General features: G+C 69.2%; 106 protein-coding genes, 2 pseudogenes and 1 riboswitch (2 of these 109 cut by a window edge). Of the genes and pseudogenes, 71 read left to right on the top strand and 37 right to left on the bottom strand.

Annotated features, from left to right (window positions below):
* Positions 1-127: the 5' end (the start) of a S1 family peptidase gene (locus ACIHAO_RS22380; RefSeq protein ID WP_396560923.1), read on the bottom strand. Its footprint begins 572 nt before the window's first position; 127 of the gene's 699 nt are visible here — the first part of the coding sequence; its start codon is at positions 125-127; its stop codon lies off the left edge, out of view.
* 263 nt (positions 128-390) lie between these two features.
* Here ACIHAO_RS22380 and cpt point away from each other — a divergent pair, with 263 nt between their 5' ends.
* Positions 391-912 carry a chloramphenicol phosphotransferase CPT gene (gene cpt, locus ACIHAO_RS22385; RefSeq protein WP_396560668.1) on the top strand — a complete coding sequence of 174 codons (522 nt, stop codon included), beginning with the start codon at positions 391-393 and terminating at the stop codon, positions 910-912.
* A 210-nt stretch (positions 913-1,122) separates the two neighbouring features.
* On the opposite strand, the gene ACIHAO_RS22390 is transcribed toward cpt, so the two are convergent.
* Entirely contained in the window at positions 1,123-2,304 is a 1,182-nt protein-coding gene (locus ACIHAO_RS22390) for a DUF222 domain-containing protein (protein ID WP_396560670.1), read from the bottom strand.
* A gap of 105 nt (positions 2,305-2,409) precedes the next feature.
* Between ACIHAO_RS22390 and tnpC the strand changes: the two genes are divergently transcribed.
* On the top strand, positions 2,410-3,795 hold the full coding sequence (tnpC, locus tag ACIHAO_RS22395) for an IS66 family transposase (RefSeq protein ID WP_396560672.1): 1,386 nt from the start codon (positions 2,410-2,412) through the stop codon (positions 3,793-3,795).
* Between the two features lie 227 nt (positions 3,796-4,022).
* Here the strand turns inward: tnpC and ACIHAO_RS22400 are convergent, their stop codons facing one another.
* Entirely contained in the window at positions 4,023-4,565 is a 543-nt protein-coding gene (locus ACIHAO_RS22400) for a GNAT family N-acetyltransferase (RefSeq protein WP_396560674.1), read from the bottom strand.
* An 83-nt stretch (positions 4,566-4,648) separates the two neighbouring features.
* On the opposite strand from ACIHAO_RS22400, the pseudogene ACIHAO_RS22405 reads away from it, so the two are divergent.
* Positions 4,649-4,765, top strand: a pseudogene (locus tag ACIHAO_RS22405) (transposase family protein); the annotation flags it as partial.
* Between the two features lie 109 nt (positions 4,766-4,874).
* Here the strand turns inward: ACIHAO_RS22405 and eccCa are convergent.
* Complete coding sequence (eccCa, locus tag ACIHAO_RS22410) at positions 4,875-8,816, bottom strand: type VII secretion protein EccCa (RefSeq protein ID WP_396560676.1); 3,942 nt, start codon at positions 8,814-8,816, stop codon at positions 4,875-4,877.
* Between the two features lie 155 nt (positions 8,817-8,971).
* On the opposite strand from eccCa, the gene ACIHAO_RS22415 reads away from it, so the two are divergent.
* From ACIHAO_RS22415 to eccD, 6 genes are read left to right on the top strand one after another with little or no spacing between them, the layout of a single operon-like run.
* Positions 8,972-9,751 carry a WXG100 family type VII secretion target gene (locus ACIHAO_RS22415; RefSeq protein WP_396560678.1) on the top strand — a complete coding sequence of 260 codons (780 nt, stop codon included), beginning with the start codon at positions 8,972-8,974 and terminating at the stop codon, positions 9,749-9,751.
* A gap of 21 nt (positions 9,752-9,772) precedes the next feature.
* Positions 9,773-10,831 carry a hypothetical protein gene (locus ACIHAO_RS22420; RefSeq protein WP_396560680.1) on the top strand — a complete coding sequence of 353 codons (1,059 nt, stop codon included), beginning with the start codon at positions 9,773-9,775 and terminating at the stop codon, positions 10,829-10,831.
* A gap of 17 nt (positions 10,832-10,848) precedes the next feature.
* Positions 10,849-12,198, top strand: a complete 1,350-nt coding sequence (locus tag ACIHAO_RS22425) for a WXG100 family type VII secretion target (protein ID WP_396560682.1) — start codon at positions 10,849-10,851, stop codon at positions 12,196-12,198.
* A 5-nt stretch (positions 12,199-12,203) separates the two neighbouring features.
* On the top strand, positions 12,204-12,713 hold the full coding sequence (locus ACIHAO_RS22430) for a hypothetical protein (protein WP_396560684.1): 510 nt from the start codon (positions 12,204-12,206) through the stop codon (positions 12,711-12,713).
* Positions 12,710-13,039 (top strand): YbaB/EbfC family nucleoid-associated protein, encoded by a 330-nt coding sequence (locus tag ACIHAO_RS22435; protein ID WP_199746568.1) that lies wholly within the window; start codon positions 12,710-12,712, stop codon positions 13,037-13,039. The genes ACIHAO_RS22430 and ACIHAO_RS22435 overlap by 4 nt, the downstream gene beginning before the upstream one ends.
* A complete protein-coding gene (gene eccD / locus ACIHAO_RS22440; protein WP_396560687.1) occupies positions 13,036-14,412 on the top strand; it encodes a type VII secretion integral membrane protein EccD in 1,377 nt (458 codons plus the stop codon). The genes ACIHAO_RS22435 and eccD overlap by 4 nt, the downstream gene beginning before the upstream one ends.
* 148 nt (positions 14,413-14,560) lie before the next feature.
* Here the strand turns inward: eccD and ACIHAO_RS22445 are convergent, their stop codons facing one another.
* Entirely contained in the window at positions 14,561-15,634 is a 1,074-nt protein-coding gene (locus tag ACIHAO_RS22445; RefSeq protein WP_396560689.1) for a type VII secretion protein EccE, read from the bottom strand.
* 146 nt (positions 15,635-15,780) lie between these two features.
* Between ACIHAO_RS22445 and eccB the strand changes: the two genes are divergently transcribed.
* From eccB to ACIHAO_RS22460, 3 genes are read left to right on the top strand one after another with little or no spacing between them, the layout of a single operon-like run.
* Positions 15,781-17,205, top strand: coding sequence for a type VII secretion protein EccB (gene eccB, locus ACIHAO_RS22450; RefSeq protein ID WP_396560691.1), 1,425 nt, complete (start codon positions 15,781-15,783; stop codon positions 17,203-17,205).
* Between the two features lie 15 nt (positions 17,206-17,220).
* Positions 17,221-17,943, top strand: coding sequence for a response regulator transcription factor (locus tag ACIHAO_RS22455; RefSeq protein ID WP_233611672.1), 723 nt, complete (start codon positions 17,221-17,223; stop codon positions 17,941-17,943).
* Positions 17,944-17,972: 29 nt separating this feature from the next.
* Positions 17,973-18,596: a response regulator gene (locus ACIHAO_RS22460; protein WP_396560925.1), complete on the top strand. Its 624-nt coding sequence runs from the start codon at positions 17,973-17,975 to the stop codon at positions 18,594-18,596.
* Positions 18,597-19,172: 576 nt separating this feature from the next.
* Here ACIHAO_RS22460 and ACIHAO_RS22465 read toward each other — a convergent pair.
* Positions 19,173-20,069, bottom strand: a complete 897-nt coding sequence (locus ACIHAO_RS22465; protein WP_396560693.1) for an SMP-30/gluconolactonase/LRE family protein — start codon at positions 20,067-20,069, stop codon at positions 19,173-19,175.
* 68 nt (positions 20,070-20,137) lie between these two features.
* On the opposite strand from ACIHAO_RS22465, the gene ACIHAO_RS22470 reads away from it, so the two are divergent.
* Positions 20,138-20,626 (top strand): Lrp/AsnC family transcriptional regulator, encoded by a 489-nt coding sequence (locus tag ACIHAO_RS22470; protein ID WP_125794888.1) that lies wholly within the window; start codon positions 20,138-20,140, stop codon positions 20,624-20,626.
* Here ACIHAO_RS22470 and ACIHAO_RS22475 read toward each other — a convergent pair.
* Positions 20,574-21,368 carry a carbon-nitrogen hydrolase family protein gene (locus ACIHAO_RS22475; protein ID WP_396560927.1) on the bottom strand — a complete coding sequence of 265 codons (795 nt, stop codon included), beginning with the start codon at positions 21,366-21,368 and terminating at the stop codon, positions 20,574-20,576. The genes ACIHAO_RS22470 and ACIHAO_RS22475 overlap by 53 nt on opposite strands.
* Positions 21,369-21,452: 84 nt before the next feature.
* Here ACIHAO_RS22475 and hisD point away from each other — a divergent pair, with 84 nt between their 5' ends.
* From hisD to hisB, 3 genes are read left to right on the top strand one after another with little or no spacing between them, the layout of a single operon-like run.
* Entirely contained in the window at positions 21,453-22,778 is a 1,326-nt protein-coding gene (hisD, locus tag ACIHAO_RS22480) for a histidinol dehydrogenase (protein ID WP_396560696.1), read from the top strand.
* The gene (locus ACIHAO_RS22485; RefSeq protein WP_396560698.1) at positions 22,775-23,875 is read left to right on the top strand and encodes a histidinol-phosphate transaminase; all 1,101 of its coding nucleotides are present in this window, start codon (positions 22,775-22,777) and stop codon (positions 23,873-23,875) included. The genes hisD and ACIHAO_RS22485 overlap by 4 nt, the downstream gene beginning before the upstream one ends.
* On the top strand, positions 23,872-24,471 hold the full coding sequence (gene hisB, locus ACIHAO_RS22490) for an imidazoleglycerol-phosphate dehydratase HisB (RefSeq protein ID WP_005155296.1): 600 nt from the start codon (positions 23,872-23,874) through the stop codon (positions 24,469-24,471). The genes ACIHAO_RS22485 and hisB overlap by 4 nt, the downstream gene beginning before the upstream one ends.
* Here hisB and ACIHAO_RS22495 read toward each other — a convergent pair.
* The 3 genes from ACIHAO_RS22495 to ACIHAO_RS22505 are packed head-to-tail and all read right to left on the bottom strand — an operon-like array spanning position 24,468 to position 25,893.
* On the bottom strand, positions 24,468-25,082 hold the full coding sequence (locus tag ACIHAO_RS22495) for a dihydrofolate reductase family protein (RefSeq protein WP_396560700.1): 615 nt from the start codon (positions 25,080-25,082) through the stop codon (positions 24,468-24,470). The two genes, hisB and ACIHAO_RS22495, sit on opposite strands and share 4 nt — an antisense overlap.
* A complete protein-coding gene (locus ACIHAO_RS22500) occupies positions 25,082-25,552 on the bottom strand; it encodes an SRPBCC domain-containing protein (RefSeq protein ID WP_396560702.1) in 471 nt (156 codons plus the stop codon). The genes ACIHAO_RS22495 and ACIHAO_RS22500 overlap by 1 nt, the downstream gene beginning before the upstream one ends.
* Positions 25,553-25,554: 2 nt before the next feature.
* Entirely contained in the window at positions 25,555-25,893 is a 339-nt protein-coding gene (locus ACIHAO_RS22505; RefSeq protein WP_396560704.1) for an ArsR/SmtB family transcription factor, read from the bottom strand.
* A gap of 87 nt (positions 25,894-25,980) precedes the next feature.
* On the opposite strand from ACIHAO_RS22505, the gene ACIHAO_RS22510 reads away from it, so the two are divergent.
* The 3 genes and pseudogenes from ACIHAO_RS22510 to ACIHAO_RS22520 form a co-directional block, all read left to right on the top strand.
* Complete coding sequence (locus ACIHAO_RS22510; protein ID WP_016335988.1) at positions 25,981-26,136, top strand: hypothetical protein; 156 nt, start codon at positions 25,981-25,983, stop codon at positions 26,134-26,136.
* Between the two features lie 56 nt (positions 26,137-26,192).
* Positions 26,193-26,747 carry an NADAR family protein gene (locus ACIHAO_RS22515; RefSeq protein ID WP_396560706.1) on the top strand — a complete coding sequence of 185 codons (555 nt, stop codon included), beginning with the start codon at positions 26,193-26,195 and terminating at the stop codon, positions 26,745-26,747.
* A 72-nt stretch (positions 26,748-26,819) separates the two neighbouring features.
* Positions 26,820-27,044: pseudogene (locus tag ACIHAO_RS22520) on the top strand (transposase); the annotation flags it as partial.
* Positions 27,045-27,068: 24 nt separating this feature from the next.
* On the opposite strand, the gene ACIHAO_RS22525 reads toward ACIHAO_RS22520, so the two are convergent.
* Both ACIHAO_RS22525 and ACIHAO_RS22530 read right to left on the bottom strand, forming a co-directional pair.
* The gene (locus ACIHAO_RS22525) at positions 27,069-28,016 is read right to left on the bottom strand and encodes a cold-shock protein (RefSeq protein WP_396560708.1); all 948 of its coding nucleotides are present in this window, start codon (positions 28,014-28,016) and stop codon (positions 27,069-27,071) included.
* 242 nt (positions 28,017-28,258) lie between these two features.
* A complete protein-coding gene (locus ACIHAO_RS22530; RefSeq protein WP_396560710.1) occupies positions 28,259-30,439 on the bottom strand; it encodes an MMPL family transporter in 2,181 nt (726 codons plus the stop codon).
* Positions 30,440-30,599: 160 nt separating this feature from the next.
* On the opposite strand from ACIHAO_RS22530, the gene ACIHAO_RS22535 reads away from it, so the two are divergent.
* Together ACIHAO_RS22535 and ACIHAO_RS22540 are read left to right on the top strand one after the other, a co-directional pair.
* Complete coding sequence (locus tag ACIHAO_RS22535) at positions 30,600-31,169, top strand: TetR/AcrR family transcriptional regulator (RefSeq protein WP_396560712.1); 570 nt, start codon at positions 30,600-30,602, stop codon at positions 31,167-31,169.
* A gap of 46 nt (positions 31,170-31,215) precedes the next feature.
* The gene (locus ACIHAO_RS22540; protein WP_396560714.1) at positions 31,216-32,088 is read left to right on the top strand and encodes a hypothetical protein; all 873 of its coding nucleotides are present in this window, start codon (positions 31,216-31,218) and stop codon (positions 32,086-32,088) included.
* A 160-nt stretch (positions 32,089-32,248) separates the two neighbouring features.
* Here ACIHAO_RS22540 and ACIHAO_RS22545 read toward each other — a convergent pair whose 3' ends face one another.
* Positions 32,249-32,797, bottom strand: a complete 549-nt coding sequence (locus tag ACIHAO_RS22545) for an RNA 2'-phosphotransferase (RefSeq protein WP_396560716.1) — start codon at positions 32,795-32,797, stop codon at positions 32,249-32,251.
* Positions 32,798-32,843: 46 nt separating this feature from the next.
* Positions 32,844-33,305 (bottom strand): redox-sensitive transcriptional activator SoxR, encoded by a 462-nt coding sequence (soxR, locus tag ACIHAO_RS22550; RefSeq protein WP_125789651.1) that lies wholly within the window; start codon positions 33,303-33,305, stop codon positions 32,844-32,846.
* A 52-nt stretch (positions 33,306-33,357) separates the two neighbouring features.
* On the opposite strand from soxR, the gene ACIHAO_RS22555 reads away from it, so the two are divergent.
* The 3 genes from ACIHAO_RS22555 to ACIHAO_RS22565 are packed head-to-tail and all read left to right on the top strand — an operon-like array spanning position 33,358 to position 35,372.
* The gene (locus ACIHAO_RS22555; protein WP_396560718.1) at positions 33,358-34,050 is read left to right on the top strand and encodes a transketolase; all 693 of its coding nucleotides are present in this window, start codon (positions 33,358-33,360) and stop codon (positions 34,048-34,050) included.
* A 4-nt stretch (positions 34,051-34,054) separates the two neighbouring features.
* Positions 34,055-34,945: a transketolase family protein gene (locus ACIHAO_RS22560; RefSeq protein WP_396560720.1), complete on the top strand. Its 891-nt coding sequence runs from the start codon at positions 34,055-34,057 to the stop codon at positions 34,943-34,945.
* A gap of 10 nt (positions 34,946-34,955) precedes the next feature.
* The gene (locus ACIHAO_RS22565; RefSeq protein ID WP_125789648.1) at positions 34,956-35,372 is read left to right on the top strand and encodes an NUDIX hydrolase; all 417 of its coding nucleotides are present in this window, start codon (positions 34,956-34,958) and stop codon (positions 35,370-35,372) included.
* A gap of 13 nt (positions 35,373-35,385) precedes the next feature.
* Here the strand turns inward: ACIHAO_RS22565 and ACIHAO_RS22570 are convergent, their stop codons facing one another.
* Entirely contained in the window at positions 35,386-36,558 is a 1,173-nt protein-coding gene (locus ACIHAO_RS22570; RefSeq protein WP_396560722.1) for an acyl-CoA dehydrogenase family protein, read from the bottom strand.
* Between the two features lie 72 nt (positions 36,559-36,630).
* Positions 36,631-36,810, bottom strand: coding sequence for a hypothetical protein (locus ACIHAO_RS22575; protein ID WP_396560723.1), 180 nt, complete (start codon positions 36,808-36,810; stop codon positions 36,631-36,633).
* Between the two features lie 135 nt (positions 36,811-36,945).
* Here ACIHAO_RS22575 and hisH point away from each other — a divergent pair, with 135 nt between their 5' ends.
* From hisH to ACIHAO_RS22590, 3 genes are all read left to right on the top strand, one after another.
* A complete protein-coding gene (gene hisH, locus ACIHAO_RS22580) occupies positions 36,946-37,569 on the top strand; it encodes an imidazole glycerol phosphate synthase subunit HisH (protein ID WP_396560929.1) in 624 nt (207 codons plus the stop codon).
* Between the two features lie 9 nt (positions 37,570-37,578).
* Entirely contained in the window at positions 37,579-38,316 is a 738-nt protein-coding gene (gene priA / locus ACIHAO_RS22585; RefSeq protein WP_007029948.1) for a bifunctional 1-(5-phosphoribosyl)-5-((5-phosphoribosylamino)methylideneamino)imidazole-4-carboxamide isomerase/phosphoribosylanthranilate isomerase PriA, read from the top strand.
* A 78-nt stretch (positions 38,317-38,394) separates the two neighbouring features.
* On the top strand, positions 38,395-38,748 hold the full coding sequence (locus ACIHAO_RS22590) for a DUF1330 domain-containing protein (protein ID WP_396560724.1): 354 nt from the start codon (positions 38,395-38,397) through the stop codon (positions 38,746-38,748).
* Between the two features lie 341 nt (positions 38,749-39,089).
* On the opposite strand, the gene ACIHAO_RS22595 is transcribed toward ACIHAO_RS22590, so the two are convergent.
* Genes ACIHAO_RS22595 through ACIHAO_RS22630 form a run of 8 tightly spaced genes read right to left on the bottom strand, consistent with a single transcriptional unit; the run spans position 39,090 to position 44,672 of the window.
* The gene (locus ACIHAO_RS22595) at positions 39,090-39,476 is read right to left on the bottom strand and encodes a PPOX class F420-dependent oxidoreductase (protein WP_396560726.1); all 387 of its coding nucleotides are present in this window, start codon (positions 39,474-39,476) and stop codon (positions 39,090-39,092) included.
* 25 nt (positions 39,477-39,501) lie between these two features.
* Positions 39,502-40,236 (bottom strand): ABC transporter permease, encoded by a 735-nt coding sequence (locus ACIHAO_RS22600; protein ID WP_396560728.1) that lies wholly within the window; start codon positions 40,234-40,236, stop codon positions 39,502-39,504.
* Positions 40,233-40,955 carry an ABC transporter ATP-binding protein gene (locus tag ACIHAO_RS22605; protein ID WP_396560730.1) on the bottom strand — a complete coding sequence of 241 codons (723 nt, stop codon included), beginning with the start codon at positions 40,953-40,955 and terminating at the stop codon, positions 40,233-40,235. The genes ACIHAO_RS22600 and ACIHAO_RS22605 overlap by 4 nt, the downstream gene beginning before the upstream one ends.
* A gap of 49 nt (positions 40,956-41,004) precedes the next feature.
* Positions 41,005-41,565 (bottom strand): putative glycolipid-binding domain-containing protein, encoded by a 561-nt coding sequence (locus ACIHAO_RS22610; RefSeq protein WP_396560732.1) that lies wholly within the window; start codon positions 41,563-41,565, stop codon positions 41,005-41,007.
* Positions 41,562-42,485 (bottom strand): NADP-dependent oxidoreductase, encoded by a 924-nt coding sequence (locus ACIHAO_RS22615; RefSeq protein ID WP_396560734.1) that lies wholly within the window; start codon positions 42,483-42,485, stop codon positions 41,562-41,564. Before ACIHAO_RS22615 ends, ACIHAO_RS22610 begins: the two co-directional genes overlap by 4 nt.
* A 28-nt stretch (positions 42,486-42,513) precedes the next feature.
* Positions 42,514-43,512 carry a hypothetical protein gene (locus ACIHAO_RS22620; protein ID WP_396560736.1) on the bottom strand — a complete coding sequence of 333 codons (999 nt, stop codon included), beginning with the start codon at positions 43,510-43,512 and terminating at the stop codon, positions 42,514-42,516.
* Positions 43,509-44,018, bottom strand: a complete 510-nt coding sequence (locus tag ACIHAO_RS22625) for a SigE family RNA polymerase sigma factor (RefSeq protein WP_396560738.1) — start codon at positions 44,016-44,018, stop codon at positions 43,509-43,511. Before ACIHAO_RS22625 ends, ACIHAO_RS22620 begins: the two co-directional genes overlap by 4 nt.
* A gap of 27 nt (positions 44,019-44,045) precedes the next feature.
* Positions 44,046-44,672 (bottom strand): TetR family transcriptional regulator, encoded by a 627-nt coding sequence (locus ACIHAO_RS22630; RefSeq protein ID WP_396560740.1) that lies wholly within the window; start codon positions 44,670-44,672, stop codon positions 44,046-44,048.
* A gap of 39 nt (positions 44,673-44,711) precedes the next feature.
* On the opposite strand from ACIHAO_RS22630, the gene hisF reads away from it, so the two are divergent.
* The 5 genes from hisF (at position 44,712) to ACIHAO_RS22655 (ending at position 47,560) form a co-directional block, all read left to right on the top strand.
* Positions 44,712-45,485, top strand: coding sequence for an imidazole glycerol phosphate synthase subunit HisF (gene hisF / locus ACIHAO_RS22635; protein WP_396560742.1), 774 nt, complete (start codon positions 44,712-44,714; stop codon positions 45,483-45,485).
* A complete protein-coding gene (locus tag ACIHAO_RS22640) occupies positions 45,482-45,871 on the top strand; it encodes a hypothetical protein (RefSeq protein WP_396560744.1) in 390 nt (129 codons plus the stop codon). Before hisF ends, ACIHAO_RS22640 begins: the two co-directional genes overlap by 4 nt.
* Entirely contained in the window at positions 45,861-46,217 is a 357-nt protein-coding gene (gene hisI, locus ACIHAO_RS22645; RefSeq protein ID WP_396560746.1) for a phosphoribosyl-AMP cyclohydrolase, read from the top strand. Before ACIHAO_RS22640 ends, hisI begins: the two co-directional genes overlap by 11 nt.
* A 2-nt stretch (positions 46,218-46,219) precedes the next feature.
* On the top strand, positions 46,220-46,582 hold the full coding sequence (locus ACIHAO_RS22650; protein WP_396560748.1) for a DUF1304 domain-containing protein: 363 nt from the start codon (positions 46,220-46,222) through the stop codon (positions 46,580-46,582).
* 111 nt (positions 46,583-46,693) lie between these two features.
* Positions 46,694-47,560 (top strand): hypothetical protein, encoded by an 867-nt coding sequence (locus tag ACIHAO_RS22655; RefSeq protein ID WP_396560750.1) that lies wholly within the window; start codon positions 46,694-46,696, stop codon positions 47,558-47,560.
* Between the two features lie 70 nt (positions 47,561-47,630).
* Here the strand turns inward: ACIHAO_RS22655 and ACIHAO_RS22660 are convergent, their stop codons facing one another.
* Positions 47,631-48,236 carry a TetR family transcriptional regulator gene (locus tag ACIHAO_RS22660; protein WP_396560752.1) on the bottom strand — a complete coding sequence of 202 codons (606 nt, stop codon included), beginning with the start codon at positions 48,234-48,236 and terminating at the stop codon, positions 47,631-47,633.
* A 95-nt stretch (positions 48,237-48,331) separates the two neighbouring features.
* On the opposite strand from ACIHAO_RS22660, the gene ACIHAO_RS22665 reads away from it, so the two are divergent.
* The 5 genes from ACIHAO_RS22665 to trpA all read left to right on the top strand — a co-directional run bounded on the left by ACIHAO_RS22665 (position 48,332) and on the right by trpA (position 53,478).
* Positions 48,332-49,894 (top strand): anthranilate synthase component I, encoded by a 1,563-nt coding sequence (locus tag ACIHAO_RS22665; RefSeq protein ID WP_396560754.1) that lies wholly within the window; start codon positions 48,332-48,334, stop codon positions 49,892-49,894.
* Positions 49,887-50,462 carry a Trp biosynthesis-associated membrane protein gene (locus ACIHAO_RS22670; RefSeq protein WP_396560756.1) on the top strand — a complete coding sequence of 192 codons (576 nt, stop codon included), beginning with the start codon at positions 49,887-49,889 and terminating at the stop codon, positions 50,460-50,462. The genes ACIHAO_RS22665 and ACIHAO_RS22670 overlap by 8 nt, the downstream gene beginning before the upstream one ends.
* A 192-nt stretch (positions 50,463-50,654) precedes the next feature.
* Positions 50,655-51,464 carry an indole-3-glycerol phosphate synthase TrpC gene (gene trpC, locus ACIHAO_RS22675; protein WP_126733705.1) on the top strand — a complete coding sequence of 270 codons (810 nt, stop codon included), beginning with the start codon at positions 50,655-50,657 and terminating at the stop codon, positions 51,462-51,464.
* The gene (gene trpB, locus ACIHAO_RS22680) at positions 51,461-52,690 is read left to right on the top strand and encodes a tryptophan synthase subunit beta (protein ID WP_125794919.1); all 1,230 of its coding nucleotides are present in this window, start codon (positions 51,461-51,463) and stop codon (positions 52,688-52,690) included. The genes trpC and trpB overlap by 4 nt, the downstream gene beginning before the upstream one ends.
* Complete coding sequence (trpA, locus tag ACIHAO_RS22685) at positions 52,687-53,478, top strand: tryptophan synthase subunit alpha (protein WP_396560759.1); 792 nt, start codon at positions 52,687-52,689, stop codon at positions 53,476-53,478. Before trpB ends, trpA begins: the two co-directional genes overlap by 4 nt.
* A gap of 21 nt (positions 53,479-53,499) precedes the next feature.
* On the opposite strand, the gene ACIHAO_RS22690 is transcribed toward trpA, so the two are convergent.
* Positions 53,500-54,873: a glutamine synthetase gene (locus ACIHAO_RS22690; protein WP_396560761.1), complete on the bottom strand. Its 1,374-nt coding sequence runs from the start codon at positions 54,871-54,873 to the stop codon at positions 53,500-53,502.
* 96 nt (positions 54,874-54,969) lie between these two features.
* On the opposite strand from ACIHAO_RS22690, the gene ACIHAO_RS22695 reads away from it, so the two are divergent.
* The 3 genes from ACIHAO_RS22695 to lgt are packed head-to-tail and all read left to right on the top strand — an operon-like array spanning position 54,970 to position 58,348.
* Positions 54,970-56,112: an amidohydrolase family protein gene (locus tag ACIHAO_RS22695; RefSeq protein ID WP_396560763.1), complete on the top strand. Its 1,143-nt coding sequence runs from the start codon at positions 54,970-54,972 to the stop codon at positions 56,110-56,112.
* On the top strand, positions 56,109-57,278 hold the full coding sequence (locus ACIHAO_RS22700; RefSeq protein WP_396560765.1) for a M20 family metallopeptidase: 1,170 nt from the start codon (positions 56,109-56,111) through the stop codon (positions 57,276-57,278). The genes ACIHAO_RS22695 and ACIHAO_RS22700 overlap by 4 nt, the downstream gene beginning before the upstream one ends.
* A gap of 29 nt (positions 57,279-57,307) precedes the next feature.
* A complete protein-coding gene (lgt, locus tag ACIHAO_RS22705) occupies positions 57,308-58,348 on the top strand; it encodes a prolipoprotein diacylglyceryl transferase (RefSeq protein WP_396560767.1) in 1,041 nt (346 codons plus the stop codon).
* A 256-nt stretch (positions 58,349-58,604) separates the two neighbouring features.
* On the opposite strand, the gene ACIHAO_RS22710 is transcribed toward lgt, so the two are convergent.
* The 3 genes from ACIHAO_RS22710 to ACIHAO_RS22720 all read right to left on the bottom strand — a co-directional run bounded on the left by ACIHAO_RS22710 (position 58,605) and on the right by ACIHAO_RS22720 (position 62,297).
* Entirely contained in the window at positions 58,605-59,669 is a 1,065-nt protein-coding gene (locus ACIHAO_RS22710; RefSeq protein WP_396560769.1) for a diacylglycerol kinase, read from the bottom strand.
* An 11-nt stretch (positions 59,670-59,680) separates the two neighbouring features.
* The gene (locus ACIHAO_RS22715; RefSeq protein ID WP_396560771.1) at positions 59,681-60,466 is read right to left on the bottom strand and encodes an SDR family oxidoreductase; all 786 of its coding nucleotides are present in this window, start codon (positions 60,464-60,466) and stop codon (positions 59,681-59,683) included.
* Positions 60,467-60,533: 67 nt separating this feature from the next.
* A complete protein-coding gene (locus ACIHAO_RS22720; protein ID WP_396560773.1) occupies positions 60,534-62,297 on the bottom strand; it encodes a hypothetical protein in 1,764 nt (587 codons plus the stop codon).
* Between the two features lie 392 nt (positions 62,298-62,689).
* On the opposite strand from ACIHAO_RS22720, the gene gltB reads away from it, so the two are divergent.
* The 5 genes from gltB to ACIHAO_RS22745 all read left to right on the top strand — a co-directional run bounded on the left by gltB (position 62,690) and on the right by ACIHAO_RS22745 (position 72,854).
* Positions 62,690-67,258 carry a glutamate synthase large subunit gene (gltB, locus tag ACIHAO_RS22725; RefSeq protein ID WP_396560775.1) on the top strand — a complete coding sequence of 1,523 codons (4,569 nt, stop codon included), beginning with the start codon at positions 62,690-62,692 and terminating at the stop codon, positions 67,256-67,258.
* A complete protein-coding gene (locus tag ACIHAO_RS22730; protein ID WP_396560777.1) occupies positions 67,251-68,759 on the top strand; it encodes a glutamate synthase subunit beta in 1,509 nt (502 codons plus the stop codon). The genes gltB and ACIHAO_RS22730 overlap by 8 nt, the downstream gene beginning before the upstream one ends.
* A 172-nt stretch (positions 68,760-68,931) precedes the next feature.
* On the top strand, positions 68,932-70,323 hold the full coding sequence (locus ACIHAO_RS22735; protein ID WP_396560779.1) for an alpha/beta hydrolase: 1,392 nt from the start codon (positions 68,932-68,934) through the stop codon (positions 70,321-70,323).
* A gap of 128 nt (positions 70,324-70,451) precedes the next feature.
* On the top strand, positions 70,452-71,384 hold the full coding sequence (locus ACIHAO_RS22740) for a trypsin-like serine peptidase (RefSeq protein ID WP_396560781.1): 933 nt from the start codon (positions 70,452-70,454) through the stop codon (positions 71,382-71,384).
* A 78-nt stretch (positions 71,385-71,462) separates the two neighbouring features.
* Complete coding sequence (locus ACIHAO_RS22745) at positions 71,463-72,854, top strand: class II 3-deoxy-7-phosphoheptulonate synthase (RefSeq protein WP_038522829.1); 1,392 nt, start codon at positions 71,463-71,465, stop codon at positions 72,852-72,854.
* Positions 72,855-72,926: 72 nt separating this feature from the next.
* Here the strand turns inward: ACIHAO_RS22745 and ACIHAO_RS22750 are convergent, their stop codons facing one another.
* Positions 72,927-74,231 (bottom strand): wax ester/triacylglycerol synthase family O-acyltransferase, encoded by a 1,305-nt coding sequence (locus tag ACIHAO_RS22750; protein ID WP_396560784.1) that lies wholly within the window; start codon positions 74,229-74,231, stop codon positions 72,927-72,929.
* A 221-nt stretch (positions 74,232-74,452) separates the two neighbouring features.
* Here ACIHAO_RS22750 and ACIHAO_RS22755 point away from each other — a divergent pair, with 221 nt between their 5' ends.
* Complete coding sequence (locus ACIHAO_RS22755; protein ID WP_396560786.1) at positions 74,453-74,962, top strand: DinB family protein; 510 nt, start codon at positions 74,453-74,455, stop codon at positions 74,960-74,962.
* On the opposite strand, the gene ACIHAO_RS22760 is transcribed toward ACIHAO_RS22755, so the two are convergent.
* Positions 74,949-75,734 (bottom strand): DUF1295 domain-containing protein, encoded by a 786-nt coding sequence (locus ACIHAO_RS22760; protein WP_396560788.1) that lies wholly within the window; start codon positions 75,732-75,734, stop codon positions 74,949-74,951. The two genes, ACIHAO_RS22755 and ACIHAO_RS22760, sit on opposite strands and share 14 nt — an antisense overlap.
* Positions 75,734-77,044 (bottom strand): class I SAM-dependent methyltransferase, encoded by a 1,311-nt coding sequence (locus ACIHAO_RS22765; RefSeq protein ID WP_396560790.1) that lies wholly within the window; start codon positions 77,042-77,044, stop codon positions 75,734-75,736. Before ACIHAO_RS22765 ends, ACIHAO_RS22760 begins: the two co-directional genes overlap by 1 nt.
* 87 nt (positions 77,045-77,131) lie before the next feature.
* Here ACIHAO_RS22765 and ACIHAO_RS22770 point away from each other — a divergent pair, with 87 nt between their 5' ends.
* The 11 genes from ACIHAO_RS22770 to ACIHAO_RS22820 all read left to right on the top strand — a co-directional run bounded on the left by ACIHAO_RS22770 (position 77,132) and on the right by ACIHAO_RS22820 (position 86,346).
* Complete coding sequence (locus ACIHAO_RS22770; protein WP_396560792.1) at positions 77,132-78,409, top strand: NAD(P)/FAD-dependent oxidoreductase; 1,278 nt, start codon at positions 77,132-77,134, stop codon at positions 78,407-78,409.
* A gap of 5 nt (positions 78,410-78,414) precedes the next feature.
* The gene (locus tag ACIHAO_RS22775; RefSeq protein WP_396560931.1) at positions 78,415-79,143 is read left to right on the top strand and encodes a DUF1365 domain-containing protein; all 729 of its coding nucleotides are present in this window, start codon (positions 78,415-78,417) and stop codon (positions 79,141-79,143) included.
* A complete protein-coding gene (gene sigK, locus ACIHAO_RS22780; RefSeq protein WP_125789613.1) occupies positions 79,136-79,744 on the top strand; it encodes an ECF RNA polymerase sigma factor SigK in 609 nt (202 codons plus the stop codon). Before ACIHAO_RS22775 ends, sigK begins: the two co-directional genes overlap by 8 nt.
* Positions 79,741-80,511 carry an anti-sigma factor domain-containing protein gene (locus ACIHAO_RS22785; RefSeq protein ID WP_396560795.1) on the top strand — a complete coding sequence of 257 codons (771 nt, stop codon included), beginning with the start codon at positions 79,741-79,743 and terminating at the stop codon, positions 80,509-80,511. The genes sigK and ACIHAO_RS22785 overlap by 4 nt, the downstream gene beginning before the upstream one ends.
* Before the next feature lie 250 nt (positions 80,512-80,761).
* Positions 80,762-82,087: a cell division protein FtsZ gene (gene ftsZ / locus ACIHAO_RS22790; protein ID WP_396560797.1), complete on the top strand. Its 1,326-nt coding sequence runs from the start codon at positions 80,762-80,764 to the stop codon at positions 82,085-82,087.
* A gap of 171 nt (positions 82,088-82,258) precedes the next feature.
* Entirely contained in the window at positions 82,259-82,966 is a 708-nt protein-coding gene (gene pgeF, locus ACIHAO_RS22795; protein WP_396560799.1) for a peptidoglycan editing factor PgeF, read from the top strand.
* Positions 82,963-83,694 carry a YggS family pyridoxal phosphate-dependent enzyme gene (locus tag ACIHAO_RS22800; RefSeq protein ID WP_396560801.1) on the top strand — a complete coding sequence of 244 codons (732 nt, stop codon included), beginning with the start codon at positions 82,963-82,965 and terminating at the stop codon, positions 83,692-83,694. Before pgeF ends, ACIHAO_RS22800 begins: the two co-directional genes overlap by 4 nt.
* Before the next feature lie 82 nt (positions 83,695-83,776).
* Positions 83,777-84,391, top strand: a complete 615-nt coding sequence (locus ACIHAO_RS22805; protein ID WP_125789608.1) for a cell division protein SepF — start codon at positions 83,777-83,779, stop codon at positions 84,389-84,391.
* A gap of 114 nt (positions 84,392-84,505) precedes the next feature.
* Positions 84,506-84,781: a YggT family protein gene (locus ACIHAO_RS22810; RefSeq protein ID WP_005155180.1), complete on the top strand. Its 276-nt coding sequence runs from the start codon at positions 84,506-84,508 to the stop codon at positions 84,779-84,781.
* A gap of 54 nt (positions 84,782-84,835) precedes the next feature.
* Entirely contained in the window at positions 84,836-85,696 is an 861-nt protein-coding gene (locus tag ACIHAO_RS22815) for a DivIVA domain-containing protein (protein ID WP_034319194.1), read from the top strand.
* Positions 85,697-85,785: 89 nt separating this feature from the next.
* Positions 85,786-86,346 (top strand): hypothetical protein, encoded by a 561-nt coding sequence (locus ACIHAO_RS22820; protein ID WP_396560804.1) that lies wholly within the window; start codon positions 85,786-85,788, stop codon positions 86,344-86,346.
* Here ACIHAO_RS22820 and ACIHAO_RS22825 read toward each other — a convergent pair.
* Complete coding sequence (locus ACIHAO_RS22825; RefSeq protein WP_396560806.1) at positions 86,343-88,151, bottom strand: FUSC family protein; 1,809 nt, start codon at positions 88,149-88,151, stop codon at positions 86,343-86,345. The genes ACIHAO_RS22820 and ACIHAO_RS22825 overlap by 4 nt on opposite strands.
* 257 nt (positions 88,152-88,408) lie before the next feature.
* Here ACIHAO_RS22825 and ACIHAO_RS22830 point away from each other — a divergent pair, with 257 nt between their 5' ends.
* Complete coding sequence (locus tag ACIHAO_RS22830; protein ID WP_396560808.1) at positions 88,409-89,665, top strand: DUF222 domain-containing protein; 1,257 nt, start codon at positions 88,409-88,411, stop codon at positions 89,663-89,665.
* A 214-nt stretch (positions 89,666-89,879) separates the two neighbouring features.
* Here the strand turns inward: ACIHAO_RS22830 and ACIHAO_RS22835 are convergent, their stop codons facing one another.
* On the bottom strand, positions 89,880-90,431 hold the full coding sequence (locus ACIHAO_RS22835) for a hypothetical protein (RefSeq protein WP_396560810.1): 552 nt from the start codon (positions 90,429-90,431) through the stop codon (positions 89,880-89,882).
* 307 nt (positions 90,432-90,738) lie between these two features.
* Between ACIHAO_RS22835 and ileS the strand changes: the two genes are divergently transcribed.
* The 9 genes from ileS (at position 90,739) to ACIHAO_RS22880 (ending at position 102,660) form a co-directional block, all read left to right on the top strand.
* Entirely contained in the window at positions 90,739-93,900 is a 3,162-nt protein-coding gene (ileS, locus tag ACIHAO_RS22840; RefSeq protein ID WP_396560812.1) for an isoleucine--tRNA ligase, read from the top strand.
* Between the two features lie 207 nt (positions 93,901-94,107).
* Positions 94,108-95,712 (top strand): penicillin-binding transpeptidase domain-containing protein, encoded by a 1,605-nt coding sequence (locus tag ACIHAO_RS22845; protein ID WP_396560814.1) that lies wholly within the window; start codon positions 94,108-94,110, stop codon positions 95,710-95,712.
* 43 nt (positions 95,713-95,755) lie between these two features.
* On the top strand, positions 95,756-96,439 hold the full coding sequence (locus ACIHAO_RS22850; RefSeq protein WP_396560816.1) for an ArsR/SmtB family transcription factor: 684 nt from the start codon (positions 95,756-95,758) through the stop codon (positions 96,437-96,439).
* A gap of 111 nt (positions 96,440-96,550) precedes the next feature.
* Entirely contained in the window at positions 96,551-98,029 is a 1,479-nt protein-coding gene (locus ACIHAO_RS22855) for a potassium/proton antiporter (RefSeq protein WP_396560818.1), read from the top strand.
* Positions 98,030-98,160: 131 nt separating this feature from the next.
* Positions 98,161-98,844, top strand: a complete 684-nt coding sequence (locus ACIHAO_RS22860) for a M23 family metallopeptidase (RefSeq protein WP_396560821.1) — start codon at positions 98,161-98,163, stop codon at positions 98,842-98,844.
* A 162-nt stretch (positions 98,845-99,006) separates the two neighbouring features.
* Positions 99,007-99,121, top strand: a riboswitch (SAM riboswitch).
* A 32-nt stretch (positions 99,122-99,153) separates the two neighbouring features.
* On the top strand, positions 99,154-100,518 hold the full coding sequence (locus ACIHAO_RS22865) for an aminotransferase class V-fold PLP-dependent enzyme (RefSeq protein WP_396560823.1): 1,365 nt from the start codon (positions 99,154-99,156) through the stop codon (positions 100,516-100,518).
* Between the two features lie 19 nt (positions 100,519-100,537).
* On the top strand, positions 100,538-101,149 hold the full coding sequence (locus ACIHAO_RS22870; RefSeq protein WP_396560825.1) for a hypothetical protein: 612 nt from the start codon (positions 100,538-100,540) through the stop codon (positions 101,147-101,149).
* A gap of 24 nt (positions 101,150-101,173) precedes the next feature.
* The gene (gene lspA / locus ACIHAO_RS22875; protein WP_396560827.1) at positions 101,174-101,737 is read left to right on the top strand and encodes a signal peptidase II; all 564 of its coding nucleotides are present in this window, start codon (positions 101,174-101,176) and stop codon (positions 101,735-101,737) included.
* Complete coding sequence (locus ACIHAO_RS22880; protein WP_125788613.1) at positions 101,734-102,660, top strand: RluA family pseudouridine synthase; 927 nt, start codon at positions 101,734-101,736, stop codon at positions 102,658-102,660. Before lspA ends, ACIHAO_RS22880 begins: the two co-directional genes overlap by 4 nt.
* A gap of 95 nt (positions 102,661-102,755) precedes the next feature.
* Here ACIHAO_RS22880 and ACIHAO_RS22885 read toward each other — a convergent pair whose 3' ends face one another.
* A complete protein-coding gene (locus ACIHAO_RS22885; protein ID WP_396560830.1) occupies positions 102,756-103,769 on the bottom strand; it encodes an AsnC family protein in 1,014 nt (337 codons plus the stop codon).
* Positions 103,770-103,903: 134 nt separating this feature from the next.
* Between ACIHAO_RS22885 and ACIHAO_RS22890 the strand changes: the two genes are divergently transcribed.
* The 4 genes from ACIHAO_RS22890 (at position 103,904) to ACIHAO_RS22905 (ending at position 109,715) form a co-directional block, all read left to right on the top strand.
* On the top strand, positions 103,904-107,215 hold the full coding sequence (locus tag ACIHAO_RS22890) for a DUF885 domain-containing protein (protein WP_396560832.1): 3,312 nt from the start codon (positions 103,904-103,906) through the stop codon (positions 107,213-107,215).
* A gap of 79 nt (positions 107,216-107,294) precedes the next feature.
* Entirely contained in the window at positions 107,295-108,335 is a 1,041-nt protein-coding gene (locus ACIHAO_RS22895; RefSeq protein ID WP_125794951.1) for an LLM class F420-dependent oxidoreductase, read from the top strand.
* Positions 108,336-108,539: 204 nt separating this feature from the next.
* Positions 108,540-109,496 carry a Ppx/GppA phosphatase family protein gene (locus ACIHAO_RS22900; RefSeq protein WP_396560835.1) on the top strand — a complete coding sequence of 319 codons (957 nt, stop codon included), beginning with the start codon at positions 108,540-108,542 and terminating at the stop codon, positions 109,494-109,496.
* Between the two features lie 39 nt (positions 109,497-109,535).
* Positions 109,536-109,715, top strand: a complete 180-nt coding sequence (locus tag ACIHAO_RS22905) for a hypothetical protein (RefSeq protein WP_396560837.1) — start codon at positions 109,536-109,538, stop codon at positions 109,713-109,715.
* A gap of 79 nt (positions 109,716-109,794) precedes the next feature.
* Here ACIHAO_RS22905 and ACIHAO_RS22910 read toward each other — a convergent pair whose 3' ends face one another.
* Positions 109,795-112,155, bottom strand: a complete 2,361-nt coding sequence (locus ACIHAO_RS22910; RefSeq protein WP_396560839.1) for a glycoside hydrolase family 65 protein — start codon at positions 112,153-112,155, stop codon at positions 109,795-109,797.
* Positions 112,152-112,458 carry the end of an HAD family hydrolase gene (locus tag ACIHAO_RS22915; RefSeq protein WP_396560841.1) on the bottom strand. It continues 428 nt past the right edge of the window, so the window shows 307 of its 735 coding nt (coding positions 429-735); its start codon lies beyond the right edge, outside the window; its stop codon occupies positions 112,152-112,154. Before ACIHAO_RS22915 ends, ACIHAO_RS22910 begins: the two co-directional genes overlap by 4 nt.

Genomic DNA, 112,458 nt, shown 5'->3' on the forward strand with positions numbered 1-112,458 from the left:
GGGCGCCCCACGGCGCGGAACTCACGGTGCCGCCGCCGATGATGTCCTGACCCGCGTTCGCGGCGGGGGTGGCGGCAAGGGTCAGCGCCGCGGCGGCGCTCGCCACCGTTGCGACGATTTTGGACATACGCATGAATACGCCCTTCGGCCTGCGTCGGGGAGTTCGTTTCCAGTTGAAACGATTTCACCAAGTTAGGCGGCGGTAAGGGTTTTGGTAACCTACCGAAGTCGGTAAGCGTCGCGAGGAAAGTATTGGGCCGTCCGGGTGGTCTTGGGAAAAGCGAGTTCCGCGCGAATTCAGAATTGGGTGGATGCTTCCCTTTGCCGTGGACGTCCGTTGTATCCGAATTCCCTGGACGTGGCTCGCCTGCCGGTGTCTAGGGTGTTCGTGTGACGACAGTGATCGTGCTGAACGGCGGCTCCAGTTCGGGTAAGTCGGGGATCGCCAGATGCCTGCGGGCGGTGTTGCCGGATCCCTGGCTCACCCTCGGCGTGGACACCTTGATCGACGCCATGCCGTCCACAGTGGACGACGGGATCGGCTTCGCGGCGGACGGTGCAGTGAGTGTCGGATCCGGTTTCCGGCGGCTCGAGAACGCGTGGATGGCCGGTGTCGCGGCGATGGTCCGGGCCGGGGCCCGGGTCATCATCGATGACGCGTTCCTCGGTGGGGCCGCGTCGCAGCAGCGGTGGCGTGACGCGTTGGACGGACTCGACGTCCTGTGGGTCGGGGTCCGGTGTGACGGCGTCGTGGCCGCCGGGCGGGAGATGGCGCGTGGGGATCGGGTTACGGGGATGGCGCGGGCGCAGGCCGAAATCGTGCATCGAGGCGTGGTTTACGACTTCGAAGTGGACACTGGGGTGAACGAAGCCTTGGCCTGCGCGCGGGAGATCGCCGCACGGGTCGGGTGACTTCGCTGGTGCGAGGCAGGGCTGCTTACGGGTGGTGACCTGCCTGGGTGTCAACCGAAGCCGGGGAAGCGCGATGCCGCCGCGAGCGCATCGCAACTTGACGGCCACGTTGTTCCGCACTCGTGAGCACGCTCCAAAGTGGACGAAGCAGCTATGGCCATGACGGAGCCACGAAGGCGCCTCCTTCGCCGACGTCGGGCGGCACACGTTTCAGAAGGGTGGGGTGTCGTCTTCTGGTTCGGGTCGTGGGTCGTGGAGTGGTTCGGGGGTGGTGGTGTAGGTGCGGCCGGTGGGGGTGGTGATGGTCATGCCGCCGTTGCCCGTGGGAGTTGCGGTCCAGCCGGGTTCTTCTTTGAGGAGGTTGTGGATCTTGCAGGCGGCGTGGCAGTTGTGGTGGTCGGTGCCGCCGTTGCTCGCCCAGGTGGTGAGGTGGTCGATCTCGGAGAATTCGGCGGGCCGGTGGCAGCCGGGGTGGGTGCATTCGCGGTCTCGGGCTTTGATCAGGCGGGCGAGTGAGGCGGGGGAGCGGTAGGTGCCGGGGCCGGCTTCGAGGAGTTGGCCGGTGGTGGGGTCGGTGATCAGCCGGGACCAGGTGGAGCCGGGGTCGGCGGCGATCTCACGGACAAGCCAGCCGGGGATGGGGCCGTAGCCGGCGAGGGTCGCGGGATCTTCCCGGGCACCGGTCAGGGTCAGCAAGTCGACATAGACATGGACGTGCGCGCGGGGTGTGCCGTGGCCGTCTTCGGCCAGCAGCCGTTCGGCGAAGAGGTCGGCGCGGTGTTGATCGAGGGTGCGGGACTTGTCGTTCGCGCGACGGGTGCGGGCGGCGTGGCTCAGTGACGCGTAAATCGAGCTGGCCACTTCGGCGGGCAGCCACCCCGACAGTTTCGACATGGTGTCGTCTTCGTGTTCCAACGCGATGTGGCGTAACGCGCGTTTGCTCGCGGCGCGGTCCCGGTAGCCGTCGGGATCGAATTTCTGTACCGCGTGATCCACCGATTTCCGGATCGCCCCCGGATCACGGCCAGTCAGCCGTGTGGCCATCCACGCGTCCACCTGGGCGGCGACCTCGTCGGAGACCTCACGGGTCAGCTGACTGACCTTCGACGCCTTGTACAGGTCGATGTCACCGTTCTCCAGCGCCGCCAACGTGTTCGGCAACCGTGACACCAGAGCACACGACGTTTCCACCAGCAGGAAAGCCTGATTACGGGAGACCGAGAAGGCCAAAGCGACCTCCTCGGTCACCGATCTTCGGGAACCACCCACCGCAGCAAACCCGGCTATCGCACGCACCTGCCGTCCCTGCGCCCGACGCAGCACGACTTCCTCGTCGTAGGCGGCATCCAGAAGATGAGCGGCTTTCGGATTGAAAGCAAAAGATGTGGTCATGACCAAGATGTAACTGTTCAGGCCCCTTGTTCGCTGTTGGTGGTGTTGTGGGATAATCTTGTTGTGGGAGAAGGGGTTCGGCCGTCGTATGACGAGCTTGCGGCGTTGGTCACCGCGCAGGCGGTGGAGCTTGGTCGTGCTCGTGAGGAGATCGCTCAGCTGCGGGGCGAGGTTGCTGAGCTGAAGCGTCGTCTGGGGACGAATTCCGGCAACTCGTCGATGCCGCCATCGTCGGACAGGTTCAGCAAGCCGGCGCCGAAGTCGTTGCGTGGCAAGACTGGCCGGAGGCGGGGAAAGCAGCCGGGAGCGCCGGGGGCGAGTCTGTCCATGGTGGACGATCCGGATCGGATCGTTGATCACGTGCCGTCCTCCTGTGGCGGCTGCGGGGCGATGCTGCGCCGACGCGACAAAGTCGGCGTGGCGTCGCGTCGGCAGGTGATCGACCTGCCGGAAGTGCGCCCGTCGGTCACCGAGCATCGACTACATCGGCGGCGTTGTTCCGGGTGCCGTCAGGTGACCACGGCGATCGGACCCCGCGAAGCGACCGCGCCGGTATGTTACGGGCCGAACGTGACCGCGCTGGCGACGTATCTGTTGACCTATCAGCACATTCCGGTTTCCCGGACCGCCCAGTTGCTCGGTGACCTGATGGGTCTTCCGGTCTCGACCGGCTGGGTCGCGGGAGTCCTCACTCCCGTCGCGGCCGAGCTGGCCGGGTTCGAGCAGCAGGTCGCCGACGCGTTGCGGGCGGCGCCGGTGGCGCATTTCGACGAGACCGGCATCCGGGTCGAGGCCAAGACCTGGTGGCTGCACACGGCCTGCACCCAGACCCTCACCGCCTACTTCGCCCACAAACTCCGCGGCACTGAAGCGCTGGACGAATTCGGGATCCTGCCACGATTCCGGGGCGTCGCGGTCCACGACGGCTGGAAACCGTACCAGTACTACGGTCCCACTCACGCCCGCTGCAACGCCCACCACCTGCGTGAACTGGTCGCGGCCGGCGAAGAACACCCCGAACACACCTGGCCATCGATCGCCATCAAGACCCTGGAAAATCTCAACACCGCCGCCCACAACGCACGCGACGCCGGCCTGACCGCCATCCCGCCCGCCATCGCGGACCCCCTGCTCTCACGATTCATCCGCACCGTCAACGTCGGCCTGTTCCTGCACCCACCCGAAAAAGGCCACCAAAGCAAAACCCGCCGCCTGCTGGTACGCCTGCGCGACTACCAGCACGACGTGCTGCGCTTCGCACACGACCTCACCATCCCGTTCACCAACAACCAAGCCGAACGCGACCTACGCATGATCAAAGCCCAGATGAAAATCTCCGGCGGCTGGCGCACCCGACACGGCGCCCACACCTGGCTCCGCGTCCGCGCCTACATCTCCACCCTCCGCAAAAACCACATCCACATCCTCACCGGACTCCGCGACGCCATCACCGGAAACCCTTGGCTGCCAACAAACACCAAAATAGCCTGAACAGTTACACCAAGATCATACTCGAACTGATGTTCGATCGCCACTGGATCGATGCTTTGCCGTCAATTATCCAGCATGCTCTGGATTCTTATGCCGGATAAGGAAAATGTGACTGGGCGGAGCCGGATACGCTGCTGCCAAAGAGATCTGGCGCATCCGCGGCGTGGACAACGGACAGATACAGTGAGCCTTTCCAGCCCTCGCTCCGAACAGGTTGGGAGGAGTGCTCACGGCGTTCCGGGACAATGCTCTGAGCGGAGCAGACCGTAGACGAGCACATCGACATACTCGCCGTGTTGGAAGGACCTGCCGTGCATGACCCCTTCCCGGCGGAACCCCAGGCGTTCGAGGGCTTTCTGCTCGCCGAGGTTGCCGCCATTGGTGAGGGCTTCGATTCTGTTCGCGGTCGTGCGGCCGAACAGGTAGTCCACGAGCAGCCTCTGCGCCACCGTGCCCACCCCCTGTCCACGATGCTCGGGTAGTACCCCCACGCCGATCTCGTAGGTGACACCCGAGGGGAAGCCGCGGGGCTTCCAGCTGGCGATGCCGATAACCGTGTCGTCGGCCCGCGCGATCGCGACCGCCGCGGACTCGGCGGAGATGTACCCGTCGATCTCCCATCGCTTGCGGCGTGCCCTCGGATCACCGAATCCGGGCCACTCGAACTCGCCGAGCGCATCGGGATCCGTGCAGAGGCGGTCGAGAAAGTCGAGGTCGGCCTCGGTGAACGCCCTCAAGCGGACTTCGTCCGGGCGGTTCGCTGGAGTCATGAAGCCAGTATCGCGCCCGGAACATCACCCGTCAGGCAGTGAGCACTTCCCGACCTTGATGCGACAGGCTGGAGTTTGCCGGTCGCCGCGAACGAGGCACTCGGTGGCACAGGCTACCGGTGCACCGCCAGGCACTGCTCGTGCTCGCGCACCTGCGCTGCGGAGATACCTGCGCACGCCTCCCCGCCAGTTTCGGGATCGCCGCAGACCGCCCCTTCTAGGCCGTGACGGTCCTTCACCATGTCACCAGGACGGGAAGTTGAAAAGGGCTCAGGGCCATGGGCCCAATCCTCCAGACAGGCGGACCCCTTAGTCCTCCACAGGCTTCGTCCAGGCCACCTGCACCAGCCCGGTCCCATGCCGCCGCGAGACCAGCACACCCCGTCCCGCGGGCTGCGGTCCCGGCTTGACCTCTCCGAGCAGCGCCCCTTCGTCCCGCGCCCCGGACATCACCAAGCCCGGGGACCCCAGCTCCCGGATCCGTTGCAGCACAGGCTCGAACAGCGAACGCCCGGCCCCGCCGCTCCCGCGCGCGATGACGAGGTGGAGCCCGATGTCCCGCGCCTGCGGCAGGAATTCCAGCAGCGGCAGCAACGGGTTCCGGCCGACGGTCGCGACCATTTCGTAGTCGTCGACGAGGACGAACAGCTCCGGACCCCGCCACCAGGACCGGTTTCGCAGCTGTTCCGGCGTGACGTCCGCGCCGGGGAGCCGGTTCCGCATGGCCTGCTGGCATTGGTCGATCAGCCCGGTCAGCACGGTCTCGGAACCCGCGTAGCCGAGCAGGTGCGACTCCGGTACCGCGCCCAGCATCCCTCGCCGATAATCGGCGACGACGATCGCGGCCTCTTCCGCCGAGTACTTCGACACGATGCCTTGCGCGATCGCACGCAGGAGCGAACTCTTGCCGGATTCCACGTCACCGAAGGCCAGGAAGTGCGGTTCGGTGGCGAAGTCGAGGTACACCGGCCGCAGGTTCGATTCCGCGATGCCGAGCGTGACCTGCTTGCGCGGCCCGGCTTCCAGCGAGTCCAGCGGGACCTCGGGAGGCAGCAGCCGGACCTGCGGCGCGGCCGCACGTTTCCACGCTGCGGAAATCCGGCGGTTCAAGTCGAGCCCGCCCGCTCCGACCGTATCCGGCCGCTGGTCCGAGTCGATCCGCGGCAGTGCCGCGAGGAAATGCAGTTTGTCCGCGGTCAGCCCGCGGCCCGGCCGGTCGGCGGGGACGTTCTGGGCGATCTTGCGGTCGATGAGCGAGTCCGCCGGTTCACCGAGCCGCAGTTCGAATTTGGTGCCGATCGCGTCGCGCAGCGGTGCCCGCATGCCCATCCACTGGTTGATCGAGACGACGACGTGGATGCCGAAGCCGAGCCCGCGCGACGCCAGGCTGGTGATCTGTTCTTCCAGCTGTTCGTATTCCTGACGGATCGTGGTCCAGTTGTCCACGAACAGGAAGACGTCGCCGAATTCGCGGCCTTCCGTGCTCTCCCGGAACTCCGAACGCCGCTGGCGGAACGTCGTGATCGACTCGATCCCGTTGGCGGAGAAGAACTCCTCGCGCTGTTCGAGCAGGGTCGTCAGTTCCGCCACCACGCGGCGGCAGCGCTGGGCGTCGCGCCTGGTCGCGTAGCCGGACACGTGGGGCAGCCCGGCGATCGGCGCCAGCGCGCCACCGCCCATGTCCAGCACGAACAGCTGGACCTCTTCCGGAGTGTGGGTGAGCGCGAGCATCGCGGCGATGTCACGCATCAGCGTGCTCTTGCCGCTCTGCGGCGCACCGACGATCAGCGCGTGCCCGGCGGCACCGGAGAAGTCGGCCCACAGCATGTCGCGTCGCTGCTCGAAGGGCTTGTCCACCAAGGCGACCGGGATCATCAGCTTGCCGTTGCCGCCCCAGCCCAGCGGGCACAGACCGCGTGCCGGATCTTCGCCGAGCGGTGGCAGCAGCTGGTCCAGGGTGGGCGGTTCGGCCAGCGGCGGAAGCCAGATCTGGTGCGCCTCCGGGCCTTTGCCTTCGAGCCGCGAGATCATCGCGCCGATGATCGTCTCACCGGTGCCCTTTTCGACCGGCTCCTCGGCCTCGACGGTCACCGGGATCTCCACCGGCGCCAGCGTGAACGGCATCAGACCGAGGCTCTGGCCGTCCTTGCGCACGATCTTGCTGCGCGGCGGCAGTTCCCCCGAGACGTACGCGGCCTTGAGCCGGATGAGGGTGTCGTTGTCGGACTTCAGATACGCCGAACCCGGTACGGGCGGCAGCTGATAGGCGTCCGCGACGCCCAGCACGGCGCGGCTCTCCGACGCGGAGAACGTCCGCAGGCCGATCCGGTACGACAGATGCGAATCCAGCCCGCGCAGCCGTCCTTCCTCCAGCCGCTGCGAAGCCAGCAGCAGGTGGATCCCGAGGCTCCGCCCCAGCCGCCCGATCGCGACGAACAGGTCGATGAACTCCGGCCGCGAAGACAGCAGCTCGCTGAATTCGTCGATGATCACCAGCAGTGACGGCAACGGCCGCAGGTTGGCGCCGGATTCCCTGGCCTTTTCGTAGTCCCGCACCGACGCGTAGTTCCCGGCCGCGTGCAGGAGTTCCTGACGCCGCAACAGTTCGCCGTTCAGCGCGTCCGCCATGCGGTCGACCAGCGCGAGATCGTCGGACAGGTTGGTGATGACGGCGCAGGTGTGCGGCAGCCCGGTCATCCCGGCGAAGGTCGCGCCACCCTTGAAGTCGATCAGCGCGAGGTTCAGCTTCTCCGAGGAGTGCGTGACGGCGAGCGCGGTGACCAGTGTCCGCAGGAGCTCGCTCTTGCCGGATCCGGTCGCGCCGATGACCAGCCCGTGCGGCCCCATCCCGCCTTCGGCCGATTCCTTCAGGTCGAGGTCGACGGGCCTGCCATCGGGGTTGACGCCCAGCGGGATCCGCAGCCGGTCGCGCGCGGATCGCGGCGCCCAGGTGACGGCCGTGTCGGTGTCGCGCGGGTCGCCGATGCCGAGCAGCCCGGCCAGCCCGAAGGTCGCCGACATCGGCGCTTCGCTGACCACCGCCGCTCCTTGGAACAGCGGCGTCAGCATCCGTGCCAGCGCCTCGGCGGCCCCGCGGTCCAAGGTGTCGGGCATGCCGAGGAAACCGAGCCGCTGCTCCGTCCCGTCGCCGACGACCATCCCGAGCTGCTCCGGGCTCATGTGCAGGCTCAGCAGCCGTTCCGACGACACCGATCGCGGCTGCTCGGTGCCGATCTCCACCACGGTGACGCCGAGCCTGCCCTCTTCGCCGACGAGCCGCGTGTCGCCGAGGGTGTGCCCGCCGTCCACGATGACGACGATCTGGGGCAGGTCCAGCCGGGAATCCGGCCGCCGGGTGAACGCGGGCCGGTCGCCGAGGTCGGGGCCGAGGAGGTCGGCGAGTTTCCCGGAGTCGGCGTCGACGAGCCGTCGCGGACCGGCGGCGTCGGCGGCGGTGGAGGCCACGTGCGGCAGCCACTTCGCCCATTCCCAGTCGTGCAGCCGGTCGTTGTGGACGCAGAGCGCGATCCGCAGGTCGCCGGGTGAATGGAAGGTGGCGAGCTGGGTCAGCAGCGCCCGTGCGGTCCCGAGTGTGTCCGGGCGGCGGCCGGACAGGCTGACCTGCGCGAACGACCGCAGCGAGACCGCGACCGGGAGTCCGTCGACCGTCGAATAGGTCCGGATGAAGTGCTTGAGGTTCGTCGAGCACACCGGGTCGAGGTCTTCCAGCGGCACGGTCTGCGGCGCTCTCAACGGCGTCGCGAGCCGCTGCGGGCCCGTTCCGACGCGCACCTGCCCGAACTGCGGGTCGGACCGGCGGCGATCCCACAGCTTCCCCGTCTCGATGTACGCCCACAGGTCGGCGGGATCGGGCTGCAACGCCGCCATCGCCGCGCGCTGGTTGTCCGCGATCTCCCGCACCTGGCCGCGCAGACCGGTCAAGTACCGCTGGTAGTCCCGGCGCTCCTCGTTGATCTGCGCCTTCTTCGCCGCGCCACCGCGCCCGAGCGACATCACGACCATGCCCACCATCGCGGTGAGGAACAACGCGCCGAAGATGTAGGTCATCACCCCGCCGTCGCGTCCGATGTAGACGAACGACATGGCGCCCATGCCCAGCATCATCGGCATGAACATCAGCAGCTGCATGGCTCCGCCGGACGAGCCCTTCGGCAGCATCGGCGGGGACTGCAGGACGATTTCACCGGGCTGCTCGCCCAGGGCCGGCAGGCGGTCGCGAGTGGCGCTCATCAGGGTCTTTCTGGCCGCTTGTGGGTAATCCTGCCGATCATTCTGGCCACTCGTGCCGCCCTTGCGGTGGGTACTTTTGCCGTCCGCTCGCGTCTGGTGGCGAACTTACGCTGCTCGAACAGTCGCAGGCATGGGGGAACGAGAGAAGGAGAGCCATGGTCGGCACGGGCGAGTACCGGGCGGAGCCCGAGGCCATGCGCTCGGCGGTCGGAAACCTCGGCGGCATCATCATGCAGGGCATCAATGTCGTCGGCGACCTCGAACGCACCGTCCTGCAGCCGATGTCGTTCGCCACCTTCGGCAGCGCGGTGGCGGCGGCCAACACGGCCATGCAGAGCCAGCAGGTGGTCGCGGTCCGCACCCTCCTGCAACTGCTGCAGCAGATCAACGGCTTCATCAAGAGCAGCGCCGACGCCTACCAGGCCGCGGACGAGGCGGTCGCGGGCGGCTACGGCGGCCGTCCCGGCGGCGGCGCCGGATCGACGTCGTCGTCGATCTGGGGGAATTCGCACGCCTCCGAACTGGCGACGCTGGCCATCAACGACAGCGCCGGCGGCGAGGGCGAGCCGTCTTCGGTCGGCAACGTGCTGCGCTACCTGGGGGACGCGCGGCTGGGGCAGCTCGGCGACCACCCGATCACCGACACGCGGTTCCACGGCGTCTCGGACTTCAACGACTGGCTGGCCGGTGACGCCGACAACCAGGCGCGGGTCGGGGTCATCGAGGTCTACGCGGGCACGGCGCGCAACTTCGGCGACGTACCCGGCGGGGTGCACAGCGGTGACGTCGTCGTGGTCGAACCGCTCCTGTTCTCCGATCGCCAGCCGGTCATCGCCATCGCCGGAGAGGGCGGACTGCTCTACAACCACGGAATCGTCGAAGCGGACATCAACGGCCTGGCGAAGGTCAGTGTCTACCGCCCGGCTTCCGTCTGACTTCCGGCCTGAGGAGCGACCATGCTGACTTATCCGAATTCCAGCGCGATGGACGCCACGGCGTCCTCGGGCGGGCCGATCACCATCCTGCCGCAGATCCTCACCGGGCAGCCGGAGCAGATCGCCAAGCACGTACTCGAGGTGCTCAAGAAGGCCAACGAGTTCCTCACCATGTACAACGAGGTGACGAAGGCCGCCGAGCAGCTGGGCAAGATCTGGTCCGGCGCCGCGTCGGACTCGGCGCTGAAGAAGATCACCGACTCCCTGAACTCGCTGAACAAGATCATCCAGGTCGTGCAGAAGGGCGCCGAACTGCTCGGCGTCGCCGGGACGCTGATCAAGACCGCACAGGCCGCCTACAAAGCGGTGGTGTCGGCGGTGAACCCGACGGTCGCCGGCCTGATGTCGAATCCGTGGACCTATGGCGCCGCTGTCGCGCTTTCCACCGCCACCAGTGCTTCGCTGCGCGCGTTCATCACCGCGATCGGCGCGCTGCTGAAGGCGCTCGGCGTGGTCGACCTCGCCAACCAGATCACCCAGATCGCCACCATCATCGGCGAGGTCCAGAAACTGTTCGGGCACAACGACGCCGGTGACAACGGCGCCGCGGGCAACTCGGCGGTCTCGGGCACCCCGATCACCAACCCGCAGGCACCGGGCTCGGTCGCCAGCGGTTCGGGACAGGCCGCCGTGGGTGGCTCGGGTGGCGGGGCGGGCGGCGCTTCGGGTGGCGGGACGACGCCGGGCGAGACGCCGCCGTTCACCCAGTACCGGCCGCCCGCGCTGGGCGGCAACGGTTCCCAGGGCAACTGGCCGGGTGGGGCGGACGCCTGGATCCCGGTGGACAGACCCTCGGGCGGTGGCGCGGGTGCCGGCTCCAACGGTGGCGGTGCGCTGCCGAGCGCGGGCAACGGGAACACGGTCACCATCACCACCGACCTGAGCACCGGCAAGTCGACCGTGCAGGCGCCGGGCGGGCAGGACATCGATATCGACATCGACATGAACTACGGCGGCAAGCACTTCGAGCAGCACATCGATATCGATGCGGGAGCTGACTCACCGGCGAAGGGCAGGTAGCCGTGTGGGGGAGCGGTGTGGTCGACGCGTCGGGCGTCGTCAGTTCGATCCTGTCGAATTACCGGCGGCTCGTGGTCGAGTACCAGCGGCGGGTCACCGGTGATCCCGCCGCGCTGAACGCGGCGAGCCAGCGGTGCGGTGAGCGGGCGTCGACGGTTTCGGGCCGCGCGGAGGAGATCGGCAAGGCGGCCAAGGCGCTCAACGCGTCTTGGGAAGGTGACGCGTACGTCGCGTTCTCCACTTCCGCCGCGAAACTGAGCCAGGAACTCGGCGAACTCGGCACGAAACTGGGCGACCAGTCGAACCGGCTGCGGGGAGGCGCGCAGGCATTGCAGGGTGCGAAGTCCTGTGTGGACTCGATCCTCGCCCAGTTCGACCAGTACGCCGCGCAGCTCACCAGTCAGGCGCGGACGGCGAACGCGAACGCGGTCAACGCGTTCATCTCCGCCGCCCGGCAGCTCGGCGAACGCGCCGCGCAGGCGGCACAGGAGATCGCGGACGAACTGAGCGAGGAACTCGCGCGGCTGTTCCCGCCGGAGGGCACCGGCCGGATCGAGCACGAACTCGGCAAATGGGGTCGCGGCCCGTTGTACTGGCTCAACGGAGAAGCGCTCGACGGCCGCAGGCGTCCGCGCTCGCATCCGTCGTGGTTCGGCAATTCCGGCTGGAAGAAGCTCACCTGGGACGGTCTCGAAGGCACGCGCGCCCCGCGTGCGGGTGACACGCCGTTCGGCAGGCCGAAGCCGGAAGGCCTGCGAGACAAGGCCTGGGGCAACACCGAGATCACGTACGCGAAATGGAAGCAGGAACAGGACGGCTTCACCCCGGGCTGGGACGCCAAGGTCTCCTCGCAGGGCTGGGACTTCAAGGCGTCCGGACACGCCGAACTGGCGGCGTTCAAGGAAGAACTCGAACGCAAGGGCGAATGGGGCGTCGCTTCGGGCAGCGCCAAGGGGACCGCGTTCGTCGGCGGTGAGGTGAACGGCTCGCTCCAGGCGGGCGCACACGGTGTCGGTGTGCACGCCAACGCCTTCGTCGGCGGAAAGATCGAGGGCGAACTCGCGGCCGACGTGGCCGGTGTGGGCGTCGGCGCGAGCGGAACCCTCCAATATGGACTCGGCGCGCAGCTCGACGGCCAGGCCGTCTACGACGCCGGGCATATCAAGGTCAACTTCAAGGCGGGTGTCGCGCTCGGCCTCGGTGCCGGGATCGGCGCGAAGATCGACATCGACCTGCCGAAGATCGCGGACACCGTCGGCGAGTACGGCGGCGCGGCCGTCGACGCGGTGAGCGGCGCCGCGGGCGAGGCGGCGAACGCCGTCGGCGAGGCATGGGACGACGCGATCACCTACGTGGGCACGTGGTGAGCGGGATGAGCACGGAGGACCGGGCTTCCCTCCCGCTGGGTTTCGACATCCCCGAGGGCTGGGTGCCCGTCGAGCCGGCGTCCGTCGGCGCCGACGGCGCGGTCTTCGTGGCGGTGCACACCGCGACGGACGGCGAGTTCACCCCCAACATCACCCTGAGCGTCGGGCAACGGCCGGACCAGGCACGGATCACCGACATCGCCGACGAGGCCGTCGAACGCCTCGGCCGGTCGATGGCCGCCCTCGAAGTGTTGCGGCGCAAGGAGATCGGCACTCCGGTCGCGCCGGGGGTGATGCAGGTGCTGCGCATCCGCACCGGCGAAGGACAGGATCTCGTACAGACGCAGGTGCAGCTGACCGTGCCGGGGGCGAGCCCGGCCGAGCGGCTGGTCCTCCAGATCGCCTGCACCGCGACACCCGAGGCGGCCCGCGGCCTCGGCGACGACTTCCGGCGGTTCGTGGGCAGCGTCCACGTCCGGCGGGATGCCACCGCAGATGAAGGAGAAGACTCGTGACCACCGACCCCTACGCCATGCCGGACATGGACGAGTTGCTGGACCAGGTCCGCAAGCAGACCGAAGAGGTGCAGCGCATCCAGCGTTCGGTCGAGGCGATGGAGGTCAAGGCGCACTCGCGGCAGAACGAAGTCACCGTCGTGCTGCGCGGAGACGGCCGCTTCACCTCGATCGACATCGACCCGCGCGCACTGCGTCAGTACGACGCGCGCAACATCTCGGAGATCGTCCTGGAGGCGGTCAACAACGGGCTTCAGAAGCTGGCCGAGGCCAGCAACGCCAAATTCGCGCCCGTCATCGAGTCCGCCAAGTCGATCGAAGCATGACGGCCGCGATCGCGGGCTCCACCCGGCGCGTCACGGTGGTGACACCGCGGGCGCGTGTCGACGTGGCGTTGCCGCAGCAGAGCACGTTCGCCGAACTCGTCCCGCAGCTCGTGCGGCTCGCGGGTGCTTCGGGGCAGGCGTCCGCCGAGCACCCCGGCTGGGTGCTGTCCCGGCTCGGCGGCGCTCCGCTCGCGCTCGGGCTCACGGTCGCCGCGGCGCAGGTGCGCGACGGCGAAGTCCTCCATCTGACCCCGCGGGAACGCCCGCGGGGTCCGCTGCTGTTCGACGACGTCGTCGACTCGATCGCCAGCGTCGCCGAGTCGGGCACCGGCCGCTGGGGGCCGTCGGTGGCGCGCAAGGCGGGCATCGTCGCGTCCGTGGTGCTGCTGCTCGCCGGTGGACTGCTGGTGCAGGCGGCGGCGTCCGGCAGCGTGCTGGCGCCGATCGGCACCGGACTCCTCGCGCTGGTACTGGTGCTGGGCGGCGGCGCGCTGAGCCGAGCGTACGGCGACGCGGAGGCCGGCGCGGCCGGCGCGCTCGCCGGGGTCGGCGCGGCACTGCTGGCCGGGATGTCGATCCTGCCACCACATCCGCTGTTCTCGCTGTCGGCGGGGCCGCTGGCCGCCGGGCTCGCGGTGGTGACCGTCTACGGCGTGATCGCGGCCGTTTCGGTGGCGGACCGGCTGCCGTGGTTCGTCGCGGTGACGGTGGCGGCCGGGCTCGGCGCGATCACCACCGCGATCGTCCTGCTGGCCGACGTCCGCCCGGTTTCGGCGGCCGCCGTGGTCGCCGTCGTGGCGACGGCGCTGGCCGCGGTCGCGCCGATGATGGCGCTGCGGCTCGGCAGGTTGCCGCTGCCCAGGGTGCCCGACGACATGGACGCGTTCCGAGCCGACGAGGACCCTTCGCTCGGCGAGGACATGGTCGGCGGGACGACGTACGCGCAGGCGCTGCTGACCGGGCTGCTCGTCGCGCTCGGGCTCGTCGTGGTCTCGGCTTCGGTGGTCCTGTCGTCTTCCGGCGGGGCTTGGGAAGCGGGCTTGTGCGCGCTGCTGGGTCTGGCGCTGATGCTGCGCTCGCGCGCCTTCGCGGGCCGCTCGCAGCGGGTCGTGCTCATCGGTTTCGGCGCGGCGGCCTTGGCGGCGGCCGGTTTCTGGCTCGCCGCGAGCGGGCCGCGTTCGTTCGTCTTCGCCGCGGGCTGTGCCGTCGTCGTCGCGGCGGGTGTCTGTCTCACCTACGCGACGCGTGTCGCGAAGGGACGTCGTTCTCCGTACTGGGCAAGGACTCTCGACATTGTGGAGTTCCTGGTGCTGCTCTCGCTGATCCCGTTCGTCGGCATGATCGCGGGCGTCTACGAGGCCGTACGAGGCTGACCCTCGTCACCGCAATTCGGCACCTGGTTGCGTTCCTTGCACGCGCAAGGAACGCAACCAGGTGCCGAATTGCGGTGTACGCATTACGTCCGTGGAGGACTCCTTCCCTACCCTCAGAGAAGAAAGGAGTCCTCCACGGACCGTCCCCTCAGTTCTCCAGTGCCAGCGGCAGGGTCCGCCGGACCGCCGCCGCGTGCCGTCCGTGCAGCGGGATCACCGCGACCCCGCTCGGCCGCACGGTCTCCGCCCCCGGTCGTCCGCCGACCCGGATGGTCACTTCGGACTTCTCCCGCCCGCCAGGCGTCCGGTGCAGCGTGTACGAAGTCGCGGTGAACGCCGATCCCGGGACGTGAAGATCCAGCGTCCGCGCGAGATCCCGCTCGGACCGTGGCCGGTAGCAGACCTGCGACGCGCCGCCCCAGTCCCAGGAACGCCAGCCGTTCACGGGCGCGCCCTGGCCGTGGCCGAGCGCGACGCGCAGTTCTTCCGCCACTTCACCGGCTTCGAGCACGGTGCTCTCGAATCCGGCTTCGGCCAGCGCGCCCATCAGTCTCAGCGCCGCGCAGGCGGTGCTCCGCAGCGCGCCGAGTTCCCCGCCGCCGCGGGCGAGCGCCGCGATCGGCGCGTTCTCGGGCCGGTACCGGACGGTGAGCCAGCGGACGCGGAGCACGGACTGTCCATTGGGGACGGTCCAGGTCAGCAGTTGCGTGCTGGACAAAGGGATCCCGGTGCCCGCGAAGGCCTCGCGCAGGATGGCGACGAGGGCGTCCGGCCCGGGTGCCATGGCGCCCGGGGTGAGCCGCACGATGGCGCTCCAGCCGTCGCTGACCTCGGCGACACCGAAGCGGTTGCCCGCGCGGTCGACGTGCTGGCGTACCCGGGCGGGCCCGGCGAGCCGGTGCAGCGGATCGGGGACCTCGTTCTTGTCGCGGCGTTTCAGCCGGTAACCGGCCCAGGTGAGCAGCCAGCCCGCGAGGTGACGTCCGGCGAAGCGGACTGACGTCGTCAGCACGAGGACGCCGGCGACGGCGGTGACGCTGATCTGCGCGGCAAGGGGGATCCCGTCCACGGTGAAGACCAGGAGGACCGCGATCCCGGCGATCTCCCAGAGCGCCGCCTGCAGCGGGCGGATCGGCAACAGCCAGGGCAGTGGCGCCGCGCCCGCGGCACCGCGCGCTGGAGCCTGGTCCTGGACCGGGCGGGCCGGGGCTTCAACCGACAAGGAATTCCCCTCCTCCGTGCACGCGCCCGACGGTAGCCGCGCCCCGCGCGGGGGAGGGGCGTAAAAAATACCCTCACCGCGAACCGGGTCCAGACCTAACGTGAGCACCCTCGAACGGGTGGGCACGAGTGGCGGGGGACGGGAGCGTGTGGACGCAGCGGGACCAGATCCAGGCCTACCAATTCCTCCGCAGGAGACTGGTTTCGGCACTGGTCTCGGCTGACGCCAACCATCCGGTCGCCCCGAGCCGCAGGCTGGTCATCGGAACCCTGTGCGGCCTCGGTGTCGCGCTGCTGGTCACCGCGGTGTTCGGCGTGATCGGCCTGCTGAACCCCTCCGGCGGCAAGGATTGGCTGGCGGGCGGCAAAGTGATCGTCGAGGAGGGCACCGGCGCTCGGTACATCCTCGGCCAGGACGGCGCGCTGCACCCGGTCCTCAATTACGCCTCCGCGCGGTTGATGGCAGGCGGCAACGGCGAGGCCACCGTGACCGTCCCTTCCGGCAAACTCGCCAAGGCGCCGCGCGGTTCGCAGATCGGCATTCCCGGCGCGCCCGATTCGCTGCCCGCGGCGGCCGCGCTGGTGAACACCCCGTGGACGAGCTGCACGCGGACCACTCAGGACGCGCCCGCATCGGCCGAGCCGGAGACGACCGTGCTCCTCGGCGCCCCCGCCGCGGGAGTCGACCTGCCGAGGGACCAGGCCGTCGTGGTCCGCGTTCCCGAGGGGGAGCGGTACCTCGTCACGGCGGGGCGCCGCTACAAGCTCACCGCGGAAGCCGCCACGGCGTTGCAGTTCGACACCTATCCGGCGATCGCGGTGTCGTCCCGGTGGATCGGCACCGTCGCCGCCGGCCGCGATCTGGCCTACCGCGCGGTCGAAGACGCCGGGCGGCCCGGGCCGAAGGTCGGTGGCACCGCGACGAAGGTCGGTTCGGTGCTCGGCGTCGTCGACGCGATGGCGACACCGGGCAACGCGACGTCGTACTACCTCGTCCACGCCGAAGGGCTCGAACCGATCGGCCAGACCGAGGCGAGCCTGCTGATCAACACGCCGCAGAACGCGGACGCCTACACCGATGTCCCGGCGCCCGTCGCGGTGCGCGCGGCCGACGTCGCCGCGGTGCCGAAGGTCGGCACGGCGAGGGCCGGCGGGGCCGATCCCGCGGAGTATCCGGACCGGATCCCGCGAAAAGCGCCCGTTACCGGACAGTCCGTGACGTTATGCGCGCAGGGTTCTCGAATCGTTATCTCCGCACAGGTCCCGTTGCCGCAAGGTGCGAAGGCGATCCCGGTGACGGCGCGGACGGACGCGTTGGTCGCCGACGCGGTTTTCGTGCCTCCGTCGGGAGGCGCGGTGGTGGCGGAATCCGGTTCCGGCACGGTTTACGTCGTGACCGACACGGGCCTGAAGTACCCGGTGGCGAGCAGTGAGGCACTCGCTTCCCTCGGATACGGCCAAGCCGAACGGCAACCGGTTCCGAATGGATTACTGGCTTTGGTGCCACGCGGACCGGCGCTGGATCCGGCGCAGGCGGGCCGTGCGGTGTCCGCGGCAGGTGGGACGGGGTGAGCGGGAAACGTGCAGATGACTGAAGACAGGCCGGAGACCGACCGGGTCGACGTCGCGGTGATCGAAGACCATCCGTTGTACCGGCACGCCGTGGTCCGGGTCCTCACCGAGGCCGAAGGGATCGAACTGGGCGCGGTGGTCGATTCGGTCGCCAGGTTCCACGTCCATCCGCAGCCGCCCGGCAGCGTGGTGCTGCTCGACCTCGGCCTGCCGGGGATCGCCGGCGCGGCGGCCGTGCTCCAGGTGTGCGAACTGGGGCATCACGTGCTCGTGGTGTCCGCGCAGGCGGAACCCGAGCAGGTGCTGGGCGCGATCGCCGCCGGTGCCAAGGGATTCCTGTCCAAGGACGTCGACGTCGACGAGCTGCTCATCGCGATCAGGACGGTCGCGCAGGGCCGCGCCTACGTTTCCGCGGTGGTGGCCGGAATGATCATCAAGGACAACGCCGACCGTCCCGTGCCGGCTCCGGACGTCGCGCTTTCCGCGCGCGAGAAGCAGGTCCTGCGGCTGGTCGCGGCGGGCGAACGCGACGTCGACATCGCCCGCATCCTGGGTATCGGAGTCCGGACGGTCCGCGGTTATCTGGACCGGATCCGTGACAAACTCGGAGAGAGAAGGCGGGCCGGTCTGGTCCGCAAGGCCATCCAGCTCGGGCTCGCGTCTCCGCCGGAGGTGCCCGGCCCGTCTCGGCCGGTCGTACCCCGCGCCGACGCGGGCGGATTCGAAGGACGCCGGTGAACGCAGACGAGCAGCAGCCGAAACGCACCATGTCGATCAACGTCGGGGTGATCGAAGATCATCCGCTGTACCGGGACGCCGTCGCGCGTGTCCTCACCGAAGCGCCCGACATCGAGCTGGGCGCCGTCGCCGACTCCGTCGCGCGCTTCGCCGTCCAGGAGCAGGCTCCCGGCAGCGTCGTCGTCCTCGACCTCAAGCTGCGCGGTGTCCAGGACGCCGCCGCGGTACTCGAAGTGGGACAGATGGGGCACAAGGTGCTCGTGGTGTCCGCGCACGCCGAGCAGCCCGAGGTGCTGGGCGCGATGCAGGCCGGCGCCAAGGGCTTCCTGTCCAAGGACGTCGACGGTGATGAACTCCTGCGTGCCATCCGCACCATCGCCGACGACAACGCGTACGTGTCGCCGACGCTGGCCGGGATGATCATCCAGGACAGCGAGGACCGCCACGCCGGGCCCAAGATCGTCCTGTCCGAACGGGAGAAGCAGGTCCTGCGGCTGGTCGCGGCCGGCGAACGCGACGTCGACGTGGCGGAGATCCTGAACATCAGCGTGCGGACGGTGCGGTCCTACCTCGACCGGATCCGGGACAAGACCGGGGAACGACGGCGGGCCGGGTTCGTGCGGGTGGCGATCCGGGAAGGGCTACTGCGGTAGGCGCTTCGGGCTCGGCTCGGTTGTGCGCTTATTGAGGGGTAGGGCAAACGTGTCGTGGCTCGGGCGAGACGGTGGGCTGGGTAACGCGACACCGCACTCGCGTGCTCAGACTCCGCACGCCCGAGTGCGGCATCCAGGCACACGAGCTACGCCTTGCCGAAGTACATGAAGGCCCCCTTCCTTGCGCTAGACGCAAGGAAGGGGGCCTTCATGTACTTCACGACCGGCCGCCGAAGTCACAACCGCCCCACTGCCACCAGGGACCACATCCGACGGTAGCGAAAGCCTTCTTCACTACCGTCAGGGTAGGCAAGGAGGCCCTCACTACCAGGAGAACGCGTACGCAGAAGCGACACCGGCCCCGCACCACGACACGTTTGCCCTTCCCCTCGATAACCCGTCAGTCGGGGCTGAAAGCGTGCAATGAAGGGGCCTTTCATAGCAAAATTTGCTATGAAAGGCCCCTTCATTGCACGCTTCCCAAGCCTGGTGCGGGGCCCCGGCCGGGGAGTACGTGAAGGGCGCCTTCACCGCATGGGAAGCGGCGAAGGTCCCTTTCGCGTCGCCGTCACCGCGCTAACCGCGGGGGCCCGAGAAGTTCACCCGCAGCGTGTAGACCGAACTGGACGCGGTGATGAACAGATCGTTCCGCCGCGGCCCGCCGAAGGTCAGGTTCGAACAGACCTCCGGCACCCGCAGCTTCCCGATCCGCGTGCCGTCGGGCGCGAAGCAGTGCAGGCCGTCGTGCGCGGCGGCCCAGACCCGGCCCGCGGCGTCCAGGCGCACGCCGTCGAAACCGCCAGCGTCGCAGGTCGCGAAGACCTCGCCGCCGGAAAGCCGCCCGTCTGCCACCGAGAAAACCCTGATGTGGCTGGGCTTCTGGCGCGTGTCCACGATGTAGAGCAGCGACTCGTCCACCGAGAACGCGAGCCCGTTCGGGCGCGAGAAATCGTCCGCGACGATCCGCACGGAACCGTCGACCGGATCGACCCGGTAGACGTGGCAGGCGCCGATCTCGCTTTCCGCCTGATGTCCTTCGTAGTCGCTGTCGATCCCGTAACTGGGGTCGGTGAACCAGATCGCGCCGTCCGAGGATTCGACGACGTCGTTGGGGCTGTTGAACCTCTTGCCCTGATAGGTCTCCGCGAGGACGGTGGTCGTGCCGTCGTGTTCGGTGCGGGTCACCCGGCGGTGGCCCTGTTCGCAGCTGACGAGCCTGCCCTGACGGTCGACGGTGTGCCCGTTGTGGAATCCGGCGGGCTCGCGGAACACGCCGACCGCGCCCGTGGTCTCGTCCCACCGCAGGACGCGGTCGTTCGGGATGTCGCTGAACACCAGGTACCGGCCGGCGGGGAAGTAGGCGGGTCCCTCGGTCCACCGGCAGCCCGTGTGCAGGCGCCGCATCCACTCGTCGCCGTTGACGCGGGCGAACCGCTCGTCGAGGACTTCGAAGTGTGCCTTGACCATGTCCATGAAAACCCCAGCTATCCGAATGAGATATTGCGATAATCATGAACGGCTGAACTTGGTATGGTCAATACATGGATGACGTGGATCGCATATTGCTCACCGAGTTGCAGCAGGACGCGACTCAGGCGTACGCCGCGCTCGGCAAGGCGGTCGGCCTGTCCGCGGGCGCCGCGCACGAGCGGGTTCGCAAACTCCGCGAACAGGGCGTCATCCGGCGCACGACCGTCGACGTCGATCCGGCGGCGGTCGGCCGCGGGGTGATGGCCTTCGTGCTGATCGAGGCGGGCTCGTGGATGGGCGACTCGCCGACCAAGGCCGCGCTGGAGGCGTTGCCGGAGGTCGTGGAGGCGCACATCATCGCGGGCCCGGCCTCGCTGCTGGTGAAGGTGCGCACGCCGACCACCGAGGAGCTGCAGGCGTCGCTGCGAAGGCTGTACGCCATCGAGGGCGTCACCGGGACACAGACGATCGTCGTGCTCGAATCCTTCTTCGAACGCTCCGTGAACGCTACAGGCGACGGTTCGCCAGAACGCCCGTCGCCGCCCGCGCCTTCCCGCTGACCGCGGGATCCAGGTCGACGACCACCAGTTCCGGCCCGGGGCCCAGCTGCGTGTGGACGCGGCCGAAACCGTCGGACACCGTGGAGTAGCCGATCCCGGTCGGCGCCTTCGGGTTCACCGGCGTGGAGGTCGTGGCCGGATCGGCTTGCCCGCAGCCGAGGACCCAGCAGCCGGAGTCGAGCGCGCGGGCGCGCACCAGTACCTCCCATTGCTCGCGTTTGCCCTCGCCCGCGCCCCAGGACGTCGGCACGAGGACGATGTCGGCGCCGTCGTCGGCCAGCTTCCGGAACAGCTCCGGGAAGCGGAGGTCGTAACAGGTCGCGAGGCCGAATGTGACCCCGTCGACCTCGAAGGTCGCGGGCGCGGTGCCGGGGGCGACCGTGTCGGATTCGGCGAACCCGAAGGCGTCGTACAGATGGATCTTGTCGTAACCGAAGTGCTGTCCGGCGCCGGTGACCAGCAGGGTGTTGCTGACGCGGCCGTCGGGCGACGGCGTGAACATGCCCGCGACGACCACCACGCCGTGCTCCTCGGCGATGGACGCCACAGTGGACGCCCACGGTCCGTCCAAAGGTTGCGCCACGGGGCCGAGCGGGATGCCGAAGCGCGCCATCGCCGCTTCGGGGAACACCACGATCCGCGCGCCGTCGGCCGCCGCGGCCGCCACGCCTTCGCGAATCGGCTTCAGGTTCGTTTCGGGATCCTCGGCGGCCGTGAGCTGGCACAACCCGATTCGCGGCACGGCCGCCTCCCTCATCGTGGGATCGCTGGTCACCACCCCAGTGTGCCTGCTCGGGGCGATCGGGCCACCTCGTACCCTTGACTCATGCTGAACCGTACCGACCTGCGTGGACAGGTCCCGTCCGTTGCCGAACTCAGGAGCACGCTCCCGCGTGCCGAGTACGACGTGGACGCGGCGCTGCATCACGTACGGCCGGTGGTCGAGGCGGTCCGCGATCGCGGCGTCGAGGCGGTTCTCGAGTACACCGAGAAGTTCGACAAGGTCCGCCCTGGCGGTGTGCGGGTCGCCGCCGCGGAGCTCACCGGCGCGCTCGAGAACCTGGATCCGGCCGTCCGGGAGGCGCTGGAGGAGTCGATCGTCCGCGCACGGAAGGTCCACGGTGATCAGCGCCGTCAGGACGTCACGACCGAGGTCGTCGACGGCGGCACCGTCACCGAGCGCTGGATCCCGGTGGAACGCGTCGGGCTGTACGCGCCGGGCGGGCTCGCCGTGTACCCCTCGACCGTGGTGATGAACGTCGTCCCGGCGCAGATCGCCGGCGTCGGCACGCTCGTGCTGTGCTCGCCGCCGCAGGCCGCGTTCGGCGGGCTCCCGCACCCGACGATCCTGGCCGCGGCCGAACTGCTCGGCGTCGACGAGGTGTGGGCCGTCGGCGGCGCGCAGGCCGTCGCGCTGCTCGCGTACGGCGGAACCGACACCGACGGCACGACGCTGGAGCCGGTCGACATCGTCACCGGACCGGGCAACATCTACCTCACCGCGGCGAAGCGGATGCTGCGCGGCATCATCGGCATCGACTCGGAGGCGGGCCCGACCGAGATCGCGATCCTCGCCGACGAGACCGCCGACCCGGTGCACGTCGCCGCCGACCTGATCAGCCAGGCCGAGCACGACCCGCTCGCCGCGAGCGTGCTGGTCACCACGTCCGAGGGGCTCGCGGACGCCGTCGACAAGGAACTGACCGGCCGCGTGGCCGCGACCAAGCACGCCGAGCGGGTGACGGAGGCCTTGAGCGGCAAGCAGTCCGGCATCATCCTCGTGTCCACCATGGACGACGGGATCCGCGTCGTCGACGCGTATGCCGCGGAGCACCTGGAGATCCAGACCGCGGACGCGCGTTCGGTGGCGGCCCGCGTGCGCAACGCGGGCGCGATCTTCGTCGGCGCGTACGCGCCCGTTTCGCTCGGCGACTACTGCGCCGGGTCGAACCACGTCCTGCCCACCGGCGGGTTCGCACGGCACTCGTCCGGCCTTTCGGTGCAGAGTTTCCTCAAGGGCGTGCACGTCGTCGACTACAGCCAGGACGCGCTGCGCGAGATCGCCGGCCGCGTCGTCGCGCTGGCGAACGCCGAGGATCTGCCCGCGCACGGCGAGGCCATCACGGCGCGGTTCGAAGGGGAGCGGGCATGAGCATCGGCGAGGAGATCACGCTCGACGCGCTCCCGCTGCGCGAGGACCTGCGGGGCAAGACCCCGTACGGCGCGCCGCAGCTCGACGTGCCGATCCGGCTCAACACCAACGAAAACCCGTACCCGCCGCCGGACGCGCTGGTGGCCGACGTCGCCGAGGCCGTCCGCGCCGAAGCCGCTTCGCTGCACCGCTACCCGGATCGCGACGCCGTCGCGCTGCGCCAGGACCTCGCGGACTACCTCGCGGTGTCCACCGGCGTGCTGGTGTCGGAGTCGAACGTGTGGGCCGCCAACGGATCCAACGAGATCCTGCAGCAGATCCTGCAGGCATTCGGCGGCCCCGGCCGCTCGGCGCTGGGCTTCGAACCGTCGTACTCGATGCACCCGATCATCTCGGCGGGCACCCGCACCGACTGGCTGCCGGTGCCGCGTCGCGGCGATTTCACACTCGACACCGAGAGGGCGGCGGCGCTGGTGCGCGAACGCCGTCCGGACATCGTCTTCGTGACCAGCCCGAACAACCCGACCGGCGGGTCGATCCCGTTCGGCGAGCTGCGCGGCCTGCTCGAAGCGGCGCCGGGCATCGTGGTGGTCGACGAGGCGTACGCGGAGTTCTCGTCGCAGCCGAGCGCCATCGAGCTTCTCGAGGAGTACCCGGCGAAGCTGATCGTGTCACGCACGATGAGCAAGGCGTTCGCTTTCGCGGGAGGGCGGCTCGGGTATCTCGCGGCCGCGCCCGCGATCGTCGACGCGCTGCAGCTGGTGCGGCTGCCGTACCACCTCTCGAAGCTCACGCAGGCCGCCGCGCGCGCCGCGCTGCGGCACGCGGACGCCACGCTCGCCTCGGTCGCCAAACTCGCGGCCGAACGCGACCGGGTGGTGGAAGCGTTGCTGGGCTTGGGATTCACGCCGGTCCCGAGCGACGCGAACTTCGTCCTCTTCGGACGGTTCGCGGACGCGCCCGCGACCTGGAAGTCCTATTTGGACAACGGCGTGCTGATCAGGGACGTCGGCATCGAGGGGCACCTGCGGGTGACCATCGGGACGCCGGAAGAGAACGACGCCTTTCTCGAGGCCAGCAAGGAGGTGCCGCGATGAGTCGCGTCGGCAAGGTGGATCGCACCACCAGGGAATCGTCCATTTCGGTCCAGCTCGACCTGGACGGCACGGGACAGGTGGAGATCGACACCGGTGTCCCGTTCTACGACCACATGCTCACCGCGTTCGGTGTGCACGGCTCGCTCGACCTCAAGGTGCAGGCGACCGGTGACGTGCACATCGACGCGCACCACACCGTCGAGGACACCGCGATCGTGCTCGGCCAGGCGCTGCGGCAGGCGCTCGGCGACAAGAGCGGCATCCGCCGGTTCGGCGACGCGTGGATCCCGATGGACGAAACCCTCGCGCACGCCGCGATCGACGTCTCCGGGCGCCCGTACTGCGTGCACCTCGGCGAGCCGGAGCAGTTCAACAGCTTCACCATCGGCGGGAACTACCCGTTCGTGCTGACGCGGCACGTGTTCGACTCGCTGTCGTTCCACGCGCAGATCGCGCTGCACGTGCGGGTGCTGCACGGCCGCGACCCGCACCACATCGCGGAGGCCGAGTACAAGGCCGTCGCGCGTGCGCTGCGTGCCGCCACCGAGCCGGACCCGCGGGCGGGCGGCATCCCGTCCACGAAGGGCGTCCTCTAGCCCCGCCGCAATTCGTCATCTGGATGCGCGGATGCCGCATCCAGATGACGAATTGCGTTGTAGGTGTTGAGGAGCACGCCGGACGGGGTCGCGGTGGTGCCGGCGAACTCCAAGGACTGTGCCGGGGTTCCGTCCGCGAAGAAACGCTTGCCCGTGCCCAACAAGAGCGGATAGACGGCCAGCACGACTTCGTCCGCGAGGCCGTGTTCGAGCAGTGCCGAGGTCAGCGTGGAGCTGCCCGAGAGGACGAGGTCCGGGCCGTCCTGCGCCTTGATGTGGCGGACGCCTTCGACGAGGTCGGGTCCGACACCCTCGAACGGGCCCCATTTCAGGCTTTCCGGCCGATGGGTGACGACGTACTTCGTCGCCGCCTTGAGCCGGTCCGCGAGCGGGTCGCTCGGCGCGTCCGGCCAGTACTCCGACCAGATGTCGTAGGTGCGACGGCCGAGCAGCAGGTCGAAGCTTTCGGTGTGCGCGGCCATGATGGTCTCGCGGCCTTCGGGCGTCCGGTAGGGCATGTTCCAGCCGCTGTACGGGAAGCCGTTCTCATCGGCGGAGTGCTGGATCACGCCGTCGAGCGTGACGTGCTCGATGATCTTGAGCTTTCTCATCACGCCTCCAGCAGTGCGTCGAGTTGGGGCATCGCGGCGCGGAAGCCTTCTTCCATCCCCGGGATCGTCTTCTCCATGGCTTCGATACTGGAAAACCGGGTCACGTGGATCAGCCGTGAGCCCGTCGGTGTCGTCTCGAAGGTGAACGTCATCGAGGACGGCATGTTCTCGTCCGCGGCGTTGTCTTCACCGTCTTCCGCTTCGAACGAGTCGATGGGGTTCACCGCGGTGAACTTCCACGAGTTGGCCCATTTCTCCCCGTTCGGCCCGGACAGGAAGTACTCGGCGCGGCCACCGACCCGGAAATCGTGATGGGTGAAGGTGGCGGGCGCGAAAGGCGGCCCCCAAAAGCGCTCGAGTTGCCGTGGATCGGCCCAAGCCTCCCAAAGGCGTTGTCGCGAAACGGGGAAATCCGCCACAAGGGTGAGGCTGAGCTGTTCGGGGTCTTTGGTGACCGAGGTGATCGGCATCGTCAGTTTCCTTCCCGCAGGACCTCGTCGAGTTGCGCCACACGTTGGCGCCAAAGGACTTCGTAGGAGTCGAGAAGTTCGCCGGCCCGCTGGAGCCGCGCGCGGTCGGTCGAGACCAGTTGTTCACGACCGTTGGCCCGTTTGCGCACCAGACCAGCGCGCTCCAGCACGGCGACGTGCTTCTGCACGGCGGCGAAACTCATTTCGTACCGCGCGGCGAGCTCGGACACCGACGGCGCTTCCGCGATCGCCCGCGCCAGGATGTCGCGGCGCGTGCCGTCGGCCAAGGCGCGGAAGAGCTGGTTGAGCGACTCCTCGCTCTCCTTCAGAAGTACAACCATATGGTTGTACGTTAGCCGCGTCCGGCCACGAGGGCAAGGCCCGGCCCGGCGCGGTCGCGGCGGCGGACGTGTGGCAGGGTGGCGGTCGTGAGTAACACGACCATCGCTGTGCTGCTGTTCGCGCTCGGCGGCTTCCTGATCGGCGGCGTCTACGCGACCTGGAAGAGCGTCAAGTTCATGGCCGTCGTGCTGGGAATCGGCGCGCTGCTGGCCATCGGTGGCGCCATCGCCTGGCTCGCCTGAGCGCTGCCGCGGTAATTCGGCTGCGCGCCGCGACGACGGCGAGCATGCTGTCCGGCATGTCCGGAAACCCGCGCTCGGTCGCCGAGGTCGTCCGGCTCCAGCGATCGGGGAGCCGCGTCAAGTTCCTGTTCTTCTGGGGCCATCAGCCCCGGCGTGACGGCACGGTCGGGCCGGAATGCTTCAGCCAGTGGTGGCCAGCCCGGTTCGCCGCCGACGGCGAAACCTTCTCGACGGCCGAGCACTACATGATGTGGCGCAAAGCGGTTCTGTTCGACGACGCCGAGAGTGCGGCGCGAATCCTCGGCGCCCGGCACCCGCGTGAGGCCAAGGCGCTGGGCCGCGAAGTGCGGGGATTCGAGCAGGGCCGCTGGGAAGACGAGCGCTACGGCATCGTCCTCGACGGAACGATCGCGAAGTTCGGGCAGCACCCGGAACTGCGCGACTTCCTGCTCGGAACCAAGAATCGTGTGCTGGTCGAGGCCAGCCCGCTCGACGCCATCTGGGGGATCGGGCTCGCCACCGACCACCCGCAGGTCGAGAACGCGGAACGCTGGCGCGGCCTGAACCTGCTCGGCTTCGCACTGGGAGAGGCTCGCGCCGCGCTCGCCTGAGTACGTGGTCTCAAACCTTAAGGGTGTGTCACTGCGTAGCCTGCCGGTCCCGGTCGTCGATCGTGGGCAGTCGTGGCGAAGACGACGCAGCGGCGGCGGGTCGAAGACCGGCTCTGGGAGCTGATCGAACCCCTGATCCCGTCCCGACCGGCGCCGCGCGGTCCGGGTGGGCGGCCCCGGATCGATGACCGTGCCGCGCTGGAGGGGATCTTGTTCGTGCTCGACACCGGCTGCCGCTGGCGAGACCTACCCGAGCAGCTCGGATGCGGGTCCGGGCACACCGCGTGGCGGCGGTTACCAGCCATCGGCGGGGCCGCCTCTTCAGAGGCGTTCGATGCGGTCGGCCTGCGGGCCCCGGTCGCTGTGACGCACCGTGTACCGGACCCGGTCACCCTTCTGCAGCGGCTCCGACCCCACGATCACGGACACGTGGGCGAAGAGATCGTCGCCGCCTGCGTCCGGGGTGATGAAGCCGAAGCCGCGGTCGTCGTCGTAGCGCGCGACGACGCCCTCGCCGCCTCGTACGGGCACGTCCTGCGCCGCCGGCCCCGCGGCCGCGGCAGGTGCCGACCGCTGCGGCGCCGTCTGGGGCTCGGTGCCCCGGACCAGGTGCACGTCGCGGGCCTGCGGGCCCTTGTCTCCACTAGCCACCTCGTAGGCGACGCGGTCGCCCTCCGCGAGCCACGTCAGCCCCTCGGCCAGGGCGCGGGCGTGAACGAAGACGTCCCCGGCGCCGGAGTCGGGGTTGATGAAGCCGAAGCCCTTGTCCTCGTCGTACCAGGCCACCGTGCCGTCGGCACCGTCCGCGATACCAGCCGCAGCGGGTGAGCCGGCCCCTGCTCCCAGCGGGATCACGTGCTCGGCCTGCGGGCCGCGCTCGCCTTCGACGATCAGGAAGGCCACCCGCTGCCCCTCGGTGACCACGCCGCCGGTCACGATGGCGGAGCTGTGCACGAAGATGTCGGCGCCGCCGCCGTCCGGCGACGCGAAGCCGTACCCCTTGCCCGGCTCGTACCAGTTGACGGTGCCGAGCAGGCCCACGGCGCTGCCGGTGGCCGCATCGGCGGTGACGCGAACGCGCAGCGCCTGGGGCCCGCGGTCGTTCTCGCCGACCTCGAACACGACGGCCTGACCCTCACGGAGCAGTTTCGCGCCGCCGTCCCCGACGATCTCGGAGGCGTGCACGAACACGTCCGGCGAGCCGTCCTCGGGCGCGAGGAAGCCGAAACCCCGTTCGGCGTCGAACCAGCGGACGGTCCCTTGTGGCATAAAAGGCTCCAGGTCGAGAGGGCGGGCACTGGCCCCCAGTCTCTCTGACAGACCTCCGGTCCGTCGGACCGGGCCCACAGGCGGGCGGTACGGAGCCAGGGGCGGGCCGTTGGTTCACCTAGCGACACGCCGAGTTTCGAGACCAGGTCTTGTTGAGGGGTAAGGCAAAGGTGGCGTGTTGCGAAAGCCACTTTCGCAACGTTGAAGGTTGCGAAAGTGGCTTTCGCAACCTTCAACGGCGCCTACTTCGAGGCGTCGACCAGCTCCCGCTCGTCAGGCGCGTCCAGCTGCTTCGCGAGCTTCTCGCCTTCGACGTCGACGTCCGGCAGCACCCGGTCCAGCCACTTCGGCAGCCACCAGGCACCGCGTCCGAGCAGGGACATCAGGGCCGGCACGATGGTCATCCGGACCACGAACGCGTCGACGAGCACGCCGAAGGCCAGCGCGAACCCGATCGACTGGATCAGCGAAGACTCCGCGAGGACGAATCCGGCGAACACGCTGATCATGATCAGCGCGGCGGCGACCACGACGCGGGAGCCGTGCCGGAAGCCGGTGACCATCGCCTGCTGCGGGTCGGCGCCGTGGACGTATTCCTCCCGCATCCGCGTCACCAGGAACACCTGGTAGTCCATCGCGAGCCCGAACAGCACACCGATCAGCAGGATCGGCAGCATGCTCATGATCGGCCCGGTCGTCTTCACCCCGAGCAGGTCGGTGAGCCAGCCCCACTGGAACACCGCCACCACGGCGCCGAACGTCGCGACCACGGAGCCGAGGAAGCCGAGCGTCGCCTTCAGCGGGACCACGATCGACCGGAACACCAGCATCAGCAACAGGAACGCGAGCCCGACGATCAGCGCGAGATAGGGCAGCATCGCGTCGGCGAGTTTCTCCGAGACGTCGATGTTGGCCGCGGTCTGGCCGGTCACCGCCAGCGACGCGCCGGTGGCCGTGCCCAGTTTCGTGTTCAGGCCGCGGATGTCGCTGACGAGGTCTTCGGTCGCGGTGCTGCTCGGGCCGCTCTTCGGGATGACGGTCAGCAGCGCCAGGTCACCGTCCCGGTTGACCTTCGGCGGCGTGACGATCGGGCGTTCGGGGAGGCCGCCGATGTCCGCGGCCGCCTGCTGTAGCGCGGCCTGGCGGTCAGAGCTGCCCGCGAGGTCGACGACGATCACGAGCGGCCCGTTCGCGCCTTCGCCGAAGCTGCGGGCGACGGTGTCGTAGGCCTTGCGCTGGGTGGTGTCCGGCGCGGCGGTGCTGTCGTTCGGCAGGCCGAGCTGCATGCTCGCGGCCGGGACGGCGACGATCGCGAGCCCGGCGATCGCGGCGATCAGCACCGGGATCCGGTGGCGGGCCACGAAACGTGCCCAGCGCTCGCCGTGCGTCGTCGCGTTTTCCTTGCGGCGCAAGCGGATCTTGCCGCCCGCCAGTTTGCCGCCCGCGAACCCGAGGATGGCGGGCAGCAGGGTCAGCGCGATGACGACCGCGATGGCGACGGTGATCGCCGCGGCGACGCCCATCTCGCCGAGGAACGGGATGCCGACGACGGTCAGGCCGGCCAGCGCGATGATCACGGTCAGCCCGGCGAACACCACGGCGGAGCCCGCCGTACCGGTGGCTCGTCCGGCGGCTTCCTCCGGATCTCGGCCGATCGTCAGTTCGTGTCGATAGCGGGAGACGATGAAGAGCGCGTAGTCGATGCCGACGGCGAGGCCGATCATCAGCGCGAGCACCGGCGTGTTCGTGTTCAGTTCGAGGAAACCGGACGCCGTCGTGATGCCCGCCATGCCGATGCCGACGCCGATGAGCGCGGTCAGCAGCGGGATCCCGGCCGCGAGCAGCGAACCGAAGGTGATGATCAGGACGACGGCGGCGACCGCGACACCGAGGCCTTCGGTGGCGTTCGTGGCGGGCATCGCCTGGACGGCGTCACCGCCGAATTCCACCGTGTACCCGGCGGCCTTGGCGGAATCCGCCGCGGCCATCAGGCCGTCGCGGTCGGCGTCGGTGAGCTCGAAGCCCGGCACGCGGTAGCTGACCTGGGCCAGTGCCACGTGCTTGTCGGGCGAGATCGCCTGCGCCTGCAGCGGGTCGACCACGCCGGCGACCTTCGGCGCGTCCTTGAGTCCGGTGACGAGACGCGCGATGGCCGCCTGTCCGCCGGCGTCGGTGATGTCACCGGGTGTCGAGATGACGACACGCGCGGTCGCGCCGCCGGCGGCGGCTTCCGGGAATCGGTCGGCGAGCTGGTCGATCGCCTTCTGCGATTCGGTGCCGGGGATGGTCACCGAGTTCGAAAGCTGGCCGGACAGCGTCAGCGCTCCCGCGCCGAGGGCCACCAGGAGGACGGCCCACACCGCCGTCACCAGTGCCCGGCGCCGGAACGAGAACCGGCCCAGTCGGTACAGGAAGCTGGCCACGAAAGTCTCCCGTTCACTCGTTCAGGTTCATTCCAAGCTAGCCGATCGGCTAGGGCGCTACAAGCCGATCGGCAAGTGTGTGACTAGCCGCACGGCTAGTACTCGTTTGGCTCGGGGGGCTCGCTTGACGTAACCTCCGACGGCTGAACGAGGAGGGAACATGGACGTCGTCCAGGCGGAGGACACCCGCACGCGGCTACTGCGCACGGCGTTGGGGTTGTTCACCGAACACGGCGTGGAAGGCACCTCGCTGCAGATGATCGCCGACGCGCTGGGGGTCACCAAGGCGGCGGTCTACTACCACTTCAAGACGAAGGCGGAGATCACCGAATCCGTCGCCGAACCCGTGCTGAGCGAGCTGGAGGGCATCGTCGACGACGCCCGCGCCCAGCGCACCCGGGGCGCGCAGATCGACCATCTGCTGGACGGCTTCGTCGACCTCGTGGTGCGCCACCGGGCGCTGGTCGCCCTGTTCTCCAGCGACCCCGGTATCGCGCGGGCGGTCGAAAAGTCCGTCCACCGCTCGGAAAGCTTCAAGAACCGGCTGCTGGAAATCCTGGCGGGCCCGGAGCCGGACGTGCTGGGGATGGTCACGGCGCAGGTGCTCCTCGCCGGTATCGCCCTCGCCGGCGGCTCGCCCGAGGTCGCCTCGCTCGACGACGAGACGCTGCGCGAAACGCTCCTCAGCGTCGGCCGCAAGCTCTACAACCGCCCGCGCCGCCGCTCGTGACCGATGTGTTCAAGCCGGCCGCCGCGATCCGCGCGATGCTGACGGCATGAACATCGATCTGAAGACGGCGGCCACGTTCATGGCCACCCAGGCCCGGCTGCTGGACAGGCGGCGTTTCGAGGTCCTCTTCCGCGATGGCGACCCGGCGGCGGCGCTCGCCGCGCTGGAGGGGTACCGCAATCCCGACGGCGGCTACGGCCACGGGCTCGAACCCGACTGCCGCTCGGCGACCAGCCAGCCCGGTGGCGCGCTGCACGCTTTCGAGGTCTTCGCCGACATCGGCCCGGCGACCAGCCCGCGCGCGGCCGAACTCTGCGACTGGCTCGCCTCGATCTCCCTGCCCGACGGCGGGATCCCGTTCGCGTCGCCGATGCCGGATCCCTTCGGCAGCGCGCCGTTCTGGGCGAACGCGGATCCGTCGGTCTCGTCGCTGCAGATCACCGCGATCGTCGCGGTCACCGCGCATCGCGTCGCGGCGCACGATCCCGCGGTCGCCGCGCATCCCTGGCTCGCGAAGGCCACGCGCTACTGCGTCGACGAGATCGAGAAGCTCGACGAGGCGCCGCACGCGCTCGTGCTCGCCTTCGCGATGAAGCTGGTGGACGCGCTCGGCGACACGCGACTGGTCGGGAAACTCGGCCGGTTCGTCCCGGACGACGGCGTGCTCGCCGTCGGCGGCGGGATCGAGGGCGAGGCCATGCGCCCGCTCGACTTCGCGCCGGAACCCGGCGGCCCGGCGCGGAAGCTCTTCCGGCCGGAGGTCGTCGAGGCGGAACTGCGGCGGGTGGCAGACGGGCAGCACGACGACGGCGGCTGGCGGGTCGACTACACGAGCTATTCGCCCGCCGCCGCGCTGGAGTGGAACGGGTTGTTCACCGTGGCCACGTTGTCGCTTCTGCGGAACAACGGCTTGGTCTAGGCCGTGCCCGGTAAGTCATGTTCGTGGTCTTCGCGCCCAGGCGGTCCCTGACGGCACGGGCGGATGCGGCCGAGTACGACCCGGTACGAGGCCGATCCGCCCGCACCGTCAGGAACCACCTGGATCACGAAGCCCATCGAACAGACTCACAGGACACGGCCTAGGCGAGCCTGCGCAGGAACTCCGGCGGAACGGCGGCGGTGAGCCAGACGCCGTTCGCGCTCACCTGGAATTCGTGTCCGGCCGCGGACATTCGCCGGGCGTCCACGGCGAGCAGCACCGGGGCACCGCGGCGCGCCCCGACGGTCCGCGCGGTGTCCACGGTCGCCGAGAGGTGCACGGCGTGCCGTTTCATCGGCCGGAGTCCCTCGTACATGATCGCGTCGAGGAAGCGGGCCACGGTGCCGTGATAGAGCACGTCCGGCGGGATGGCGGCGGGCAGCGCGAGGTCGACGGCGACGCTGTGTCCCTGGCTCGCGCGGATCCGCAGCCCGTCGTCATCGAAGGCGAAGCGTCGTTTGTCGTTGCCCTCGACCACTTCGTCGAGTTCGGCGCGGGTGAGGTCCAAGCCGTTGCGCCGCAAGGCGGCCAGGAGCGTGTCGACTTCGACCCAGCCGTCGGGGGTCAGGGTGATCCCGATGTCGCCGGGAGCGTGCCGAAGATGCCGTGAGAGCCGTTTCGAGGCTCGGATGAGGTGTTTCTTGTCCATTTCGCGTCCCAGTGACGCACATCCGGCCCCCGCGTGGCAACGGAATTCAGATGCCGCCTTCGGAGGCCGGGCGCAGTTTCCCCGCGCCGGGGCCGAATCGGGACATCTGGTCGTCGGCGTTGTAGAGCCCGCAGCTGCGCAGGGAAAGGCACCCGCAGCCGACGCACCCGGTCAGCCTGTCGCGCAGGCGCTGCAACGCGTCGATCCGCGCGTCGAGTTCGTCCTGCCAGCCCCGCGAGAGGCGGGCCCAGTCGGCTTTGGTGGGGGCGTGGTCCCTGGGTAGGGTCTCCAGTGCCGCGCTGATGTCGTCCAGGCTGAGGCCGACCCGCTGCGCGGCACGGATGAAGGCGATCCGGCGCAGCACCGAACGCGGATACCGCCGTTGGTTGCCCGCCGAACGCTCCGAGCTGATCAGCCCTTTGTCCTCGTAGAAACGCAAAGCCGTATGGGGCACGCCGCTGCGGTCGGCGACCTGCCCGATGCTCAGGTGTTCAGCCAGTCTCGTCACGTCGCCAGGCTAGCCTTGACTTCGACCTAAGTCGAGGTTGCAACCTCGGTTCATGACCACAGACATCAAGACCGGCTACGAGGATCTGCCGAGGCTGATCTCGTTGATGACCGGGGACGAGAAGCACCAGGCCGCCGCGGAGTCCACTGTGGACGTCTTGTGGGTGCTCTACGACCGTGTGCTCGACATCACCCCGGAGAACCTCCGCGATCCGGGCCGGGACCGCTTCCTGCTGTCGAAGGGGCACGGCCCGATGGCCTACTACGCGGTGTTGACGAAGAAGGGCTTCATCCGGGAGGAAGAACTCGCCGACTGGACTTCGGCCGAGTCCCGGCTCGGTCACCATCCCGATCGGGCGCGGCTTCCCGGCGCCGAGATCTCCAGCGGTTCGCTCGGGCACGGGCTCCCGCTGGCCATCGGTACCGTGTTCGGCCTGCGCGCCAAGGGATTCCGTGACGCCAAGGTCGTCACCCTCGTCGGCGACGCGGAACTCGACGAGGGCTCCAACGCCGAGGCCATCGCGATCGCGGGCCGCATCGGCATGCCGCAGCTGACCGCCGTCGTCATCGACAACTCCTCGGCCACGCACGGCTGGCCCGGCGGGCTCGCGCGCCGGTTCGAGGTCGAGGGCTGGACCACCCGCACCGTCGACGGCCGTGATCACGAAGCGCTCTACGAAGCCTTCACCACACCCCATCCGGACCGGCCGCTCGCCGTGGTCGCGACCGTCGAGCGAAAGGCCTGAACCCGTGAACATGCGCGAAACGTTCCTCCGCGCCACCGCCGAGGTCCTCGACGCCGATCCGAACGTCGCCGTCGTGCTCGCCGACATCTCGGCGGCGCAACTCGCCTTCGCCGCCCGGAAACATCCCGACCGGGTGCTCAACGTCGGCATCCGCGAACAGCTGATGATGAGCACCGCGGGCGGGCTGGCACTGGCCGGGATGCGCCCGATCGTCCACACCTTCTCGTCCTTCCTCGTCGAGCGGGCGTTCGAACAGGTCAAACTCGACCTCGGGCATCAGGACGTCGGCGCCGTGCTGGTGTCCTCGGGCGCGTCCTACGACATGCCGACCGCCGGGCGGACACATCAGGCGCCCGGCGACGTCGCCCTCATCGACACGCTGCCGGGCTGGACCGTGCACGTGCCGGGGCATCCCGAGGAAGCCCGGCGGCTGCTGCTCGAGTCCATCCCCGGCAACGGGCGGGTGTACCTCCGGCTTTCCGCGCAGGAGAACGAGAAACCGCATCTGGGCGCGGGCATGCGAACGCTGCGGGAAGGCAGCCGGGGTGTAGTGGTGGCAGTCGGGCCGATGCTCGACAGGGCACTGGAAGCGACCGCCGATCTCGACCTGACCGTGCTCTACACCTCGACCGTCCGGCCGTTCGACGCCGCCGGGCTGCGCTCGGCCGTCGAGGCCACGGGGAGCACCGACATCGTGCTGATCGAGCCGTACCTCGCGGGGACATCGGCGCACGCGGTGTCGGAGGCTTTGCCCGAAACGCCGCATCGGCTGCTCTCACTCGGCGTCCGGCGCGACGCGGAGGTACGGATCTACGGCGAAATGGCCGATCACGACCTCGCGCACGGCCTCGACGCCGGCTCGATCACCTTGTCCGTCAAGGAATTCCTCCGCTAGCGTCAGCGGGATGACGAAGATCCGCGCGCTGGCGCTCGGGGTGATCCGCCGCGGCGAAGACCTTCTCGTGTTCGAAGGCCGCGACCACGCCAAAGGCGAGACCTACCACCGCCCGCTCGGCGGCGGGATCGAGTTCGGGGAGACCGCCGCCGAGGCGCTGCACCGCGAATTCCAGGAGGAACTCGCGGCGGAGCTGACCTCGGTCGAGCAGATCGCCGTACTGGAGAACGTGCACGTCTACGAAGGCAGGCCAGGACACGAGATCGTGTTCCTGTTCACCGCCGACCTGACGGACAAGGCGTTCTACGAGCGCGACGAAGTCGGCGTGGTGCTCGACGACGGCGCGCGCGTGCACTGGCTGCCGATGGCCGACGTGGCGAGCGGCAAGGCGATCCTGTACCCGGCCGGACTCGCGGAACTCCTCTGAACAGGCGCGGAGGTCAGCGGAAGGCGGCGAGCCCGGTGACCGACTGGCCGAGCGAGAGCGCGTGCATCTCTTCGGTGCCCTCGTAGGTCAGCACGGTTTCGAGGTTCGACATATGCCGCATCACCGGGTACTCCAGCGAGATCCCGTTGGCGCCGAGCATGGCGCGCGCGGTCCTGGCGACCTCCAGCGCGGAGCGGACGTTGGCGAGCTTGCCGAAGCTGACGTGGTTGTGATGCAGCGTGCCGGCGTCCTTGAGCCGCCCGATCCGCAGCGCGACCAGCCCGGCGCGGTTGACCTCGACGACGAGGTCGGCGAGCTTGCGCTGGGTGAGCTGGAACCCGGCCAGCGGCTTGCCGAACTGCTCCCGGCTCAGCGTGTACTCCAGCGCGGATTCGTAGCAGGAACGAGCGGCGCCGACGACACCGAACAGGATCCCGTAGCGCGCTTCGTTCAGACAGGACAGCGGACCGCGCAGCCCCCGGACCTCGGGGAACGCGGCCGACTCCGGCAGGCGGACGCCGTCGAGCACGAGTTCCGCGGTCAGCGAGGCCCGCAACGACAGCTTGTGCTTGACCTCGTTCGCGGTGAAGCCCGGGGTGCCCGTGGGGACGACGAAACCGCGCACGCCTTCGTCGGTCTGCGCCCAGACGACCGCGACGTCGGCCACGGTTCCGTTCGTGATCCACATCTTCGTGCCGCTCAGCACCCAGTCCGAGCCGTCGCGCACGGCGCGTGTCCGCATGCTGCCGGGGTCGCTGCCGGCGTCCGGCTCGGTCAGGCCGAAGCAGCCGAGCGCCTCACCCGCGGCCATCCGCGGCAGCCACTCCCGCTTGTGCTCCTCGGTGCCCCATTTGTGGATCGCGTACATCGCCAGCGAACCCTGCACCGACACGAAGCTGCGCAGCCCGGAGTCGACGGCCTCCAGTTCGCGGCAGGCGATGCCGTAGGCGACGGCGCTGGTCCCGGCGCAGCCGTAACCCTCCAGATGCATGCCGAGCAGCCCGAGCTGCCCGAATCCCTTGGCGAGGTCGGCGGCGGGCAGGGCACCCGTCTCGTACCACTCGGCGACGTTCGGCAGGAGCTGGTCCTGCGCGTAGGCGCGCACGGCGTCACGCATGGCCCGGTCCTCGGCGGAGAGCTCGGCGTCGAGATCGAGGAAGTCGCGCGGATCCGGGCTGCTGCTCATGCGGTCACTCCTGGTCGGCTCGGTGGGGCATCTTCCCAAGAAGAAAACCACACACCTGACCGGAGTCGAGTGTCAACGATCGCGCCATCCGGTGGTCTTCGTCACCTGAACCGATGCGGTGGCCGTGCGAGCGGGGGCGGAGCGCCGCTTCTGCGCCGGGATCAGCAGCTCCGCGAAGGTAGGGAAAGGCACACTCTCGATGTCTTCGCGCCAAGCGCGAAGCAGGCAGGTCAGGTCGTCGGCGTCCTGCATCGTTCCTCCATCCGTGCAGGGCGGTCCAGCGCCGACCCTTCACTCGGAGTCGCTAGTACCCAGAAGAGTGAAGGTCGAAACGGGGAATCCGCGGAAAATCCGGTCCGCTAACCTGGACGGGTGGCTAATCCTCGCGTGGTGATCCTGGACTACGGGTCCGGCAACCTCCGGTCCGCCGAACGCGCTGTCCAGCGCGCCGGCGCGGACGTCGAGGTCACCGCCGACCCCCATGCCGCGCTCGAGGCCGACGGCCTGGTCGTTCCCGGTGTCGGCGCCTTCTCCGCCTGCATGGACGGGCTTCGCTCGGTGTCGGGGGAGAAGATCATCGGCAAGCGCCTCTCCGGCGGCCGTCCGGTGCTGGGCATCTGCGTCGGCATGCAGATCCTGTTCGAACGCGGGGTCGAACACGGCGTGGCGGCCGAAGGTGCCGGCGAGTGGCCGGGCACGGTCGACAAACTGGAGGCCGACGTCCTGCCGCACATGGGCTGGAACACCGTCCGCGCCCCGGCGGACTCGCGGCTGTTCGCCGGTCTCGACGCGGACACGCGCTTCTACTTCGTGCACTCCTACGCGGCGCGGACCTGGGAACTGGACTCCGGCCTCGCCGGGCAGCAACCCAAGGTGACCTGGGCGAACCACGGTCAGGACTTCGTCGCCGCCGTCGAGAACGGGCCGCTGTGGGCGACGCAGTTCCACCCGGAGAAGTCCGGTGACGCCGGGGCGCACCTGCTGCGCAACTGGCTGAACACCCTCGCTTAGAGTGGGCGCGTGACTTTCACGCTCCTTCCCGCCGTTGATGTGGCCGATGGCCAGGCCGTGCGACTCGTCCAGGGCGAGGCCGGCACCGAAACCTCCTATGGCAGCCCGCTGGAGGCGGCGCTCGCCTGGCAGCGTGACGGTGCGGAGTGGATCCATCTGGTGGACCTCGACGCCGCCTTCGGCAAGGGCTCCAACCGTGAACTGCTCGCCGACGTCGTGGCGAAACTGGACGTCCAGGTGGAGCTGTCCGGGGGCATCCGCGACGACGCCTCGCTGGAGGCCGCGCTGGCCACCGGCGCCCGCCGGGTCAACCTCGGCACCGCGGCGCTCGAGGACCCGGAGTGGACCGCGAAGGTCGTCTCCTCCTACGGCGACCGCGTCGCCATCGGGCTGGACGTGCGGATCACCGAGGCCGGGCACCGGCTGTCCGCCCGCGGCTGGACGCAGGACGGCGGCGACCTCTGGGAGGTCCTCGACCGGCTCGACCGCGACGGCGCGCAGCGCTACGTCGTCACCGACGTGAGCAAGGACGGCACCCTCCAGGGCCCGAACATCGACCTGCTCCGCGAGGTCGCCGCCCGCACCGACGCGCCGGTCATCGCCTCCGGTGGCGTGTCCAGTGTGGACGATCTCCGCGCGCTGGCCGCGCTGGCCCGCGACGGTGTCGAGGGCTCCATCGTCGGCAAGGCGCTCTACGCCGGCGCGTTCACACTGCCCGAGGCGCTCGCCGCCGTCGCGGAGTTCTGAGCTTTACCTCCCGGGTAATCGACGCCACCCGCCCGTTCGGTCAGGATTCCTTCCAGGACACCAAACCTGGAGGGAATCATGACCGCCTACGGACTCGCCCACCTGCGTCCCGCCGCCGTACTCGCCGAAGAGGTCTTCGAGTACCTGGAACGGATCCAGGCCACGCTCGATCCTTTCGGCGGCCGGTTCCTCGTGCACGGAGCCGAGGTGCGGGTCGTCGAGGGGGAGTGGCCCGGGTCGCTGGTGATGATCGAGTTCCCGAGCCTCGACGCCGCTCGCGAGTGGTACGACTCGCCCGCGTACCGGGAGATCCTGCACCTGCGCGCGGACCACATCCCCGGCGACCTGATCCTGGTGGAGGGGTGCGGCCCGGACCACGACTCGGCGGCGATGGCGGCGGGATTGCGGGCGTTGCAGGCCCAAGCCTCGTGACGCCGTCGTCCGAGTGTCATGAAGGGTCCCTTTGAGACGATGAACGTCTCAAAGGGACCCTTCACGACATCCCCACGACCGCGAAAACTCACGTGAGCGCCTGACTGGAGTCAGTCAAGCCTTCAAGGCCGGCCGGCGAGGTCACAGCCGTCCCACTGTCACCAACGATCACATCTGACGGTAGCGAAAGCCTCCTTCACTACCGTCAGAGTATGCAAGGAGGCCCTCACTACCAGAAGAACGCGTACGCGGAAGCGACACCGGCCCCGCGCCACAACACGTTTGACTTTCCCTCAATAAAAACACTGGTGACGGTTCTGACCGTCCTGGCCACTCATGAGCTAGCCCGTCAGCTTGATCGCGATTCCCACGGTCCGGTCCTTCGGCCCCCGCAGCCTGCTGAAGAACATCGTCACCCGCCCGGTGAGCCCGTACTTGCGCGCGATCACCTTGCGCACGCGTTCGGTTTCGTCGAGGTCCAGCAGCCGCGCCTCGCCCGGGATGACGTCGCCGTGGGTGTTGTTGCCGCGGAAGTCGCAGGCCTGGACCTCGACCCGGCCACTGTTGCGGATGCGCTTGACCTTGCCCGCCTTGCGCTCGGACCAGAGCACCAGTTCGCCGCCGTCGCCCGCCGCCCAGACCGGGGTCGGCACCGGGGTGCCGTTCTTGCGGAAGGTGGTCAGGACGACGTACTTCTCGGCGGCGATCCGCTCGAACTCCGATCCCATGTGAAGAGTCTAGGTTGTTTCAGGGCTAGGGCGTCCGGCGCCGCAAGGTCGCCGCGCCGAGGACCAGCGCGGCCAGGGCGCACGCCCCGACGATGATCAGGTTCCGGATCAGCGTCGCGTCCACGGTGCCCGAGGTGGTGACCCGCGTCAGCGCCTCGACGGCGTACGAAAGCGGCATGACGTCCGAGAGCCGGTTCAGCAGCCAGCCCATCTGGCCGCGCGGCACGAACAGTCCGCACAGCAGGATCTGCGGCAGCACGAACAGCGGCATGAACTGCACCGCCTGGAATTCCGTCCGCGCGAACGCGCTCACGAACAGGCCGAGCGCCATCCCGAGGAGCGCGTCGAGGACGGCGATGAGCAGCAGCATCCCGATCGACCCCGCGATGTCGAGGCCCAGCCAGGCGAGCGAGATCCCGGCCGCGAGGCCGACTTGGACGATCGCGATCGAACCGAACGCGATGGCGTAGCCGAAAAGCAGGTCCAGCCTGCCGATCGGCAGGGTCATCAGCCGTTCCAGGGTGGCCGTGGTGCGCTCGCGCAGCGTGGTGATCGAGGTGATCAGGAACATGATCAAGAACGGGAAGACGCCGAGCAGTGCCGGGGCGACGCGGCTGAACACCGCTTCGGAGTTGAAGACGAACCGAAGCAGCACCATCAGCAGCGACGGGACGACGATCAGCATCGCGACGGTGCGCGGATCGTGCCGTAACTGCAGGAGGATGCGGCGGGCCGTGGCGAGCGTCAGCGAGGGGTTCACGAGGTCATCTCCGTCTCCCGGACGAGCCGCAGGAACGCCTGCTCCAGATCGGTCGTCCCGGTGCGTTCGCGCAGCCCGGCAGGGGTGTCGTCGGCGAGGACCCGGCCCTCGCGCATGAGCAGCAGGCGGTCGCATCGCGCCGCCTCGTCCATGACGTGGCTGGACACGAGCAGTGTCGCCCCGCCGTCGGCGAGACGACGGAAGAGCACCCAGAGTTCGTCGCGGAGCACGGGATCGAGGCCGACGGTGGGTTCGTCGAGGACGAGCAGTTCGGGTTTCCCGAGCAGTGCGACGGCGAGGTTGGCACGGTTGTGCTGCCCGCCCGACAGTGAGCCGACCAGCTTGCCCGCGTGGTCGGCCAGTCCGACTTCGGCGATCACCCTGTCCACATCGGACAACGGCGCGCGAAGGACGGATGCGAAGTAGCGCAACGCTTCCGCGATGGTGAGGTCGGCGTAGATTGCCGGGTTCTGGGTGGCGTAGCCGATGAGCCGCCGCAGCGGCGGGCTGCCCGCGGGATGGCCGAGCACGGTGATCTCGCCGCCGTCGACGATCTGCACGCCGACGATCGACCGCATCAGCGTCGTCTTGCCGCAGCCGCTCGGCCCGAGCAGACCGGTGATACGGCCACGCGGCGTCTGGAACGCGATGTCCTTGACGACTTCGCGGCCGCCGCGGACGACCCTCAGTCCCGTCACGGAGATCGCTGAATTAGCCATGCGTTTAATTCTGCGCCCGTTGAGAAGCGTGAGTCAAGGGGCGCGTGTTTCAGGACTGCCTGACGGCGATGCCCGGGTAGTCGACGACGAGCAGGTGTTCGTCGTAGCGCAGTACGCAGGAGAAGTCGAAAACCGGTGCCGTATAGGCGAATTCGCGGTCGGCGATCCGCTCGTAGCGCTGTTCGAGCCGTTCCACGGCGAGGTCGCCCGCCCGGACGTACACGGCGGGCGCCTCGGCGGCGGCGTCCAGTGCGAGGCCGAGCCGGTGCACCGGCAGCGTGTTCGTCATCGACGAGGACTCGAGGTCCACGTCGAGACAGCCGTCGAGGCGTGGGTCCGGGACGCCGTCCACCCGCCATCGCCCGTCACCGCCGGTTTCCAGCACCGTGCGCCGGATGCCGGTCGCCGACCGGCCGGAGATCTCCGCCCGCCTCGTATGCCAGGCGGCGTCGACGATGATCGAGTACTCGACGATCCAGGATTCCCCGTCCTCGACCGCCGTCGTCGCCCCGCTGATCTTCCAGCCGCCTTCGTGTTCCTGGAAGAACGAGACCTCGAAGCCGGTCCTCGACTCCCGGTGCAGCCAGCTCGCCGCCGCGGGAAGGCTCACGGCACCAGGACGAGCTTGCCCCGGACGTGCCCCGCTTCGCTCTCGTCCTGGGCCGCGGCCGCTTCGGCGAGCGGGTAGACCCTGGCGATCGGCAGGTCGAGCTTGCCTTCGGCGGCGAGTGCGGCCCCTTCGTCCAGTGCGCCGGGGACCTGCTCGGCCGGGGAACCGGAGGTGAAGCGGACGCCGTGATCGGCCGCGTCCGGCGCGGCGATGGTGACGACGCGCTTCGGGCCGCCGGTCAGTTCGACGAGGGTGGCGAGCGAGCCGCGTCCGGAGGTGTCGAAGGACGCGTCGATGCCCTGCGGCGCGACGTCGCGTACGCGTTCTGCGAGCCCTTCGCCGTACTGCACGGGGACGGCGCCCAGTGAACGCAGGTAGTCGTGGTTCGCTTCGCTCGCGGTGCCCACGACAGTGAGCCCGCGCGCGACCGCGAGCTGGACGGCGATGGTGCCGACGCCGCCCGCCGCGCCGTCGATGAGCAGCGTCTCGCCCTCATGGAGATCCAGCAGGTTGAGGGCGCGATAAGCGGTACCGACGACCACGGGCAACGCCGCGGCGAGTTCCCAGGACAGCGCTTCCGGCTTGCGGGTCAGGCCCGCCGGATCCGCGAGGACGTACTCCGCGTACCCGCCGATACCCCTGCCGAGGACCTCGTCACCGGCCGCGAAGCCGGACACGCCTTCACCGACGGCGTCGATCACGCCGGCGACGTCCCCACCGGGAACGGCGGGGAACTCCGCCGGGTACACCTCGGCCAGCAGCCCGGAGCGGATCTTCCAGTCGATCGGGTTCACCCCTGCGGCCCGGACGGCGACCCTGACCTGGCCGGGGCCGGGTTCGGGAAGCTCCCGCTCGAGGACACGCAGGACCCCGGAGTCGCCGTATTCGGTGAACGCGATTGAGCGGTAGGTGTCCGTCATGCCGTCGACAACCTCCGCCCGCCCGTCACTATTCCGGCGGTTTCCCGAACCAGCCGTAGTCGCCGGGGACGATCTGCACGCTGTCGGCGACGTCGAGCAGGGCGGCCTTGTCTCGCTTGCCCGACACGGTGAGCCACCGCCCGCCTTCGAGCTGGACGGCGACCGTCGCGTTCTGATGGCCGAGTGCCCCCTCCCGGTCGGGCAGGTAGCTGCCGTCGCGGCCCCTCACCGTGACGGGAACCGGTTCCGCGCCGTCCGCTTCCGGCCGTTCGCCGCTGAGCGTCGCCGTGACCACCGCCGCCGCGGTGGGCTGCCCCGCCAGGGTGGCCTCCAGTTCGGTCGCGCCCCCGCTGATCTTCATGAACGTCTTCACCCCGGACAGTTCGAGACCGGCGGGCAGCCGCCCGAACCGCAGCTCACCCGAGACCCGGGCGCGATCGTCCCGGACCATCTCCTCGGCGATCCGCTCACCGACCGCGCGCGGGTCCTTGACGTCGGCGAGCTTCAAGGTCAGCACGTAGACGTCGTCGGGGGACCAGGTCAGCACCATCCCCTGGCCGGGGACCGCCACGGCCATGCCGACCCTGCCGCGCACGATGATCTGATCCGGCGCGGGCGCGATCGTCCACGGACCGGACCGCTCGCTCAACGGCGTGCTCGTCAGCTGGATCCGGCCGGATTCGCCGCCACCCCACTCCCGCGTCTGCGGTGCGGGATAGGGCTTCGCGGAGCGGCTCATCTCCGTGAAACCGTCGGGCAGCCAGCCGGGCTTGTACGGCAGCACCGCCCAATCGGCGTTGCGCTGCGCGGCCGGGGGAACCGCGGTGAAGGCCCGCAGGCCGAGCGGCACGCCGAGCGCGATGATCGCGACCGCCGCCGCGACCAGCGCCAAGGCCATCTTCGGCCTGCTTCGCGACCGTTGGGCCAGCACCTCGCGGATCTCGGCCCCGTCGGGCGCCCGCGTCGCCAGGTGTTCGAGGCTCTCCCGGAGCAGATCCTCGGTGCGTTCTTCACTCAGTCGGGTCATTTGCGGGCTCCCGTGGGCTGAACGGACGAGGACGGCCCGGTTTCCCGCAGCGTCGCGAGCGCGCGCGAAATCTGGCTGCGCACGGTCGACGTCGCGCAGCGGAGTACCGCGCCGATCTCCTCGTCGGAGTAGTTCTCGTAGTAGCGGAGCACGATCGCGGCGCGTTGTTTGCGCGGGAGCTTCGCGAGCCTGTCCAGCATCGCGTCGCGTTCGTCGTACTCGACGGCGTGATCGGAGACCGGCGGGCTGACGAGGTCGAGGACCTCGGGTGACGACGGCACCACCCGGCGGACCGCCGGCCGCCTCCGCCACGAGAGGTATTCGTTGGTCACCATCCGGCGGACGTACGTCGGCGGCGAGTCGATCTTCGGCCAGCGTTGCTGAGCGCGCAGCAGTACCTCCTGGACGATGTCCTGCGCCAGGTACGGATCGTCGGTCAGGACGGTCGCGTAGCGCAGGAGCCCGTCCAGGCGATCCGCGACGAACTCGTCGAAGGTCGCAGGCACGTGTCCCCCTCAGCCGATGGTCTCCCTCTAGTGACGCGCGAGCCCACCTGGCTGATGCATCGGGGGCCGGACTTTCTCGGCGCTTGGGGTCAGGTAGTACTGCGCGACCGGCGCCAGCATCGCGACGACCTCGTCGTCGGAGGCGGCGGCCAGCGGCGGGAGCCCGATGACGTGGCGCAGCAGCGCGAACCCGATCATCTGCGCGGCGACCCCGGCCACCCGGACCTTCGGCACCCCGCGCGCCTCGGCGACCCGCGCCAGCACCGCGCGTTCCAGGAACTGCCTCATCATGGTCGCGACCTGGTCGTTGGTGGTCGCGGACCGGATCATCGCCAGGAACGGCGCGCGGCCCTCCGGCGCCTGCCAGAGGCCGAGGAACGCGCGGACGAGACGCTCGCCGATCTCGTCCTCGGGGCCTTCGAGGATCCGGGGGACCAGTTCGCCGGGGTCGACCGGCAGGTTCATCGACGCGGCGAAGAGCCGTTGCTTGGTGCCGAAGAAGTGGTGCAGCAGCGCCGCGTTCACCCCGGCGTCGGCCGCGATGCCGCGGACGGTCGCCCCGTCGTAGCCCAGTTCGGCGAACCTGCGCCGTGCCGCGTCGAGGATCTCCTCCCGCGTCTCGGTCTGCCCCGGCCGCCGCCCCGCTTGTGCCATCCCGCGAGCTTAGAACGGCTCTTGACTACGCTTGTCCCCATGTCAGTCGCAGTCAGGGTCATCCCGTGTCTCGACGTCGACGCGGGCCGTGTGGTGAAGGGCGTCAACTTCGCCGACCTGCGCGACGCCGGCGACCCCGTCGAACTCGCGCGCCTGTACGACGCCGAGGGCGCGGACGAGCTCACGTTCCTCGACGTCACGGCGTCCTCCGGGGACCGTGAGACCACCTTCGACGTCGTCCGCCGGACCGCGGAGCAGGTGTTCATCCCGCTCACCGTCGGTGGTGGCGTGCGCACGAACGACGACGTCAACCGGCTGCTGCGCACCGGCGCGGACAAGGTGAGCATCAACACCGCCGCCATCGCGCGGCCGGAGTTCCTGCGCGAGGCGTCCCGCCGGTTCGGCGCGCAGTGCGTCGTGCTGTCGGTGGACGCGCGCCGGGTGCCGGAGGGCACCGACCCGACACCGTCCGGATTCGAGGTGACCACGCACGGCGGGCGCCGCGGTACCGGGATCGACGCCGTCGAGTGGGCCGCGCGCGGGGAAGAACTGGGCGTCGGCGAGATCCTGCTCAACTCGATGGACGCCGACGGCACCAAGAACGGTTTCGACCTCGAACTCCTGCGCCAGGTGCGCCGCGCGGTCCGCGTCCCGGTGATCGCCAGCGGCGGCGCCGGCGCGCTCGAGCACTTCCTGCCCGCCGTCGAGGCCGGTGCGGACGCGGTGCTCGCGGCCAGCGTGTTCCACTTCGGACAGTTGAAGATCGGCGAGGTCAAGGGCGCGCTGCGCGCCGGGGGGGTCGTGGTCCGGTGATGACGGCCAAGTGGAAGGCCGCCACCGAGGTCAAGGTCGTTTGCGCGCTGCTGATCGGGCTCGCCCTCGCCTACCTCGCGATGGCCGGGATCCTCATGTTCGCGCCGTACTCGTCCGCGCGGACGTTCCTGCTGCCGGGGACGTCGCTGGTCCTCGGCGGGCTCGTCGTGGCGGGGCTCGTGCTGAGGATGTCTTCGGCGCGGTTCGCCGGTTTCGGCGTCAGCTTCCTGTTCGCGTTGCTGCACGCGCTTTCCCTGCTCGCGGCGGAACTCTTCTGGGTGAAGATCGTGTCCGGGATCCTCTTCGCCGGTTACGTCTACACGGCGGTCCTGCTCAACTCGATGCCGGTGAAACGGCACCTTCTCGGAGCCACGAATGACGCTTGACCCCGCCCTCTCCGACCGCTTGAAGCGCAACGCCGACGGGCTGATCGCCGCCGTCGTCGTCGAACACTCCACATCGGACGTGCTGATGATGGCGTGGATGAACGACGAGGCACTGGAACGCACCCTCACGACGCGGCGCGGGACCTACTACTCGCGCAGCCGCGAGGAACTGTGGGCGAAGGGCGAGACCTCCGGCCACGTCCAGCACGTGCGCGAGGTGCGGATCGACTGCGACGGCGATACCGTCCTCCTGCGCGTCGACCAGACCGGCCCGGCCTGTCACACCGGCACGCACACCTGCTTCGACACCGACGAACGGCTGCTGCTGGCCGACGAGAGCGAGTAGCCGTGAATGTCGTCGCCAATGTGCTTGTCGGCATCGTGGCCCTGATCCACCTGTACATCGTCGTGCTCGAGATGTTCCTGTGGACCACGCCGCGCGCCCGCGCGTCCTTCGGCACCACCGAGGAGTTCGCGAAGGAAAGCTCCGCGCTCGCGGCGAATCAGGGGCTGTACAACGGTTTCCTCGCCGCCGCGCTGATCTGGGGCCTGATCGCGACCGGCAGCACCGCCTGGCAGTTCAAGATCTTCGGCCTCGCCTGCGTGATCGTGGCCGGGCTCTACGGGACGGCGACGGCCAGTAAGAAGATCTTCTTCGTGCAGGTGGTCCCTGGCACGCTGGCGCTGATCGCGGTGCTGGCCGCGGGCTGACGGCTCCGGGACACCTGCTCACTTGCACGCTCGGCCGGTGTTCGCGGTTGCCTCGGTGCGACAGTGAACTCGTTATCCTGGAAAGCCGCTGTTCCCGGCTATTCTCACCGGATGAAACCGGGGGCAGGGAAGAGAAGATCGGTCAAGGGCGACCGCCCGAGAAGACGTCCGCGCGTCGCCGGGCGGCCTCGGTCCACTTCGGACGGTGCTGTCGCCGAAGACTTCGCCGCGCCGGCGATCCACGACGATGTGGCCGTCCCGCTGATCGGGAAACTGTCGCACTTCAAGGTGCGCGCGCTGGCGTTCACCGTGCTGTGGCTGGCTTTCTTCGTCGCCTGTCAGGTGGGTACCGACCAGCTGCGGCAGGAGTCCGTGAAGCTGGCGAACACCGGCGTCCACGTGAAGGGCACGGTACAAAAGGTCGAGGGGTACACCGAACCGGACAGCGTCAAGCTCACGCTCACCTATCCCGCCGGTTCGGCGCCGCGCACGATCGCGATACCTGTCTCGGCGAAGCACGGGTACAAGATCGGGGACAAGGTCTCTCTGGCCTACGCGTCAGGGGAGCCCAAGAAGCTCGTCGTGTTCGAAGGGCGGGTCGTCTTCAACCATCCGTTCGAATTGCTGACGCCGTTGTCCTTCTCCGCCTTCGTGGGTATTCCGATTTGCCTGTACGCGGCCTGGCTCTGGCGGAGCCGGTATCGCTCGGCCCTGAAGACCGGCTTGCGCGAGGCCACGGCGACCGTGCGGCCCGGCTGGCTGTTCCCCAGGATCGACGTCTACCTCGAGCACGACTACAAACTGCTCCAGACACGACGGTCCCTGCGGATCGCGCCCCGGTTCAAGGGACTCGAGAAGGTGCCCGTCTTCATCGGCGGCGAGGAAACGGACATGATCGTGATCTTCCCGCGCGGACGGTTCCTCAAGGACCGGCTCCACACCGTCCCCGCCAAGGAGATCGAGCCGGACACCGACTGAATCGGCCGACACGTGTGTCGTCCGTCCAATCACGCGAAACCGCCTCACGTGCCCGGCGGCACCGACTGAATCAGTCGATCTTCCCGGTCAGGTAGCGCTGCATCGTCGGCGCGATCGCGGTCACCAGCGGCTCGATCTCGCTCGAAGCCATCGGCTCGAACTTCGCGACGTACCGGACCATGCCCATGCCGACCAGCTGGGACGCGCACAGGGTCGTCCGCAGTTCGATGGCGTCCGAGCCGATGTCGCCGATCACCTTGGTGAAGAAGTTCTGGAAGAAGCCGCGCAGCACCTGTGCCGCCTGCTCGTGGCCGGCGACGCTGCGGACGAGGGCCTGGAACACGTCGCCGCCCGCGCCGTCCCATCGGGTGAGGAAGGTCCGCACGATCCGCTGCCCGAACTCCTCGTCGGGGCCGTCGGTCAGTTCGGCGAGGAGTTCGCGCGGGTCGAAGGGGAGCTCCAGGATGGCTTGTCCGAAGAGGCCTTCCTTGCTGCCGAACCAGTGGTTGACCATTGCCGCGTCCACCCCGGCCCGGGTCGCGATCGCGCGTACGGTCGCGCCGTCGAAGCCGCTCTCCCCGAACACCACGCGCGCCGCCTCGATCAGCGCGGTGCGGGTGTCCTGTCCGCCGGGCCGCCGTCCCCGGCGCCGAGCGGTAGTGTCTTCTCCAGCCATGGCGTCATCATGAACGGACCCGGCGCAAAATTCAACAATACTTGAATTTTGCCCCCGGTCCCGGGCTCCCCGGCCTTTGCAGCACAATGAGCGGCATGGTCAGCGCCGCAAACGCCAGCCCGTCGGGGCTCGGCTCGGTCAGCCCTTCGCGCGACGAGTTCCGCGCACTCGCCGAGGGCCGTCGCGTCATCCCCGTTGTCCGCCGCGTGCTCGCCGACGGTGAGACCCCCATCGGGGTCTACCGCAAGCTCGCCGCCGACCGGCCGGGGACCTTCCTCTTCGAATCGGCGGAGAACGGCGCTTCGTGGAGCCGATGGTCGTTCATCGGCGTCGACAGCCCGGCCGCGTTGACCGTGCGTGACGGCAAGGCCGTCTGGACGGGCACCCCGCCGGTCGGCCTGCCGACCGAAGGCGACCCGCTCACCGTGCTGCGCGAGACCGTCGCCGCGCTCCACACCGAGCAGCTGCCCGGGATGCCGCCGCTCACCGGCGGCATGGTCGGCTACATCGGCTACGACGCCGTCCGCTGGCTCGAACGGCTCCCCGAACTCGCCGAGCGCGACCTCGACATCCCCGAGCTCACCATGCTCCTGGCGACCGACCTGGCCGCCTTCGACCATCACGAGGGCACCGTCACGCTGATCGCCAACGCGGTCAACTGGGACGACTCGCCCGAGCGTGTCGACGCGGCGTACGACGACGCCGTCTCGCGGTTGAACGCGATGACCAAGCAACTGCACGTCGCGGCTCCCGCCACAGCCGCCGTCTTCGACCGCCCCGCGCCCGAATTCACGCGCCGCCGCTCCAAGCCGGACTTCCACGCGGCCGTCGAGAAGGCCGTCGAGGCGATCAAGGCGGGCGAAGCGTTCCAAATCGTGCCGTCGCAACGATTCGAGATCGAGACCCAGGCCGACGCGCTCGACGTCTACCGCGTCCTGCGCACGTCCAATCCGAGCCCGTACATGTACCTGCTGCGCCTGGACGGTTTCGACATCGTCGGGTCCAGCCCGGAGTCGCTGGTCACCGTCCGGGACGGCCGCGCGACCACGCATCCGATCGCGGGCACCCGCTGGCGCGGCGCCGATCCGGAGGAGGACGCGCAGCTGGCCAAGGACCTGCTCGCGGACGAGAAGGAACGCGCCGAGCATCTGATGCTCGTCGACCTCGGCCGCAACGACCTCGGCAAGGTCTGCAAGCCCGGCACCGTGCGCGTCGTCGACTTCTTCGACGTCGAGCGCTACAGCCACGTCATGCACATCGTCTCCACGGTCACCGGCGAACTCCTCGACGACAAGACGGCCTTCGACGCGGTCACCGCCTGTTTCCCGGCCGGGACGCTCTCGGGCGCGCCGAAGGTCCGCGCGATGCAGCTGATCGAGGAGCTGGAGCCGACCCGCAGGGCGCTCTACGGCGGCGTCGTCGGATATCTCGACTTCGCCGGGGACGCCGACACCGCGATCGCGATCCGCACCGCGCTGATGAAGGACGGCACCGCGTACGTCCAGGCGGGCGGCGGAGTCGTCGCCGATTCGGTGGCCGACTACGAGGACAACGAGTCGCTCAACAAGGCCCGCACCGTGCTGTCCGCCGTGGCGGCGGCGCAGACGATGATCGCGGCGGACGAACTCGACCCGGCGGGTGACAGCACCCGTGTCTGAGGCCCCGGAAGACGCCGCCCCGCCGTCGAAGAAGGCCAAGCGTCCACTGTGGATCGCCGTGGTGGGCCTGCTCCTCGGCGCGGTCGCGTTGTGGGGTTCTTCGCGGCTCGTGTGGTTCGCGGAGTTCCGTGACGGCGGCGTGCGCGGCACGGTGCTGTACACGGAAACCGGTTCACAACGTGCGGTCGCGCTGATTCCGCTCGCGTTGCTGGCGCTCGCCGGCACGGCGGGACTGATCGCCACCGGCGGCTGGCCACGCCGGGTGCTCGGCGTGGTACTCGCCGTGTCCGGGGTCGCCGCGGTGTGGATCGGCGTGGCCGGCGGCTCGGTGAGCGGGTTCGCCGACGGCCTCCCGGTCGCCCAGATGCTGGGAGCCCGCGGCCTCGCGATCCTCGGGGGAATTCTCGTGACAGCCGGGGGGTTGGCAGCCATCAAGGGCGCGGGCCGGATGCCGCGTCTCGGCGCGAAGTACTCGGCGCCGGGAGCGAAGAAGCGCGCCGCGAAGGATCCGGAGACCGAGCTGTGGGAGGCGCTGTCCGAAGGCGAAGATCCCACCGCGAGCCGGTGATGGCCGCGGAAAACGCGCGTTTTCGAGATCTACGCCGCGAAAGATGACACGGTTGGCATTCGGAGCAACGGACATACCCGGAACCAGGCCGTATCCGTGCGGGGGTTAGCATCGTTTCGGCGGGAAGGGGAAGGTTTTTGTGAGCGACCTTGCGAAGGAATCCGTGAGTACGACAGCCGGTGAGGGACTCCGGTGAGCGTGCTCGAAGACATCGTCGCCGGCGTCCGTGCCGATCTCGCCGAGCGCGAGGCGGTTCTGCCGTTCGACGAACTGAAGAAGCGCGCGACCCAGGTCGCGCCCCCTCGAGACGTGCTCGCGGCTCTGCGCGAGTCCGGTATCGGCGTCATCGCCGAGGTGAAGCGGCGCAGCCCGTCCAAGGGCGAGCTGGCCGAGATCCCGGATCCGGCCGCGCTGGCGAAGGACTACGCCGACGGCGGCGCCCGGGTGATCAGCGTGCTGACCGAGCAGCGGCGGTTCGGCGGTTCGCTCGCCGACCTCGACGCGGTCCGCGCGGCGGTGGACATCCCGGTGCTGCGCAAGGACTTCATCGTCAGCCCGTACCAGGTCCACGAGGCGCGGCTGCACGGCGCGGACATGGTCCTGCTGATCGTGGCGGCGCTGGAGCAGAACGCCCTGATCGCGTTGCTGGACCGGGTCGAATCCCTCGGGATGACCGCGCTGGTCGAGATCCACAACGCCGAAGAGGCCGACAAGGCCCTCGAAGCCGGCGCGAAGGTGATCGGCGTCAACGCCCGCAACCTGCACACCCTCGAGGTCGATCGTGACGTATTCTCGCGGCTGGCCCCCGGCCTGCCGATGGACGTTTTCAAGATCGCCGAGTCGGGTGTCCGCGGTCCCGGTGACCTGATGTCCTACGCGGGTCACGGCGCCGACGCCGTCCTCGTGGGCGAAGGGCTCGTCGCTTCGGGCGACCCGAAGGGCGCGCTGGTCAAGCTCGTCACCGCCGGATCGCACCCTGCCTGCCCGAGGCCTTCTCGATGACCACCGAGTACCACGAAGAACCCCACGGCAAGCACGATCCGGACGACCGGGGCTACTACGGCCCGTACGGCGGCCGGTTCATGCCCGAGGCTCTCATCGGCGTCGTCGACGAGGTCGCGGCCGAGTACGACAAGGCGCGGAACGACCCGGACTTCGTCAACGAGTTCCGGCGGCTTCTGCGTGACTACGCCGGTCGTCCGTCGCTGCTCACCGAGGCCAAGCGCTTCGGTGAGCACGCCGGCGGCGCCCGGATCTTCCTCAAGCGCGAGGATCTGAACCACACCGGTTCGCACAAGATCAACAACGTGCTGGGCCAGGCGTTGCTCACCAAGCGGATGGGCAAGAAGCGGGTCATCGCCGAGACCGGGGCCGGTCAGCACGGCGTGGCCACCGCCACCGCCTGCGCGCTGCTGGACCTGGAATGCATCGTCTACATGGGCGAGGTCGACACCGAGCGGCAGGCGCTGAACGTCGCCCGCATGAAGCTGCTCGGCGCCGAGGTCATCCCGGTGAAGACCGGTTCGCGCACGCTCAAGGACGCGATCAACGAGGCCCTGCGCGACTGGGTCACCAACGCCGACACCACGCACTACCTGTTCGGCACGGCGGCGGGCCCGTACCCGTTCCCGATGATGGTGCGGAACTTCCACAAGATCATCGGCGAGGAGGCCCGCGTCCAGATCCTGGAGCAGGCCGGCCGCCTGCCGGACGCCGTCGCGGCCTGCGTCGGCGGCGGATCCAACGCGATCGGCATCTTCCACGGCTTCATCGACGACCCGGAAGTCCGCCTCGTCGGTCTCGAGCCGGGCGGCGAAGGCATCGAGGGCAACCGCCACGGCGCCACGCTGACCAAGGGCACCCCCGGCAACCTGCACGGCGCGATGACGTACCTGCTGCAGGACGAGGACGGCCAGACCGTCGAGTCGCACTCGATCTCCGCGGGCCTCGACTACCCGGGCGTCGGCCCGGAGCACTCGTGGCTCAAGGACAGCGGCCGCGCCGAGTACCGGCCGGTGACCGACGCCGAGGCGATGGACGCGTTCAAGCTGCTTTCGCGCACCGAAGGCATCATCCCGGCGATCGAGTCGGCGCACGCGCTGGCGGGCGCGCTGGTGCTCGGCCGTGAACTCGGCCCCGAGGGCTTGATCATCGTGAACCTGTCCGGTCGTGGCGACAAGGACATGGACACGGCCGCGAAGTACTTCGGCCTGGTGGAGAACGCATGAGCGGGTTGAGTGACGTCTTCGCCAAGACTCGCGAAGAGGGTCGCGGAGCGCTGATCGGGTACCTCCCGGCGGGCTTCCCGACGGTCGACGGGTCGAAGGACCTGCTGGCCGCGGTGGTCGACGGCGGCGCCGACCTGGTCGAGGTGGGCGTGCCCTACTCGGACCCGGTCATGGACGGCCCGACCATCCAGGCCGCGTCGGTGAGCGCGCTCTCCGGCGGCTTCAAGCTCAAGCACCTCTTCGAGGTCGTCGAGTCGGTGTCGTCGCGCGGCGGCAAGGCCGTCGTGATGACGTACTGGAACCCGGTGCACCGCTACGGCGTCGACCGCTTCGCGCGGGACCTCGCCGCCGCGGGCGGGCTCGGCATGATCACCCCGGACCTGATCCCGGACGAGGCCGACGAGTGGATGGCCGCCTCCGAACAGCATGGTCTGGACCGCATCTTCCTGGTCGCGCCGTCCTCCTCGGAGGAGCGGATCGCGAAGACCGTCGAGGCTTCTTCGGGCTTCGTGTACGCCACCGCGGTGATGGGCGTGACAGGCGCCCGTGACCAGGTCGGCGTGCACGCCGAGGACCTGGTCGCGCGGACCCGCGCGCATACGGACCTGCCGATCGGTGTCGGGCTCGGCGTCCGTTCCGGCGAGCAGGCGGCGCAGGTCGCCGGTTTCGCCGACGGTGTCATCGTCGGCTCGGCGCTGGTGACCGCCGCCGCGAGCGGACTGGACGCGGTTCGCGAGCTTTCGGCCGAACTGGCCGCCGGTGTACGGAAGACCGTCGCCCCCGCTTGATCCGAAGGCGCGGCGGTGGTCTCAGTGCCGCCACCGCTGCGCCGCGGTGATCTCCTCCGGGCTCGCGAGCGCGAACCGCTCGATCTCCGCCCGTCGCACGTCCACGATCGTCGTCGCCAGCGGCGCGCCGAACGCGGCGGTCAGTTCCTTGTCCGCCTCGAAGGCCATGACGGCCTCCTCCAACCGGAGAGGCAGCCGCTCGATCCCGCGCGCGGCGCGTTCGGCCTCGGTCAGCGTTCCCGGATCGACGTCCACCGGTTCCGGCAGTGCCGCCTCCTCGTCGACGCCCGCCAGCCCGGCGAACAGCAGGGCGGCCGCCAGCAGATACGGATTCGCGGTCAGATCGAAGCATTTGATCTCGAGGTTCGCCGCCGAGTCCCGGTTCCCGGCGACCCCGCACACCAGCCGCAGCGGCGTCTCCCGGTTCTCCAGTCCCCACGCGGTGTACACGCCGGCCCAGTGGTGCGGCTCCAGCCGCAGGTAGCTGACGACCGACGGCGCCCCGATCGCGAGCAGCGCGGGCAGCCGCCGCAGAATGCCCGCGCTGAACGACTCGGCGACCGGCGTCAGCCCGAAAACCCGTTCCCCGCCGGAGAAAAGGTTCCGTGCGCCGTCCAAGACGCTCAGATGCACGTGGCCGCCGTTGCCGACGCCGGCGGGCGCGAACTTCGGGGTGAAGGACGCTTTCAGCCCGTGCCGGTGGCTGAGCGAGCGGATCGTTTCCTTCGTCAGGACGGCGATGTCGGCCGCGCGCACCGGATCGGCCGCGGCGACGGACAGTTCGAACTGGCCGTCGGCGTACTCGGGATGGATCTGTTCCACCCCGGCGCCCTGTTGGTCCAAAGTGGACACCAGGGCGCGGAGATAGTCCGCGTGCTCGGAAAGCCTCGCGTAGCCGTACGCCGGTCCCGCGGTGGCGGACGTCGGATCGTCCGGGGCGTCGGCGCCGGTGATCACCCATTCGATCTCGAAACTCATCCGTGCCCGATGCCCGCGCGCGGCGAGCCGGTCCACCGCCGTCGCCAGCAGGGCACGCGGATCCTGCGGATGCGGCTCGCCCTCCTGGTCGAGTTTCGTCACCGGCGCCCATGCCCAGCCGGGCTGCCCGGCGAGCACGGTCAGCGCGTCGAGGTCCGGATGCAGCCGCAGGTCACCGACCGGGCCGAGGGAATGCTCACCGCCGGTGATGACGTCGTCCGACCCGAAGAAGTCGAAGGACTTCGAAGCGCCGACACCCCACGCCGCCGCCGACGGCAGCTTCCGCAACGGGACCGCCTTGACCCGCGCGATCCCGGCGTTGTCCACGAAGGTCAGCGCCACGAGTTCGACACCCCGCGACCGGAGCTCCGCGGTGAGGGCGGTCGCGCGGGCGGTCAGTGCTTCCCGGTTCACCATGGTTCCTCATCCTGGCCCCATTCCGAGCCCCTTGCCACGCCCGGATCCGGTCATAGGGTGAGGCCGCACTCGTCGACCACGAGAAGGGACGCGCTCATGCCGGGAACCCCGATTCTGCCGTTCGTCGCCCGGACGAGGCTGGTGGACCACCACTGCCACGGCGTCGTCACCGGCGATCTCGGCCGGATCGAGTTCGAACAACTGCTCACCGAGGCCGACACCGTCTCTTCGCTGGGCACGACGTTGTTCGACTCGCTGATCGGGCTCGCGGTCCGGGCCCGCTGCGCGCCCGTGCTCGACCTGCCGCCGCACGTCCCGGCCGAGGTCTACCTGGCCCGCCGCGCCGAACTGGGCGCCGCCGAGGTCAACGCGCGGTTCCTGCGCGCCACCGGCACGACCGAATTCCTGCTCGACGGCGGCTTCCTGCCGGACACGCTGACCACGACCGAGCAGTTCACGGCCCTGTCCGGCGCCCGTGCGCGGGACATCGTCCGGCTCGAACAGGTCGCCGAAGCGGTGATCGGATCCACCACCGCCGCCGGATTCGCCTCGGCCTTCGCCGGGGAACTGGCGAGACGCGCCACGACGGCCGTCGGGTTCAAGTCCATCGCCGCCTACCGGGTCGGCCTCGACCTGGCGGGGGAGCGGCCGACGGACGCGGAAGTCACCGAAGCGGCCGGCCGCTGGCTGGCGCGGATCGAGGCGGGCGAACCGGTCCGGCTCGCGGACGAGGTGCTGCACCGGTTCCTGATCTGGACCGGCGTCGACCTGGCCCTGCCGATCCAGTTCCACGTGGGCTTCGGCGACTCCGACGTCGACCTGCACCGCTGCGATCCGCTGCTGCTCACCGGGCTGCTGCGGGCCACCCGGTCACGCGGGGTGCCGATCATGCTGCTGCACAACTATCCCTTCCACCGGAACGCCGCGTATCTGGCGCAGGTGTTCGAGCACGTGTTCATCGACGTGGGACTCGCGACGCACAACGCCGGTCATCGTGCGCCCGCGATCATCGCGGAGACAATGGAGATCGTGCCGTTCGGGAAGCTGCTGTTCTCCACGGACGCGTTCGGGCTGGCCGAGCTGTACCACCTCGGCACCGCGCTGTTCCGGCAGGGACTGTCGGATTTCCTGTACGCGGGGCTCACCGCGGACGTACTGTCCGAAGTGGACGCGCATCGGATAGCGGCGCTGGTGGGGCACCGCAACGCCGAACGGGTGTACGGGCTGGAGGGGACATGACGGAACTGGACGAACTGCAGGACCGCTGGGAGGCCGCCGTCGAGGCGGAGCTGCCCTCCGCGATCGAACTGCGGCACCGGGTGCACGCCGATCCCCGCGCGTCGGGGGACGAAGAGGACACGGCGCGGATGCTCGTCGAGGCGCTCGGCGCCGACGAAGGGGTCCGGGTCGCCAAGACCGGCCGCGCGGTGCTGTTCCCTGGCACCGGGGCGGGACCGGCGGTGGCGCTGCGCACGGAACTGGACGCGCTGCCGGTCACCGAGCGCACCGGGGTCCCGTGGGCTTCGGAGACGCCGTTGATGCACGCGTGCGGGCACGACGTGCACATGGCCGCGCTCGTCGCGACCTGCCGCGCGGCGGCCGTCGTCGGGGTACCGCGGCCGCTGCTCGCGCTCCTGCAGCCGCGTGAGGAGACGTCGCCGTCCGGCGCGCTGGACATCGTCGAATCCGGCGTGCTCACCGAGTACGGCGTCGAAGCCGTCATCGGCGCGCACGTCCAGCCCCGGCTCGCGGCGGGAGTGGTGTCGGCGGTGCCGGGACCGGTCAACGCCTCCACCGACGAGTTCGAGGTCGTCGTCCGCGGCCAGGGCGGGCACGCCGGATACCCGCACCTCCTGCGCGATCCGATCCTCGCGCTCAGCCAGATCGTGGTGAGCCTGCAGCAGCTCGCGAGCCGCCGGGTCGACCCGGTGTTCGGCGCGGTCTGCTCGGTCGGCCGGATCGCGGCGGGGGCGACCGCGAACGTCGTGCCGAACGAGGCCCGCCTGTCCGGTTCGCTGCGGCTGATGCGCGCCGAAGACCGCGACCTCGCGCTGGAGGGGCTCGCCGAGGTCGTCCACGGCACCGCGAAGGCACACGGCTGCCGGGCGGAGCTCGAAATCAGCCCGTGCGAACCCGTACTGCACAACGACGCCGGGCTCACCCAGCACGCGCACCGCCGGCTCGTCCGGGCCGGGGCGGGCGTCGACACCGATTTCCGGTCGTTCGGCGCCGACGACTTCGCGCACTACTGCGGGACGACGCGCGGGCTGATGATGTTCGTCGGCCTCGGCGACACCGCGGGCGCGCCGAGCCTGCACGACGAACTGTTCCTGCCGCCGGACACCGCCGTCGGACACGTCGCGTCCGCGCTGATCGCGGGCTATTTGGCCGCCGTCGAGGGCTGACGCCCCCAAGAAGACGGCGAAGCGCTACGGTGGCCGACGTGAATACCGCCTCGGCAGCGTTCCTCGCGACCATCCCCAGTCCCGACCAGGGCGTCTGGCATATCGGGCCGGTCCCGATCCGGGCCTACGCGCTCTGCATCATCGCCGGCATCATCGTGGCGATCTGGCTGGGCGAGCGGCGCTGGGTGAACCGCGGCGGCACGAAGGGCACCGTCATCGACGTCGCCGTCTTCGCGGTGCCGTTCGGCCTGGTCGGCGGGCGGTTGTACCACGTCATCACCGACAACCAGCTGTACTTCGGCGAGGGCAAGAACCCGATCAACGCGCTGAAGATCTGGGACGGCGGCCTCGGCATCTGGGGCGCCATCGCGCTCGGCGCCGTCGGCGCGCTGATCGCCTGCCGCCGCCGGGGCATCCCGCTACCCGCGATGGCCGACGCGCTCGCGCCCGGGATCGTGATCGCACAGGCGATCGGCCGGCTCGGCAACTACTTCAACCAGGAACTCTACGGCGCGCACACGACTCTGCCGTGGGGACTGGAGATCTACCAGCGCTACAACCCGACCAACCCGGACGACTTCCTGAACGGCATCGCGATCGGGCACGTCCCGCTGCCGGACAGCCCGGTGCACCCCACGTTCCTCTACGAACTGATCTGGAACCTCGGCGTCGCGCTGCTGATCATCTGGGCGGACAAGAAGTTCCGCCTCGGCCACGGCCGCGTGTTCGCGCTGTACGTCGCCGGGTACACCGCGGGCCGGTTCTGGATCGAGATGATGCGGACCGACACCGCGAACCACATCCTCGGCCTGCGGGTGAACGTGTGGACCTCGATCCTGCTGTTCGTCGCGGCCGTCGCGTACTTCATCCTGGCGGCCAAGCGAGGGCCGAGGGAGGCGCCGGAAACGCTGTGGAGCAAGGACGTGCCACGGGAAGACGCTCCGGTTTCTGTGGAGCCCTCTTCGGAGCCTTCCGAAGAACACGCCGACGTGGCCGCGGCTCCGGACACGGTCCGGGACTCGGCCGCAGACAAGGCGACCGAGGATCCGAAGCCCGAAGCGGAGAAGTAGCGCTCCGCTTTCACTCTTCCCGGCCCCGTCGCAAGCGCCATGAAAGAGCCTTTCCTTGCAAATTTCGCAAGGAAAGGCTCTTTCATGGCATCCGGAGCCCTCTCAAGTCCGTGAAGGCCTCCTTGAGAGACCCAGAGTCCCTCAAGGAGGCCTTCACGGACCTCAAGATCATCTCAACCGCCCCAGCAGTCTCAGCTTTCACAGCGGCCGCGCGTCATGCCTCGCCCGACCAGCCCTCACGGAACGGCCCAGCACGTCAGGGGGAGACCAGGCCTCGTCCCGTCACCAAGGGCAGGTCCAGCGCCGTCAGCAGCCCCGGCGGAGCCGCCACCACCGCCGGGATCGCGTTCACCAGCCGCATCGCGGTCGCCTTGAGCCCGGCCGTGTTGTGGTCGCCGTCGGTGCCGACCAGGCGCAGGTCCAGCACGTAGTGGGGCTCCCCGGACACCTGGACGCGGTAGCAGCCCTGCCCGGTCGGCTGCGGCCAGTCCGGCCCGAGGTCGCCGCGCAGGCGCGTGACGTGCTCCAGCACGCACACCGCCCGTCCGCCGCGCATGCCGCGCACTTCGAACCGCAGCGCCGCCGCCGTCCCCTCTTTGATCGTCCCCGAAGCGATCTCGAACGTTTCCGGGGCCGGAAGTCGTTCGTAGACCTCCTCGACGGAGTCGAGTTCGACGTCGAGTCCCGCCGCGAGCTGCCGCACGACGCTGCCCCAGGCCAGCGACAGCACGCCGGGCTGCAACAGCAGCGGCAGGTCGTCCATTTCGCGGCCGAAGCCCATGATGTCGAACAGAATCTTGCCGTTGTCGTACGTGGAGTAGTCGAGGATCTCCAGGCAGCGCACCTCGTCGATCCGTTCGCACACGCCGGTGAGCACGAGCGGCAGCCAGTCGTTGGCGAAACCGGGGTCGACACCGTTGACCCACAGCGAAGCGCCGCCTTCGCGGGCTGCCTCCCGGATCGGCTCGATCATCTCCGGCGGGACGACGCCTTCGGGGTACTGGAGGAACACCGGACTGCTGGACACCACGTTGATCCCCGCGCGCAGGAACCGTTTCAGGTCCTCGACGGCCTCTACGAGCCGGTCGTCGGCCATCGCCGTGTAGACGACACAGTCCGGCTTCAGCGCGATGAGCGCGTCCGCGTCGGTAGTCGCGGGGACGCCGAGCGGGCGGCCGAGGCCGGCCAGTTCCCCGGCGTCCACGCCCGCCTTGGCCTCGCTCGAGACCCAGACCCCGGCGAGTTCGAGGTCGGGGCGGGCGTCGATCCCGGCCAGCGCGTGGCGGCCGACGTTCCCGGTGCTCCACTGGACCACGCGCACGGCGTCGCCTCCTACAGATCGGGCAAGCCCAGTTCCAGGTTCGGGGCCTGCAATCCACCATCGACTTCGATGATCTTGCCGGTGACGTACCGGCCGGCCCGCGACGCCAGGAACACGACGGTGGCCGCGATGTCCTCGGCCTCGCCGATCCGGCGCAGGGGAGTGGCGGCCTCCATCCGGCCGCGGAGTTCGTCGTTGCCCACCACCACTTCGAGCGCGGAGGTCGCCACCGAGCCGACCGAGATCCCGTTCACCCGCACCTTCGGGGCGAGGTCGGCCGCCGCGAGGCGGGTGTAGTGCGCCAGCGCGGCCTTCGCCGTCCCGTACGCGGCGAAGCCCCGGCCGGTCACACGGCCCATGACCGACGAGATGTTGACGACCGATCCGCCCGACTCCAGTAAGGACGGTGCCGCCGCGACGGTCAGCGCGTGCGCGGTGGAGACGTTGAAGCGAAAGGCTTCTTCGAGGAAGTCGGCGGTGGTTTCCAGCAGTGGCCGGGGATAGGTGCCGCCGACGTTGTTGACCACCAGGTCGAGCCGTCCGAACTCCGCCGTGGCGATTCGCGCCAGTTCGCCCGCGGCGGCCGGGTCGCTCAGATCGGCGGGTACCACGTGGGCGCGTCTGCCGGTGGCCGCGACCAGGGCCGCGATGTCCTCGAGCTGGGCTTCGGTGCGGGACGAGATCACCACGTCGGCACCGGCTTCGGCGAGCGCCACGGCCGTCGCCGCGCCGATCCCGCGGCCGGCGCCGGTGACCACGGCGACCTGGTCGGTGAGCCGGAAACGGTCCAGGATCATGCGCGGAACTGTAACACGTTCTAGTGTGTCGGGCCCCGCTTCGCCGGGAAGCGGGGCCCGACGCGACCTAGCCGTTCACGATGAACACGTGCCGTCGTGGAGTGCTGGCACTGCCGTCCGCGTTGGTCGAGGTCACCTCGATGTTGTGGTAGCCGGCCTTGTCCGGAGTGAGCGAAATCGTCGCTGTCCCGTTCTCCGCGAGTACCGGGACGGGCTCGCCATAGTCCACTGTGTACACGAAGCCCGTGACGCCCGGCCGCGTCGACGTGAAGGTGAAGTCGCCGGGCACGCCGACGCCCCCGCCCGGCCGGTCCGCCGGATACGTGGAGCTGGAGACGGTCGGTGTGCCGTTCCCGAGTTCCACCATTCCGTCCCAGCGCTCGGACGTCCAGCCTTCACGGGTCCGGCCCGAAACGGTCAGAGAGGCCCATGGCATGGCCGGGGTGACCGTGACCGTCGCCGCGCCGTCCGGTCCGGCGGGAACGACGACATCGCCGGCCGCGCCGAAGTCGTAGACGTACTCGACGACGCCGGGCATCGCGCCGGGGGTGAAGTCGAGCCGCACCGGTTCGCCCGCCTTGACGTCGACGACATCGAACGCGACACCCGGTTTCGAAGACCGGGCCGAGAAGCCGTAGTGCGTGCCGGGGCCGAAGTTGCTCGCCCGGTCGACCGGCCACACCCTGAAGGCGTCGAACGGCACCGTCGGCGTGTACTGGACGGTCGCCACGCCGCCGGGGCGGTCCGCCGGGACGTAGCCGTTGCCGGTGGCGAAGCCGATGACGTCCTGATCGCCCTTGGCGTCGATCGTGAACTTGCCGGGGATCCCCACGAAGCCGTGCGGCGCGCCGTCGTTCGGGTAGTCGGCGGACGTCACGACCGGTGCGGAGGCGGGGGCGACCCGGTCCGCGATGAAGGAACAGGGCGCACTGGCGGGGCCCGTCAGTCCGTTATCGACACTGTCGACACCCTGCATGGTCCAGTGGTACACGCGGCCGTCGGTGATGAAATCGGCCGGGAGCCGGAACAGGACGTGGTGCGGTGCCGTGCCGGCGGAGCCGGGGCCCAGTTCCCGCCGGTTCGCGGGATCGTCGGCGGGCCAGATCGTCACCTTGGCGGCGACCTGGGACCGGTCCGGATCGTCCACGACGCCGGTGATCTGGACGGGGTTGTCCGGCGTGTACACCGGATCCGCGCCACAGGGTTTGTGGCCGACCATCAGGTTCGCCGGGACCGACGGAGGCCGGTTGTAATCGAGGTCGAGATGCAGGCGGTTCGCGACGCGCCTGCCGTAGGACGGGTCGAACCGGCGATCGTCCGGCATCCGCAGGGCGAGGGTCACCGACTCCTCGCCCGCGGCGAGCGCGGCCGAGACGGCCTGCGTCGCGTCCCATTCGACGCGGTCGCCCAGGCAACCGGCCGGTGCGCCGGGCCCCGGGAGCTTGACGCGTTCCTTCGGCTGACGCAACCAGGTCGGTGCCGTCGCCGGGTCGGTGACCCACATTTCGGTCACACGCGGCTTGGCGCAGTCGTTGGCGGCGGTCTCGGTCGCGTAAGCCTCCGCGTGTCCGACAACGGCGCCCCGGTACGGGCGCAGGTCGAAGGTGAAGTACGCCTTCGAAGCGTGAAACCCGTGGTCCCTCCACGCGCCCACCGGAACGTCCTTCCCGGCGGTGGTGAAGGTCTTCGTCGGCGACGACACGTCTGTGTGGACACCCTGCGACGACTCGGCGGTCCCGGTGGTGGCGGCGGCGGGCATGGCCGTGAGCAGCGCGGAGAACGCCACTGTGGCGGCTCCGAGCACGACGGATCTTCGAGCGATTTTGATCAACGAACCCCCTGGTGAAGTGATGTTTCCACCGGCTTGTCGATCAAGGGGGCGGTCAAGTTACCGCGACGGGCGGAATTGGGCCGGACGGCTCAGCCGGGCTCCAGGATGCGGAAGCCGCCGGGAGTGACTAGGGTCGCGTCACCGCGTCTCGTGACATCCCGGAACAAGACATATACTTAGCGGAACGAACTACTGTGACCTCATCAGGAACTGTGTCGTTCCGGGCGTCCATATCGTTACCCATCAGCGGGCTTTCGCGCCCGCCGAACTGATGCCGACGTGTTTCACAGGTGTTAAAGTCGCGCTAACGAACGGGCCATCGTCGTCCCGTGCGCATTCCCCCGGCCGGCCCCGTCCGGCCGCTGAGCACAGACGACGAAGGAGGTCCCTTCATGATCTTCTCCGCCATTCCAGGCAAACAGGGCCTTTACGATCCCGAATCCGAACAGGACTCCTGCGGTGTGGCCATGGTGGCCGACGTCCGCGGGCGGCGCTCGCACGGCATCGTCACCGACGGCCTGTCCGCGCTGACGAACCTCGACCACCGTGGTGCCGCCGGCGCGGAGCCGACCAGTGGCGACGGCGCGGGCATCCTGGTGCAGCTCCCCGACGAGCTGCTGCGCGCGGAAGTGGACTTCATCCTGCCCGAGGCGGACGCCGACGGTCATCAGACCTACGCGACCGGGATCGGTTTCCTGCCCTCGGACGGCGAGGAGCGGAACAAGGCCGTCGCCCTGATCGAGCGGATCGCCACCGAAGAGGGCCTCGACGTCCTCGGCTGGCGTGAGGTCCCGGTGGACGCCGATCGCGCCGACATCGGCCCGACGGCGCGTTCGGTGATGCCGCATTTCACGATGCTGTTCATCGCCGCCCACGAGACCGGCGGCCGACGCCCCGGCGGCCTCGAACTGGACCGCCTCGCCTTCTGTCTCCGCAAGCGTGTCGAGAACGAGAGCGTGACCGCGGGCTGCGGCACCTACTTCCCGTCGCTGTCCTCGCGGACCATCGTCTACAAGGGAATGCTGACCCCCGAGCAGCTCCCGCTCTTCTTCGCCGACCTGACCGACACCCGGCTCACCAGCGCGATCGCGCTCGTGCACTCCCGGTTCTCCACCAACACCTTCCCGTCGTGGCCGCTGGCGCATCCGTTCCGGTTCGTCGCGCACAACGGCGAGATCAACACCATCCGGGGCAACCGCAACCGCATGCGCGCCCGTGAGGCGCTGCTCGAATCGGACCTCATCCCCGGCGACCTGACCAGGCTGTACCCGATCTGCTCGGCCGACGCGTCGGACTCCGCCTCGTTCGACGAGGTGCTGGAGCTGCTGCACCTCGGCGGGCGGTCGCTGCCGCACGCGGTGCTGATGATGATCCCCGAGGCGTGGGAGAACCACACCGGGATGGACGCACAGCGTCGTGCGTTCTACCGGTTCCACGCGAGCCTCATGGAGCCGTGGGACGGCCCGGCCTGCGTCACCTTCACCGACGGCACGCTCGTCGGCGCGGTGCTGGACCGCAACGGCCTGCGTCCCGCCCGCTGGTGGCGCACCGCCGATGACCGTGTCGTCCTGGCCAGTGAGGCCGGGGTGCTCGACGTGGCCCCCGAGGACGTCGTGGCCAAGGGGCGCCTCAAGCCCGGCCGTATGTTCCTGGTGGACACCGAGGCGGGCCGGATCGTCGACGACGAAGAGGTCAAGTCGGAGCTGGCGAAGCAGCTCCCGTACGAGGGTTGGCTGCACGCCGGTCTGCTGCAGATCGCCGACCTGCCCGACCGTGACCACATCGTGCAGAGCCACGATTCCGTGCTGCGGCGCCAGCTTTCCTTCGGCTACACCGAAGAAGAGCTGAAGATCCTGCTCGCGCCGATGGTGGTCAAGGCGGCCGAGCCGATCGGTTCGATGGGGTCCGACACCCCGCCCGCCGTGCTGTCGCAGCGTTCGCGGCTGCTCTACGACTACTTCAAGCAGAACTTCGCGCAGGTCACCAACCCGCCGCTGGACGCGATCCGCGAAGAGCTCGTCACCTCGATGAGCCGGATCATGGGCCCCGAGCGGAACCTGCTCGCTCCCGGCCCGGCCTCCTGCCGTCACGTGCAGCTGCCGTATCCGGTGATCGACAACGACGAGCTCGCCAAGCTGATCCACATCAACGACGACGGCGACCTCCCCGGCTTCGCGTGCAGTGTCCTTTCCGGACTGTATGAAGTGGACGGTGGCGCCGACGCGCTGGCGTCCGCGATCGAGCGGGTCCGGCGTGAGGCCTCCGAAGCGATCGCGGCGGGCGCGCGCACGCTCGTCCTGTCCGACCGCGACTCCGACCACCGCATGGCGCCGATCCCGTCGCTGCTGCTGGTCTCCGCGGTCCACCACCATCTGGTGCGCACCAAGGAAAGGCTCCGCGTCGCGCTGGTCGTCGAGACCGGCGACGCCCGCGAGGTCCACCACATCGCGCTGCTGCTCGGATACGGCGCCGCCGCGGTGAACCCGTACCTGGCGTTCGAGACCATCGAGGACATGATCTCGACCGGCGGCATCACCGGGATCGAGCCCGCCACCGCGATCCGCAACTACGTCAAGGCGCTCGTGAAGGGCGTCCTGAAGATCATGTCCAAGATGGGCATCTCGACCGTCGGCGCGTACACCGCGGCGCAGGTCTTCGAATCCTTCGGCCTCGCCCAGGATCTCCTCGACGAGTACTTCACCGGGACGTCGTCGAAGCTCGGCGGTGTCGGCCTGGGCGTGCTCGCCGAAGAGGTCGCCGTCCGCCATCGCCGCGCGTACCCGGACAACCCGACCGACCGGGTCCACCGCGGCCTCGAGACCGGCGGCGAGTACGCGTACCGCCGCGAGGGCGAACTGCACCTGTTCACCCCGGAGACCGTCTTTCTGCTGCAGCACGCGACGAAGACCGGCCGGGAAGAGGTGTACAAGAAGTATTCCGACGAGGTGCACCGTCTCTACCGCGAGGGCGGCGCGCTGCGGGGGCTGTTCTCCTTCCGCGAGGGCACCCGCGAACCCGTCCCGCTGGACGAGGTCGAGCCCGTCGAGACGATCTTCAAACGCTTCAACACCGGCGCGATGTCCTACGGCTCGATTTCGGCCGAGGCACACGAAACGCTCGCCATCGCGATGAACCGTATCGGCGGCCGCTCCAACACCGGTGAGGGCGGGGAAGACCCCGAGCGGCTCTACGATCCGGCGCGGCGGAGCGCGATCAAGCAGGTCGCGAGCGGCCGGTTCGGCGTCACGAGCGAGTACCTTGTCAACGCCGACGACATCCAGATCAAGATGGCGCAGGGCGCGAAGCCGGGCGAGGGCGGGCAGTTGCCGCCGAACAAGGTCTACCCGTGGATCGCGCGCACGCGGCACTCGACGCCCGGCGTCGGGCTGATCTCGCCGCCGCCGCACCACGACATCTACTCGATCGAGGATCTCGCCCAGCTGATCCACGACCTCAAGAACACCAACGAGAACGCCCGCATCCACGTGAAGCTGGTGTCCTCGCTGGGCGTCGGCACGGTCGCGGCGGGCGTGTCGAAGGCGCACGCCGACGTCGTGCTGATCTCCGGCCACGACGGCGGCACCGGCGCCTCCCCGATGAACTCGCTCAAGCACGCGGGGACTCCGTGGGAGATCGGGCTCGCCGAGACGCAGCAGACGTTGCTGCTCAACGGTTTGCGTGACCGGATCACCGTGCAGGTCGACGGTGCGATGAAGACCGGCAAGGACGTCGTCATCGCCGCGCTGCTCGGCGCGGAGGAGTACGGCTTCGCGACGGCGCCGCTGATCGTCGAAGGCTGCGTCATGATGCGCGTCTGCCACCTCGACACCTGCCCGGTCGGCGTCGCGACCCAGAGCCCGGAGCTGCGCAAGCGGTACACCGGCCAGGCCGACCACGTCGTCAACTACTTCCGCTTCGTCGCCGAAGAGGTCCGGGAAACGTTGGCGGCACTGGGTTTCCGCACTCTCGACGAGGCGATCGGGCACGCCGAGATGCTGAACACCGACGACGCGATCGAGCACTGGAAGGCTTCCGGCCTCGACCTCTCGCCGATCTTCGAGATGCCGGCCGAGACTCCTTACGGTGGGGCGAAGCGGCGCACGCGGACGCAGGACCACGGCCTGGAGCACGCCCTCGACCGGACGCTGATCCAGCTCGCCGAGGCGGCGCTGGAAGACGCGCATCCGGTGCGGCTCGAACTGCCGGTGCGGAACGTGAACCGGACCGTCGGCACACTGCTCGGCTCCGAGATCACCCGCCGCTACGGCGGTGAGGGCCTGCCGGAGGACACGATCCACGTGATGCTGACCGGTTCCGCCGGACAGTCGCTCGGGGCGTTCCTGCCGCGCGGCATCACGCTCGACATGGTCGGCGACGCGAACGACTACGTCGGCAAGGGGCTTTCCGGCGGGCGGATCATCGTGCGCCCGCATCCGGACGCGAAGTTCGCCGCCGAAGGCCAGACCATCGCCGGGAACACGCTCGCTTACGGCGCCACCGGCGGCGAGATGTTCCTGCGCGGCCAGGTCGGCGAACGGTTCTGCGTGCGCAACTCCGGCGCCGTGGTGGTCGCCGAGGGCGTCGGCGACCACGCCTTCGAGTACATGACCGGCGGGCAGGCCGTGGTGCTCGGCCCGACCGGGCGCAACCTCGCGGCGGGCATGTCCGGCGGCGAGGCTTACGTGCTCGACCTCGACCGGGGCAAGGTCAACGAGGAAATGGTCAACCTGCTGGCCCCGTCCTCGGAAGACCTCGCCTGGCTCAAGAAGACCGTGCAGAAGCACTACGACCTCACACGTTCGGCCGTGGCCGCGTCGCTGCTCGGCGACTGGCCGCGTCGCTCGGCGGCGTTCACCAAGGTGATGCCCCGCGACTACCAGCGTGTCCTTGACGCGGCGAAGGCGGCGCGTGCCGCGGGCCGCGACGTCGACGAAGCGATCATGGAGGCCGCTCGTGGCTGATCCGACGGGTTTCCTGAAGTACGAACGCGAAGAGCCGAAGAAGAAGTCCAAAGAGGACCGTCTCGCCACCTGGGGCGAGGTGTACGCCGACGTGGAGCCCGCCGAGCGCAACGAACAGGTCCGCGAACAGGCCACGCGATGCATGGACTGCGGCATCCCGTTCTGTCATTCCAGTGGTTCCGGCTGCCCGCTGGGCAACCTGATCCCGGAGTGGAACGACCTGGTGCGCCGCGGCGACTGGGCCGCGGCGAGCGATCGGCTCCACGCGACCAACAACTTCCCCGAGTTCACCGGGAAGCTGTGCCCCGCGCCGTGCGAGGCGGGCTGTGTCCTGTCGGTCTCGCCGCTGTCCGGCGGCCCGGTGGCGATCAAACGCGTCGAGCAGACGATCGCCGACCAGTCCTGGGAAGCGGGCTACGTGCAGCCGCAGATCTCGGAGGTCTCGTCGGGGCAGCGGGTCGCGGTCGTCGGTTCCGGCCCGGCCGGGCTCGCCGCCGCGCAGCAGCTGACCCGCGCCGGCCACGAAGTGACCGTCTACGAACGGGACGACCGGCTCGGCGGCCTGCTGCGGTACGGCATCCCCGAGTTCAAGATGGAGAAGAAGGTTCTCGACCGGCGGCTCGCGCAGCTCCGCAAGGAGGGCACGAAGTTCGTCACCGGCTGCGAGGTCGGCGTCGATCTGACCGTCGAGGAACTCCGCGCGGGCTACGACGCGGTGGTGCTCGCCGTGGGCGCGCTGCGCGGCCGCGACGACACGACCACGCCCGGTCGCGAGCTGTCCGGGATCCACCTGGCGATGGAACATCTCGTCCCGGCCAACAAGTACGTCGAGGGCGACGGACCGTCGGCGGTGGACGCGGCGGGCAAGCACGTGGTCATCATCGGCGGCGGTGACACCGGGGCCGACTCGTACGGCACCGCGACCCGTCAGGGCGCGCTTTCGGTGACACAGCTGGACCAGTACCCGACACCACCGTCCACAAGGGACGACGAGCGGTCGCCGTGGCCGACCTGGCCGTACATCCTGCGCACCTACCCCGCGCACGAAGAGGCGGGCGAGCGCAAGTTCGCCGTCGCGGTCACCCGGTTCGTCGGCGACGACGACGGCAACGTGCGCGCGGTCGAGATCCGGCAGGTCCGCGTGGTCAAGGACCCCGAGACCGGCAAGCGCATGGTGACCCCGGTCAACGACGAGGTCGAGGAACTGCCCGCCGACCTCGTGCTGCTCGCGATCGGCTTCGAGGGTGTCGAGCACATGCCGCTGCTCGACGGGCTCGGGCTGTCGCTGACCAAACGCGGCACGCTCTCGTGCGGCGCGGACTGGCAGACCTCCTCGCCGGGCGTGTTCGTCTGCGGCGACGCGCACCGCGGTGCCTCGCTGGTGGTGTGGGCCATCGCTGAGGGACGTTCGGTGGCGAGCGCCGTCGACGCGTATCTTACCGGCGCTTCGGACCTGCCCGCTCCGGTGCACCCGACGGCGCTGCCGCTCGCGGTGGTTTAAGCCCGCTGGAGATGTCAGGAAAGGGTCGTTCAGGACGTTTTTAGTCCTGAACGACCCTTTCCTGACACTTGGGGTCGACGAACGGCAGGGGGCGACCCCCACCCAAGGTGGAGGTGCGGGATCAGGCCGCGGTCCGACGCGGTAGAGCCTTTCCGCCCGCCATGCTCGCCGCATGAGAAAAACGTTGGCGATACTGGCTTTCCTGCCACTGACCATGGCCATCCCGGTCACCGCCGAAGCGGCTCCGGCACTGAAGTGGACGTCACCGTGCCCGGACTACGGCATGACACCGTCACCGACCGAGGGCCTCGAATGCGCGAAGCTCAAGGTGCCACTGGACTACGCCGATCCCGGCGGCCGGACCATCGAACTCACCGTTTCCCGTAAGGCGAGCACCTCGCCGAAACGCCGTGGCGTGCTGCTGATGAACCCCGGCGGCCCGGGGAGCCCCGGCCTGGCGATGCCCGCGCAACTCGCGCAGCGGCAGGGCCAGTCCGGCCTGCTCGACAGTTACGACGTCATCGGTTTCGATCCGCGTGGCACCACGTACAGCACGCCGGTGACGTGCGACCTCACCGAAGAACAGCGGTTCATCCTCGTCGGCCCGTACGCGGAGGGCCCGCGCGACGTCGCCGATAAGGCGGCGAAGTCCCGCGTGGTGGCGAAGCAATGCGCCGAGTCGAAGACGGCGGATCTCCTGCCGCATATGACCACCGCCGATACCGCGCGCGATATGGATCGGATCCGCGAGGCGCTGGGGGAGCGGAAGATCTCCTACTACGGCGTCTCGTACGGGAGCTATCTCGGCGCCGCCTACGCCTCGATGTTCCCGGCGCGTACGGACCGGATCGTGCTGGACAGCCTTACCGGGCCGAACGGCCTGGACGTCCGGGCGCACCAACGCTTCGCGGACGGTTTCGACGACCGTTTCGGCGACTTCACGGCTTGGGCGGCGGCGCGGGACGACGTCTACCACCTCGGGCGGACCCAGGCCGAGGTGACGGCGAAGTTCTTCGAGCTGGCGGAAAAGCGCCCGGGAATCCGAAGCGACACTTGGGGAGCCCTGTACGACGACGCGAACTTCCCCGGTCTCGCCGAGCGATGGTCCACACCCACGGTGAAGGCCCAGGGTGGTCCGCTCGACGGAGACAACCACGCCGCACTCCAGCTCCAGGTGCTGTGCAACGACTCCGACTGGCCGGAAAGCGTGCGCTACTACCAAAAGGCGGTCGAACGGGCCCGCGTGACGCAGCCGATGTTCGGCCCGGCCGCCGCGAACATCACGCCCTGCGCGTTCTGGCCGGTCGAGCGTCGCGAGCCTCCGGTGCGGATCCACGATCGCGGACCGTCGAACATCCTGCTGGTGCAGAACCTCCGCGACCCGGCGACGCCGCTCGCCGGCGCCCGCGAAATGCGGTCGGCGCTGGGCGCGCGGGCGAAGTTCGTCACCGTCGACGCCGGCGGGCACGGCGTCTTCACCAAGGAGAACGCCTGCGGGAACGACGCCGTCGTCCGCTATCTGCGGGACGGTGTCCTCCCGGCCGCCGATTCGCACTGCCGCTAGGCCGATCGGCCGATACGTCGCCACGGATGCGGCCGAACGGCCGCTTGTACGCCTGGTAGCGGGACAAATACTTTCGAAATGTCGTGCAAGTCATACGGCAATTCACCGGTGGCGAAAGGTGGTACGCCATGCAGAGGACGGCTTCCCGGACAGGGATCCTGGCGGCGCTCATGGGGCTCGCGGTGACGGCGCTGACCGCGGTCGCGAGTCCCGCTCACGCCGGACCTGTCCATCATCAGGCGGCGGCCGACGCGCAGGCGGTGGCGGCCTACTGGACGCCCGAACGGATGCGCTCGGCGGTGCCGATCGAGCGGCTGGTCCAGGCCCCGCCCCTTTCGCTCAAGGACGTCGCGAAGGGGGAGAGCACGATCATCCAGAGCATCCCCAACGGCGGTGGCGCGTGGACGGGGGCGGGCAAGGTCGTGCAGACCGCCGGCCGGGTGTTCTTCACCATGGGCGGGCGGAACGCGTCGTGCTCCGGTGACGCGGTCACCAGCGCGAACGGCAGCGTCGTGATCACCGCCGGGCACTGCGTGAAGTACCAGGGCGCCTGGCACACCAACTGGACCTTCGCACCCGGCTACAACAACGGCAACACGCCCTACGGCACCTGGGCGGCGAAGAGCACGCTGACCACTCCGCAGTGGGAAGCGAGCGAGGACATGAATTACGACATCGGCGCGGCCGTGGTCAGCCCGCTCAACGGGCAGAAACTGACCGACGTCGTCGGCGCGCAGGGGATCGCGTTCAACCAGGCGCGCAACCAGTCGATGTACACCTTCGGCTACCCGGCGGCGGCGCCGTACGACGGCTCGAAGCTGATCTACTGCAGCGGGAGCACGTTCACCGACTTCCTGCTCACCAAGGACCACGGGATGAACTGCGACATGACCGGTGGTTCGAGCGGCGGCCCGTGGTTCCTCAACTTCAGCGAGGCGACCGGCGCGGGCGTCCAGGCCTCGGTGAACAGCTTCGGCTACAACTTCCTGCCCGGTTACATGTTCGGCCCGTACTTCGGCACGGACGCGCAGAACCTCTACAACAAGGCGCAGGCCGCCTGATCAATCCGCCGCCCGTCCACCTTTTGGGACTTTCGTCCCGGTGGGCGGGCGGCTTTCGGCGCGGCATATCCTGGTCCGGTGAACTGGACAGTGGACGTTCCCGTCGACACGCTCCCCGAACTGCCTCCTCTGCCTCCCGAGCTGCGTGATCGGCTCGACGACGCGCTTTCCCGGCCCGCGGCCCAGCAGCCCGAATGGCCGGACGCCGAGCTGACGAAGCGCGTCCGCGGCGTGCTGGAGAGTGTGCCGCCGATCACCGTCCCCGCCGAGATCGACCGGCTCTCCGACCGGCTCGCCATGGTCGCCCGCGGCGAGGCGTTCCTGCTGCAGGGCGGTGACTGCGCGGAGACGTTCGAATCGAACACCGAGCCGCACATCCGCGCCAACCTCCGCACCCTGCTGCAGATGGCCGTCGTCCTCACCTACGGCGCGAGCCTGCCGGTGGTGAAGGTCGGCCGGATCGCGGGCCAGTACGCGAAGCCGCGTTCGGCGTCCACCGACGCGCTCGGCCTGCCGGTGTACCGCGGCGACATCATCAACTCGCTCGTCGCCAAGCCCGAACTCCGCGTGCCCGACCCGGGCCGGATGATCCGCGCCTACGCCAACGCGGGCGCCGCGATGAACCTCGTCCGCGCGCTCACCGGCGCCGGTATGGCGGACCTGCACCAGGTGCACGACTGGAACAAGGACTTCGTGAAGTCCTCGCCCGCCAGCGAGCGCTACGAGGCGCTGGCCGCGGAGATCGACCGCGGCCTGCGGTTCATGTCGGCCTGCGGCGTGACCGACTCCTCGCTCCAGTCCACCGAGATCTTCGCCAGCCACGAGGCGCTCCTGCTGGACTACGAGCGCTCCATGCTGCGGATGGACCGCGCGGACGCGGCGAACCCCAAGCTGTACAACTTGTCCTCGCACTTCCTCTGGGTGGGCGAGCGGACCAGGCAGCTCGACGGCGCGCACATCGCCTTCGCCGAACTGCTGGCCAACCCGATCGGCCTCAAGATCGGCCCGACGACCACGCCCGAACAGGCCGTCGAGTACGTCCGCCGCCTCGACCCGCGCAACGAGCCCGGCCGCCTGACGCTGATCGCCAGGATGGGCAACGGCAAGGTCCGCGAGGTGCTGCCCGCGATCGTCGAAAAGGTCGAGGCGTCCGGGCACAAGGTCATCTGGCAGTGCGACCCGATGCACGGCAACACGCACGAGGCTTCGACGGGCTACAAGACCCGGCACTTCGACCGGATCGTGGACGAGGTGCAGGGCTTCTTCGAGGTGCACCGCAAGCTCGGCACCTACCCGGGCGGCATCCACGTCGAGCTCACCGGCGAGGACGTCACCGAATGCCTCGGCGGCGCGCAGGAGATCTCGGATCTGGACCTCTCGGGCCGGTACGAGACCGCTTGCGACCCGCGCCTGAACACGCAGCAGTCGCTGGAGCTGGCGTTCCTGGTCGCGGAGATGCTGCGCGGCTGACGCCTCTCAAGACTGAGATGAAAGGCCCCTTCATTGCAAAATTTGCAATGAAGGGGCCTTTCATTGCACGCGCTAGGCGGTGTCCAGCAGCCTCGCGGCCGACTTGAGCACCCCGTCCCGCAGCGAACCCACGTCCGAAACCGCCGCCCCGTTCGCTTGAAGTCCGATGTGGACGGAGTCGCGGTAGGTCGCCACCGCGATCCCGATCGCCTGCCGCGGCGCCAGCGGCACGAACGGGTACACGCCGTCGAGTTTCGTGCCGTCGAGGGTGAGCCGGTTGGGCGGCACCGGCACGGTGGTGATCACGAGGTCGAACAGCAGCGGCGCGGCCAGTCCGGCGGCCTTGCTGCCGAGCCGGTGCAGCATCGGCGGCATCCGGTCGGCGAGCAGCGGGAACGCGCCGGGGCCACGGGCCGGGCCCGCGGCCTTGTTCCGGCTCATCTCACGCTGGACGGCCAGCAGCCGCTCCAGCGGGTCGTCGAGGCCGACCGGCAGATCGCAGAGGTAGCCGGACAGCTTGTTCCCGCCGAGTTGCTCGGCGGACCGCCCGCGCACACTGACCGGGATGAGCGCCCGCAGCGTCCGGTCGTCGGCGCGCTGGCCGCGGTTGATCATCCATTCGCGCAGCGCACCGCTGAGGATCGCCAGCACGACGTCGTTGGCCGTCCCGCCGTGGGCCCGGCGGATCCGCCGGATCTCGGTGGTGTCCAGCCGGACGAGGCCGAGCCGTCGTTCGGTCGACGGCGGCGCGCTGATCGGCGACAGCGGCGAACGGGTCGCGCGGACGACCGAAGAGGCGATCCCGGCCTGGGCCAGCGTCGAGCCGAAGGCTTCCTTGACAGCGTCCACAGGGGAGCGAGGCGTGGGCGGTCCGGAGCCGCTGTGCGGACGCCTCGTCGCCCGGGGGAGCTCGTCGAGCAGGCCCGCGGCGACGGCGTACGCGCCCGCCCCGTCGGTGAGCGCGTGGTGCAGTTTCAGCAGCAACGCGAACTCGCCGTCCGGCAGGCCGGTGACGAGACGCAGGTCCCACAAGGGTTTTCCGGTGTCGAGCGGCCGTCCCATCCAGCGCGACGCGTAGGCGGAGAGCGGGTCCGGTTCGTACAGGGAACTCAGGTGGTGATGTGAAATATGTTCACTGGCAACGAAATCCGGGTCCTCGGCCCAGGTGGCGGCGCCAGGCGGGAACAGCGCGGCGCGAGGGCGCTGACGCAGCTTCGGGAGCCGTGCCGCCCGCTCGGCGAGCAGCGTGGTCAGCTTACGCGCGTGCACCTGCCCGTGCGGGCGGAAGGTGGCCACCGCACCCATGTGCATAGGTGTCGTTTCGCTTTCCAGGCAAAGGAAAGCGACATCGAGTGCGCTCAGCTGAGGGCCTGACATCAGTGACCTTTCTCGGTTCTCCGGCGATGGGCACAACTGCATCAGCCTGACATGACGGGCGGGTGGTCGTCATGTTTCCTCGGCGCTAATTACCGTCGGTTTCACTCGAACGATGGGATCGCGTTCGGACATGGACCACGGCTCTGCGGCAGATGGTGGACAGTGCGTCCCGGGGTAACTCGTTAGCGGATCATCGGAGGAAACCGGCAGACTGCACCACCATGACGGACGAACCGAAGCGCCCCGAACCGCCGCTCATCGGCGACGAGCGCACCCAGCTGAACGGCTTCCTCGACTTCCTCCGCGCCACGGTCGTGTGGAAGTGCGCGGGCCTCACCGACGAGCAGGCCCGGCGGCCGCTCGTCCCGAGCGAACTGACCACCGTCGCCGGTCTGCTCGGGCATCTGACCCTCGTCGAGCAGTACTGGTTCACCGTCGTGCTCAACGGACAGGAAGACGTCTGGAAGGAGGCGCTGGAGGTCGATCCGGACGCCGAATTCCGGGTCGCCATGCAGACCCCGATCGACCAGCTGATCGCCGCCTACGAGGCCGAGTGCGAACGCAGCCGCAAGGTCGTCGCCGGGATGGGGCTGGACGACGTGGTCCCCTTCCGCGACGATCGCCAGGTCAATGTCCGGTTCGTGGTCGCGCACATGATCGAGGAGACCGGCAGGCACGCCGGCCACCTCGACCTGTTGCGCGAGCTGACCGACGGTCTCACCGGGGAGTGACGCGGCGCGGGGGCAGCGGGAAGAAGCCGCTGGTCCGCTCGACGTAGGTCGCGTATCCCGGCCTGGAACGCCGCAAACCCTTCTCCAGCAAGGGTTTTCCGGTGCCCTTGGCGAGCGTGTACGTCATCGCGATCGGCGACAGGATCGTCGCCGCCCCCACCCAGCTCGAACACGCCAGCAGGTAGAGGCCCCACCACACGCACGCGTCACCGAAGTAGTTGGGATGCCGCGTGTAGCGCCACAGCCCGCTGTCGAGCACCTTCCCCTTGTTGTCCGGGTCGGCCTTGAAGCGGCGTAGCTGCTCGTCGCCGATCGTCTCGAACGCGAAGCCGGCCAGCCACACCGCGACACCGAGCCACGCCACCGGCCCGAACGAGCCGCCGTACATCGCGAACTGGACCGGCAGCGAGACGAACCAGAGCACCACGGCCTGGACCAGGTACACGCGGACGAAGAGCTTGAGCGCCGGATTCGGGCCGGCGCTCTCCGTCATCCGCACGTAACGCGGGTCTTCCGGCAGCTTGTGGTTGCGCAGGTGGAGGTGGACGCCGAGGCGCACACCCCAGATCGTGGTCAGCAGTGCGGTGACCACGCGCAGCGCCACCGGCCCGTCCCCGAGCGGGGCCGCCACCAGCGCGACGAGCGCGAAGCCCGGCCCCCAGAACGTGTCGACGGTGTCGTACCGCTTGCGCCACCGCGCGACGGCGAAGGTGACGACGAAGGCGACGAGGGTCGCGCCCGCCGTCACCGCGAGGGTGCCGCCGAGGGGCATCAGGACCACTCCCGGGTGGCGGGCATCGCGCTCAAGCCCTCGTCGGACGGGCGGACCGCGAGGATCTGGTCGACGCCCATCCGGTTCTCCTCGAACGCGAGCGCCCCGCCGACCAGGTACAGCCGCCAGACCCGCGCACCGGACTCACCGATCAGCGCCACGACGTCGTCCCAGTTGCCTTCCAGGGTCTTCTCCCATGCCCGGACCGTACGCACGTAGTGCTCGCGCAGCGCGTGGACCTCGCGGATCTCGAACCCGGCGGTCTCCAGATGCCCGAGCGTGCGGCTCAACGGCCGCATCGTCATGTCGGGGGCGATGTAGCGCTCGATGAACGCGCCGCCGCCGGGGGCCACCACGCCGCGGGACATCTGCTGCAGGACCAGCCGTCCGGTGGGCTTGAGCATCCGGAACAGCGTCCGCGTGTACTCGGGGTAGTTCTCTTCGCCGACGTGTTCACCCATCTCGATGGACGCGACGGCGTCGAACGGCTCGTCGGCCGACCCGAGGTTCGTTTTCCCGCCGAGGGTCCGTGTGCACAGCTCGCGGTAGTCCTGCCGCCGGACCTCGACCCGTTCCTCCAGGTCGTGCTGGGCGAGCCGGCCGCGGACGTGTTGCTGTTGCTCCGCCGACAGCGTGATCCCGACGGCGTGCACGCCGTGGTGTTTCGCGGCGTGCACCAGGAGCGAGCCCCAGCCGCAGCCGACGTCGAGCAGGCGCATCCCCGGGCGGAGGCCGAGCTTGCGGCAGATCAGCTCGAGTTTGTCCCATTGGGCCTGCTCGACGCCGTAGCCGTCCTCGTCGGAGGTCCAGTATCCGGACGAGTAGGCCATCGATTCGTCGAGCAGCAGCTGGTAGAAGGCGTTGCCCAGGTCGTAGTGATGCGCGATCGCGGACTTGTCACGGAGCAGCGTATGCAGCTTGCCGGACAGCCGGGCCTCCTCGGCGGGAGGCTTGGGCGGAGGCCCGACGACGCCGAGGCGTACCGCGATCCGCAGCGCCTCGGCCCATTCGCGCGGGCCCAGCCTGGCGCCGCGCAGGGCACCCGACCGGGTCAGCGCCCAGATCCGGCGGAATCCGTCGGCGAGGTCGCCTTCGACATCGAGGTCGCCGGAGACGTAGGCCCTCGCCAACCCCAATTCGCCGGGGGCGTAGAGGAGACGGCGCAGCGCACGCCGGTTACGGAGTACCACGGTCGGGGCATCCGGCGGACCGGCGCGGACGCCGTCCCAGGTACGGAGACCGACCGGCAGGGAGCAACCGAGGAGCCGCTCGACGAACGGGGCCAGGCGGGACGCGGGACTGTTCGGCATAGTCGTCATTCGCTCCCGGACCGGAAAGGGATGGGTCGGATGTGGCACCGGTTCACGCGATCCAATCCTCGCCCGATCCGGCTCCGAATGCCTCACGTGCACACCAAGGGTCAACGCATCGGAGTCATCGGCAGCGGCGTCGCCGGTCTCACGGCGGCCTATCTGCTCCAACGCCGCTACGAAGTGCTGCTGTTCGAAGCCGACGACAGGCTGGGCGGGCACGCGCACACCCACGACGTCCCGAGCGCGCACGGCGGCACCGTCGGCGTCGACTCCGGGTTCATCGTGCACAACGAGCGCACGTATCCGAACCTGCTCCGCCTGTTCGCCGAACTGGGCGTCGCCACCCGCGACGCGGAGATGTCGATGAGCATCCGCTGCGACGGCTGCGGCCTCCAATACGCCGGGGCGAAGGGCTTGAAGGGCCTGTTCGCCCAGCCGCGCAACGTCACGCGAGGGCGCTATCTGCGGATGCTCGCCGACGTCAAGCGCTTCCATCGGCACGCCAAGCGCGTCCTCGAAGCGCCCGAGGCCGGAGACGTCACACTCGGCGCATTCCTCGCGATCGGCGGGTACTCGAAGTACTTCGTCGACCACTTCATGCTCCCGGTCGTCTCGACCGTCTGGTCGGCCGACCGGACCGACACGCTCCGCTACCCGGCGCGCTACCTGTTCGAGTTCCTGCGCAACCACGGGATGCTCTCGGTCGGCGGGTCCCCGCGCTGGCGCACCGTCGACGGCGGCTCCCGCGAGTACGTCGAGCGGGCCGCCAAGCAGCTGACCGCCGTGCACCTGTCGACGCCGGTCCGGTCGGTCGAGCGCACCGCGCGCGGGATCGAGGTCCGCGACGACGCCGACACGCGGCACAAGCTCGACAAAGTCGTCCTGGCCACGCACGCGGACCAGGCGCTGAAGCTGCTCACGTCACCGACCGAGGCCGAACGCGCCGTCCTCGGCTCGTTCCGGTACTCCAGCAACGAGGCGTGGCTGCACACCGACACCGGCGTACTCCCGACGGCGGAATCGGCGCGGGCGGGCTGGAACTACGCCACCCCGTTCTGCGGCGCCGGCCACGGCGCGGTCCAGGTGTCCTACGACATGAACCGCCTGATGCGGCTCGACGAGCCGACAGGCTACGTCGTCACGCTCAACCCCGGCACCGCCCCCGACACCGGTTCGGTGCTGGCCAAGATGACCTACGAACACCCCGTCTACACGCCGGAATCCGTGGCCGCCCAGCGTCGTCTTCCCGAACTCGGTGACGGCGTGGTCGCCTTCGCCGGGGCCTATCACGGCTGGGGGTTCCACGAGGACGGCTGCGCTTCCGGTGTCCGCGCGGCCGAGAACTTCGGGGTGCGCTGGTGACCGTCATGGCCGTGCTCTACGACTCCACGGTGGCGCATGTCCGGCGCCTCGATCCGCCGCTCTCGTTCGCCCATCGCGTCTATCTGTGGTTCGTCGACCTCGACGTGCCGCCGAAGCTGCCGTGGTGGGTGCGCCCCTTCGCCCGCTTCGACTCACGAGACCACTTCTCGCCCGAGGACGCTTCCAGCATCCGGTCCAAATTGGACCGTTGGCTCGCGGCTCGCGACGTCGACCTCGACGGCGGCCGGGTGCTGATGCTCGCCGGCGCGCGGATGTTCGGCCACAACTTCAATCCCATCACCTTGTACTGGTGCCACCGGCCCGACGGGGAACTCGAATGCGTGGTCGCCGAGGTCCACAACACCTACGGCGGTCGGCACGCGTACCTCCTGCGTCCCGACGAGTCCGGGAACGCCTTCGCGGACAAGGAGTTCTACGTCTCGCCGTTCCAGTCGATGGACGGCGGGTACCGGATGGAGGTGCCAAGGCCGGAGTCGCTGCTCTCGGTCAAGATCGCCCTCCGCCAGGACGGGAAGACACCGCTGACGGCATCGCTGCGCGGGGTGCGGCGACCGGCCACCGCCAAGTGGCTGGCGCATATGCTGCTCACCCGTCCGCTCATGCCGCACCGGGTCTCCGCGCTGATCCGGCGGCACGGGGTCACACTGTGGTGGAAGAAGGCGCCGATCACCCGGCGGACGCCGCAGACGGCCGGAGGCACCCTTGATGGATGAATCGGCACGCCCGCGCCGGATGGCGCCCGTCCCCGGGGACGGCGAACCGGCCGGTCCGACGGCCGAGGATCTGCTCGTCCGGGTCGCGAAGGGCGACGAGCGGGCCTTCGACGCCTTGTACGACAAACTCGCCGGGCCGGTCCTCGGACTGGTGCGGCGGATCCTGCGTGACTCCGCGCAGTCGGAAGAGGTCACCCAGGAGGTCATGGTGGAGCTGTGGCGCACGGCCACGCGTTACTCCCCGGAGCGGGGGAGCGCGCTGAACTGGGCCATGACGCTCGCGCACCGCCGTGCCGTCGACCGCGTCCGCTCGGCACGCGCCAGTTCGGATCGCGAGGTCAAGGCGACCTTCGAGGCCGCCCGCGCGCGGCCCTTCGACGAGGTGGCCGAGGCCGTCGCGGCCCGCTGGGAACGGTCGCAGGTGCGCCGCTGTCTCACGACCTTGACCGAGCTGCAACGGGAATCCGTGCTGCTCGCCTATTACCAGGGCTATACCTATCGCGAGGTCTCAGAGGTGCTCCAGACTCCGCACGGGACCATCAAGACCCGGCTCCGGGACGGCCTGATCAGGCTCCGGGACTGTTTGGGGGTGACGGCATGACGATGCCCGAAATGCACACGCTCACCGGGGCCTACGCCGTCGACGCGCTGTCCGAAGTGGAGCGTGCCCAGTTCCAGCGGCATCTCGGCGAGTGCGCTTCGTGCGCTCAAGAGGTCCTCGAACTGCAGATGACCGCGACCCGCCTCGGTGCCGCGCTGGCCGAAGACCCGCCGCCCGAACTCAAGCGCCGGGTGCTCGCGGAGGCGATGGCGACCAGGCAGCAGCCGCCGAAGACGCGCTTCGAGACCGGGGAGCGCGTCAAGGGCCGCCGCCGCGCCCCGCGCTGGGCGATCGCGGCCGCCGCGGCGGCGATCGTCGGATTGGCGGGCACCGCCGTGTTCGGCGGCATCGCCTACGACAACCACACCCAGCTGACGGCCGCGCGCGAACAGGCCGCGCAGTACGCGGCGCGGTACGCGCCCGTCGCCGAAGTGCTTTCGGCGGCCGATCTCCGGACCGGGCACGCCGAAGCTTCCGGCGGGGGAGGCGGGACTGTGATGATGTCGCGCTCGAAGGACAAGCTCGTCTTCATGGCGGCGCAGCTACCGAAGAACGAACCGGGCCGGACGTATCAGGCGTGGCTGATGTTCCCAGGCACCGCGCCCAAGCCCGCCGGGCTCATATCCGGTGGTCAGGACGGTGCGCTGCTGGTCGCCGACGGACTCGGCGGGGCCGAGAAGCTCGCGCTCAGTGTCGAACAGGCAGGCGGATCACCGACCGGAACGCCGTCGAAGGACGTCGTCATGGTCATGTCCATGCCCACCTGATCCCCGCTCTTACCAGGCCGCCGTTCGCCGCCGCGACCGGGTCTCGCTCTTGCGCCCGCGAACATGTTGTGGCAAAACACCTTTGCGACACACGGCGTGGCTACTGGATTCAAGCCAGCCTGGTGCATACCGTCCTGCTTCAACGTCGGCAGTTGACATAACTCTCAATCTGAACTTCAGCTCGAGGGTTCGGCCCAGGCTCAGCGACCGGCGGGCAGCACGAGCACACACGATCAGGAAGGCGGCTCCGATGACGCCCCCGCACAACTACCTTGCGGTGATCAAGGTCGTCGGTATCGGCGGCGGCGGAGTGAACGCCGTGAACCGCATGATCGAGGTCGGCCTCAAGGGCGTCGAGTTCATCGCGGTGAACACCGACGCTCAGGCACTGCTCATGTCCGACGCCGACGTCAAGCTCGACATCGGCCGGGAACTGACCCGCGGCCTCGGTGCCGGCGCCGCCCCCGAAGTGGGGCAGAAGGCCGCCGAGGACCACCGCGAAGAGATCGAAGAGGTCATCAAGGGCGCCGACATGGTGTTCGTGACCGCGGGTGAAGGCGGTGGCACCGGCACCGGTGGCGCGCCCGTCGTCGCCCAGATCGCCCGCAAACTCGGCGCGCTGACCATCGGCGTCGTCACCCGTCCGTTCACCTTCGAGGGCAAGCGCCGCAGCAAGCAGGCCGAAGACGGCATCCAGCAGCTGCGCAACGAATGCGACACCCTCATCGTCATCCCGAACGACCGGCTCCTCCAGCTGGGCGACATCGGCGTCTCGCTGATGGACGCCTTCCGCTCGGCGGACGAGGTACTGCTTTCGGGTGTCCAGGGCATCACCGACCTGATCACCACACCGGGTCTGATCAACCTGGACTTCGCCGACGTCAAGAGCGTCATGTCCGGTGCGGGTTCCGCGCTGATGGGCATCGGCTCGGCGCGCGGTGAAGGCCGGGCGATCCAGGCCGCGGAGAAGGCGATCAACTCGCCGCTGCTGGAAGCGTCGATGGACGGTGCGCACGGCGCGCTGCTGTCGATCGCGGGCGGGTCGGACCTCGGCCTGTTCGAGATCAACGAAGCCGCGTCGCTGGTGCAGGAATCCGCGCACCCCGACGCCAACATCATCTTCGGGACGATCATCGACGACTCGCTCGGCGACGAGGTCCGGGTCACCGTGATCGCGGCCGGTTTCGACGCCGGCACCCCGACCCACAAGAAGCTCGACCCGTCGACCTTCGGCTCCCGCTCCAACTCGTCGACCGCGTCCGCGCAGGCGGGCCAGGTCAACGGCGGCGGGGCGACCCCGGTGCAGAGCCCGCCTTCGGGTGCCACGCCGGTGCCGTCGACCGGATCGAACGGCTACCCGGTCGCGCCGCCGCGCACGCACACGCCGATGCCGTCCTCCCGCAACGACGGCAACGGCTCGCTGAGCGGCGGACTTCCGCAGCCCGGCGGCGGCTCGCGCGGCTACTCGCCGATCGGGTCGAACTCGACCCACGGCAGCCTGCCCGGCCGCGCCACCCCGGTGCACGACGACCCTTCGGACGACGAGGTCGACGTGCCCCCGTTCATGCGCAGGTAATTATCGCGCTGCCGCTGTCACGCTGCCAGGGCGCCCGTTCGGGGAGAAGGTACATTCTCCCCGAGGGGGCGCCCTGCCATCGTGATAGCGGGGCCTGTCGGCCAAAAGGCGCGACTTCAAAGGATCAAAAGACCTTGGTCACCTCAGCCGAGGTCGCCAGGGAGGCAAGTCTTGCGGGTACGGCGGATTGTCACGACAAGGGCGGGCGGGGCCTCCCGGCCGCCTTTCGACACCTTCAACCTCGGTGATCACGTCGGTGACGACGCGGGCGACGTCTACGCCAACCGCAAACGTCTCGCCACCGAACTCGGCCTCGCCGAGGACAGGCTGGCGTGGATGGAACAGGTCCACGGCCGCACCGCCACCGTCGTCGACGGTTCCGAAACCTCCGCCGCCGAAGCGACCGACGCGCTCGTGACGGCCGAGCCCGGTCTCGCGCTCGTGGTGCTCGTCGCCGATTGCGTTCCCCTGATGCTCGCCGACGTCGAAGCCGGTGTCGCCGCCGCCGTCCACGCGGGCCGCGTCGGCGCCAGGGTCGGTGTCGTCCCCGCCGCGATCGAGGCGATGCGTTCGCTCGGCGCCGAACCGGCCAGGATCGAAGGGCTGCTCGGCCCCGCTATTTGCGGCGACTGCTACGAAGTCCCCGCGGATATGGCCGCCGACGTCGAAAAACACGTGCCGGGCAGTGCCTGCAAAACCCGCAAGGGCACGCCGGGGCTCGACCTGCGCGCCGGTCTCTGGCGGCAGCTGGCCGACCTCGGCGTCGGCAAGATCGGCGTGGATCCCCGCTGCACCAACGAAGACAAGACACTCTTCAGCTTCCGCCGCGACGGCACCACCGGCCGGATCGCGGGGATCACCTGGCTGGACGCGTCGTGAACGACGCACGAAAGGCGGAACTCGCCGCGTCCCTCGCCGAAGTGGAAGAGCGGATCGGCGCCGCGTGCAAGGCAGCCGGCCGGACGCGCGACGAGGTCAAGCTGCTCGCGGTCACCAAGACCTTCCCCGCGCTCGACGCCGCGCTGCTCGCCGACCTCGGCGCGCTCGACCTCGCCGAGAACCGCGATCAGGAGGCGGGCGCGAAGGCCGAAGAGGTCGCCGGTCTCCGTCCCGACGCCCGGATCCGCTGGCATATGGTCGGCAGCCTGCAACGGAACAAGGCCAAATCGGTCGTGCGCTGGGCGGACGAGGTCCAGTCCGTCGACTCCGGACGCCTGGCCGACGCGCTCGCGAAGGCGACCAGGTCGGCCCTCGATTCCGGGCAACGCGAGCACCCGTTGGACGTCCTCATTCAAGTAAGTCTCGATGACGATCCGAACCGCGGGGGCATTCGGTTGAGCGAGTTACGCCAGTTGGCGGAGCGGATAGCCCATGTGGGTGATCTTCGCCTCCGAGGGCTTATGGCCGTGGCTCCGCTGGGTACTGATCCCGCTGAGGCGTTCGAGGAACTCGCTCGCGCGTCGGAGAGTCTTCGGGAAGAACACCCAAAAGCCCGTGAGATCTCCGCCGGAATGAGCAATGATCTCGAGCAGGCTATCGCGCACGGCTCGACCTGTGTGCGTGTCGGAACCGCGTTGCTCGGTGGACGCGGTTTAGCCTCGCCTTAGGGAATACCGTCTCGTCGTTACGGGGAGTGGCGGCGAGGGCGGGGGAGTACGGTGCGGGACGCGGCTAAGGCTAGGGAGAGGCATGAGCGCGCTGCAGAAGCTGAAGGCCTACTTCGGGATGGTGCCCGCGGACGAAGACGGCTATGACGTCGAGGATGACTACCGGCGAGGCTACGCCTCAAAGGAATACGCCGACGATGAGTACGACTACGACGATGAGCCGCCGGCCCGGTCACGGGGTGGACGTTACCGGGACGTCGATGACACTTATGACGAGCCCGCGCCGCGGCCTCGGTCACGCTCCGTGCCCAGCCCGGAGCCTGCGGTCCACGGGGCATTGGCGATCGATCGCCAGCCGGAGCCGGTCGCGCGGCTGCGGCCGGTCACCGAGCCGGTCCGTGCCGCGGTGCGTGACCCGTTGAGCCGGATCACGACGCTGCACCCGACGAGCTACGCCGAGGCGCGGGCGATCGGGGAGCACTACCGGGAGGGCATCCCGGTGATCATGAACCTCACGGAGATGGAGAACGCGGACGCGAAGCGTCTCGTCGACTTCGCCGCGGGGCTCGCTTTCGCGTTGCGCGGATCGATGGACAAGGTCACCAACAAGGTGTTCCTTCTCTCACCGCCCGATGTGGACGTCACCGCGGAGGACCGTCGGCGGATTGCCGAAGGCGGATTATTCCTGCGCGGCTGATCACCCGGTGACCGCTGAACGCAGCCGGATGTGATTTTGTCGACTCATCGGCATCCGGAGCCCGTCAACTGCGTGTTTTGACGCGAGGCATGGCAGAGTGGTTACGTGAATGCTGTGTTGCTGGTCGTCTGGTACGTGCTGTTCGCTTTCTGGCTCCTGCTGACGGCACGGATCGTCGTCGAGCTCGTGCGTGCTTTCGCTCGCGAGTGGCGTCCTGCCGGAGGGGTTGCGGTAACGCTCGAGACCATCTACACAGTGACCGACCCACCGGTTCGTCTGTTCAGACGAATCATCCCGACCGTACGAATCGGCGGCGTCGGACTGGACTTATCGATTATGGTGCTGCTGTTGGTTGTGTTCTTCGCGATGCAGCTGGCAACGCCAGGGTGATTTTCGGGGAAGCCCCGGTGGACCTGCAGGCCATGGAGTGCGTGAGGTGATCTGATGTCGTTGACCCCCGCTGACGTGCATAACGTCGCGTTCAGCAAGCCGCCCATTGGCAAAAGGGGCTACAACGAGGACGAGGTGGACGCGTTCCTCGACCTGGTGGAGACCGAGCTTGCCCGGTTGATCGAGGACAACAACGAGCTGCGGCAGCAGGTCGAGCAGCTCGACAACGAGCTCGAGACCACCCGTGGTGAGCTCGAGAACGCCAAGGCCGGTGCCGTCGGCCCGCCGCCACAGGTACGCGACGAGCCGTCGCGCCGCCTGGCGCCGGTGCCGCCGCCGCAGTCGGCGATGGAGCAGACCCAGGCCCATTCGATGGTGCCGGACAACGGGGAGCCCAACGTCCAGGCCGCGAAGGTGCTCGGGCTGGCCCAGGAAATGGCCGACCGGCTCACCGCCGAGGCCAAGACCGAGTCGGACGGCATGCTCGCCGAAGCCCGGACCAAGTCCGAGCAGCTGCTGTCGGACGCGCGATCCAAGTCGGACTCGATGGTGAACGAGGCACGCACGCGTGCCGAGACCATGCTGAACGACGCGCGAACCCGTGCCGAGACCTTGGAGCGCCAGGCGCGCGACAAGGCGACGACCATGGAGCGCGAAGCTCAGCGCAAGTACACCGAGACCATGAACAACATGAACGCGGAGAAGGGCTCGCTGGGCAAGAAGATCGAAGAGCTGCGCACGATCGAGCGGGAGTACCGCACGAGGCTGCGCGGATTCCTCGAGTCCCAGCTGCGTGAGCTCGACGACCGCGGTTCGGCCGCTCCCGCCTCGGCGTCCTCGTCGAACTCGGGGCAGTCGTCGTCCTCCGGTGGCGGACAGGGTTACTCGTTCGGTCCTCGGGCCGAAGCGGGCTGATCTCTGCCCGGTTTCTACACAGTGGAACGGCCTCGGCACTCTCCGGAGGGTCGAGGCCGTTTCGCTTGGCTCTCGTGTTGTAATTCACCGTGCTCTACATCGTCCTGGTACTGGTACTGGCGGCTCTGGGGCTGCTCGTCGCGGCGCTCATCACCGCGAACTCCCTGTGGGCTTGGATCTCCATCGGTCTCTCCGTCGTCGCGGGGTTGCTGCTCCTCTTCGACCTGCTGCGCCGCCGGAAGAAGCGCGCTCCCGTCGAGGAAGAGGCGGAGGACCCTGCCGAAGACGCCTCCGACGACGCCGAGACCGCCGAGGGTGAGGAAAAGAAACCCGAGGACGTCGAGCAGACCGTCTTGATGCCCGCCGCCGGTGAACTGGGCGACGAGGAAGAGGTTTCGGAGCCTCAGCGCACCGGCGACCCCGGCGAGGAGGAGAGCGACCCCGAGGATGTGGCGGTCGTCTCCGAACTCGAGACCGAGGTCGTCGTCGTCGACGAGTACCCGCGCTACCACGTGACGTCGTGCACGTGGCTCGAAACCCGGGACACGATCCCGCTCGGCATCGGTGAGGCGCGGCAGCTCGGGTTCACCCCATGCGCGCTGTGCACGCCCGACGCCGAGATCGCCGGGCAGCACCGCGAGAAGGCCTAAAGCTTCTGGGCCGCTTCGCCGACCGTCACCACGTCGGCGGCGATCGTGTCGAGCACCAGCCGCTGTTCCTCGTCCGCGTCCCGTGGCACCGGGATCTCCACCGCCTCTTCCGTCCCGAGCGTGCGGGCCGCTTCGTCGACAGCGTCCGCCGCTCCGGCTGATCCCGGCCGCAGCAAGAGCGACGACGCGGTGACGGACAGGCCGCGCAAGGCTTCGGCGGCGTTCTCCAGCGCGTCGCGCTGGCCGGGCGCGGGTTCCTTGGTGCCCGGCTCCGCCGCGCGCAGGCCGTGGTGGGCGATGGCGGCGGCACGGAACTCTCGACCGAGCGTCCGCGGGTCGACGTCCTCGCCACGCAGTTTCCGCCCCACCGAGCCGAGCAGCGCACGCGTGGCGCCGACCGCGCTCTCGAACCGTTCCACCGGCCCGGGTTTCGGCACACCAGGGATCGCGGCGAAACCGAACAGCAGGGCGATGGCGCCGGCGAGGACCATCAGAAGCAGGTACTCGACGAGGACGTAACGCGGGTCGAGATGTCTGGTGGTCGCGTTCATGCCGACCGACATCAGGACCATGCAACCGTTGAACACCGCCGGCCGCGTCTGCATGAACGAGAACCCGCCGAGCAGTGCGACGAGCCCGATCGGCAACAGAAACCCTTGCGGCAGAAGCCAAAGAACGAGCGTGAGCACGACGGCGCCGCCGAGAGAGCCGCCGATCCGCTGCCAGGCCTTGCCGAGACTGTCCCGCCATTCCGGCTGCATGATGGCGAAAGTGCCGAGCAGGAACGACACGGTGAGCGGGTCGCCGGGCCGGAAACTCGCGACCACCAGAGCCAGTCCGACGCCGAGCCCGCAGCGGAGCGCGTGCCGGAACTGCGCCGACTGCCAGGAAAACGCGCCGCTCAGCTCGATCCTGCGTAACTCCTTGCGGAGTCCTTTCGGAACGTCCACAAGCGACTCGTCGCGATCGACCGCCGCGGTCCGGATGGTTTCGAGCGCGTCCCAGAGCCCGTCGACGAGCCTCGCCGTGGCGCCGGGAAGCCCGACGGGTTCCTTGCGCCGCACCGGTTCGACCTCGTCCGGTGCCGTCGTGCTCCGGACGGCCCCGGCCAGCCTGGCGGCTTCTTCCTTGGCGGCGCTGAGCGTTTCGCCGATTTCTTCGCTGTTCAGTCGTTTCCGCCGGATCTCCAGCAACCCGGTTGCCGCGCGATATCGGAACATGCCGCCGAGAACCCTGCCGGTCCAGCGACGAGGCCGATCCGCGAGCCAGAGCCTCGCCGCGCGTTCCTGCGTTTCGGACGAACCCGTCGCGAGCGCGTCGGCCAGCGCGTCACGGGTCGGTTTGGCCGGATCCTTCGCGCCCATCACCAGCCGCAACAGCACCACGACCCCCACCGCTAGCGCGGGCGCGCCCAGGATCTGCCCCGCCGACGCCGTCCCCGTCAACTGGAAGCCGTACCCGAACAGCGACGCCATCCCGAGCCCCAGGCCGACCGTCACGAACCGCGCCCCGAGCACCGGCAACAGCCCGGCGACGACCACGATCACCACCAGCAGCCCGATCGCCGCCCACTGCGACACCGACCCCAGCAACCGCGGCACACCGACCGCGAGGATCAGCGCAGGCGCGAACCACGCCAAGAGCCGCAGATCCGCCCAAAGCGGCCCGCCGACCGCCGCCATGAGACAGAAGAGCGCGGTGAGGGCCGCCAGGGTGGCCGCGTTACCCAACCCCAGGACGAACCCGAGCCCGCTGACGCCGCCGAGGACCACCAGCAGGACGACGAGGAGTCCGGGCCCTTTCACGGGGCCTCGCAGATCGACATACCCGTCAACCTAGAGGCGACGGCGAGGATGGCAACTCGGGCCTTGTTCGGTGGCCGCCGGCGCCGGCGCGCACTGGTCTCCTGTCGTCATTTTGTGAAGGGTCGCCAGAACCCGAATTGCCACTTAAGACGCCTTAGCGCCTTTAAAGTCGCTTCGCTGCTAGCGCATTACGGATTCTTTTCTCACTAGGCCGTTAGTGCTCGCACGTCTGTTCGATTAGGTGTAGTGTGGGTGTCGTGGCCAGCAACGACGCATCCCCGACGACACCCGCCGAGTGGTGGCGCGTCGACACCGCGACACTGCACGCCCGCAAACAAGAACTCGAAATCATCAAACGACAGGCGGACGCGGAACAGAACGCGATCCTCGCGGAAATCAATGCCCGCGGAGTACGCGGATGCAGCGGCCATTCCACGCTGGCGGCGCTGATCTTCGAAGACTTCCATGTGACGGACAAGGAAGCCAGCGCCCGCGCCGACCGCGTCCTCGCCCTGCACCCCGGCGTCGAAGTCGGCGGCGGCACCGTGCCGCCCCTGGCACCACTGACAGCCGCGGCCGCCGCCGAAGGCGCGATCGGCGGCTCGCAGATCGACGCCATCATCCGCACCCTCGCCCGCATCCCGTCGACTGTGCCCGACGAAGACATCCGAGCCGGAGAAAAGATCCTCGTCGACCTCGCCCGGCACGCCGGGCCGCGGCAGATCGCCCGCGCCGGACGCCGCCTGCTGGACAAACTCGACCCCGACGGCAAAGAACCCCGCAACGAAGACCCCAAAGACACCCGACCGGAGCTGCGGTTCGTCCAACACCGCGACGGCACCCTCGGCTTGAAAGCCACCCTCGACCTCGAAACCTACGCTCGCTTGAAGTCCGACTTGGATCCGATGGCCAAACCCCACAAAGCCATCGACGGTGTCCAGGACTCTCGTACTCAAGACGAACGCTACGGCGACGCCTTCACCGACTACGTCCGCTTGAAGACCACCAGCCGGAACCTTCCCGGCCAGGCGGGCGAGGCGACGCACATTTTGGTCACCATGTCGTATGAGGACCTCATGCGGGATCTCGGTGAGGCCCACCTGGACCTCGTGGGACCGATCAGTGCCACCGACGCGAGGGTCCTCGCCTGCGACGCCCGCGTCCGGCCCGGCGTCCTCGGCACCGCAGGCGAACCCTTGGACATCGGCCGCTCGAAACGGACCGTCTCCCTGGCGCAGAAGTATGCGTTGACCCTCCGCGATGGCGGCTGCGCCTTCCCGGGCTGTGACATGCCCGTACCCCGCTGCACCGCCCACCACATTGTTTTCTGGCGACACCACGGCGACACCAAAATCGATAATTTGGTCCTGTTGTGCACCAAACACCACCGACTCATCCACCACAGCAAATGGAAAGTCCACATCGCCCAAGACGGACTCCCCGAATTCACCGCCCCCACCTACCTCGACCCCACCCGAACACCACGGAGGAACACCATGCACCTCAGGATCTAGTGTCCCGAGTCGGAAGTTCGTGTGGTGATTCGGCGTCGTGCCGCGAAAGCCACTTTCGCGACCCCAGGCGTCGCGAAAGTGGCTTTCGCGACGCACCTCATGCCCCCGGTCCAGGCGCGAAACGGCCGGCTATCGCTACGGATTTACGGCGCGAACTTCCGGTGCAGGATCCAGGCCGACCTGTGGCCGTATAACGGCCTACACGTTCGCGCTTTCAGAAGGCAGCGGGATGGACTTGTCGCGCCGTGTTCCAAGGGACGCGGTCGACCGCGACAAGATCGGTGAAGGCGAGGACCGATTCGTCGAGTCGTTGGAAGATCAGCCCGCCCTCGTGCGTCTCCTCCAGTTCACCCGCGATCAGCGCCAGTGGCCGTGCTCCGATCCGGAAGTGAACTTCGGCCAGGAAATGCCGCTCGTGGAAGACGGAGACGTGTTCGACCTGGCCGATCGGCAACTCGGGAAGGGACCTCCAGCGATAGATCCCGTCCCAATGGCCGTCGTCGGACGATCCGCCCGACGCGTGGCCGTGGAGGCCGAAGCCATCGTCGTCCTGATAGGTGCCGATCTCCAGTGCGCTGCCGTCGTCCAGCCGAGCTTGAAGCCAGTACAGCTGAAGGCAGGGAACGTCGGGGTCGGCGAATTGCGGGCCGGTTCCCGCCACATCTTCCCGCAGTGCCATCTCCACGCCGGTCCACTTGTCGACTCGCTTGCCGGGCAGTGCGGTGAAGGTCCGTGTCTGTCCGGCCAGCCAGTCGTCTCGCGTCATGTCCGCAGTATCGATAAGCCCACCCCGGACAACCCGGTTGCCCCCGCGCGCTACCCTTGAATCAACTGGCACCGATCCGGCCATCACCGGGGAGCCTCCGGAAGAACAGGGCCCGCCTCTCAGCAGAACGGGCCCTCAGTAGAACCGGACGGGTACGGCCCGTCACAGCCGTCGAATGAGCGGCCCAGCCGGAACACCACCGGCCGGGCAAGCGGGGTGGTACCGCGGAACGCGCCGGAAACGGCCGTCTCGTCCCCGTGTGGGCGCGAGCCCGTACGAGAGAGACGAACCGCGAGGAGCACCGAAGATGTATCCCAAGGCACAGATGGACGGCGAGACCGGCGTCCCGTCCCAGCCTTCGTTCCCCGAGTCGGAAAAGCGCGTCCTCGCGTACTGGGAATCCGATCGGACCTTCCAGGCTTCGATCGACGCCCGCGACCCCGGTGTCAACGGTTCGAACGAGTACGTCTTCTACGACGGCCCGCCGTTCGCCAACGGTCTCCCGCACTACGGTCACCTGCTCACCGGGTACGTGAAGGACCTGGTGCCGCGTTACCAGACCATGAAGGGCAAGCGCGTCGAGCGCCGCTTCGGCTGGGACACCCACGGCCTGCCCGCCGAACTCGAGGCCATGCGCCAGCTCGGGATCACCGAGAAGTCCGAGATCGACGCCATGGGCATCGACGTCTTCAACGAAGCCTGCCGCGAGTCCGTGCTGCGCTACACCGGCGAATGGCAGGACTACGTCACCCGCCAGGCCCGCTGGGTCGACTTCGACAACGACTACAAGACGCTCGACCTGTCCTACATGGAGTCGGTCATCTGGGCGTTCAAGCAGCTGTGGGACAAGGGCCTGGTCTATGAGGGCTACCGGGTCCTGCCCTACTGCTGGCGCGACGAGACGCCGCTGTCCAACCACGAGCTGCGCATGGACGACGACGTCTACGCCAGCCGCCAGGACCCGGCCGTCACGGTCGGTTTCCGCTTGGAGGGCAACGACAACGAGCTCGACGGTACGTACCTCCTGATCTGGACCACGACCCCGTGGACGCTGCCGTCCAACCTCGCGACCGCGGTGCACCCCGACGTGCGTTACGTCGTGGTGGAGTCCGACGGCAAGCGGTTCCTGCTCGCCGAAGCGCGTGTCGCCTCGTACGCTCGCGAGCTCGGTGAAGAGCCGGCCGTCGTCGGGCACTACACGGGCACCGAACTGCTCGGAACCCGTTACGCCCCACCGTTCCCGTATTTCACCGGACACGAGAACGCGCACCGCGTGCTGTCCGCGGACTACGTCACCACCGAGGACGGCACCGGTGTAGTCCACATCGCGCCCGCCTACGGTGAAGAGGACAAGGTCGTCACCGACGCGGCGGGCATCGTGCCGGTCACCCCGGTCGACGCGCAGGGCAAGTTCGACGCCACCGTCTCGGACTACGCGGGCCAGCAGGTGTTCGACGCCAACCCGAACATCATCAAGGACCTCAAGAACGGCACCGGTTCCGCCGGCCGCCAGGGCGCGGTGCTGCTGCGCCACGAGACCTACGAGCACCCGTACCCGCACTGCTGGCGCTGCCGCAACCCGTTGATCTACCGCGCCGTCTCGTCGTGGTTCGTCGCGGTGACCGAGTTCAAGGACCGGATGATCGAGCTGAACCAGCAGATCACCTGGTACCCGGAGAACGTCAAGGACGGCCAGTTCGGCAAGTGGCTGGAGAACGCCCGCGACTGGTCGGTCTCCCGCAACCGGTACTTCGGCACGCCGATCCCGGTGTGGCAGTCGGACGACCCGGCGTACCCGCGCACGGACGTCTACGGCTCACTCGACGAACTCGAACGCGACTTCGGCGTGCGGCTGGAGAACCTGCACCGGCCGTTCATCGACGAGCTGACCCGGCCCAACCCGGACGACCCGACCGGGAAGTCCACCATGCGCCGGATCGAGGACGTGTTCGACGTCTGGTTCGACTCGGGTTCCATGCCGTACGCGCAGGTGCATTACCCGTTCGAGAACACCGAGTGGTTCGAGCACCACTACCCGGGTGACTTCATCGTCGAGTACATCGGGCAGACGCGCGGCTGGTTCTACCTGCTGCACGTGCTGGCGACCGCCCTGTTCGACCGGCCGGCGTTCCGCACCTGCGTCTCGCACGGAATCGTGCTCGGCTCGGACGGCCAGAAGATGTCCAAGTCGCTGCGCAACTACCCGGACGTCAACGAGGTCTTCGACCGCGACGGCTCCGACGCGATGCGCTGGTACCTGATGGCGAGCCCGATCCTGCGCGGCGGGAACCTGGTCGTCACCGACAAGGGCATCCGCGACGCCGTCCGCCAGGCCGTGCTGCCGCTGTGGAACTCGTACTACTTCCTCGCGCTCTACGCGAACGCCGAGGGCGTGGAAGGCCAGTGGCGCACGGATTCGAAGCACGTCCTCGACCGGTATGTGCTGGCGAAGACACACGAACTGGTGACCGACGTCGAGCACGCGCTCGACACCTACGACGTCGCCGGTGCCTGCTCGACCGTCCGTGACTTCCTCGAAGTGCTGACGAACTGGTACGTGCGCCGGTCGCGCGACCGGTTCTGGGCAGGCGAGCAGGACGCGATCGACACCCTGCACACGGTGCTGGAGGTGACGTCGCGGGTGGTGGCGCCGCTGCTGCCGCTGACCAGCGAGGTCGTCTGGCGCGGGCTGACCGGCGGCCGCTCGGTGCACCTGACCGACTGGCCGAACGCGCTCGACCTGCCCGCCGACGCGGCGCTGGTGACGGCGATGGACCGGGTGCGCCAGGTGGCGTCCTCGGCGCTTTCGCTGCGGAAGTCGAACAAGCTGCGGGTGCGGCTGCCGCTGGCCAAGCTGGTCGTCGCCGCGCACGAGGCGGATTCGCTGCGCGAGTTCACCGATATCCTGCGTGACGAGGTCAACGTCAAGTCGGTCGAGCTGACCACGGACGTCGCCGCGCACGGCGGTTTCGAGGTCGCGGTGAACGCCCGCGCCGCCGGACCGCGGCTCGGCAAGGACGTCCAGACGGTGATCAAGGCCGTCAAGGCCGGTGAGTGGACGACGTCGGAGAGCGGTGCCGTCGTGGCCGCCGGGATCGAACTCGTCGAAGGCGAGTACGACCGGCGCCTGGTCGCCAAGGGCGGCGGCGCGGCCGCGGAACTGCCGGGCGGCGCCGGACTGGTGCTGATCGACACCGAGGTGACCGGCGAACTGGCGGCCGAGGGCCTCGCCCGCGACCTGGTCCGGGTCGTGCAGCAGGCCCGCCGTGACGCCGGGCTCGACGTGGCCGACCGGATCGCGCTGACGGTCGACGCGCCGGAAGACGTGGTCACGGCCGCGAAGACGCACGAGGAGTTCATCGCTGCGGAGACGCTGGCGACTTCGGTGGCCTACGGCGCCGTCGCCGACGGCTCGGCCGGGACGGTCGGGGAGGGCACCAAGGTGACCGTGGCGGTCGCCAAGGCCTGACCCTCGCAAGTGACATGAAAGGCCCCTTCATTGCAAAATTTGCAATGAAGGGGCCTTTCATTGCATCCGGGAGGCCCGATCGCCGGGATCACGAATCGGATTCGGAATAGCCGCTTTCCCGCCCTAAGGCAGCCTTGCCCCGGGGAAATGGGCAGGCTGGCGCCCGGGGCGCGCGAGGGGCGCGCCGCACTGGGGGAGAGCGAATCCATGAGTCCTGCCCGGAAAAGAGGGATCCTGATCGGCGCCGTGCTGGCGGTCGTCGCCGTCGTGGCGGCCGCGGTGGTGTTGCTGGTCAAGGAGGACCAGGCGCCCGCGGCTGACGGCGGACCAGGGGAGTCCGCCGCGAATGTGCAGGACAGCCCGGCGCAGGTCGCCGCCCGGTTCCTGCGGCTGTTCGACCTCGGTGACCTGACCACCGCCCCGGTCGACGATCCGGCGGCGGCCACGGCCGCGTTGACGGGGACGCGCAACGCGCTCAACGGGGCGTCCGTCAAGACGACGCTCGGCGAGGTACCGACGACGCCGGGCGAGGCGACCTCGACGTCGGCCACCTTCCACGCCGCGTGGACCTTCGCGGGCAACAGCGTCTGGAAGTACGAAGGCAAGCTGGACCTGGTGCGCAACGGCGGGAAATGGGTGGTCCGCTGGGCGATGTCGGCGATCCACCCGAAGCTCGAAGCCGGGCAGCGGCTTTCCGTCGCGCCCGTTTCGGCCAAACCGGTCGTGGCAGACCGGGACGGCAAGGCCCTCGTCGGCGGTGAGGCGGCCGGGGTCGCGCCGATCCTGCAGGGGGCGCTGTCCAAGGTCGCCGCCGAGCAGAAAGGCGGCACCGGGACCCCGGCCACCGTCACGGTGTCGCGCGTCGACGCCTCCGGAAAACCGGTCGAAACGCTCTTCGGGCAGGCCGTCGAAACCGATGAACCGCTGGTCTCGACGTTGAGCGTGGCGTCACAGGCCGCCGCGCAGAAAGCCGTCGACGGCTTCGGCGGATCGGCGATCATCGTCGCGATGAAGACCTCGGGCGAACTCCTGGCGGTCGCGCAGAACGGCGCGGCCGGGAACCAGCCGAAGGCGCTCAGCGGTCTCTACGCGCCGGGTTCGGCCTTCAAGATCGCGACGGCGACCGCGGCGTTGCAGCAGGGCGGGGTTTCCGCCGACTCGCCGGTGGCCTGCCCGGGCAGCGAGCAGATCGGCACCCGCACGCTCAAGAACGACAACGGGTTCGACCTGGGGACGGTGTCGCTGAAGACGGCGTTCGCCGCGTCGTGCAACACGACCTTCGGGCGGCTCGCCGGGCAACTGCCCGCGGACGGCCTCGCCAAGGCCGCGAGCCAGTTCGGCCTCAACGCCGACTTCGAGATCCCGGGGCTGGCCACCGAGACCGGGAAGGTGGAGTCGTCGGGCAGCGGCGACGAGCAGGTCGAGGCCGGGATCGGCCAGGGAAGGGTGCAGGTCAGCCCGCTGGGCGCGGCGCTCATGGCCGCGACCGTCGCCACGGGGAAGCCGGTGGTGCCGAAGCTGTGGCAGGGGCTGGAGACCAAGGTCAACGCCGGTTACCAGGCTCCGCCCGCCGGGGTGCTGAACCAGGTCCGCGCGATGATGCGCGAGGTCTGCACGACGGGGACCGCGAAGGCGTTGAAGGGCAGCGGTGCCGTCTTCGGCAAGACGGGGACGGCGCAGTTCGGTTCGGGTGCCGACGCCAACGGCTGGTTCGTCGGCTACCGCGGGGACGTCGCCTTCGCCGTCATGCTGGAGGGTGCCAACGACTCCAAGCCCGCGGTGCAGCTGGCGGCCAAGTTCCTGGCAGGCTGACGGTTCGGCGCTCGCCGAAGCGTGGGTCTTCTACGGTGAACGCATGGAAACGATCGCACTGGCCGAGGTCGCGGCCGTGCTCGCCGATCCGAGCCGCGCGTCGATGTGCCTCGCGCTGCTCGACGGGCGCGCCTGGACGGTGACGGAGCTGGCGGGCGCGGCCGAGGTGGCCGCGTCGACGGCGAGCGAGCACGTGACGAAGCTGGCCGAGGCCGGATTCGTCGTGCGGGTGAAACAGGGCCGGCACAGTTACGTCCGGATAGCCGACCCCCGGGTGGCGGAGCTGATCGAGCATCTGGCGCAGCACGCCGAGCACCGCCCGGTGAAGGGATTGCGCTCATCGGTGCGGGTGAAACGGCTCGAGTTCGCTCGGACCTGCTACGACCACCTCGCCGGGACGGTCGGCGTCGCGCTGCGGGACGGCATGCTCGCCACCGGGCTGATCGACGAGGCCGACGGCCTGACGCTGACCGGTCGCGGACGCGAGGTGCTCGGCGGGCTCGGGGTGGAGATCGCCGACGGCCGCCGCCCGATGCTGCGTGACTGTCTGGATTGGACGGTTCGGCGTGATCATTTGGCGGGCCGGGTCCCCGCGGCGTTACTGTCTCACGCGGTGAGTGCCGGCTGGTTGTCCCGTGAGGGCAACCGCGCGGTGAAAGTCCTGCCCGCGGCGGCGGAACCGTTCGCGGACCTCGGTGTCGACCTGGTGGCCCTGCGCAGTCCCTAATGGACAGTCTGTAACACAGGCTATCCGGAGGCTTTTCGACCGGTACACCAACGAGTGACGACCACCGCCTCACTATTCTGGAGCCCTCACGGCGGCCGGACGGGAGGCGACATGGAGCAGCTCCCGCTCATCCTCGGTACCGGTGGCGCGGTGCTCCTCGTCGCCGTGATCGCCGTCCGGGTGTCGATCCGGGTCGGCCTCCCCTCGCTGCTGCTGTACCTGGGGATGGGGGTCCTGCTCGGCGAAGCCGGATTCGGCATCCAGTACGACAACCCCGAGCTCACCCAGTCGCTCGGCCTCGCCGCGCTGGTGATGATCCTTTCCGAGGGTGGCCTCACCACCCGCTGGACGGCCGTGAAACCGTCGCTGGGCATCGGCATCGCACTGTCCACAGTGGCCGTCGTGGTGAGCATCGCGGTCACCGGCGCGGCCCTGCACTGGCTGCTGGGCCTGGACTGGCGGATGGCGCTGCTGTGGGGCGCGGTCCTGGCCTCGACCGACGCCGCCGCGGTCTTCTCCGTGCTGAGATCGGCGGGGATCGGCAAACGGCTCGTCGGCGCGCTGGAGATCGAGTCGGGGATCAACGACGCCCCGGCCTACATCGCCGTCGTCGTGCTGGCCGAGGGCGCGACCATCGACTGGTCGCTGCCGCTGCTGGTGGTCTACGAACTGGCCGCCGGCCTGGTGATCGGCCTCGCTTTCGGCTGGGGTGGGGCGTTCGCGCTGCGCCGGGCGGCGCTGCCCGCCACCGGTCTGTACCCGCTGGCCACGGTCGCGGTCTGCGTCGTGGCGTACTCGAGCGGGCAGCTCGCCCACGCGTCGGGCCTGCTCGCCACCTACGTCGCGGCACTGGTGCTGGGGAACTCGAAGCTGCCGCACCGGTCGGACACGCTGTCCTTCGCCGAGGGGCTCGGCTGGCTCGCGCAGATCGGGCTGTTCGTGCTGCTCGGCCTGTTCGCCTCGCCGAGCAGGATCCTCGAAAGCCTGGTCCAGGGCCTGGTCGCGGGCGCGGTCGTGCTGTTGCTCGCCCGTCCGTTGTCGGTGGTGCTCGCGGCGCTGCCGTTCAAGATCCCCTGGCGAGAACAGGTGTTCCTGTCCTGGGCGGGCTTGCGCGGGGCGGTCCCGATCGTGCTCGCGCTGATCCCCCTGTCGTCGGGGGTGCCCGGCGCGCAGGAACTGGTCGACGCGGTGTTCGTGCTGGTCATCGTGCTGACGCTGCTCCAGGGCGCGACGCTGACGCCGCTCGCGCGCGTGCTCGGGCTCGCCCAGCACGCCGAAGCGCACGAGATCGACGTCGACTCCGCCCCACTCGACGAGATGGGCGCGGAACTCCTGCAGGTCAGGATCAACGCCGGATCCAAGATGCACGGCGTCTACCTGGCCGAACTACGGCTGCCCATCGGGGCGACGATCAGCCTCCTCGTCCGCGACGGCACCGGCTTCACGCCCAACAAGAACACCCGGCTCCAGGAACGGGATCAGTTACTCGTCGTGACCACCGTCGAAGTCCGTGACGCGGCCGAGCGCCGCCTGCGGGCCGTCGACCGCGCCGGACGCCTCGCCAGGTGGAAAGGCGAATCCGGCCAGTAGTTCACGGCCCGGCACCAGCTGTTCGTCGGTTGATCTCAGAAACTTCTTCCCTTTCGCCCTCCTTTTGGATTACTTTCCCGGCAATCGACTCCATCGAATGGGTGAGTGTCGCGGGATAAGGAGTACACAAGGTGACGAAACTTCCTGTGCGGTTCGCCGGTTTGGGGGTCGCTGCGGCACTCGTCGGGGTGGTTCTCACCGCCCCGGCGGCGACAGCGGCCGGCGCCTTTCCCGTGTTCGGGCTGCCCTTCGAAACAGGCCAGTCGGTCTACTCGGCGGGGGTCCACTCGGACAACGGGACGTCCGGCGTGAAGAACGCCATCGACTTCAGCCCCGGCGACCGGACCGTTCGCGCCCCGCTCGCGGGCACGGTCCGGATCCAGCACTGTGACGGCGGCGACTGGGTGACCGTCGACCACGACGGCGGCTGGCGGACCGGGTACTACCACCTGGAAGGCATCGCGGTCACCGACGGCCAGAAGGTCGCCCCTGGTGACGCCCTCGGCCGGACCGGTAACGCGCTGCCGTGCGGTGGCGGCAGCACCGGCGCCCACGTGCACTTCACCCTGTGGACGCTGCCCGCGGCCGCCGCGCAGGGCGGCGACTCGCGCGACTTCGGCGTCGGCGCGGGCAACTGGAACGGCATGTCCTACGACGAGGTCTCGACCGAGGTCGCGGAGGCCTACGGCGAGACCGTCGACGGCAAGACCTTCGGTGGCTGGCAGTTCACCGCGGGCACCGATCAGTACACGGGGACCGCGACCGAGGTGTCCTCCCGCGCGATCGTCCCTCTTCCCGGCCGATTCCGCGTCTGACCTCCCGCAATTCGGCACCTGATTGCGATAGTTCGCGGCCCGGACCATCGCAATCAGGTGCCGAATTGCGGGCTCCCTCGCTTGCGCGAGCACGTGAGCGGCGTCTCAAGATGCGGACGAGGGGTGGCTTGATCGCCGGTGTATCGGCTAACTTCGTCCGTAGGTCACGAGTGTCAGCGTCAAGCCCCGGCTAGCTGACCGGCAACCCTCCTTCCGCGGTGGGGTGCCCCGGGTGAGGACCTGGCTCGTCGCGTGGTGCGACGGGCAAGCGCGGGATCCTCGTCGGGTCCCCTGGCCCGGAGGATGACGATGACTCTCGCTCTCGAACGCACGAACGCCCCCGCCGCTGTCGCGGAAACCGTTGCCACGCACGAAATCCCGACGGTCGCGTGTGCCGATCTGCGGGTCCCGCTGGTGACCGGCGGCGATATCGGATACGCGAATCTCGATCACGCGGCGAGCGCCCCCTGTCTGGACAAGGTGCGGGCCGCCGTCGACGAATTCCTGCCCTGGTACGCCAGCGTGCATCGCGGCGCCGGGTTCGCTTCGCAGATCTCCACCAAGCTTTACGAGCGCACGCGCGGGATCGTGCGCGACTTCGTCGACGCGCGGTCGACCGACGCCGTCGTGTTCACCCGCAACACCACCGATTCCTTCAACCTTCTCGCGCGCAGCCTGCCGAAGCACACGTCGGTCGTCGTGTTCGACACCGACCACCACGCCGCGCTGCTGCCGTGGAAGGGTCCGAATGTTCGCCGGATCCAGACCCCTCGCACCCGGCTCGCCGCGGTGTCCGCTGTGGACGAAGCGCTCGCGGACTGCCCGCAGGGCCCGCGGCTGATCGTCATCACCGGCGCGTCCAACGTGACCGGGGAACTGTTGCCGGTCAAGGAGATCGCCGCCGTCGCGCGGCGGCACGGCGCCCGGATCGCGCTCGACGCGGCGCAGCTCGCCCCGCATCGGAAGATCTCGGTGCGTGAACTGGACGTCGACTATGTCGCGCTCTCGGGCCACAAGCTGTACGCGCCTTTCGGTGCGGGCGCGCTGATCGGCCGCGCCGACTGGCTGCGCGCCGCCCAGCCGTACCTCGCCGGCGGCGGCGCGACGAAGCTCGTCAACCGTGACTCCGAAAACCTCGGCGTGGTCTGGAATTCCGGCCCCGAGCGACACGAAGCCGGTTCCCCCAACACCGTCGGCGTGTACGCGCTCGGTGTCGCCTGCCAGACGCTGGCCGGGAACTGGGACGGGATCGTCGCCCACGAGGACGAACTGCTGGCGCGGCTGCGTCGCGGTCTCGCCGCCGTTCCCGGATTCGCCGAACTGCGGCTGTTCGACGCGCCGGTCGACCGGGTCGGCACGCTCAGCTTCGTCGTCGACGGTTTCGACCCTGGCTGGCTCGCCGCGGTCCTTTCGGCGGAGTACGGCATCGGCGTGCGGGACGGCGCGTTCTGCGCGCACATCGCCACCAAACGGCTGATCTCCGCCGCCGGTTCGACCGGGCAGCAGGCCGTCCGGGTCAGCCTCGGCCTCGGCAGCACCACCGAACACGTGGACCGGCTCGTGCTGGCGCTGCGCCAGATCGTCGCCCGCGGCGCCCGCTGGCAGTACGAGAAGCCCGAGGGCCGTTGGGTCCCGGAGAACGATCCGCGGGAACTGCCCCCGTTCTGCGCCTGACCCACTAGCCTCTCCCCGCATGGGGAACGAGCGACCGCGTTACTGGTTTCCGCTGGCGTTGCTGGGATTCGCCCAGCTGGCGGTGGTGGCCCTGTCCTACGGCGGAAGGGGATCCTGGGGCTGGTTCGCCTACGCGCCCGGTACAGACCAGCGGCATTCCTACGGGTACGTGGGCTTGTACGGGGTCGAGATGAGCCGCGAGACCGCGGCCGTGCTGGACATGCCGTTGTCCGGCGCCGGCCGGAACGACGGCTGGCTGTTCGCCGTGCTCGCCGTCTACCTCGGCACGGTGCTGTTCTACGCCTTCCGGGCGAAGACCGTGCGGTGGTGGAAGGTCGCCGGGATCGCGCTCGGCGGGCTGGTCGCCATCGTGCTGGCGGATCTGGTCGGCTACTGGGAACTCGACATGGACGGCGACGCGCGGAGCGCGGTTCTGCTGACGCTCGGTTTGGCCGGGCTCGCCTGGCTGGAGCGCAGCGTGCTGGTGCTCGTCGTGGCCGCGGCGTTCGTGCTCTGCGCGGTCGTGCTCGCGCGAGGACAGCTCGCGTTGGTGCTGTCGTCGCTGGTCGTGCTCGCCGGCGCGTTCGCGGCCCTGCTGAGCAGGCCGAAGACAGCCGCCGAGGAGGCCTGAGCACGCTCAGTGGACAATGGGTGAGTGAGTACAGAGCCCGAAACCGCGCCACCGTCGCCGCCGCTGCCCAAGAAGCGCGTCGCCGTGGTGTTCGCCGTCGCCGCGGTGCTGTGGGCGATCGACCTCGTCACCAAGCAGATCGCCGTGTCCACGCTCGAGGGCAAGCAGCCGGTCGAGTTCCTCGGCGGGCTGGTGTACTTCCAGCTGGTGCGCAACCCCGGCGCCGCCTTCTCGATGGCGACCGGGCTGACCTGGGTGCTCGCGCTGGTCGCGATCGCCGTCGTGATCGCCATCGTCTGGCTGTCCCGGCGGCTGCGCTCGGTCGGCTGGGCGATCGGCCTCGGCCTGGTGCTGGCCGGTGCGCTCGGCAACCTCACCGACCGGATCTTCCGCGCGCCCGGCCCGCTGCGGGGGCACGTGGTCGACATGATCTCCGCGTTCGCGCCGAACGGGCAGGGCTGGGCGATCTTCAACGTCGCCGACTCCGCGATCTGTGTCGGCGGCGTGCTCATCGTGATCCTTTCCTTGCTGGGCAAGGACTACGACGGAACATCCACCAAAGACAAGAAGAAAGCGGCGAGCGAATGAGCGCGCGGATGTTGCCCGTTCCCGACGGGCTCGACGGCATGCGCGTCGACGCGGGGCTGGCGAAACTACTGGGACTTTCCCGCACGATCGTGGCGGAACTGGCCGAATCCGGCGAGATCCTGCTCGACGGCAGGCAGGCCGGGAAGTCGGACCGGCTGACCGCCGGCGGGCTGCTCGAAGTGACGCTGCCCGATCCGGCCTCGCCCATCGAGGTCGTCGTGGAACCCGTCGAAGGCATGAAGATCCTGCACGACGATGACGACATCGTGGTGATCTCGAAGCCGGTCGGCGTCGCCGTACACCCGAGCCCCGGCTGGACCGGGCCGACCGTCGTCGGCGGGCTCGCCGCCGCCGGGCTGCGGATCGCGACCTCGGGCGCCGCCGAACGCCAGGGCGTCGTGCACCGGCTGGACGCCGGCACCACCGGCGTGATGGTGGTGGCGAAGAGCGAGCACGCGTACACCGTGCTGAAGCGGGCGTTCAAGGAACGCACCGTCGACAAGGGTTACCACGCCATCGTCCAGGGCCACCCGGACCCGACGCGCGGCACCATCGACGCGCCGATCGACCGGCACCCCCGGCACGACTACAAGTTCGCGGTCGTGCAGGGCGGGCGGCCCAGCGTCACGCACTACGAGGTCGTCGAGGCCTTCCGCGCCGCTTCGCTGGCGCAGATCAAACTGGAGACCGGCCGCACGCACCAGATCCGCGTGCACTTCTCGGCGCTCAAACACCCCTGCGTCGGTGACCTGACCTACGGTGCCGACCCGGTGCTGGCGCGCAAGCTCGGGCTTTCCCGGCAATGGCTGCACGCGAAGACGCTCGGCTTCGCCCACCCGTCCGACGGGCGCTGGGTCGAGTTCGAATCGGAGTACCCGGACGACCTCGCCACCGCGCTGCGGATCCTGCAGGACGAAAACTAGACGCGCTTGCCCAGCTGGGCTGTTGGTCCGTGAAGGCCTCCTTGAGGGACTCTGGGTCCCTCAAGGAGGCCTTCACGGACTTCCGCAGCGCGGGGTCAGTCCTCGATGGACCAGGTCAGCGTGCGCTCGTCCGGCTCAGGCCGGGGTGACCAGCGCACGGCGACGACGCGGGTGGCGTCCGGCAGCACGTAGACGGTGTGCCCGCCGAGGGTCTCGCCGGGCCGGACACCGATCTTGTGCGGCGGGCGCGAGGTCAGCGAGACCGGCGCCTTCGTGATCGGCTTGCCGTCCGCGGTGAGCAGTTCGAGATAGTTGTCCGGAAGCGACACGAACGGGATGTTCCCGCGGTTGGTGATCTCGGTGTGCACCACGACCGAGCGTTCCCCGGCTTCCAGCGAGTAGCCCGCCGCGCTGAACAGGTAGTCCGCCGGGTCCTGGACCTCGAGCAGCTGGACGGTGAGCTGTTCGCCCTCCAGGCCCTGGGTCTCCATCACGTCACCGGTCCGGCCCTTCTTGCCCTCCGGCGCCGCTTGCGCGGTGACCTGCTGTTCGTCACCGCGGGCCCAGGACGCGGTCTGCGGCACGCCCCAGGTGCTCATCACCGGGTCGGCGGGCGCCATCGGGGGCGGGGCGAACTGCTGCTGCGGCGGGGCGGGCGGCCGCGGCGGCGGTGCCATCGGCTGACGTACCGGGGCCGACGGCGGGCCGGGATAGCGCCCCGACGGCGTGCCGTGCACGTTGTACGCGCCTGACGGCGTCCCGTGCACGTTGTACGCGCCCGACGGCGTTCCCTGGACGTTGTACGGCCCCGAGGGCGTGCCCTGGACGTTGTGCGGCCCGGAGTGACCGGGCGGGCGCTGGGGCTGCTGTGGCTGTGGGGGCTGCTGGGCCCACGAAGGCGGCGCGCCCGCGATGGCGGCCCGTAGCCCGTTCGGGTCGCTCTCCACGCCGACGAGCAGCGGCAATCCGCTGCCGGAGAGGGCGACCAGCCGGTACGCGACCTCGCGCGGATCCATCCCGACCTTGGCCGCGAGTTCGTGTACGGCCGCCTTGCCCAGGTCCGCGAGGGCGGCGAGCAGGCGGATGTCCACGGGATCGGTCACGGCCACGTCCGGGAACGCTACCGCCTCGCCTCCGGCGCCGCGGGAAGAGGCCGTCCGAGTGCCGCAAAACCCGGCTTCGGTAGGTCGCGGTCTCCATTAGGGTCGGGGATACCGCCTCCACCGATCACTGGGGAAGAAACATGAGCGAAGTCTCCGCCCTCGCCGACGAGTTCGTCGAAGCCCTCTTCGACGCCGAGCCGGTCATGCCCGCTTTGCAGGGCTTCCGTCCGGAATCGACCGGGCTCACCGATCTCAGCGAGGCCGCGGGAGACGCCTTCCGCGCGCGGCTGGCCGGGCTCGCCGAGCGGGCCGAGGCGCTCGCCGCCGAGGGCATGAGCGCGGAGGAGAAGACCACCCGTGACGTCCTGATCGCGATGGCGCGGGCGAGGATCGCGCTGCTGGACTCGCGGTTCGTCGAGTTCACCGTCAGCGACCTGTTCATCTCGCCCGCCGCCGAGGTGCTCACCGTGCTGCCGATGATGTCGGTCGGGACGGGCGCGCAGGCGGAGGCCCACCTCGGGCGTATCGCCGCGATCCCCGAGTACCTGCGGCAGGCCGCGCAGCGGCATCGTGACGGCGTCGCCCGCGGCCTGGTCCCGGTCGCGTACCTTGTCGACGCCGCCGTCGCGTACCTCGACCGGCACCTCGCCGATCCGTCGGCCGATCCGCTGCTGCGCCAGCCCGCGCCCGACGAAGACTTCGAGACCCGCCGCGCCGGCCTCCTGCGTGACGTCGTCCGGCCCGCGATCGCCGAGTACCGCGAGGTGCTCGCGAAGGAGATCGCGCCGCACGGCCGTCCCGAGGACAAGCCCGGCGTCTGCTGGCTTCCCGACGGCGAGCGGATCTACGCGCTGCTCGCCGAGATGCACACGACGACCGTCCGCACCCCGCGTGAGCTGCACCAGACCGGGCTCGACGTGATCGCGAACCTGGCCGACGAGTACCGCGAGTACGGCTCCCGGGTCTTCGGCACCAGCGACCTCGCCGAGATCTTCAGCAAGCTTCGCAGCGACCCGGCCCTGCAGTGGTCCAGCGCCGACGAGATGCTGGACTCCGCCCGCGCGGCCATCACCAGGGCCGAGGCCGAGGCGCCGAAGTGGTTCGGCCGGATCCCGCCGCAGCCGTGGACGGTCGAGCCGGTCCCCGCCGAATCCGCGCCCGGCGCGCCCGCCGCGTACTACATGTGGCCCGCGGTCGACGGCTCCCGGCCGGGCATCTACTTCGCCAACACCCACAAGGCGGAGGAGCGGTTCCGGCACGCGGCCGAGGCGACGGCGTTCCACGAGGCCATCCCCGGCCACCACTTCCAGCTGAGCCTCGCGCAGGGGCTCACCGAGCTCCCGCTGCTGCGCCGCATCGGCGACTTCACCGCGTACGCCGAGGGCTGGGGCCTGTACACCGAGCGCCTCGCCGACGAGATGGGCCTGTACTCCGACGACGTCGCGAAGCTAGGCATGCTGACCATGGATTCGATGCGCGCCGGACGGCTGGTCGTCGACACCGGGCTGCACGCGCTGGGCTGGAGCCGCCGCCAGGCCATCGACTTCCTCGCCGAGAACACGCCGATGGCGCCGGTGGAGATCGAGTCCGAAGTGGACCGGTACATCGCGTTCCCCGGGCAGGCGCTGTCGTACATGGTGGGACGGCTGGAGATCCAGCGCATCCGCGCGCAGGCCGAGCTGACGCTGGGCAGCCGGTTCGACATCAAGGCCTTCCACGATGTCGTGCTGTGCGGCGGCTCGCTGCCGCTTTCGGTGCTGGACGGGGTGGTCCGCGACTGGATCGCCGGGCACGGCGACACCCCGAACGGTCTCGCCGACGAGCTGATGGAGCTCAAGTTCGAGGAGTTCCCGCTGTGGCGGTCCCTGCTCGGGCTGCCCGGAGACCACGGCGCGCTGCCCGATCCGAGCGCGGAGGCCGCGGCCGCACAGCGCGCTTCGGCGGTCGCCATCGCCGAGCGGGCCGAAGCCCTTGCCACCGAAGGACTTTCCCCGGCCGAAGTGGTCACCCGCGAGGTCGTGATCCAGCAGGCGAAGGCGATGATCGACGTGATCGACGCCCGCGCCGCCGAGTTCTCGGTCAGCGATGGGCTGGCCTCGCCCGCGCTGTTCATGCTCAACGAACTCGCGGTGCTGTCGCTGAACGACGAGGAAAAGGTCCGCGGTTACCTGAAGCGGCTGGACGGAATGGGCGCCTACCTGGACGCTTTGATCGTGCGCCAGCGCGCGGCGGCGGCCGAGGGGCTGGTCCCGCCCGGGTTCCTCGTCGAAGGCGGGATCGCTTACGTCGAGCGCTATCTCGGTGACGAGGCGGGTGACCCGCTGGCGCTCACCGCCTCCGTTTCCGTGAAGGGCTACGAAGCCGAACGGGATCGGCTGCTGGCCGAGGTCGTCCGGCCCGCCTACGCCCGGTATCGCGACTTCCTCGCCGACGAGCTGCGTCCCGTGGCGAAGTCCGAGAAGGAGCCGGGGCTGTGCGCGCTTCCCGGCGGCCAGGAGAAGTACGCCGCGCTGATCCGGGCGCACACCTCCACCGAGCGCACCGCGCGGGACCTGCACGACACCGGGCTCGACATGATCGCGAAACTGGCCGACCAGTACCGCGAACTGGGCGACAAGATCTTCGGCACCAAGGATCTCGACGAGATCTTCGAGCGGCTGCGCACCGACCCGGCCCTGCGCTGGCGGGACGGCGACGAACTGCTCGACGCCGCGCGTGACGCCATCACCCGCGCCGAAGCCGTTGCCCCGCAGTGGTTCTCGACCATCCCCGAGCAGCGGTGCCAGGTCGAGCCGGTCCCGCCGGCGGAGGCGCCCGGCGGCACGCTGGCGTACTACATCGAGGCGGCGCTCGACGGATCGCGGCCGGGCACCTACTACGCGAACACCTACGAGGCCGAGCAGCGCCCGAAGCACACGAGCGAGGCGATCGCCTTCCACGAAGCCGTTCCGGGGCACCACTTCCAGATCTGCATCGCGCACGAACTCGAGGGCCTGCCGATGTTGCGCGGCCACGCCGACGTCAACGCCTACGTCGAAGGCTGGGGTCTCTACTCGGAGCGCCTCGCCGACGAGATGGGCCTGTACTCCAGCGATCTGACCAGGTTCGGCATGCTCACCCAGGATTCGATGCGCGCCGGACGGCTGGTCGTCGACACCGGGATGCACGCGCTCGGCTGGAGCCGTCAGCAGGCCGTCGACTTCCTGGCCGAGAACACGCCGATGGCGAGGGTGGAGATCGAGGCCGAGATCGACCGCTACGCCGCCGTTCCCGGGCAGGCGCTGTCGTACATGGTGGGACGGCTGGAGATCGAGCGGATCCGTGCCGAGGCCGAGGCCGCGCTGGGCGACCGGTTCGACATCAAGGGCTTCCACGAGGTCGTGCTGAGCAACGGCATCCTGCCGCTGCGGGTGCTGGACGACGTCGTCAAGGCGTGGGTGGCCGCGCAGTGAGCCGGCACACAGGCGGACGCCGTCGTCCCGGCGCATACTGTCGCTAAGCGAACGCTCAGTAACTTGTGAGGAGATGTCGATGAGGATCGGGACCGCGATCAGCTACGCCGGTGGTTTCGCCGACAGCGTGGCGGACATCGTCGAGCTGGAGAAGGCCGGACTGGACATCGTCTTCGTCCCCGAGGCCTATTCGTTCGACGCGGTCAGCCAGCTCGGCTACGTCGCGGCGAAGACCGAGCGGGTCCAGATCGCGTCCGGCATCTTCCAGATCTACACGCGGACGCCGACGCTGACCGCGATGACCGCCGCCGGGCTGGACTTCGTCTCCGACGGCCGGTTCACCCTCGGCATCGGCGCCTCCGGTCCGCAGGTCATCGAGGGTTTCCACGGTGTGAAGTACGACGCGCCGCTCGGTCGCACGCGCGAGATCATCGACATCTGCCGTCAGGTGTGGCGGCGGGAGAAGGTGGTGCACTCCGGCACGCACTACTCGATCCCGCTGCCACCCGAGCAGGGCACGGGCCTCGGCAAACCGCTGAAGCTGATCAACCACCCGGTGCGCGAGCGGATCCCGATCCTGCTGGCCTCGATCGGCCCCAAGAACGTCGCGCTCACGGCCGAACTCGCCGAGGGCTGGGAGCCGATCTTCTTCCACCCGGAGAAGGCGGCCGACGTCTGGGGAGCGTCTCTGGCCGAGGGCAAGGCCAAGCGCGACCCGTCGCTGGGCGAGCTGGACACCTTCGTCGGCACCGCGCTCGCGATCGGTGACGACGTCGACGGGATGCTGGACCACCTGCGCGGCATGCTGGCGCTGTACATCGGCGGGATGGGCGCGCGCGGCAAGAACTTCTACAACAGTCTCGCTCAGCGATACGGCTATGAGGCCGAAGCGAAGCTCATCCAGGACCTGTACCTGGACGGCAAGAAGGACGAAGCCGCCGCGGCGGTGCCGAAGGAGCTGATCAAGGCGATCTCGCTGATCGGGCCGGAGGGTTACGTCAAAGAGCGGCTGGCCGCCTTCCGCGAGGCAGGCGCGACCACGCTGGTCGTCAACCCGCTGCTGCCCGGCCGGGAAGCCCGCGTGGCGCAGGTTTCGAAGCTGCGCGAACTCATCGACTAGGCACGCGGGGGAGAGGTGAACCTCTCACCTGTATCGATACGGTATACTTGACCTGCGCCGGTATATCTTCTTCGTGGTCAAAAAGCGGCCTCCCGGTGGAAAGAGAACGTAAACCACGCCTGAACGGCGAGAAAATCCGCCATTATCAGGAGTGAAAGCGAGACCTCGGGGGAATACGTTCGCGACGAAGGTGAGGTGCCTCGCGTGCGCAAGCAGATCGGGGAACCGTCCGCCGCGGTCCTGGACGTCGGGTCGTTCAGTGCACGGCTGGTGGTTCTGGCCAAGGGTGGTTCGCCGCTCGATCCCGCGCTGAGCCACCAGACGCGACTGCGGCTCGACAGGGAACTCGACGACGGCGGGAACCTGACCCGGCGCGGTATCGACGCGGTCTCGTCCGCGGTCGAGGCGGGGATGACCATGGCCGCCAAACACGGCGTCGAGGACGTGTTCCCGCTGGCCACTTCGTCGATCCGCGACGCGGCCAACGTGAAGCAGGTCGTCCGTGACGTCGCGAAGGCCACCGGGGTCGAGCTGCGATTCCTCACCGGCCGCCGCGAGGCGGAGCTGGCGTACGTCGGCGCGCGCCGGTGGTACGGGGCTTCGGCCGGCGGGCTGCTGGTGCTCGACATCGGCGGCGGGACCGTCGAGCTCGCCGCGGGAAGCGCCGAAGAAGCCGAGTTCGCGCACTCGCTGCCCCTCGGCGCGCGTTCGCTGACGCGGGACTGGTTCGCCACCGAATGCCCGTCGCCCAAGGTCGTGCGGGCGATGCGGGAGCACGTGCTCGACGAGGTCCGCGACGCGATGCAGGACGTCCTGCCGCGGATTCGCGACCATCGCGCCGTCGGCTGCTCCAAGGTGCTGCGCCAACTCGCGCGGCTCGCCGGCGACCGGCCGTCCCGTGCCAGGGAACTGCACCTCGAAGACTTGCGCGCGTGGATCCCGAGGCTGGCGAAGCTGCCCGCGAAACGCCGCGCCGAACTGCCGGGCATCTCGCGGCAGCGCTCGCACCAGGCGCTCGCGGGCGCGATCGTCGCCGAGGCGCTGCTCACGCTTTCCGGTGGCCAGGTCGCCATCTGCCCGTGGTCCACCAGGGACGGACTGCTGCTCGGCATGCTCGACGGGCTCGTCACGCTGGAGGGCAAGCCGGCGAAAGCCGCCTGAAAACTGGCGTTTCCGGCCGTGAGCGGGTACCCCGGACACATGAGGGAAAGCAAGAAGAACTTCGGGCAGGACGACGAAGAAGACCTCGACGACCTCCGCGGGATCCAGCCGAAGACCGACGTGCCGGGCGCGCCCAATCGTGACGTCGGGCCGCACGGCACGAAGGACGTCGACGGCGTGCCGGGCAGCGGCGAAGTGCCGATCGAACCCCCGGACTGAGCCGTCGCGCGCGCTAGGATCGGTCCGTTACTTGCAAATTTTGCAAGTAACGGACCGTTCATGGCGCGCGAGTGACCGGTCACCCGTCCTTCGGCTGCCTCCGCACCGGAGCGCGGCCCGCGGGCTGTACCGGCGCCGGACCGGGATCGACCACCGGGATCGGCAGCCGCACCGGCTCGGCGGTCACCGTGAACGTCTCGCCGTGGTGCGCCAGTTCCAGCGGCTCCCCGGTGATCACGTGATACGTCGCGCCCTCGCCGTCGATCTCGACCTGGAACCGGGTGCCGCGGAAGGTCAGCCGGAACGCGATCCGCCGGAGTTGCGGCGGTAGCCGCGGCGCGAAGGTCAGCCGTCCGCCGTGATCGCGCAGCCCGCCGAACCCGGCGACGGTGCCCTGCCACGCGCCCGCCAGTGAAGCCAGGTGCAGACCGTTGCGGACGTTGTTGTGCACGTCGTGCAGGTCGGTGAGCGCCGCTTCGGCGAGGTAGTCGTACGCCAGTTCAAGGTGCCCGACTTCGGCGGCCACCACGGCCTGGGTTCCCGCCGACAGCGAGGAATCCCGCACCGTCCGCGCCTCGTAGTAGGCGAAGTCGCGCGCCTTTTGCTCCGGGGTGAAGGAATCCCCGCACAGGTGCAGCGCGAGCACCAGATCAGCCTGTTTGACGACTTGCTTGCGGTACAGGTCGAAATACGGGAAGTTCAGCAGCAGCGGGTAGAAGTCCAGGTCCGTGCCCTCGAAATCCCACTCGTCGTGCTCGAGGAACCCTTCGGACTGCGGATGGACGCCGAGGTCCTCGTCGTAGGGCACCAGCATCGCCTCGGCCGCCTTGCGCCACGAGGCGACCTCCTCCTCGCTGACGTCGAACTGCCGGGCAACGTCGTCGTGCTGGCCGACGATTTCGGCGGCGTAGAACAGGTTCCGGCGGGCCATCAGGTTCGTGTAGACGTTGTTGTCCGCCACCGCGGAGTACTCGTCCGGCCCGGTGACACCGTCGATCCGGAACCGGCCCCGCCGGTCGAAATGCCCCAGTGACAACCACATCCGCGCGGTTTCGAGGAGCAGCTCCGCGCCGCAGGTCCGCATGAACTCGTCGTCGCCGGTGGCGTTGAGATACCGCACGACGGCGTCCGAGATGTCCGCGCTGACGTGGAACGCCGCGGTGCCCGCCGGCCAGTACGCCGAACACTCCGCGCCGTTGATGGACCGCCAGGGGAACGCCGCGCCGCGCAAACCCAGCTGGGCGGCCCTTTCCCTGGCTTTGTCCAAAGTGGAGTGACGCCAGCGCAGGGCGTCGCGGGCGGCGTCCGGGATGCTGTAGGTGAGCACGGGCAGGACGAAGGTCTCGGTGTCCCAGAACGCGTGCCCGTCGTAGCCGGGGCCGGTCAAACCCTTGCCCGCCAACGCCCTCGTCTCGCCGCGGGCCCCGGCCTGCAGGAGGTGGAAGAGCGCGAACCGGACGGCCTGCTGCAGTTCCGGGTCGCCCTCGATTTCGATGTCCGAGGTTTCCCAGAAGTCGTCGAGGAACTCCTTCTGTTCGGCGAGCAGTCCCTTCCAGCCGGTCTGCCGGGCCCCCGCCAGCGCGGCCTCGACCTGCGCGCGCACGGCGGGCACCGAACGCTGTGCGGACCAGCCGTAGGCGAGGTACTTGGTGATCCGCAGCCGTCCGCCCTGGGGCACGTCGACGGCGATGGTGAGCCGAGCCAGATCCTCTTCGGCCTCGATATGCGTGCGCACGCCGTCGGAGACGTCGATCTTGTGGTCCATCGCGGCGGCCATCCGCAACCCGGATTTCCGGGTCTGGTGCACCAGCACCGCGTGATACGCCTCCGCGTGGTGGTATTCGCCGATCAGCGGCGACTCCAGCGCGGCCGCGACCCGCGGATCACGCGTGTCGGACTCGATCGGTTCGTTCGCCAGCAGATCCGACTGCACCACCAGCTGGAGCTCGTCGTCGAGCGGTTCGACCTCGTACCGGATCGCGGCGACGGCACGCTGGGTGAAGGAGACCAGGCGTTCGGTCTTCACCCGCACCCGGCGGCCGGTCGGTGACGACCAGACGGTGTGGCGCGCGAGGGTGCCCTTCCGGAAGTCGAGCACGCGGTCGTGCTCCGTCGCCTGTCCGTACCTCATGTCGAGTGGCTCGTCCTCGACCAGCAGCCGGATGATCTTGCCGTCGGTCACGTTGACGACGGTCTGTCCCTCTTCGGGGTAGCCGTATCCGGTCTCCGCGTAGGGAAGATCGTGCTGTTCGTAGAAACCGTTCAGGTAGGTGCCCGGCAGGCCACGCGGCTCCGCCTCCTCCAGCGTCGCGCGCAGGCCGATGTGCCCGTTCGACATCGCGAACGCCGATTCGGTGCGCTGCAACGCGTCGACGTCCATCCCGTGCCAGCGCAGCTCCCATGGCGAGACCTCGTAGCCGCGGAAAAGCGATTCGGTCACTTGCGGTCCTCCAGGAGTTCGGCGAGGTCGTCCACCACGACGTCGGCACCGTGTGCGAGCAGTTCGCCCGCCTGATGCGCGCGGTTCACCCCGACGACGTAACCGAAACCGCCTTCCTTGCCCGCCTGCACCCCCGCGAGGGCGTCCTCGAAGACGGCCGCGTTCTCCGGGGCGACACCGAACGCCTCGGCGCCGGCGAGAAACGAATCGGGGGCGGGCTTGCCGCGCAGCTTCCTTTCGGTGATCACGATCCCGTCGATCCGCGCTTCGACGAACCTGGTCAAGTCGGCGGCGTCGAGCACC

It is taken from the genome of Amycolatopsis sp. NPDC052450 (genome assembly GCF_044547565.1).
Taxonomy (GTDB): domain Bacteria; phylum Actinomycetota; class Actinomycetes; order Mycobacteriales; family Pseudonocardiaceae; genus Amycolatopsis.

What these genes read in the sequence shown, in the direction of transcription:
- ACIHAO_RS22595 (WP_396560726.1), bottom strand. Translation starts at nt 39,476, where the DNA reads ATGGGATCGGAGTTCGAGCGGATCGCCGCCGAGAAGTACGTCGTCCTG.
- ACIHAO_RS22465 (WP_396560693.1), bottom strand. Translation starts at nt 20,069, where the DNA reads ATGGACATGGTCAAGGCACACTTCGAAGTCCTCGACGAGCGGTTCGCC.
- ACIHAO_RS22770 (WP_396560792.1), top strand. Translation starts at nt 77,132, where the DNA reads ATGCCTCACGTGCACACCAAGGGTCAACGCATCGGAGTCATCGGCAGC.
- ACIHAO_RS22775 (WP_396560931.1), top strand. Translation starts at nt 78,415, where the DNA reads ATGGCCGTGCTCTACGACTCCACGGTGGCGCATGTCCGGCGCCTCGAT.
- ACIHAO_RS22455 (WP_233611672.1), top strand. Translation starts at nt 17,221, where the DNA reads ATGACTGAAGACAGGCCGGAGACCGACCGGGTCGACGTCGCGGTGATC.
- ACIHAO_RS22430 (WP_396560684.1), top strand. Translation starts at nt 12,204, where the DNA reads ATGAGCACGGAGGACCGGGCTTCCCTCCCGCTGGGTTTCGACATCCCC.
- ACIHAO_RS22545 (WP_396560716.1), bottom strand. Translation starts at nt 32,797, where the DNA reads ATGGACAAGAAACACCTCATCCGAGCCTCGAAACGGCTCTCACGGCAT.
- ACIHAO_RS22695 (WP_396560763.1), top strand. Translation starts at nt 54,970, where the DNA reads ATGCCGGGAACCCCGATTCTGCCGTTCGTCGCCCGGACGAGGCTGGTG.
- ACIHAO_RS22415 (WP_396560678.1), top strand. Translation starts at nt 8,972, where the DNA reads ATGGTCGGCACGGGCGAGTACCGGGCGGAGCCCGAGGCCATGCGCTCG.
- hisI (WP_396560746.1), top strand. Translation starts at nt 45,861, where the DNA reads ATGACGCTTGACCCCGCCCTCTCCGACCGCTTGAAGCGCAACGCCGAC.
- ACIHAO_RS22400 (WP_396560674.1), bottom strand. Translation starts at nt 4,565, where the DNA reads ATGACTCCAGCGAACCGCCCGGACGAAGTCCGCTTGAGGGCGTTCACC.
- ACIHAO_RS22420 (WP_396560680.1), top strand. Translation starts at nt 9,773, where the DNA reads ATGCTGACTTATCCGAATTCCAGCGCGATGGACGCCACGGCGTCCTCG.
- ACIHAO_RS22750 (WP_396560784.1), bottom strand. Translation starts at nt 74,231, where the DNA reads ATGTCAGGCCCTCAGCTGAGCGCACTCGATGTCGCTTTCCTTTGCCTG.
- ACIHAO_RS22835 (WP_396560810.1), bottom strand. Translation starts at nt 90,431, where the DNA reads ATGACGCGAGACGACTGGCTGGCCGGACAGACACGGACCTTCACCGCA.
- hisF (WP_396560742.1), top strand. Translation starts at nt 44,712, where the DNA reads ATGTCAGTCGCAGTCAGGGTCATCCCGTGTCTCGACGTCGACGCGGGC.
- ACIHAO_RS22735 (WP_396560779.1), top strand. Translation starts at nt 68,932, where the DNA reads ATGAGAAAAACGTTGGCGATACTGGCTTTCCTGCCACTGACCATGGCC.
- ACIHAO_RS22620 (WP_396560736.1), bottom strand. Translation starts at nt 43,512, where the DNA reads ATGACCCGACTGAGTGAAGAACGCACCGAGGATCTGCTCCGGGAGAGC.
- hisD (WP_396560696.1), top strand. Translation starts at nt 21,453, where the DNA reads ATGCTGAACCGTACCGACCTGCGTGGACAGGTCCCGTCCGTTGCCGAA.
- ACIHAO_RS22890 (WP_396560832.1), top strand. Translation starts at nt 103,904, where the DNA reads ATGAGCGAAGTCTCCGCCCTCGCCGACGAGTTCGTCGAAGCCCTCTTC.
- trpB (WP_125794919.1), top strand. Translation starts at nt 51,461, where the DNA reads ATGACCACCGAGTACCACGAAGAACCCCACGGCAAGCACGATCCGGAC.
- ACIHAO_RS22855 (WP_396560818.1), top strand. Translation starts at nt 96,551, where the DNA reads ATGGAGCAGCTCCCGCTCATCCTCGGTACCGGTGGCGCGGTGCTCCTC.
- ileS (WP_396560812.1), top strand. Translation starts at nt 90,739, where the DNA reads ATGTATCCCAAGGCACAGATGGACGGCGAGACCGGCGTCCCGTCCCAG.
- ACIHAO_RS22905 (WP_396560837.1), top strand. Translation starts at nt 109,536, where the DNA reads ATGAGGGAAAGCAAGAAGAACTTCGGGCAGGACGACGAAGAAGACCTC.
- ACIHAO_RS22870 (WP_396560825.1), top strand. Translation starts at nt 100,538, where the DNA reads ATGGGGAACGAGCGACCGCGTTACTGGTTTCCGCTGGCGTTGCTGGGA.
- ACIHAO_RS22815 (WP_034319194.1), top strand. Translation starts at nt 84,836, where the DNA reads ATGTCGTTGACCCCCGCTGACGTGCATAACGTCGCGTTCAGCAAGCCG.
- ACIHAO_RS22850 (WP_396560816.1), top strand. Translation starts at nt 95,756, where the DNA reads ATGGAAACGATCGCACTGGCCGAGGTCGCGGCCGTGCTCGCCGATCCG.
- ACIHAO_RS22690 (WP_396560761.1), bottom strand. Translation starts at nt 54,873, where the DNA reads ATGGTGAACCGGGAAGCACTGACCGCCCGCGCGACCGCCCTCACCGCG.
- ACIHAO_RS22515 (WP_396560706.1), top strand. Translation starts at nt 26,193, where the DNA reads ATGTCCGGAAACCCGCGCTCGGTCGCCGAGGTCGTCCGGCTCCAGCGA.
- ACIHAO_RS22605 (WP_396560730.1), bottom strand. Translation starts at nt 40,955, where the DNA reads ATGGCTAATTCAGCGATCTCCGTGACGGGACTGAGGGTCGTCCGCGGC.
- eccD (WP_396560687.1), top strand. Translation starts at nt 13,036, where the DNA reads ATGACGGCCGCGATCGCGGGCTCCACCCGGCGCGTCACGGTGGTGACA.
- ACIHAO_RS22460 (WP_396560925.1), top strand. Translation starts at nt 17,973, where the DNA reads ATGTCGATCAACGTCGGGGTGATCGAAGATCATCCGCTGTACCGGGAC.
- ACIHAO_RS22630 (WP_396560740.1), bottom strand. Translation starts at nt 44,672, where the DNA reads ATGGCACAAGCGGGGCGGCGGCCGGGGCAGACCGAGACGCGGGAGGAG.
- ACIHAO_RS22590 (WP_396560724.1), top strand. Translation starts at nt 38,395, where the DNA reads ATGACCGCCTACGGACTCGCCCACCTGCGTCCCGCCGCCGTACTCGCC.
- ACIHAO_RS22615 (WP_396560734.1), bottom strand. Translation starts at nt 42,485, where the DNA reads ATGACGGACACCTACCGCTCAATCGCGTTCACCGAATACGGCGACTCC.
- ACIHAO_RS22390 (WP_396560670.1), bottom strand. Translation starts at nt 2,304, where the DNA reads ATGACCACATCTTTTGCTTTCAATCCGAAAGCCGCTCATCTTCTGGAT.
- gltB (WP_396560775.1), top strand. Translation starts at nt 62,690, where the DNA reads ATGATCTTCTCCGCCATTCCAGGCAAACAGGGCCTTTACGATCCCGAA.
- ACIHAO_RS22505 (WP_396560704.1), bottom strand. Translation starts at nt 25,893, where the DNA reads ATGGTTGTACTTCTGAAGGAGAGCGAGGAGTCGCTCAACCAGCTCTTC.
- ACIHAO_RS22500 (WP_396560702.1), bottom strand. Translation starts at nt 25,552, where the DNA reads ATGCCGATCACCTCGGTCACCAAAGACCCCGAACAGCTCAGCCTCACC.
- ACIHAO_RS22880 (WP_125788613.1), top strand. Translation starts at nt 101,734, where the DNA reads ATGAGCGCGCGGATGTTGCCCGTTCCCGACGGGCTCGACGGCATGCGC.
- ACIHAO_RS22765 (WP_396560790.1), bottom strand. Translation starts at nt 77,044, where the DNA reads ATGCCGAACAGTCCCGCGTCCCGCCTGGCCCCGTTCGTCGAGCGGCTC.
- ACIHAO_RS22575 (WP_396560723.1), bottom strand. Translation starts at nt 36,810, where the DNA reads ATGCAGGACGCCGACGACCTGACCTGCCTGCTTCGCGCTTGGCGCGAA.
- ACIHAO_RS22485 (WP_396560698.1), top strand. Translation starts at nt 22,775, where the DNA reads ATGAGCATCGGCGAGGAGATCACGCTCGACGCGCTCCCGCTGCGCGAG.
- hisB (WP_005155296.1), top strand. Translation starts at nt 23,872, where the DNA reads ATGAGTCGCGTCGGCAAGGTGGATCGCACCACCAGGGAATCGTCCATT.
- ACIHAO_RS22655 (WP_396560750.1), top strand. Translation starts at nt 46,694, where the DNA reads ATGAAACCGGGGGCAGGGAAGAGAAGATCGGTCAAGGGCGACCGCCCG.
- ACIHAO_RS22665 (WP_396560754.1), top strand. Translation starts at nt 48,332, where the DNA reads ATGGTCAGCGCCGCAAACGCCAGCCCGTCGGGGCTCGGCTCGGTCAGC.
- ACIHAO_RS22785 (WP_396560795.1), top strand. Translation starts at nt 79,741, where the DNA reads ATGACGATGCCCGAAATGCACACGCTCACCGGGGCCTACGCCGTCGAC.
- ACIHAO_RS22865 (WP_396560823.1), top strand. Translation starts at nt 99,154, where the DNA reads ATGACTCTCGCTCTCGAACGCACGAACGCCCCCGCCGCTGTCGCGGAA.
- ACIHAO_RS22495 (WP_396560700.1), bottom strand. Translation starts at nt 25,082, where the DNA reads ATGAGAAAGCTCAAGATCATCGAGCACGTCACGCTCGACGGCGTGATC.
- ACIHAO_RS22700 (WP_396560765.1), top strand. Translation starts at nt 56,109, where the DNA reads ATGACGGAACTGGACGAACTGCAGGACCGCTGGGAGGCCGCCGTCGAG.
- ACIHAO_RS22555 (WP_396560718.1), top strand. Translation starts at nt 33,358, where the DNA reads ATGACCACAGACATCAAGACCGGCTACGAGGATCTGCCGAGGCTGATC.
- ACIHAO_RS22740 (WP_396560781.1), top strand. Translation starts at nt 70,452, where the DNA reads ATGCAGAGGACGGCTTCCCGGACAGGGATCCTGGCGGCGCTCATGGGG.
- ACIHAO_RS22525 (WP_396560708.1), bottom strand. Translation starts at nt 28,016, where the DNA reads ATGCCACAAGGGACCGTCCGCTGGTTCGACGCCGAACGGGGTTTCGGC.
- ACIHAO_RS22470 (WP_125794888.1), top strand. Translation starts at nt 20,138, where the DNA reads ATGGATGACGTGGATCGCATATTGCTCACCGAGTTGCAGCAGGACGCG.
- sigK (WP_125789613.1), top strand. Translation starts at nt 79,136, where the DNA reads ATGGATGAATCGGCACGCCCGCGCCGGATGGCGCCCGTCCCCGGGGAC.
- ACIHAO_RS22540 (WP_396560714.1), top strand. Translation starts at nt 31,216, where the DNA reads ATGAACATCGATCTGAAGACGGCGGCCACGTTCATGGCCACCCAGGCC.
- trpA (WP_396560759.1), top strand. Translation starts at nt 52,687, where the DNA reads ATGAGCGGGTTGAGTGACGTCTTCGCCAAGACTCGCGAAGAGGGTCGC.
- ACIHAO_RS22755 (WP_396560786.1), top strand. Translation starts at nt 74,453, where the DNA reads ATGACGGACGAACCGAAGCGCCCCGAACCGCCGCTCATCGGCGACGAG.
- ACIHAO_RS22845 (WP_396560814.1), top strand. Translation starts at nt 94,108, where the DNA reads ATGAGTCCTGCCCGGAAAAGAGGGATCCTGATCGGCGCCGTGCTGGCG.
- ftsZ (WP_396560797.1), top strand. Translation starts at nt 80,762, where the DNA reads ATGACGCCCCCGCACAACTACCTTGCGGTGATCAAGGTCGTCGGTATC.
- ACIHAO_RS22565 (WP_125789648.1), top strand. Translation starts at nt 34,956, where the DNA reads ATGACGAAGATCCGCGCGCTGGCGCTCGGGGTGATCCGCCGCGGCGAA.
- ACIHAO_RS22715 (WP_396560771.1), bottom strand. Translation starts at nt 60,466, where the DNA reads ATGATCCTGGACCGTTTCCGGCTCACCGACCAGGTCGCCGTGGTCACC.
- ACIHAO_RS22805 (WP_125789608.1), top strand. Translation starts at nt 83,777, where the DNA reads ATGAGCGCGCTGCAGAAGCTGAAGGCCTACTTCGGGATGGTGCCCGCG.
- ACIHAO_RS22660 (WP_396560752.1), bottom strand. Translation starts at nt 48,236, where the DNA reads ATGGCTGGAGAAGACACTACCGCTCGGCGCCGGGGACGGCGGCCCGGC.
- ACIHAO_RS22535 (WP_396560712.1), top strand. Translation starts at nt 30,600, where the DNA reads ATGGACGTCGTCCAGGCGGAGGACACCCGCACGCGGCTACTGCGCACG.
- eccCa (WP_396560676.1), bottom strand. Translation starts at nt 8,816, where the DNA reads ATGAGCGCCACTCGCGACCGCCTGCCGGCCCTGGGCGAGCAGCCCGGT.
- ACIHAO_RS22895 (WP_125794951.1), top strand. Translation starts at nt 107,295, where the DNA reads ATGAGGATCGGGACCGCGATCAGCTACGCCGGTGGTTTCGCCGACAGC.
- ACIHAO_RS22570 (WP_396560722.1), bottom strand. Translation starts at nt 36,558, where the DNA reads ATGAGCAGCAGCCCGGATCCGCGCGACTTCCTCGATCTCGACGCCGAG.
- ACIHAO_RS22760 (WP_396560788.1), bottom strand. Translation starts at nt 75,734, where the DNA reads ATGCCCCTCGGCGGCACCCTCGCGGTGACGGCGGGCGCGACCCTCGTC.